The organism is Natronobacterium haloterrestre, from assembly GCF_900112205.1.
Taxonomy (GTDB): domain Archaea; phylum Halobacteriota; class Halobacteria; order Halobacteriales; family Natrialbaceae; genus Natronobacterium; species Natronobacterium haloterrestre.
The window spans coordinates 617,372-731,672 of record NZ_FOKW01000001.1 but is presented as its reverse complement, the minus strand read 5'-3'; the positions used below and the strand labels follow the sequence as shown (position 1 = coordinate 731,672).

102 protein-coding genes, 3 tRNA genes and 1 pseudogene (2 of these 106 cut by a window edge) are annotated in these 114,301 nt (G+C 67.1%); 51 read left to right on the top strand and 55 right to left on the bottom strand.

Going from position 1 to position 114,301, the window contains the following annotated elements; all coding sequences use genetic code 11:
- On the bottom strand, window positions 1-1,137 hold the 5' portion of the coding sequence (locus BM113_RS03470) for a serine hydrolase (protein WP_089785345.1). 285 nt of this gene lie to the left of the window's left edge; only the first 1,137 of its 1,422 coding nucleotides appear in the window; its start codon is at window positions 1,135-1,137; its stop codon lies off the left edge, out of view.
- A 314-nt stretch (window positions 1,138-1,451) separates the two neighbouring features.
- Between BM113_RS03470 and BM113_RS03465 the strand changes: the two genes are divergently transcribed.
- Window positions 1,452-2,924, top strand: coding sequence for an MATE family efflux transporter (locus BM113_RS03465; RefSeq protein WP_089785575.1), 1,473 nt, complete (start codon window positions 1,452-1,454; stop codon window positions 2,922-2,924).
- Window positions 2,925-2,938: 14 nt separating this feature from the next.
- Here the strand turns inward: BM113_RS03465 and BM113_RS03460 are convergent, their stop codons facing one another.
- Genes BM113_RS03460 through BM113_RS03455 form a run of 3 tightly spaced genes read right to left on the bottom strand, consistent with a single transcriptional unit; the run spans window position 2,939 to window position 4,985 of the window.
- Window positions 2,939-4,447, bottom strand: a complete 1,509-nt coding sequence (locus BM113_RS03460; RefSeq protein ID WP_089785343.1) for a flippase — start codon at window positions 4,445-4,447, stop codon at window positions 2,939-2,941.
- A complete protein-coding gene (locus BM113_RS22185) occupies window positions 4,444-4,587 on the bottom strand; it encodes a hypothetical protein (RefSeq protein ID WP_177209083.1) in 144 nt (47 codons plus the stop codon). The genes BM113_RS03460 and BM113_RS22185 overlap by 4 nt, the downstream gene beginning before the upstream one ends.
- Window positions 4,584-4,985, bottom strand: a complete 402-nt coding sequence (locus BM113_RS03455; RefSeq protein WP_089785341.1) for an FxLYD domain-containing protein — start codon at window positions 4,983-4,985, stop codon at window positions 4,584-4,586. The genes BM113_RS22185 and BM113_RS03455 overlap by 4 nt, the downstream gene beginning before the upstream one ends.
- Before the next feature lie 133 nt (window positions 4,986-5,118).
- Here BM113_RS03455 and surE point away from each other — a divergent pair, with 133 nt between their 5' ends.
- Complete coding sequence (surE, locus tag BM113_RS03450; protein WP_089785340.1) at window positions 5,119-6,096, top strand: 5'/3'-nucleotidase SurE; 978 nt, start codon at window positions 5,119-5,121, stop codon at window positions 6,094-6,096.
- Window positions 6,097-6,153: 57 nt separating this feature from the next.
- Complete coding sequence (locus BM113_RS03445) at window positions 6,154-6,882, top strand: DUF2103 domain-containing protein (RefSeq protein WP_089785338.1); 729 nt, start codon at window positions 6,154-6,156, stop codon at window positions 6,880-6,882.
- A 54-nt stretch (window positions 6,883-6,936) separates the two neighbouring features.
- Here BM113_RS03445 and BM113_RS03440 read toward each other — a convergent pair whose 3' ends face one another.
- Window positions 6,937-9,195: a COG1361 family protein gene (locus BM113_RS03440; protein WP_245757962.1), complete on the bottom strand. Its 2,259-nt coding sequence runs from the start codon at window positions 9,193-9,195 to the stop codon at window positions 6,937-6,939.
- Between the two features lie 217 nt (window positions 9,196-9,412).
- Between BM113_RS03440 and BM113_RS03435 the strand changes: the two genes are divergently transcribed.
- The 4 genes from BM113_RS03435 (at window position 9,413) to BM113_RS03420 (ending at window position 10,380) form a co-directional block, all read left to right on the top strand.
- Window positions 9,413-9,610 (top strand): hypothetical protein, encoded by a 198-nt coding sequence (locus BM113_RS03435; RefSeq protein ID WP_089785334.1) that lies wholly within the window; start codon window positions 9,413-9,415, stop codon window positions 9,608-9,610.
- Between the two features lie 71 nt (window positions 9,611-9,681).
- Window positions 9,682-9,945, top strand: a complete 264-nt coding sequence (locus BM113_RS03430; protein ID WP_089785332.1) for an eL43 family ribosomal protein — start codon at window positions 9,682-9,684, stop codon at window positions 9,943-9,945.
- Window positions 9,946-9,968: 23 nt separating this feature from the next.
- Window positions 9,969-10,103 (top strand): DNA-directed RNA polymerase subunit P, encoded by a 135-nt coding sequence (locus BM113_RS03425; protein ID WP_006181151.1) that lies wholly within the window; start codon window positions 9,969-9,971, stop codon window positions 10,101-10,103.
- A 7-nt stretch (window positions 10,104-10,110) separates the two neighbouring features.
- Entirely contained in the window at window positions 10,111-10,380 is a 270-nt protein-coding gene (locus BM113_RS03420) for a KEOPS complex subunit Pcc1 (protein ID WP_089785330.1), read from the top strand.
- 45 nt (window positions 10,381-10,425) lie between these two features.
- Here BM113_RS03420 and BM113_RS03415 read toward each other — a convergent pair whose 3' ends face one another.
- Window positions 10,426-11,247, bottom strand: a complete 822-nt coding sequence (locus tag BM113_RS03415) for a DUF2797 domain-containing protein (protein ID WP_089785328.1) — start codon at window positions 11,245-11,247, stop codon at window positions 10,426-10,428.
- A 100-nt stretch (window positions 11,248-11,347) separates the two neighbouring features.
- Here BM113_RS03415 and BM113_RS03410 point away from each other — a divergent pair, with 100 nt between their 5' ends.
- Genes BM113_RS03410 through BM113_RS03400 form a run of 3 tightly spaced genes read left to right on the top strand, consistent with a single transcriptional unit; the run spans window position 11,348 to window position 13,885 of the window.
- The gene (locus tag BM113_RS03410; RefSeq protein WP_089785326.1) at window positions 11,348-11,698 is read left to right on the top strand and encodes a BsuPI-related putative proteinase inhibitor; all 351 of its coding nucleotides are present in this window, start codon (window positions 11,348-11,350) and stop codon (window positions 11,696-11,698) included.
- A gap of 52 nt (window positions 11,699-11,750) precedes the next feature.
- Window positions 11,751-12,689 carry a CbiX/SirB N-terminal domain-containing protein gene (locus tag BM113_RS03405; RefSeq protein WP_089785324.1) on the top strand — a complete coding sequence of 313 codons (939 nt, stop codon included), beginning with the start codon at window positions 11,751-11,753 and terminating at the stop codon, window positions 12,687-12,689.
- On the top strand, window positions 12,686-13,885 hold the full coding sequence (locus BM113_RS03400; RefSeq protein ID WP_089785323.1) for a DR2241 family protein: 1,200 nt from the start codon (window positions 12,686-12,688) through the stop codon (window positions 13,883-13,885). The genes BM113_RS03405 and BM113_RS03400 overlap by 4 nt, the downstream gene beginning before the upstream one ends.
- A gap of 67 nt (window positions 13,886-13,952) precedes the next feature.
- Here BM113_RS03400 and BM113_RS03395 read toward each other — a convergent pair whose 3' ends face one another.
- The 3 genes from BM113_RS03395 to BM113_RS03385 form a co-directional block, all read right to left on the bottom strand.
- Window positions 13,953-14,600 (bottom strand): DUF7524 family protein, encoded by a 648-nt coding sequence (locus tag BM113_RS03395; RefSeq protein ID WP_089785321.1) that lies wholly within the window; start codon window positions 14,598-14,600, stop codon window positions 13,953-13,955.
- A 71-nt stretch (window positions 14,601-14,671) separates the two neighbouring features.
- Entirely contained in the window at window positions 14,672-14,884 is a 213-nt protein-coding gene (locus BM113_RS03390; protein ID WP_089785320.1) for a methytransferase partner Trm112, read from the bottom strand.
- Between the two features lie 127 nt (window positions 14,885-15,011).
- Entirely contained in the window at window positions 15,012-16,391 is a 1,380-nt protein-coding gene (locus tag BM113_RS03385) for an adenylosuccinate synthase (protein ID WP_089785318.1), read from the bottom strand.
- Between the two features lie 369 nt (window positions 16,392-16,760).
- On the opposite strand from BM113_RS03385, the gene BM113_RS03380 reads away from it, so the two are divergent.
- On the top strand, window positions 16,761-17,066 hold the full coding sequence (locus BM113_RS03380) for a hypothetical protein (RefSeq protein WP_089785316.1): 306 nt from the start codon (window positions 16,761-16,763) through the stop codon (window positions 17,064-17,066).
- 248 nt (window positions 17,067-17,314) lie between these two features.
- On the opposite strand, the gene BM113_RS03375 is transcribed toward BM113_RS03380, so the two are convergent.
- The 4 genes from BM113_RS03375 to BM113_RS03360 all read right to left on the bottom strand — a co-directional run bounded on the left by BM113_RS03375 (window position 17,315) and on the right by BM113_RS03360 (window position 22,305).
- On the bottom strand, window positions 17,315-19,879 hold the full coding sequence (locus tag BM113_RS03375) for a DUF7527 domain-containing protein (protein WP_089785314.1): 2,565 nt from the start codon (window positions 19,877-19,879) through the stop codon (window positions 17,315-17,317).
- A 37-nt stretch (window positions 19,880-19,916) separates the two neighbouring features.
- Entirely contained in the window at window positions 19,917-20,195 is a 279-nt protein-coding gene (locus BM113_RS03370; protein WP_007140478.1) for a UPF0058 family protein, read from the bottom strand.
- Window positions 20,196-20,494: 299 nt separating this feature from the next.
- Window positions 20,495-21,652 (bottom strand): ABC transporter ATP-binding protein, encoded by a 1,158-nt coding sequence (locus tag BM113_RS03365; RefSeq protein ID WP_089785313.1) that lies wholly within the window; start codon window positions 21,650-21,652, stop codon window positions 20,495-20,497.
- Window positions 21,653-21,834: 182 nt separating this feature from the next.
- A complete protein-coding gene (locus BM113_RS03360) occupies window positions 21,835-22,305 on the bottom strand; it encodes a DUF5793 family protein (protein WP_089785311.1) in 471 nt (156 codons plus the stop codon).
- A 171-nt stretch (window positions 22,306-22,476) separates the two neighbouring features.
- Between BM113_RS03360 and BM113_RS03355 the strand changes: the two genes are divergently transcribed.
- From BM113_RS03355 to BM113_RS03335, 5 genes are all read left to right on the top strand, one after another.
- Window positions 22,477-24,459: a type II/IV secretion system ATPase subunit gene (locus BM113_RS03355; protein WP_089785309.1), complete on the top strand. Its 1,983-nt coding sequence runs from the start codon at window positions 22,477-22,479 to the stop codon at window positions 24,457-24,459.
- Window positions 24,456-26,594: a type II secretion system F family protein gene (locus BM113_RS03350; protein ID WP_089785307.1), complete on the top strand. Its 2,139-nt coding sequence runs from the start codon at window positions 24,456-24,458 to the stop codon at window positions 26,592-26,594. The genes BM113_RS03355 and BM113_RS03350 overlap by 4 nt, the downstream gene beginning before the upstream one ends.
- 55 nt (window positions 26,595-26,649) lie before the next feature.
- Window positions 26,650-27,402 carry a class I SAM-dependent methyltransferase gene (locus BM113_RS03345; RefSeq protein ID WP_089785305.1) on the top strand — a complete coding sequence of 251 codons (753 nt, stop codon included), beginning with the start codon at window positions 26,650-26,652 and terminating at the stop codon, window positions 27,400-27,402.
- Between the two features lie 191 nt (window positions 27,403-27,593).
- Window positions 27,594-28,550 (top strand): beta propeller repeat protein, encoded by a 957-nt coding sequence (locus BM113_RS03340; RefSeq protein ID WP_089785303.1) that lies wholly within the window; start codon window positions 27,594-27,596, stop codon window positions 28,548-28,550.
- Window positions 28,551-28,909: 359 nt separating this feature from the next.
- A tRNA-Gly gene (locus BM113_RS03335) sits at window positions 28,910-28,980 on the top strand.
- A 169-nt stretch (window positions 28,981-29,149) separates the two neighbouring features.
- Here BM113_RS03335 and BM113_RS03330 read toward each other — a convergent pair.
- The gene (locus tag BM113_RS03330; protein WP_089785301.1) at window positions 29,150-30,388 is read right to left on the bottom strand and encodes a mechanosensitive ion channel family protein; all 1,239 of its coding nucleotides are present in this window, start codon (window positions 30,386-30,388) and stop codon (window positions 29,150-29,152) included.
- 97 nt (window positions 30,389-30,485) lie between these two features.
- Here BM113_RS03330 and BM113_RS03325 point away from each other — a divergent pair, with 97 nt between their 5' ends.
- Window positions 30,486-30,983: a hypothetical protein gene (locus tag BM113_RS03325; RefSeq protein WP_089785300.1), complete on the top strand. Its 498-nt coding sequence runs from the start codon at window positions 30,486-30,488 to the stop codon at window positions 30,981-30,983.
- A 10-nt stretch (window positions 30,984-30,993) separates the two neighbouring features.
- Here BM113_RS03325 and BM113_RS03320 read toward each other — a convergent pair whose 3' ends face one another.
- Window positions 30,994-31,491 (bottom strand): amphi-Trp domain-containing protein, encoded by a 498-nt coding sequence (locus BM113_RS03320; RefSeq protein ID WP_089785298.1) that lies wholly within the window; start codon window positions 31,489-31,491, stop codon window positions 30,994-30,996.
- A 163-nt stretch (window positions 31,492-31,654) separates the two neighbouring features.
- On the opposite strand from BM113_RS03320, the gene BM113_RS03315 reads away from it, so the two are divergent.
- The gene (locus BM113_RS03315) at window positions 31,655-32,227 is read left to right on the top strand and encodes a GNAT family N-acetyltransferase (protein ID WP_177209090.1); all 573 of its coding nucleotides are present in this window, start codon (window positions 31,655-31,657) and stop codon (window positions 32,225-32,227) included.
- Between the two features lie 24 nt (window positions 32,228-32,251).
- Here the strand turns inward: BM113_RS03315 and BM113_RS03310 are convergent, their stop codons facing one another.
- Both BM113_RS03310 and BM113_RS03305 read right to left on the bottom strand, forming a co-directional pair.
- A complete protein-coding gene (locus BM113_RS03310; protein WP_089785295.1) occupies window positions 32,252-33,118 on the bottom strand; it encodes a hypothetical protein in 867 nt (288 codons plus the stop codon).
- Window position 33,119: 1 nt separating this feature from the next.
- Window positions 33,120-34,535 carry an outer membrane protein assembly factor BamB family protein gene (locus tag BM113_RS03305; RefSeq protein ID WP_089785294.1) on the bottom strand — a complete coding sequence of 472 codons (1,416 nt, stop codon included), beginning with the start codon at window positions 34,533-34,535 and terminating at the stop codon, window positions 33,120-33,122.
- A gap of 113 nt (window positions 34,536-34,648) precedes the next feature.
- Here BM113_RS03305 and fen point away from each other — a divergent pair, with 113 nt between their 5' ends.
- On the top strand, window positions 34,649-35,626 hold the full coding sequence (fen, locus tag BM113_RS03300; RefSeq protein ID WP_089785292.1) for a flap endonuclease-1: 978 nt from the start codon (window positions 34,649-34,651) through the stop codon (window positions 35,624-35,626).
- A gap of 52 nt (window positions 35,627-35,678) precedes the next feature.
- Here fen and BM113_RS03295 read toward each other — a convergent pair whose 3' ends face one another.
- Entirely contained in the window at window positions 35,679-36,869 is a 1,191-nt protein-coding gene (locus tag BM113_RS03295) for an NAD(P)/FAD-dependent oxidoreductase (protein WP_089785290.1), read from the bottom strand.
- 88 nt (window positions 36,870-36,957) lie between these two features.
- Here BM113_RS03295 and BM113_RS03290 point away from each other — a divergent pair, with 88 nt between their 5' ends.
- Both BM113_RS03290 and BM113_RS03285 read left to right on the top strand, forming a co-directional pair.
- Window positions 36,958-38,088 (top strand): M24 family metallopeptidase, encoded by a 1,131-nt coding sequence (locus tag BM113_RS03290; RefSeq protein ID WP_089785288.1) that lies wholly within the window; start codon window positions 36,958-36,960, stop codon window positions 38,086-38,088.
- Window positions 38,089-38,165: 77 nt separating this feature from the next.
- Window positions 38,166-38,786, top strand: coding sequence for a hypothetical protein (locus BM113_RS03285; RefSeq protein ID WP_089785286.1), 621 nt, complete (start codon window positions 38,166-38,168; stop codon window positions 38,784-38,786).
- 24 nt (window positions 38,787-38,810) lie between these two features.
- On the opposite strand, the gene BM113_RS22520 is transcribed toward BM113_RS03285, so the two are convergent.
- The 3 genes from BM113_RS22520 to BM113_RS03275 all read right to left on the bottom strand — a co-directional run bounded on the left by BM113_RS22520 (window position 38,811) and on the right by BM113_RS03275 (window position 40,320).
- Complete coding sequence (locus BM113_RS22520) at window positions 38,811-39,299, bottom strand: hypothetical protein (RefSeq protein ID WP_218149956.1); 489 nt, start codon at window positions 39,297-39,299, stop codon at window positions 38,811-38,813.
- 66 nt (window positions 39,300-39,365) lie between these two features.
- Window positions 39,366-39,569: a hypothetical protein gene (locus tag BM113_RS22515; RefSeq protein ID WP_218149955.1), complete on the bottom strand. Its 204-nt coding sequence runs from the start codon at window positions 39,567-39,569 to the stop codon at window positions 39,366-39,368.
- A gap of 1 nt (window position 39,570) precedes the next feature.
- Window positions 39,571-40,320, bottom strand: coding sequence for a hypothetical protein (locus BM113_RS03275; protein ID WP_089785284.1), 750 nt, complete (start codon window positions 40,318-40,320; stop codon window positions 39,571-39,573).
- 278 nt (window positions 40,321-40,598) lie between these two features.
- Between BM113_RS03275 and BM113_RS03270 the strand changes: the two genes are divergently transcribed.
- Entirely contained in the window at window positions 40,599-41,351 is a 753-nt protein-coding gene (locus tag BM113_RS03270) for a helix-turn-helix transcriptional regulator (protein ID WP_089785282.1), read from the top strand.
- 60 nt (window positions 41,352-41,411) lie between these two features.
- Here the strand turns inward: BM113_RS03270 and mvaD are convergent, their stop codons facing one another.
- The 3 genes from mvaD to BM113_RS03255 form a co-directional block, all read right to left on the bottom strand.
- The gene (gene mvaD / locus BM113_RS03265; RefSeq protein WP_089785280.1) at window positions 41,412-42,398 is read right to left on the bottom strand and encodes a phosphomevalonate decarboxylase MvaD; all 987 of its coding nucleotides are present in this window, start codon (window positions 42,396-42,398) and stop codon (window positions 41,412-41,414) included.
- An 83-nt stretch (window positions 42,399-42,481) separates the two neighbouring features.
- Window positions 42,482-43,384, bottom strand: coding sequence for an ABC transporter permease (locus BM113_RS03260; protein WP_218149954.1), 903 nt, complete (start codon window positions 43,382-43,384; stop codon window positions 42,482-42,484).
- Window positions 43,374-44,447 (bottom strand): ABC transporter ATP-binding protein, encoded by a 1,074-nt coding sequence (locus BM113_RS03255; protein ID WP_089785278.1) that lies wholly within the window; start codon window positions 44,445-44,447, stop codon window positions 43,374-43,376. The genes BM113_RS03260 and BM113_RS03255 overlap by 11 nt, the downstream gene beginning before the upstream one ends.
- Window positions 44,448-44,622: 175 nt before the next feature.
- Between BM113_RS03255 and nth the strand changes: the two genes are divergently transcribed.
- Both nth and BM113_RS03245 read left to right on the top strand, forming a co-directional pair.
- Window positions 44,623-45,306, top strand: a complete 684-nt coding sequence (gene nth, locus BM113_RS03250; RefSeq protein ID WP_089785276.1) for an endonuclease III — start codon at window positions 44,623-44,625, stop codon at window positions 45,304-45,306.
- Between the two features lie 166 nt (window positions 45,307-45,472).
- Window positions 45,473-45,715 (top strand): hypothetical protein, encoded by a 243-nt coding sequence (locus BM113_RS03245; RefSeq protein ID WP_089785275.1) that lies wholly within the window; start codon window positions 45,473-45,475, stop codon window positions 45,713-45,715.
- Window positions 45,716-45,811: 96 nt separating this feature from the next.
- Here the strand turns inward: BM113_RS03245 and BM113_RS03240 are convergent, their stop codons facing one another.
- Complete coding sequence (locus BM113_RS03240; protein ID WP_089785273.1) at window positions 45,812-46,534, bottom strand: bacteriorhodopsin; 723 nt, start codon at window positions 46,532-46,534, stop codon at window positions 45,812-45,814.
- Window positions 46,535-46,705: 171 nt separating this feature from the next.
- Between BM113_RS03240 and BM113_RS22565 the strand changes: the two are divergent.
- Window positions 46,706-46,918 (top strand): annotated as a pseudogene (locus BM113_RS22565) (hypothetical protein); the annotation flags it as partial.
- 144 nt (window positions 46,919-47,062) lie between these two features.
- Here the strand turns inward: BM113_RS22565 and BM113_RS03230 are convergent.
- From BM113_RS03230 to BM113_RS03220, 3 genes are all read right to left on the bottom strand, one after another.
- Window positions 47,063-47,857, bottom strand: coding sequence for an NAD(+)/NADH kinase (locus tag BM113_RS03230; RefSeq protein WP_089785269.1), 795 nt, complete (start codon window positions 47,855-47,857; stop codon window positions 47,063-47,065).
- 108 nt (window positions 47,858-47,965) lie between these two features.
- The gene (locus BM113_RS03225; protein ID WP_089785267.1) at window positions 47,966-49,276 is read right to left on the bottom strand and encodes a M28 family peptidase; all 1,311 of its coding nucleotides are present in this window, start codon (window positions 49,274-49,276) and stop codon (window positions 47,966-47,968) included.
- Between the two features lie 150 nt (window positions 49,277-49,426).
- Window positions 49,427-49,675 (bottom strand): hypothetical protein, encoded by a 249-nt coding sequence (locus BM113_RS03220; RefSeq protein WP_089785265.1) that lies wholly within the window; start codon window positions 49,673-49,675, stop codon window positions 49,427-49,429.
- Window positions 49,676-49,901: 226 nt separating this feature from the next.
- On the opposite strand from BM113_RS03220, the gene BM113_RS03215 reads away from it, so the two are divergent.
- Window positions 49,902-50,966, top strand: a complete 1,065-nt coding sequence (locus BM113_RS03215; RefSeq protein WP_089785264.1) for a polyprenyl synthetase family protein — start codon at window positions 49,902-49,904, stop codon at window positions 50,964-50,966.
- A 58-nt stretch (window positions 50,967-51,024) separates the two neighbouring features.
- On the opposite strand, the gene BM113_RS03210 is transcribed toward BM113_RS03215, so the two are convergent.
- From BM113_RS03210 to purK, 17 genes are all read right to left on the bottom strand, one after another.
- On the bottom strand, window positions 51,025-51,801 hold the full coding sequence (locus BM113_RS03210; protein WP_089785262.1) for an SDR family oxidoreductase: 777 nt from the start codon (window positions 51,799-51,801) through the stop codon (window positions 51,025-51,027).
- Between the two features lie 68 nt (window positions 51,802-51,869).
- Complete coding sequence (locus BM113_RS03205) at window positions 51,870-52,676, bottom strand: CBS domain-containing protein (protein WP_089785260.1); 807 nt, start codon at window positions 52,674-52,676, stop codon at window positions 51,870-51,872.
- An 81-nt stretch (window positions 52,677-52,757) separates the two neighbouring features.
- Window positions 52,758-54,299 carry a DHH family phosphoesterase gene (locus BM113_RS03200; RefSeq protein ID WP_449406643.1) on the bottom strand — a complete coding sequence of 514 codons (1,542 nt, stop codon included), beginning with the start codon at window positions 54,297-54,299 and terminating at the stop codon, window positions 52,758-52,760.
- Window positions 54,300-54,526: 227 nt separating this feature from the next.
- On the bottom strand, window positions 54,527-56,050 hold the full coding sequence (locus BM113_RS03195) for an NADH-quinone oxidoreductase subunit N (RefSeq protein WP_089785256.1): 1,524 nt from the start codon (window positions 56,048-56,050) through the stop codon (window positions 54,527-54,529).
- Window positions 56,050-57,570 carry a complex I subunit 4 family protein gene (locus BM113_RS03190; protein WP_089785254.1) on the bottom strand — a complete coding sequence of 507 codons (1,521 nt, stop codon included), beginning with the start codon at window positions 57,568-57,570 and terminating at the stop codon, window positions 56,050-56,052. The genes BM113_RS03195 and BM113_RS03190 overlap by 1 nt, the downstream gene beginning before the upstream one ends.
- On the bottom strand, window positions 57,567-59,603 hold the full coding sequence (gene nuoL / locus BM113_RS03185; protein WP_089785252.1) for an NADH-quinone oxidoreductase subunit L: 2,037 nt from the start codon (window positions 59,601-59,603) through the stop codon (window positions 57,567-57,569). The genes BM113_RS03190 and nuoL overlap by 4 nt, the downstream gene beginning before the upstream one ends.
- A 1-nt stretch (window position 59,604) precedes the next feature.
- Entirely contained in the window at window positions 59,605-59,916 is a 312-nt protein-coding gene (gene nuoK, locus BM113_RS03180; RefSeq protein ID WP_007140441.1) for an NADH-quinone oxidoreductase subunit NuoK, read from the bottom strand.
- The gene (locus BM113_RS03175) at window positions 59,913-60,368 is read right to left on the bottom strand and encodes a hypothetical protein (protein WP_089785250.1); all 456 of its coding nucleotides are present in this window, start codon (window positions 60,366-60,368) and stop codon (window positions 59,913-59,915) included. The genes nuoK and BM113_RS03175 overlap by 4 nt, the downstream gene beginning before the upstream one ends.
- The gene (locus BM113_RS03170) at window positions 60,365-60,664 is read right to left on the bottom strand and encodes an NADH-quinone oxidoreductase subunit J (protein WP_089785249.1); all 300 of its coding nucleotides are present in this window, start codon (window positions 60,662-60,664) and stop codon (window positions 60,365-60,367) included. The genes BM113_RS03175 and BM113_RS03170 overlap by 4 nt, the downstream gene beginning before the upstream one ends.
- A 2-nt stretch (window positions 60,665-60,666) precedes the next feature.
- Window positions 60,667-61,128, bottom strand: coding sequence for a NuoI/complex I 23 kDa subunit family protein (locus tag BM113_RS03165; RefSeq protein ID WP_007140438.1), 462 nt, complete (start codon window positions 61,126-61,128; stop codon window positions 60,667-60,669).
- Complete coding sequence (locus BM113_RS03160; RefSeq protein WP_089785247.1) at window positions 61,125-62,201, bottom strand: complex I subunit 1/NuoH family protein; 1,077 nt, start codon at window positions 62,199-62,201, stop codon at window positions 61,125-61,127. The genes BM113_RS03165 and BM113_RS03160 overlap by 4 nt, the downstream gene beginning before the upstream one ends.
- Window positions 62,198-63,865 carry an NADH-quinone oxidoreductase subunit D gene (locus BM113_RS03155; RefSeq protein WP_089785246.1) on the bottom strand — a complete coding sequence of 556 codons (1,668 nt, stop codon included), beginning with the start codon at window positions 63,863-63,865 and terminating at the stop codon, window positions 62,198-62,200. Before BM113_RS03155 ends, BM113_RS03160 begins: the two co-directional genes overlap by 4 nt.
- Complete coding sequence (locus tag BM113_RS03150; protein WP_089785244.1) at window positions 63,862-64,581, bottom strand: NADH-quinone oxidoreductase subunit B; 720 nt, start codon at window positions 64,579-64,581, stop codon at window positions 63,862-63,864. Before BM113_RS03150 ends, BM113_RS03155 begins: the two co-directional genes overlap by 4 nt.
- 6 nt (window positions 64,582-64,587) lie before the next feature.
- The gene (locus BM113_RS03145; RefSeq protein WP_089785241.1) at window positions 64,588-64,992 is read right to left on the bottom strand and encodes an NADH-quinone oxidoreductase subunit A; all 405 of its coding nucleotides are present in this window, start codon (window positions 64,990-64,992) and stop codon (window positions 64,588-64,590) included.
- Window positions 64,993-65,293: 301 nt separating this feature from the next.
- Window positions 65,294-65,941, bottom strand: a complete 648-nt coding sequence (locus BM113_RS03140; protein WP_089785240.1) for an AIR carboxylase family protein — start codon at window positions 65,939-65,941, stop codon at window positions 65,294-65,296.
- A 133-nt stretch (window positions 65,942-66,074) separates the two neighbouring features.
- Window positions 66,075-66,392, bottom strand: a complete 318-nt coding sequence (locus tag BM113_RS03135) for a hypothetical protein (protein ID WP_089785238.1) — start codon at window positions 66,390-66,392, stop codon at window positions 66,075-66,077.
- A 104-nt stretch (window positions 66,393-66,496) separates the two neighbouring features.
- Entirely contained in the window at window positions 66,497-67,654 is a 1,158-nt protein-coding gene (gene purK, locus BM113_RS03130; RefSeq protein ID WP_089785237.1) for a 5-(carboxyamino)imidazole ribonucleotide synthase, read from the bottom strand.
- A gap of 234 nt (window positions 67,655-67,888) precedes the next feature.
- On the opposite strand from purK, the gene ribH reads away from it, so the two are divergent.
- The 4 genes from ribH to BM113_RS03110 all read left to right on the top strand — a co-directional run bounded on the left by ribH (window position 67,889) and on the right by BM113_RS03110 (window position 70,638).
- Window positions 67,889-68,311 carry a 6,7-dimethyl-8-ribityllumazine synthase gene (gene ribH / locus BM113_RS03125; RefSeq protein WP_089785235.1) on the top strand — a complete coding sequence of 141 codons (423 nt, stop codon included), beginning with the start codon at window positions 67,889-67,891 and terminating at the stop codon, window positions 68,309-68,311.
- A gap of 54 nt (window positions 68,312-68,365) precedes the next feature.
- Window positions 68,366-69,565: a pyridoxal phosphate-dependent aminotransferase gene (locus BM113_RS03120; protein WP_089785232.1), complete on the top strand. Its 1,200-nt coding sequence runs from the start codon at window positions 68,366-68,368 to the stop codon at window positions 69,563-69,565.
- A 93-nt stretch (window positions 69,566-69,658) separates the two neighbouring features.
- Window positions 69,659-70,438 carry an HNH endonuclease gene (locus tag BM113_RS03115; protein ID WP_089785230.1) on the top strand — a complete coding sequence of 260 codons (780 nt, stop codon included), beginning with the start codon at window positions 69,659-69,661 and terminating at the stop codon, window positions 70,436-70,438.
- 97 nt (window positions 70,439-70,535) lie between these two features.
- A tRNA-Gln gene (locus BM113_RS03110) sits at window positions 70,536-70,638 on the top strand.
- A 324-nt stretch (window positions 70,639-70,962) separates the two neighbouring features.
- Here BM113_RS03110 and BM113_RS03105 read toward each other — a convergent pair.
- Entirely contained in the window at window positions 70,963-71,607 is a 645-nt protein-coding gene (locus BM113_RS03105; protein ID WP_089785228.1) for a DUF8159 domain-containing protein, read from the bottom strand.
- Window positions 71,608-71,701: 94 nt separating this feature from the next.
- Between BM113_RS03105 and BM113_RS03100 the strand changes: the two genes are divergently transcribed.
- From BM113_RS03100 to BM113_RS03045, 12 genes are all read left to right on the top strand, one after another.
- Window positions 71,702-72,964: a cation:proton antiporter gene (locus tag BM113_RS03100; RefSeq protein ID WP_089785226.1), complete on the top strand. Its 1,263-nt coding sequence runs from the start codon at window positions 71,702-71,704 to the stop codon at window positions 72,962-72,964.
- Between the two features lie 175 nt (window positions 72,965-73,139).
- The gene (locus BM113_RS03095; protein WP_089785224.1) at window positions 73,140-75,833 is read left to right on the top strand and encodes an acetate--CoA ligase family protein; all 2,694 of its coding nucleotides are present in this window, start codon (window positions 73,140-73,142) and stop codon (window positions 75,831-75,833) included.
- 121 nt (window positions 75,834-75,954) lie between these two features.
- Window positions 75,955-76,599 carry a hypothetical protein gene (locus BM113_RS03090; RefSeq protein ID WP_245757961.1) on the top strand — a complete coding sequence of 215 codons (645 nt, stop codon included), beginning with the start codon at window positions 75,955-75,957 and terminating at the stop codon, window positions 76,597-76,599.
- A gap of 2 nt (window positions 76,600-76,601) precedes the next feature.
- Complete coding sequence (locus tag BM113_RS03085) at window positions 76,602-77,192, top strand: DUF7978 family protein (RefSeq protein ID WP_089785221.1); 591 nt, start codon at window positions 76,602-76,604, stop codon at window positions 77,190-77,192.
- Window positions 77,193-77,399: 207 nt separating this feature from the next.
- Window positions 77,400-77,804 carry a NifU family protein gene (locus BM113_RS03080; RefSeq protein WP_089785572.1) on the top strand — a complete coding sequence of 135 codons (405 nt, stop codon included), beginning with the start codon at window positions 77,400-77,402 and terminating at the stop codon, window positions 77,802-77,804.
- A 162-nt stretch (window positions 77,805-77,966) separates the two neighbouring features.
- A complete protein-coding gene (locus tag BM113_RS03075) occupies window positions 77,967-78,590 on the top strand; it encodes an amino acid-binding protein (RefSeq protein WP_089785570.1) in 624 nt (207 codons plus the stop codon).
- Window positions 78,587-79,546, top strand: coding sequence for a homoserine dehydrogenase (locus BM113_RS03070; RefSeq protein WP_089785219.1), 960 nt, complete (start codon window positions 78,587-78,589; stop codon window positions 79,544-79,546). The genes BM113_RS03075 and BM113_RS03070 overlap by 4 nt, the downstream gene beginning before the upstream one ends.
- 196 nt (window positions 79,547-79,742) lie before the next feature.
- Window positions 79,743-81,005 (top strand): translation elongation factor EF-1 subunit alpha, encoded by a 1,263-nt coding sequence (gene tuf, locus BM113_RS03065; RefSeq protein WP_089785217.1) that lies wholly within the window; start codon window positions 79,743-79,745, stop codon window positions 81,003-81,005.
- Entirely contained in the window at window positions 81,006-81,314 is a 309-nt protein-coding gene (gene rpsJ / locus BM113_RS03060; protein WP_004215311.1) for a 30S ribosomal protein S10, read from the top strand.
- A gap of 355 nt (window positions 81,315-81,669) precedes the next feature.
- Window positions 81,670-82,401, top strand: a complete 732-nt coding sequence (locus BM113_RS03055; RefSeq protein ID WP_089785215.1) for a rhomboid family intramembrane serine protease — start codon at window positions 81,670-81,672, stop codon at window positions 82,399-82,401.
- Window positions 82,402-82,573: 172 nt separating this feature from the next.
- Entirely contained in the window at window positions 82,574-83,746 is a 1,173-nt protein-coding gene (locus BM113_RS03050) for a M48 family metallopeptidase (protein ID WP_089785213.1), read from the top strand.
- Between the two features lie 117 nt (window positions 83,747-83,863).
- Window positions 83,864-83,935 (top strand) — tRNA-Ala (locus tag BM113_RS03045).
- Window positions 83,936-84,227: 292 nt separating this feature from the next.
- On the opposite strand, the gene BM113_RS03040 is transcribed toward BM113_RS03045, so the two are convergent.
- The gene (locus tag BM113_RS03040; protein WP_177209082.1) at window positions 84,228-84,635 is read right to left on the bottom strand and encodes a CBS domain-containing protein; all 408 of its coding nucleotides are present in this window, start codon (window positions 84,633-84,635) and stop codon (window positions 84,228-84,230) included.
- Window positions 84,636-84,800: 165 nt separating this feature from the next.
- On the opposite strand from BM113_RS03040, the gene BM113_RS03035 reads away from it, so the two are divergent.
- From BM113_RS03035 to BM113_RS03005, 7 genes are all read left to right on the top strand, one after another.
- Window positions 84,801-86,462 carry a thiamine pyrophosphate-binding protein gene (locus BM113_RS03035; protein ID WP_089785211.1) on the top strand — a complete coding sequence of 554 codons (1,662 nt, stop codon included), beginning with the start codon at window positions 84,801-84,803 and terminating at the stop codon, window positions 86,460-86,462.
- Window positions 86,463-86,591: 129 nt separating this feature from the next.
- Window positions 86,592-87,881, top strand: coding sequence for an MFS transporter (locus tag BM113_RS03030; protein WP_089785209.1), 1,290 nt, complete (start codon window positions 86,592-86,594; stop codon window positions 87,879-87,881).
- An 84-nt stretch (window positions 87,882-87,965) separates the two neighbouring features.
- Window positions 87,966-88,763 carry an IclR family transcriptional regulator gene (locus tag BM113_RS03025; RefSeq protein ID WP_089785207.1) on the top strand — a complete coding sequence of 266 codons (798 nt, stop codon included), beginning with the start codon at window positions 87,966-87,968 and terminating at the stop codon, window positions 88,761-88,763.
- Between the two features lie 54 nt (window positions 88,764-88,817).
- Entirely contained in the window at window positions 88,818-91,085 is a 2,268-nt protein-coding gene (locus BM113_RS03020; protein ID WP_089785206.1) for a PD-(D/E)XK nuclease family protein, read from the top strand.
- Window positions 91,078-92,178, top strand: coding sequence for a PD-(D/E)XK nuclease family protein (locus BM113_RS03015; RefSeq protein WP_089785204.1), 1,101 nt, complete (start codon window positions 91,078-91,080; stop codon window positions 92,176-92,178). Before BM113_RS03020 ends, BM113_RS03015 begins: the two co-directional genes overlap by 8 nt.
- Window positions 92,171-96,025, top strand: coding sequence for a UvrD-helicase domain-containing protein (locus tag BM113_RS03010; RefSeq protein WP_089785202.1), 3,855 nt, complete (start codon window positions 92,171-92,173; stop codon window positions 96,023-96,025). Before BM113_RS03015 ends, BM113_RS03010 begins: the two co-directional genes overlap by 8 nt.
- A 102-nt stretch (window positions 96,026-96,127) precedes the next feature.
- A complete protein-coding gene (locus tag BM113_RS03005; RefSeq protein ID WP_089785201.1) occupies window positions 96,128-96,694 on the top strand; it encodes an 8-oxo-dGTP diphosphatase in 567 nt (188 codons plus the stop codon).
- Window positions 96,695-96,799: 105 nt separating this feature from the next.
- On the opposite strand, the gene BM113_RS03000 is transcribed toward BM113_RS03005, so the two are convergent.
- The 4 genes from BM113_RS03000 to BM113_RS02985 form a co-directional block, all read right to left on the bottom strand.
- Complete coding sequence (locus BM113_RS03000) at window positions 96,800-98,404, bottom strand: PAS domain S-box protein (protein ID WP_089785198.1); 1,605 nt, start codon at window positions 98,402-98,404, stop codon at window positions 96,800-96,802.
- The gene (locus BM113_RS02995; protein WP_089785566.1) at window positions 98,401-99,894 is read right to left on the bottom strand and encodes an ATPase domain-containing protein; all 1,494 of its coding nucleotides are present in this window, start codon (window positions 99,892-99,894) and stop codon (window positions 98,401-98,403) included. Before BM113_RS02995 ends, BM113_RS03000 begins: the two co-directional genes overlap by 4 nt.
- A 97-nt stretch (window positions 99,895-99,991) precedes the next feature.
- Entirely contained in the window at window positions 99,992-103,081 is a 3,090-nt protein-coding gene (locus tag BM113_RS02990; protein ID WP_089785196.1) for a PAS domain S-box protein, read from the bottom strand.
- A 147-nt stretch (window positions 103,082-103,228) separates the two neighbouring features.
- The gene (locus BM113_RS02985; protein ID WP_089785194.1) at window positions 103,229-104,200 is read right to left on the bottom strand and encodes a quinone oxidoreductase family protein; all 972 of its coding nucleotides are present in this window, start codon (window positions 104,198-104,200) and stop codon (window positions 103,229-103,231) included.
- Between the two features lie 149 nt (window positions 104,201-104,349).
- Between BM113_RS02985 and proS the strand changes: the two genes are divergently transcribed.
- Window positions 104,350-105,831 (top strand): proline--tRNA ligase, encoded by a 1,482-nt coding sequence (gene proS, locus BM113_RS02980; RefSeq protein ID WP_089785192.1) that lies wholly within the window; start codon window positions 104,350-104,352, stop codon window positions 105,829-105,831.
- A gap of 310 nt (window positions 105,832-106,141) precedes the next feature.
- Window positions 106,142-110,746 (top strand): glutamate synthase large subunit, encoded by a 4,605-nt coding sequence (gene gltB / locus BM113_RS02975; protein WP_089785190.1) that lies wholly within the window; start codon window positions 106,142-106,144, stop codon window positions 110,744-110,746.
- Between the two features lie 271 nt (window positions 110,747-111,017).
- On the opposite strand, the gene BM113_RS02965 is transcribed toward gltB, so the two are convergent.
- The 4 genes from BM113_RS02965 to BM113_RS02950 all read right to left on the bottom strand — a co-directional run.
- Entirely contained in the window at window positions 111,018-112,811 is a 1,794-nt protein-coding gene (locus tag BM113_RS02965) for a bifunctional metallophosphatase/5'-nucleotidase (RefSeq protein WP_089785187.1), read from the bottom strand.
- A gap of 256 nt (window positions 112,812-113,067) precedes the next feature.
- Window positions 113,068-113,685: a peroxidase-related enzyme gene (locus tag BM113_RS02960; RefSeq protein ID WP_089785185.1), complete on the bottom strand. Its 618-nt coding sequence runs from the start codon at window positions 113,683-113,685 to the stop codon at window positions 113,068-113,070.
- A 43-nt stretch (window positions 113,686-113,728) separates the two neighbouring features.
- Entirely contained in the window at window positions 113,729-114,148 is a 420-nt protein-coding gene (locus BM113_RS02955; protein WP_089785183.1) for a GIY-YIG nuclease family protein, read from the bottom strand.
- Window positions 114,149-114,267: 119 nt separating this feature from the next.
- On the bottom strand, window positions 114,268-114,301 hold the end of the coding sequence (locus BM113_RS02950) for a hypothetical protein (RefSeq protein WP_089785182.1). The gene runs 566 nt beyond the window's last position; 34 of the gene's 600 nt are visible here — the last part of the coding sequence; the start codon falls outside the window, past its right edge; the stop codon is at window positions 114,268-114,270.

The window sequence follows — 114,301 nt, the reverse complement described above, 5'->3', positions numbered from 1 at the left end:
GAGGTCGCGGGGATCCTCGCCGACTGCCGCCGCGAACACCCCTTTTCCGAGTTCGGCCAGCCCGTACCCCGGGGCGGCGTTGGCGAGCAGTGCGATCCCGACGTCCTCCGCCGGGGAGAAGCCGACGTAGGCCGTCGAGACCGCGATCGAACCGCCGTGGCCGATCAGTTCGCGGCCGCGGACCTCCCGGGTCCGCCAGCCGTAGCCGTACGGTCCCGACGGCGTCTCGGCGTGGGCGTCGTAACACCGCTCGAGCGGTTCGGCGGCGACCAGCCGGCGTTCGGCCCCGTCCGCGGCGACCCCTCCGTTGAGGTGGAGACGCAGGTAGTTCGCGAGGTCCGTCACGGGGGCGAGCAGCCCGCCCGCGGCCGCGCTTTGTTCGCGGATCGGGAGCGGGGCGGGCTCGAGGTCGGCGGTTCCGCCCTCGCTGTCGTTCCCGTCCGCGTCTCCGTCCCTGTCCGGGTCTTCCGGGAAGTACGGCGTCATCCGATCCTCGAACGATTCGAAGACCTCGCCGTCGTAGGTCGACCGGTCCATTCCGAGGGGCGCGAGGATCTCGTCGGCGACGTACTCCGTGAACGACCGGCCCGTCACCGCCTCGATCGCCTCGCCGATCAGCGTGTAGCCGGAGTTGCAGTACAGCCATCGCTCTCCCGGGTCGCCCGCGATCTCGTCGCGCGCGCCCTCCATGTGAGCGTGGAAGTCCTCGCGAGATCCCAGGGGGACGCCGGCCTCGCCGACCTCGAGTTGCCTGGCGATCAGCGCCTCGCTGACCGCCAGCGACGGGTAGCCGGAGGTATGGCTGAGCAGATGGTGGAGCCGGATGTCCTCGGGAACGTCGACCTCGAGGTGATCGACGATCCGATCGTCGTACGCGAGGGTCCCCTCGCCGACCAGTCGAGCGACCGCGAGTGCGGCGACCGACTTCGAGACCGAGCCGACTCCATAGACGGTCTCGGGGGTCGCGGGGGCGTTCGACGCGAGGTCCCGGGAGCCGTAGCCGCGGGCGTAGATCGTCCCGTCCCCGTCGGTGATCGCGAGGCTCAGCCCCGGGATCCCGTCCGCCCGCAGTCGTTCGCGAAGCAGGGAATCGATGCGCTCGGTCGCCTCGTCCTCGAGTTCGAGTGCGTTCGACATGGGTGTTCCCTCGTACGGATCGCTGTGGCGATGTCCCGGCGCTATCGCCGCTCGGGTCGCGGTTGCGCCGGAACTGACGTACGGTAAACCGTATCAGGCCCCGGCCGCATCAATGTTGAGAACCCCCCACAGGACGGCCGGCTCCGGACCGGGAGCCGGGGAGATCGAAGCCGGCAACCGACTACGGGAGCCGAGGCCTTTTTGGCTACCCGGGCGAGCCATGAACCGTCGTGGGAGAAAACGAGACGCCGAGCGACCCGGACTCGGCCACCGATCCCGACGTGGGAGCGGAACCCGAGCGCAAGCGGGTCGACATGACGACCGGGGCGATCCCCCCGAAACTCCTCCACCTGGCCTGGCCGCTGGTCCTGGGGAACCTCCTCCAGACGGTCTACAACCTGGCGGACATGTTCTGGGTCGGCCGGGTAGGGAGCGACGCCGTCGCCGCCGTCTCGCTGATGTTCCCCCTCTCGTGGATGTTCGTCTCGACCGCGATGGGGATCACCGCCGCCACCATCGCGCTGGTCTCCCAGTACGTCGGGGCCGACGACGACCGGATGGCCGACAGGGTCGTCGCCCAGACGATCCTGCTCGCGCTGGCCGTCTCGAGCGCGCTCGCGCTCGCAGGCCTTTACTTCCGGCGCCCGCTGCTGTGGCTGATCGGGGCCCGCGGACAGGTGTTCCTCGAGGCGCTGGCCTACATCGAGGTGATCTTCCTCGCCTTGCCGCTGACCTTCCTCTTCTTCGCCTTCCGGGCCTCGCTCCAGGGTGCCGGCGACACGAAGACGGCGATGTGGCTCGTCTTCGTTTCGGCCGGGATCAACGTCGTCATCGACCCCTTCTTCATCCTCGGCTGGGGGCCGTTCCCCGCGATGGGGACCCGCGGGGCGGCCATCGCGACGTTCCTCTCGCGGGCGGTCGCGGCCGCGGTCGGGATCTACATCCTGCTCGACGGGCGGTTCGGGGTCAGACTTCGGCCGCGGGACCTCGCGCCGAATCTCGGCATCCAGCGGAAGTTGATCGACGTCGGCTACCCGTCGACGATCGACGGCTGGGCCAGGAGCTTCGCGGCCGTCGCGATGGCCGGCTTCGTCGCCCGTTTCGGGGCGGCCCCGACCGCGGCCTACGGGATCGGCGTCCGGTACATGTCGGTCACGTGGGCAGTCGCCGGCGCGGTCGGCAACGCCGCGGCGACCGGGGTCGGACAGAACCTGGGGGCGAAGACGCCCGACCGCGCCGCCGCCGTCGCCAGGACCGCCACCGCCGGAACGATGGTGCTGATCTTCGGGGTCGCGGCCGTGCTCGTCGCCTTCCCGGCACAGGCGATGAGCGTCTTCGTCGCGGATCCCGACGTGATCGCCGAAGGGGTGGTCTTCCTGCGGATCATGGGGCCCTTCTGGGCGCTGTTCGCCGGCGTGATGGTCATCCAGGGGGCGTTCCGCGGGGCCGGCAACACCCGCGAGGCGATGGTGCTTTCCTTCCTCTCGCGGTGGATCTTCCGGGTTCCCGTGGCGCTCGCGCTTGGATTCACCGCCGTGACGATTCCGGTCCTCGGCGTGACGGTCCCGACCGTTCCCGGGGTCGACCTCGGGATCGAGGGGATCTGGTGGGCCTACTCGTTCGGGATGATCGCCTCGTTCGTCGTCGCCGTCGCGTGGTTCCGGCTCGGCACCTGGCGCGAGGAGGTCATCGACGAGGATGCGGACGCCGGGGAACCGCCCGGCGGGGAGTCGACGGGCCGGCCGGACGTCCCCGCCGACGGCGAGCGGGAGTCGGTCGACGACTGAACTGCCCGACGGCGTCAGCCCACCGGCAACCACTTCTCGAGTCGCGGGCTGAACTCCCCGAGCATCCGGGCGTCTTCCTCGGTGAACGCGTCGCTCGCGAGCAGCGTGAGCAGGTAGGTGCCGATGACGACGGCCGGGAGTGCGACGACGACGAGGAGGTCCGACTCGAGGAGGTAGACGACCGGTGCGCCGGCGATCGCCGCGGGGACGCCCGCGGCGACGATCTTGCCGAACTCCCGGGTGAAGGGGTGGATCCCGTCGAGGTAGTAAATCTCGAACAGGGTAAGGACCCCGACGAGGAAGAGCGCAGTGGCCGAACCGATCGCGGCCCCCTCGATGCCCACGATCGGCACCAGTGCCAGCGAGACGAGGAAGTTCGCGCCGAAGAGGACGAGCGTGTTCGCGAAGACCATCCGCGAGTAGCCCATCCCCTGCAGCAAGGAGCCGTCCGGGCCGCCGAAGGTGACGTTGAAGAGGAAGGCGGCGGCGAGCAACGCGACGACGGCGCTGGCTTCGGCGTACTGGGGGGTATACAGCACCGAGAGGTACGAACTGGCTCCCAGCGAGACGACGATCGCGATCGGCAGCGTGATCCCGGCGATCCACCTCGCCATCGTCCGGAACCGCGCCTGGACGAGTTCGACGTCCTCGCGTGTCTCGGCGATCAGCGGTTTGAACACCGGCGACAGCGAGTTGAAGATGATCATCAGCCCCGACCCGAGCATGTAGCCGACCCGGTAGATGCCGACGTCGTCCGACGAGAGGTAAAAGCCCAGCACGAAGTAGTCGACGTGGCCCATCAGGACGAAGACGACGCTCGTCATGGCCAGCGGCACGGAGTAGGTGACGAGGGGTTTCGGGGCGACGAGTTCGATGTCGGCCGTCAGGAGGTCCCAGGCCTTGTAGGTGAAGACCGCCGCACCGATCGAGATCGCGACGAAGAGGCCGACGACGTAGCCGACGATGAGTCCGAGGAGCCCGTAGCCGATCAGCAGGAGGCCCGCCGTGATGCTAAACCGGACGATCGGGCGGACGAGGTCCCGCATGATGACCCGGTACTGTAGCTTCTTGATGCTGTAGTAGGAGGTCAGGAGGACGTTGTAGATCGCCAGCATCGGGATCGTCACCGACAGGAGCAACAGCGCGACCTCCATCGACGGCTCCCGGAAGAAGTCGCCGACGAACCCCGCGCTCGCCGCCAGTGCGAACGCCACCAGCGACGAGGTCACGAGTACCGTCGCGGTGACCTGGACGATCACCCCCTTGGCCTTCCCCCGCTCGTCGTCGGCGAGGTACTGGGGGACGAAGTAGTCGATCGCCAGTGGGAGCCCGAGGTTGGCGAACACCTGCATGAAGAGGATGACCGAGGTCGCGAGGACGAACAGGCCGTAAACCGAGGGGCTGACGAACCGGGTCATCAGCATGACGATCCCGAAGCCGAGGATCCCATTGACCACGTTCCCGACGAACGTGATGCTTCCCTGTTTCGCCAGCGTCGAGACACCTTCGTCGTGATCGGTCATGGGGTTCGCCTGTCTTCGTCCGGTTCGGCCTCGAGTCCGGTGCGGGAGCGAAGCCGGGAGCGAACCGCGGCCGCGACCGGAACGCCCTCCGTCCAGGCGGGCGTCCCGGCTTTCCCCGCTTGCTTGTCTCCCACGCTCACACGCCCGTCGCCGGTTCCAGTTCGTATCGTTCGACCTCGGCGGCCCGCTCCCCGAAGTGGGGGAACTCGACCTCGACCGCCCACTCTTCGCCCGAACTGACGTCCTCGTCGACGTTCTCGATGACGCTCTCGAGTTCCTCGTCGTCCGGCCCGAAGAACGTCGCTCGGATCTCGATGTAGGTCAGCGTTCGGTCGCCGACGTTCCTGACGATCCCCCAGACGGCGACGCGTTCGTCTTCGGTCCCGGGATCGTCCCGGACGAGGTCGTGCCAGACGATCTCGACGTCGCCCGGGTCGGTGATCTCCTCGCCGTCGTCGTCGAGGTACTCGAGGCACCCGGCGCCGACCCCGGCTGCCAGTGGGCCGAGCGCGAGCGGGAGGAACGCACGACGGTGCATCGATCCCGTATTGGCGGGGACGAGTCTTGAGCGTTCGGGAGGGAAACGAAGGCCCGGGACACGTCTCGAGTCCGATCGGCCCCGGAGCCCGCGACGGATACGCATATCCATCCGGCCACCCAAGGGACGGCACATGGATTCATCGCCGGAGATTCTGTTGACCAACGACGACGGGATCGACGCGCCCGGCATTCGGGCGCTGTACGACGCGCTCTCGGAGGTCGGTTCGGTGACGGTCGTGGCCCCGGACCGGAACCGCAGCGCGGTCGGACGGGCGCTGACTTACGGCCGGACGAGCGACGACGAGGACGGGGAAAGGGACGAGGACGGGGACGGGAACGCGAACAGGGATGGGGACGCGGACTCCCCATCGAACTCCCCCGACACGAACGCCGACGCCGCCGCGACCGCCTCGAGGGACGGCGGGTTCGCCGTCGACATCCCCGCGGACTCGTTTACCTCCCCGGTCCCCCACGTCGACCACGAACTCGGCTACGCGGTCGATGGCACCCCCTGCGACTGCGCCATCGTCGGCGTCAACGCCATCGAGCCGAACCCCGATATCGTGGTCTCGGGCTGTAACGCGGGTGCCAACCTCGGCGCGTACGTCCTCTCCCGGTCGGGCACCGTCAGCGCGGCGATGGAGGCCGCGTTCCTCGGCGTCCCCTCGATCGCCGTCTCGATGGACACCCTCGGCTACGAGCGGGCGGGCGACAACCTCGAGTCCGACGGTGATCTCGAGCCCGTCGACTTCGAGCGCGCGGCGGCGGTCACCGCCTCGATCGTCGAGAGCGCACCCGGCACCGGTCTCTTCGACCGCGTCGACTACCTCAACGTCAACGTCCCCCGGCCGGATCGCCCCATCGACGACGTCTCGATCGTGCGTCCGACGGAAGTCTACGAGATGGATGCGACGATGGAGGACGGCCGCTTCCGGCTGACGAACCGCCTCTGGCAGCAGATGGCCAACCGGGACATCCCGGACCCACCGGACACCGACCGGCACGCCCTCCTCGAGGACGAACTGGCGATCTCGCCGCTGGTCGCACCGTACGAACTCGTCGACTCGGAGCCGGTCCGACGGCTCCTCGAGGACGCCGTGTCGCTTTGACCGGCCGGCCCCGAAGGAAAACGCGTCGGTTTTACACGTCCGACGGCAACCGCCGGTATGGAGTGTCGCCACTGCGCGTCGCCGCTCGAGAAACCCGGGGACTTCTGTCTCGTCTGCCGGGAAACCAACACGGAAGCAGTGGTCCTCGAGGCGGCGCGCGACCGGGCGACGCTGACGATGCTCGCGGACGAGGACTGCGAGGAGCCGGTGCTGGGGAAGACGACGATCACGACGATGCCCGAGGAGGGCGACAACGAGGTCGTCGAACTCCGGAACTTCGCGGGGCTGATCGGCGACGAAATCCGACGGAAACGCCCCGAGGAGGTCTACGCCGGCGGTGACCGGGCGGTGATCCGCGCCGTCCGCGAGGACATCCACCACCCCTTCTACCGTGTCGACGACGACGATCCGGTCCAGGCGGTCCGCGATCGGCGGGGGAACCGGGCGCTCGACGTGGTCGACACCCCACCGGCGGAGAAGATCGGCGGCAGTCACTCGACGCTGATCGGCGGCCGGACGGGCATGCAGGCGATCCAGGCCGTCGCGGGCCACCCCCACGTCAAGAAGGTGATCCCCGGTCCGATCGACGCCGGCGGGAAGGGATCACAGTCGGGAATGCGCGCGAAGGTTACCAGGGCCGACGACGGCGGCAACGTTCGTATGCTCCTTCGGGACGGCTCGAGCGTCCAGGAGAACCGGGTAGTGACGACGGCTCGGGACCGGGAGATGGGCGAGCGGATTCGGGAAGACCTCAACGACGTGCTGTCGGAGGCGGACTTCCAGTAGCGTTGGGGAGTCGGCCGCACCCGGCCGCGTCCAGCCGAGGGACGCGATCGACGGCTACGCTCCCTCGCCGTCGGTGCCCCGGACTTCGACCGTCCGTTCGTCGCTCGCGAGCGCGCTCTCGACCCGGACCGGGAACGTCTGGTCGTTTTCCACGGTCGCCGTCCGGAACCCCATCTCGAGGGTCGTCGTCCCGCCCGGGCCGAGCCGAACCGTCGCGCGGTCTTCGATCGTCGGATCGTGGCCGACGACGAACTCGAACTCCCCGGTGACCGCGACGGCACTTCGGTTCTCGACGACTGCCGTCACCGCGAGCCACTCGCCCGCGTCCACGGGATCGTTGCTCCCCGTAATCGTCACGTCGACGTCGAGGTCCTCGGTGCCGATCACCTCGACGTCTCTGACGGCCGCGTCGTTGCCGCTCTCGACCCGCGCGGGGAACGTCTGGGTCCGCCTGACGAACGCCGTCTCGAACTCGAGGACCACCGTCCGCGTCTCGCCGCCGCCGAGGGTCACCGTCTCGGTGTCGACGAGCGTCGGGTCGTGACCGACGACGAGATCGACGTCCCGCGTCGCCGTCGACCGGGCGAGGTTCTCGACCTCGGCGGTCACCTCGAGGACGTCCCCCGTAGCGACGGGATCGTTCGTGTCGAGGATGCGCACCAGCGTCGGCGGCCCCTCGACGTACACGAAGACGGGGACTTCGTCGGCGTCGCCCTCCGTCTCGACCCGAACGGGGAACTCCTGGTCGTGCTCGACGAGGGCCGTCTCGAACTCGAGGACGATCGTCTCGGTCGTACCCGGCTCGAGCGTCACCGTCCTCGTCTCGACGACCTCGGGATCGTGGCCGACGACGAGCTGTACCTCCCGCGTCAACGTCGACGAGTGAGAGTTCTCGAGTTCGGCGGTCACCTCGAGGACGTCGCCGGTCCGGACCGGGGAGTTGGTCCCCGTAATCGTCACCGAGGGGCCGACGTCCTCGGTACCGATCACCTCGACCGTCCGTTCGTCGGCGGCGTCCCCGATTTCGACCCGCGCTGGGAACGTCTGGGTTCGCCTGACCACCGCCGTCTCGAACTCGAGGTCGACCGTCTCCGTTTCGCCGCCGCCGACGGTCACCGACGCCCGGTCGACCAGCGTCGGATCGTGGCCGACGATCAACTCGGCGTCCCGGGTGACCGTCTCGCCGGTTCGGTTCTCGACGCGTGCACTCACCTCGAGGACCTCCCCCGCGTCGACGGGGTCGTTCGTCTCCGTGATCGTCACGCCCAGTTCCGCGTCGGGGGCGTCCTCGACCCTGTCGATCACCCAGGGACTCTCGGACGCCACGCTCCCGTTCTCGGCGACGACCCAGACGACGATGGGGCAGCCGTGACAGTAGCTCTCGAGTTCGTACGATGCCGTATCCGTCGTTCCGCTCACTGGGGTAACGTCGAGGACGACGTCAGCGTGGCCGAGCCACCAGACGACCCGATCGAGCAGCCCGTCCGGGTGGGCCACGTCGAGTTGCAGTTCGGTCGGTTCGCCGCGACTCACCTCGAGCGACTCCTCGTCGGGGCGGCTCCTCTCGACCGTCGGCGGTTCGACCCCGGTTTCGGTCACCTCGACCGACCACGTCGCTCGGCGAATCTCGTCGTCCTCGAAGACGGCAACGGCGACCTCGTGGGTCCCCGGCGACTCGAACGACGTCCGCCAGAAGTCGGCCCCTTCCCGCTCGTAGTACGCGCCGTACCAGGGCCCCATCGACGCGCCCGCGTGCTCGTGGTCGACGAACCACTGCGATGGGTCGCCGTCCCGCTCGAGGCCCAGGACCTCGAACAGGAGCGACGTTTCCGGCCGTACCGAGAGATGCCGGTCCGGGCGGGTCCGATCGGGGTGCAGGGGGTCGACCGCGAGTACGGTGGCCGTCCGCTCGTCGGCGTCGCCGCCGTTCTCGACTTCGACCCCCACGGTCACTTCGTCGTCCGACTCGACGGGGTAGGTTCGAAACCGGACGGGGTCGATCGTCTTCCTTTCGCCTGCCTCGACCGTCGTGCGAATCGTCCACCGGTGCTCGCCCTCGTACAAGAGATCGATCCCCGGTCTGACCCGCGTCGTTCCGACGTTCTCGATCTCTATGGTCGCCTCCAGCAGCGAACCGCCCCGAACCGGGGCGTTAGTCTCGAGAATGCGTGCTTCGACGTCGCTCCCGTCCCCGTCGGCGTGGTCGTCGGTACGGACGTCCCGTACCGGACGCTCGCGTGCGATCGCTTCCCTCCCCTCCGCCAGTGTCGCCACCAGACTCCCCCCAGCAGCGAGGTACTTCCGGCGCCGCATGGGCGATATTACCACGACTAGAGTCTTAATATACTGTCACGAACTCGAGTGACTGTCGTTCGTTCCCACCGATCCGCGCCGTGAACGAACGGCCGCCGGCTTGGCCGCTCCTGGCGGAACCGGTCGCCGGCCGTTGTGGTCACGGACTCGTGGAAGTGACACCCTCTGCTGGTTATCCCGGGTTTATAAGCACGGGTGTAATTAGATGTAATTAGCCATGCCCGAGCGACCGGACGCCGTCCTGGCCGCGATCCCGTTGCTGGCCCTCAGCGGACTCGTCCTCCGATCGCTGATCGCGACGACCGGCCTCGCCACCGGGCTGCTCGCCGCCCCGCTGGCCCCGGCCGGCTACCTGGCCGCGCTCGCGCTCGTCTTCCGGGAGTTGCTCGTCGGCCCGGTCGGCCGGTCGGCGTGACCGCCGCGTTCCCCGTCGGGCCGACGCGACTCAACAGGTTTAATAATCCGCTGGGGATAGCTACCCCTACTATGAGCGAGAAAGGAACCGTCGGTAGTGCGGGCCGCTTCGGCGCACGCTACGGCCGCGTCGCCCGACGTCGCGTCAGCGAGATCGAAGACGACATGGAGAACGCCCAGATCGACGGTGACGACGTCACCCGCGTCGGCACCGGCATCTGGAAGAACGAGGAGACCGGCGAGGTCTTCACCGGCGGCGCGTACCGTCCGGAGACCCCCGCCGGCCGCACCGTCCAGCGCTCGATCCGCGCCGCACTGGCCGAGGACGACGAATAACGAGCGATACGGACCATATTCGCATGAGCTACAAGTGCTCCCGCTGTAAACGCGACGTCCAGCTCGACGAGTACGGCGGCGTCCGCTGTCCGTACTGCGGACACCGCGTACTCCTGAAAGAACGCAGCCGCGACGTCAAGGAAGTCGACGTCCAGTAACGAAACGGTGTCTTCTCACGGCGCGACGCTCGAGTTCGCCTACGACTCGACGTCCCGTGCGCGCCTCGTCGCCGACAGCGTCGCCCGCGAGATCGGCGAGATCGACGACGAGCGCTCGCGGACGACCATCGACCGGACCGGCGCGACGCTTATCCTCGAGATCGACGCCGAGGACGTCGTCGCCCTTCGTGCGGCGTTGAACACCTGGTTTTCGCTGGTCGACGTCGCGGAGCGGACGGCCGAGGTCGGGGACGCGGTCGTTTCGGAGCGGGACTGAACGCATCGTCCCGTCGAGGTACTCCCCTCGCGTCCGTGACGGCCGTCAGCCGAACGACCCCAGCGACGACTGAAGCTCCCGATCCGTCCCCCCGTCCTCGAGTTCGTAGCCGACCAGGTCGCGCATGTCGACCGCGTAGATCGTCCCGCCGTTCTCGAGGACGAGCAGTCGGCCCTTGACGCCGACGACGGTCCCGCTCGCGATCGTCTCCCGGACGGGACGGGTCTCGAGATCGATCCCGTAGTCGAAGGCGAACTCCTCGCGGACGCCGCGCTCGAGGTCCTCGGCGGCGGGATCGAACTCGAAGTCGATTTCGGCGTCGGCGACGAACCCCTCTAGCTCCGCGAGCGTCGCCGCCCAGGCGTCCTCGTCGACCTCGCTCGCGAGCGCGGCGACCTTCGGCCCGGTCCGGACCCTGTCGGTGAGTAGGCGTGCGATTTCGGCCTCGATCTCGCGGGCGATTCGGCCGTTCGAGACCGTATAGAGGTGGGCCGCCCGGTCGGCCCCCTGTTCGCGGAGCCGCGTCTCGAGTCGCCACTCGCGGGTGACGCCCACTTTGAACGTCCCCGGGGCGAATGCCGCGAGATAGACCGCGTGCTCCTCGTAGCAGTCCATCTCCGCTTTCAGGCAGGTGCCGGTACAGCGGGCACAGACCCAGGTGTCCGTGTGGTACTCGCAGTAGGGCGCGCTCGGGCGATCGCAGGCGACGTGGTCGCCGTCGTCGATCGTCCCTGCACAGCGACGAGTACCAAGCGAGTACGAGAGGCGATCGCCGGCGGCGAGTTCGCGCCGGTCGACCGGACCGTCGCCGGCGGCGAGCAACAGCGCCGACCCCCGACCGCTCGGCTCGTATCCGACCAGTTGCACGTGTACGTCCCGTCTCCCGGTTGGGGGTCGGAACGGATATACCGTTCGACGCCGGCCGGAGGAAGAACTATCCACCGCACCCTCGAAGGGGCGAACAGCTATGACACTCGAGGGCACGCTCGAGGCGGACGTATCGACCGACGGCGTCGACGACACCGTCGCGTTCGAGTTTACGGTGACGAACGCGGGATCGACCCCCGAAGAACTCCAGTTCGCCGACGCGGCCAAGGCCGAGTTCGTCGTCGAGGACGAGGGGCGCGAGGTCTGGCGGTACACGGACGGCCGCGCGTTCGCACAGATGATCAGTTCCGAGCGGCTCGCACCCGACGAGACGGCCACCTACGGGGCCGAGTGGCCCGACCCCATCCCGGGAGACTACACCGCGGTCGCGCAACTGCGGGCGCGGGAAACGAGTTGCGAGGCCCGGACCGACTTTACGGTCCCGGAGTAAGGAAACGATATTCGGCAGGGCCTATAAGCGGCCGCCGTCCCAACCCGCCCGTATGCAAGCGCTGGTCGTCGCGGCCCACGGGTCGCACCTCAATCCGGACGCTTCCGATCCCGCGTACGCCCACGCGGACGCCGTCCGCGAACGCGGCGCGTTCGACGAGGTCCGGGAAGCGTTCTGGAAGGAGGAGCCACACTTCCGAGAGGTGCTTCGCACCCTCGAGTCCGACGAGGTCTTCGTCGTCCCGCTTTTCATCAGCGAGGGGTACTTCACCGAGCGGGTGATCCCCCGCGAACTCCGGCTCGAGGGGTGGGAGCCCGACCTGTGGGATTCCGACGGGACGAGCGCGACCCACGCGACCCTCGAGGCGGAAGACGTCGGGAAGACGGTCCACTACTGCGGGCCGGTCGGGACCCACGACGCGATGACCGACGTGATCGTTCGGCGGGCGGAGTCGGTGACGGGCGACCCCGAGGTCGGCGAGGGGTTCGGCCTCGCGGTCGTCGGCCACGGCACCGAGCGAAACGAGAACTCGGCGAAGGCGATCGAGTACCACGCGGACCGGGTCCGCGACCGCGAGCGGTTCGACGAGGTCCGCGCGCTGTTCATGGACGAGGAGCCGGAGGTCGACGACGTCACCGACTACTTCGAGAGTCGGGACGTCGTCCTCGTGCCGCTGTTCGTCGCCGACGGCTACCACACCCGGGAGGACATCCCCGAGGACGTGGGCCTGACCGACGACTACCGGCGCGGCTGGGACGTCCCGGCCGACGTCGACGGCCACCGGGTCTGGTACGCGGGCGCGGTCGGTACCGAGGGGTTGCTGGCCGACGTGCTCCTCGAGCGGGCGATCGACGCCGGGGCCGACGTCGACGTCGATATCGACGCGGCGGTGGACCCGGACTCGACCGCGGAGGGCGCCGGTACGCCCCCGGAGTCGGAGCCTGAGTCGGGGAAAGAGCGGACGCTCGAGGCCGGAGGTGGGGAGACATGACCGCGTCCGAGCCGCGGTTCGAGGCGACGCTCGACCCCGACGCCCTCGAGTCGCTGCTGGCCCGAATCGACCCCGACGGTGTCGACTTCGACGGGTTACGACTCGAGCCCGCAGGCGGCGGCGAGTACGACCTCGTCACGCCCGAGACGACCCGACGAGCGGTCTCCCCGGCGGACCTCGCCGACGCCGAGCCGCCCGTGCCGGCCTACCTCACCAACTGGCGCTACTGGCAGGACGTCGGCGGCGAGGGGACCGCCCGCCGGGCCTTCCTGCGGTGGTGCGAACGCGCGCCCCGTCCGGAGCCGGAGACCGAGACGGAAACGACCCCCCGGGACGACCGCGAGCCGCTGCCGGTCCCGGAACGGTACGCCGCGCTCGAGGACGGGATCGACCGCGAGTGGGGGCAGTTGCGGATCACGCCGCGGTTGGCCGACGACCCCGAAACCGCGTCCGGCGAGCGCGTCTACGACCTCACCCACCGCGTGGACGCCGGCCGCGACCCCGCCGACCTCGAGATCCAGGACGAGCCACGGGACGCCCGTCGGATCGCGACCGAGGACGGCGACGGACGGTACCGGCCGCTGAAGACCGCGCCGACGCTCGTTTCCGGATGGGCCTTCGTCGGCCTCTCCGGCGCAGAACTCGTCGAGACGGTCGATACCTTCTACCCGGCGACGATCGCCAACTGGCACCGCGAACTGCGCGGCGACCTCGACGTCGACCACTGGCGGGAGACGGCCGACAGACAGACCGGCATGTACGCCGACGTCGCCGACCTTCCGCGGGAGACCGTCGAGTGGATGGCCGAAGCCTGCTGCGTCGACTCCCAGTGTCTCAAGCGCCGCGAGTGGGAGTACGCGCCCGACGACGAACTCGAGGTCGAGGGCGGCGACGGGCCGTTCCCCTGCCGGGAACCCTGTTCGCTCGTCGTCGCCGCCGCGCGGACGTGGACCGACCTCGAGCAGGAACCCGAACGCACCTACGAACTCGAGTTGACGCCCAGCGAGGTCCGGCAACTCGAGGCCCTGATCGACGCGGTCGCGGAGGGTCGAACCGACGAGATCCGGGAGGCCGACGTCGCGGACGGCGCGAACCGCTACCGGGCGCGGTACCTCCGGGCGAAACGGTTCGACGAGGACGGACTCGACGTTCGGGAGGTCTCGACCGCCGAGACGGACGGCGAGTCGGGCGAGTGAACGACTCCCGGCGGTCCGGTCCCTGGCCCCCCTGGCCCGAGCGGTGACATCGTCGGGAACGCCCTAGCTACTGCGAGAGGAGGAGAAATCCGGCGACGACGACGCCGACGACGACCGCCACGAGCCCGGCCATCGCCGCCAACCCGCCGATCGTCATCGCAGTCATCGTGGCGATGGCGACCGCGACGAGGCCGAGCGCGCCGACCGCGATCGTGCCGGGATCGATTCCGCTGCCGGCAGCCAGGCGCTCGACGAGCGACGGATCGGGCTCCGTCCTCGAGGGCTCCGCGAGCGTCTCGTCGACGTCGATCTCGGGGGGGCCGGGTCGCACGATCACGTCGATCGCTACCGACTCCGATCCGTAGCCGGTCAGCACCTCCAGACGACCCTCGATCGGCCCCTCGAGGTCGACGTCGGCCCCGAGGGCGATCGGCACCGCGGTGACGTCGTCCGGTTCGACGTAGTAGTTCGGCCGGTCGATCGAGGCGACGCGGGCGAGATCACCGTCGAGTCGACAGTGGACGTGCGCGGGGGTTCCGTGCCCCCGGAGAATCAGCGTTCCCGACCGTGCCCCCTCGAACTCGAGGCTGGGGTCGGGAGACGCGGCTGCAGACGCGGGCTCGGTGTCGGTCGCCGTGTCGTCGCCGGTGGCTTCGACCTCGAGCGAGTCGCTGTCGCCCCGGTTGACGTGGACGGTGATCTCGTTCGTCGACACGGTGGATCGGTGATATCGGTTCCGCGTTCGGTGTCGGCGCGATACTGGACTGGTTGCGGTCCGACGGCCGACTACGCGGGCGTCTCTTCGCGCATGTCCGGCGGCAGCAGGTTCGGAATGCCGTCCTCGATCGGGTACCGCTCGCCACACTCCGTACAGACGAGCGTGCCGGAGACGACCTCGTCTTCGTTTGCGTTCTCGTCGTCGGCGTACTCGGCGTCCTCGAGTTCGAGTTCGTGTTTATCGAGCGGACAGCGGAGGATCTCAAGCAACGACTCCTTCATAGTACGAAGGGTGGCCGCCTCCAGCAAAAGGTTTCGGGAATGCGACGGTACCGCGGTCCGTCGATCGGGCCGGATCGGTCGGCCGACGATCCGAACCGCCCCGATCCGGATTCCACGGGGGCGGGCGTTATTCGTAGGGGTCCTCGACGACGACCGTCTCCTCGCGACCGGGCCCGACTCCGACCGCGTAGATCGGCGTGTCGAGTTCGTCGGCGAGGTACTCGAGGTAGGTCCGGGCGTTCTCCGGAATCGCGTCGTACCCGTTCTCGGCGACGTCGGCCCAGTCGACCTCGGGCCAGCCGTCGAAGCTGCGGAAGTTGGCCTCGCACTCGCCCCACTTCTCGGTGGTCGAGGGCATCGTGAGGATCTCCTCGCCCTCGAGGTCGTAGCTGTGGCCGACCTTCACCTCGTCGAGCCCGGCGAGGACGTCGACGTGGTTGACCGCGAGCCCGGTAAAGCCGTTCACGCGGGCGGAGTGACGAAGCATCGGCATGTCGAGCCAGCCGACGCGGCGGGGACGGCCGGTGACGGTGCCGTACTCGCCGCCCTCCTCGCGGATGTACGTCGCCAGTTCCTCGTTTTCGCCGTCGCCCTGCTCGTCGTAGCCCGGCGTGTCGCCGACGACGCCGCCGAGTTCGGTCGGGAGCGGACCGCTGCCGACGCGGGTCAGATACGCCTTGACGATGCCGATGACCTCACCGTCGGCGATGACGCCGGGGCTGAGTCCCGTTCCGACGGCAGCGCCGCCCGCGGTCGGGTTCGAGGACGTGACGTAGGGGTAGTTGCCGTGGTCGATGTCGATGATCGTCCCCTGCGCGCCCTCGAACATGACGGTCTGCCCGTCGGCCATCGCGTCCGTGAGGAACGTGCTGGCGTTGACGGTCATGTCTTCCTCCTCGAGGCGCTCGCCGAACTCGCGGAACTCCTCGAAGAGCGCGTCGACGTCGAACGCGTCGGGATCGTCGAGGTCCTCGACGGCGATGTCGTAGACGTCCTCCACGAGCGCCCGCTTTTGCGGAACGACGTACTCGAGGCGCTCCCGCAACACGTCGGGGTCGAGCAGGTCGCCGATCCGGACCCCGCGTCGGCCGGCCTTGTCCTCGTAGGTCGGGCCGATGCCGCGTCCGGTAGTGCCGACCTCCTGGTCGGACTCGCTTTTGACGTCCTCCTCGATGCCGTCGAGTACGCGGTGGAACGGCAGGATGACGTGAGCCCGTTCCGCGACCCGAACGTCCGGGTTGAGGCCCTTTTCCTGGAGGGTAGAGATCTCGTCGAAGAGGGTTCGCGGGTTGATCACGCAACCGTTGCCGAGCACGCCGATCTTGCCGCGAACGGCCCCGGAGGGAACGAGCGATAGCTTGTACGTCTCGCCGTCGTGGACGACGGTATGTCCAGCGTTGTCGCCGCCCTGATACCGGGCGACGACATCGGCGGCGTCGCCGTAGAGATCGACGACGCCACCCTTGCCTTCGTCGCCGAGTTGCGACCCGACGATTGTGACGGTCATAACAGCGGCGGATTCTTGCCGGGCCGATAAACAGATTACGGTATTGGCGGCCGCCTGCCCGCCTCGGCGATCCCGACGCCGTCCGGGATCGAATCCTCTTTATCCGCCGGGTCCCACCCCTCGAGTGACACGCAGTAGTCCCGCGTGACAGCCGTCGTCACCGATCGAGCGGCCGACCGCCGACACGTTTCTCGGGCTCGGGTCGCAGTCCCCCGTCTCTCGACCCGGAACTCCCCAAAATCGGTGTCGAACCGGCCTCCGCAACCCGAAGCGTTAACTACTCGCAAGAACTATCTTCGGGTTGAGAGTGGCCGACCCGTTTCTGCGAGAGTAACCTTTAAAGGGTACAAAGACAAGTTAACAAATGCCATGATAGATAGACTTGAGAAGGAAGTCGATATGCTAGAACGGCATCTGCAGGTCCTGAAGATGGTCATCGAGAACGAGCCGATCGGGATCGTCAAAATGTCGAACGAGACCGGCTACCCCCACCACAAGGTTCGCTACTCCCTCCGCGTTCTCGAGGAAGAAAACCTCATCGAGCCCTCCAGCCAGGGTGCGATCAAAACCGAGCGCACCGCCGAATTCGTCGACGAACTCGACGGCAAACTCGACGACATCATCAACAAACTCGACGGAATGAAGATCGAGGACGTCCCCGAAGTCGAAAACTAACGCCGACCATCGGACCGACCCGCAGTCGATATCCACCGATCGCCCGGAGCGACGCCGACGTGGTTATCGACTGACCGTTTTTCTGTTCTCCTTCGTCGAATACGCGAGCCCACGCCAGTTCCGACCGGCGAGAGCAATCCTGACGTAACTGGACAGTCACAGGATCCGCTGTCGACTCGGCGCTTGCTGACGCGTCTCGAGAGCGTCTCGACTCGAACACGGCCCGAAATCACGGGCCGTGATCCCCCTTACAGTTCGGGGACGTTCATGTGGAACCCTTCCGACCGGGATTCCACCAGACAGAGGTGATACCCCTGCTTGCGCGAGAGGTTGACGTAACTCAGCTTCGAGCCGCGGCTGAGGAATCCGCTGCTGGTCGCCTGTTCCGTGACCTCGAGCGCCCCCGGTTCGAAGTAACTCGAGGTGACGGCGATGGCGGCCGCGAGGTCGGGGTAGTTTGCCTTGACCGCCGAGGCCGCTTCCTCCAGTTCGGCGAGTGCGGACTCGGTCACCGGGTCGCGGGAGTCGTTGAGCGTCGCGGCCACGAGGGGGTTCCCCCGTTTGTCGAACGCGACGACGTCGAACGTCACTCGATCGGGAACGTCCTCGGTGTCGTCGTCTTCGAGCGAGATGGTGGCGTCCAGTTCCGCGCGATCGATCCGCGGGATTGCGTCGTAGAGGTCGGCGAGCCCGTTGGCGTGGCCCGTATCGCGGATCTCGTAGAGCGCCCGCTCCGTGAGCCACTCGACGAACCGGTAGGCCATCGACGAGGTGAGAAACTCCTCGTATGACTGGCCGTCGACCGCGACCTCGCTGGCGTCGAACTCCGTATGGTGCTCGAGGCGCAGGTTCGTCGCGACGTCGCCCCGGTCGGCCTGGCCGTCGTGGGCCGTCTCGAGGGTCGGCTGGCTCTTCGAATCGTACCGGACGAAGAGGTTCGTGCCGGAGAGCGCCCGTGATGGGGCGAGGTCGGTCGCGAAGGACTCGGTTCCGGCCTCTTGCATACCGCCATCGCGTGCCCGCTCGAGTTCGGTCTCCAGTTCGTCGATGCGGGACTGGAGGCGGTCGACCTGTGCCGACAGTTCCTCGTTTTCCTCGCGGAGCTTGTCCCGTTCGGCAGCCAGTTCCTTGGCCTTCGACTCGACTGCGTCGCGGCGCTGCTCGAGTTCCTCGACGCGCTGGGCCAACTGATTGACGCGTTCGCTTTTCCCGTCGGCGGTCGTCCCGGATCGCCGTCTACTCTCGGTGTTACGGGACCCGGCCTGGGGGTCGGTTGGGTCGCGAGGTGTGCTGGATGGGGATGCCGACCCTGATCCTGCTCCTGCTCCGGAACTGGAACTGGAACCGGAACCGGAACCGGAGCCAGCGTTGCGGGCCGACGGCGAGTTCCCGCCCGCCGCCGCACCTGCGCCAGCGCCAGCGCCGGCACTCGCGTTCGAAGCGGCTCCCGACGCGGCGCTCGAGGCACCCGACTCGTCGGCGGTCTTCTCCGGATCGATCGACGGAATGCTCCTGGTCTCGCGCCACTGTTCTTCCTCCTCGAACCGTTCCTCGAGGTCGTCCTCCGGCTGCTCGTCGCCGGTCCGGTCGGGTGTGGTGGCCGGTTCCGGTTCTGGTTCCGTGTCCTCCTCGTCCTCGGCAGTCCAGGAAATCCCGCTCTGATCGAGCTGTTCGGCCGCGGCTTCGACCGCTTCGGGGTCGGGGGAGCCGGTCGACGTCAATGTCGACGCGGACGCGGCCTCAGTCCCGGTCTCGGTCTCGGAACTCGCATCCGGCGTCGGTTCGTTCGGGGACTCGCCCCTCGAGGTCCGTCCGGCGGCCGCGTCCGTCGACCCGGCCTCCGGCTCCGCCTCGTCGATCGCCGCGTCGGGACCGGTATCCGCCGGCGGTGCAGGGGTGGCGGCCTCCGAGGCGGCGTCCGTCCCCGTCTCGGAAGCGGAACCGGCTGCTTCGCCGTTCGTGATCCCGCGGGACCCTTCCTCGAGATCGTCGGCGTCGTCAGTCGTGATCCCGGACTGATCTGTGCTCGCGTCCGTCTCGGCGGTGCCGGACTCCTCGAGCGTGACGTCGAACGTGCCGGACTCGTCGGCTCCCGCCTCGGTGCCGGCTCCGGGGTCGACGTCGATCCCGCTCGGGTCGCCGCTCGAGACGTCGATCTGTTCGATCGCGGACTCCGTGGGGTCGGTTCCGGGTTCGGGCTGGGTCCGGCCGGCGTCCGGTTCCGTCCCGGTCGATTCCGTCCCGGACCCCGCCGTCCCCTCGTCGGGTTCGTCCTCGCCTGGAACGTCGGTCACCTCGATGTCGACGTCGGTCACCTCGTAGATGCCGACCTCGTCGGCCGCGCGTTCGAACGCCTCCTCGCCGGTGACGAGCCGTTCGGCGTTGCCGATGTAGGCGGCGGCCATCCGGCGGCCGCCGTAGTAAACCGCGTAGTAGTCGCCGCTGAGGACGTTCTCGCTCAGTTCGATGTACCCGGTGAACGACCCGTCCTGGAGGGTGCTGTCGACCTCTTTCAGGGGCGTGTCGTTGGTGTAGTACTTGGCTCGCGTGTCGCCGCCGCGTTCTTCCATCGTACACAGCAGCGGCAGCGATGGATGCGGTGCTTGATAGAGCGTGCCGGACGCGTTCCGGAAGTCCTCGATGTCGCCGTCGAACACGCCGACGATACGGCCGTTGAGCAGAAAGAGCCAGGTGCCCGCCGCGGTAACCGCCCCCGAGAAGTCGTCGGCGGCGAGATCGGAGAGGCCATCGTAACCGCCGCTGAACGGGCGAGAATCCCACTGCTCGACGCGTTCTTGCGTGCGTGGGTCCATAATTTAACAAGCGGTAACCCCACCAAATACGTTTCGCCTAGATCTTCGACTCGGCGTCCTCGGCCAGCTCCTTCATCCGCTTGCCGATCCGGCCGGCACTCGAGAACTCGTCTTCGCTCATTCCTTTCGCGAGGGCGTTACCGAGGACGAACACGGCGTGTTTGTGTTCGCTCTTCGATTTGTGGACGTGTGAGGGGTCGACGTCGAGCTGGTGGTACGGGTCGAACAGTTCCTCGTCGACGTCCTCCCGCTGGGAGAAGTACTCCATGATGACGACGAGTTCTTCGTGAAGCTCGAGAAGTTCGTCCTTGTGCATGTCCACGGTTACGGACGGTCGGGGCTTAAGGATTGTGTGGCCATCAGTCGCAAAACCGGCGTGGACGGGTCCCTTGGGGGCTGACGGCGATTTCGAGCGTTCGCCAGCGACGACCCGACGACAGCGGTTCGTGCCCGCCGCCGGAGGGCGATTCGGCGTCGATCACGACGGCCATCATGAGCGACTCGAGGACTCGAGAAGCGCGCAACGGCGAGAAACGAGCGGTGGGATGGGAATGGCGACGGTCCCGAGCGAGGGGACTCGAAGCGTGGAACGGCAGCGCGGTCGAAAGGGACCGATCAGTCGTCCGCGACGGTCACGTCTCGGTTTCGCTGGCCGGCCGGGAACCACGCGAGTTCGTGGTCGGCGGTCACGCGAACGGTGACGCGCTCGTCGAGGTCGATCCGGTCGGAGTGGTTGTGCATACACTCGATCGTTTCCCCGGAGTCGAGTTCGACGCGGTACAGCACCGTCGGGCCGAGATACCGGCGGTAGACGACGCGCCCGTTCGTCTCGCCGTCGTCGGCCGGGAACGCGGTCACGTCGTCGGGGCGGACGAGCAGGTCGATCCGGCTGCCGTCGTACTGGTGGGCGAGGCCGTTGACGTCGTCCCGGAGCACGCGACCGATCGCCGTTCGGACGTGGTCGCCCTGGACCTCGCCGGAGAGGAAACTCGCGTGTCCCAGAAAGCCCGCGACGAACCGCGACTTCGGCTGCTGAAAGACGCGCTCGGGGGTATCTATCTGTTCGATGTTTCCGTCGTTCATCACCGCAACGCGGTCCGAAATGGAGAGGGCTTCCTCCTGGTCGTGGGTGACCGAGACGGCGGTGACGCCGGTTTCCTTGATGATCCGGCGGACCTCCTCGCGCATCTCGACCCGGAGGTCGACGTCCAAGTTCGAGAACGGCTCGTCGAGCAAGAGCATCTCCGGTTCGGGTGCCAGCGAACGGGCCAGCGCGATCCGCTGTTGCTGGCCGCCCGAGAGTTCGTCGGGGTAGTCCTCGCCGTGTTCCGAGAGCCCGACCAGTTCGAGCAGTTCGGCCACGCGGGCGTCCCGTTCCTCCTCGCTCCAGTCTTGCAGGCCGAAAGCGATGTTCTCGCGGGCGGTGAGATGGGGGAACAACGCGAACTCCTGGAAGACGACGCCGACGCCCCGATCCTCCGGCGGGACGAACCGGCCGTTGCCGGCGACCGAGTCCTGCCGGAGGGTGATCCGGCCGGCGTTCGGTTTCTCGAGGCCGGCGATCAGCCGCAGCGTGGTCGTTTTCCCGCAGCCTGACGGACCGAGGAGGGTGAGAATTTCGCCATCGTGGACGGACAGCGACAGCTCCGAAATAACCTCTTCGGCCCCGTACTGCTTGGCGACGTCCTCGAGTTCCAGCACGACGTCTCCCGTCGCTTCTGGGGTCGCCGTCGATTCGTCGGCGGCCGTCGTCAGTAGTTGCCCGTTCGCCATGGTCGACTCCGGCGTCTGCCGGCGTACATAGGTTTAGGGACGCCTAAAATACTTATAGTTGCCGGTCCGTTCCAGCCTCCTGGGAACACGAAGGAAGGGGCAGACGGGTTACTGTCCGTCGGTTCCGGCACAACCGCCGCCCGGGTCGCGGTTGTGCCGGGGCAGTGGTACAGCGATCCGTATCAGAGTTCGACGCCGCTGGGGATCAGGCTGTGTTGGCGGAGCAGGCTACCCTCGTCGTCGTAGACGAGAAACGTCCGTTTGTCGTAGGTGACGTAGGGGTCCCCGTCGAGAGTGATCTCGACCTCGTACCGCCCGTCGTCGTCGTTGGCGGCTTCGCCATAGCCGCGGGCCGCGCGGATGAACTTCAGGACGTCGTCGGCCGCTTCGTTGAGTTCGAGGATGAATTCGCCAGTGATCCGGTTCGTCACGCTCACGACGCCGCGGGCGTCGTCGCCGAGCGGGTCCTGGAGCCGCAGGGCGACGTCCGTCTCCCCGGCCTCGAGGACGTCGCCGTCGGTCCCCGTAAGGCGCTCGCGGAGCATCGTCGCCGGGCCGGTAAAGTCGATCGATACCGAGGGTTTGCGGGGCTCGTCGTCGGTGTCGACCCAGTCGACGTTATCGACGTCTAGCGTGAAGTGCTCGCGCCTCATTCCGTGGTTCATAGTTAGTACTCCCGGCGTATGAACGTAACGCACGACGGATCGCCGAAACGAACCGCCTGCACGCAGAGACGGAGCACCGACGGACTCGCCCGTCGGCGCGTGGCCGCCTGTTTTAAGACCGTCCGCTCGAGATACTCGCTGATACGAGCGGCAGCTACGATGACTGACCAGCGCGAACCGGACGGGGGAGCGGGGGGCGACCGACCCGAAGCGGGTGTCGGGAGTGACACCGAAGCCCGCGCGGACGGCACCGCCACGAACGACGCCGCCGACACCGACGGTCGGGAAGCCAGCGAGGGGGTCTGGCCCGACGCCGATGGCGCAACCCTCGAGGCCGACACCGCAGAGACCGCCGCGGGCGAGAACGAGGCGGACTCGCTGTTCGGGACTGCTCGTCGGACGATCCGGCGCGTCCTCGAGACGATCCGCGGCTCGAGCATCGAGGTCGTCGACTACGACCCGAGCGTCCACGGCTCGCTGGTCTCGTTCGACGGGGAAGAAGGAATCGAGGAGGTCGATCGCTACTGGGTTAACGCGCCGTTTTCCTTCGTTACGATCGGCTACGACTCGGAACGCAACCAGCACCGGTACCGGACCGTCGAGCCGACCCTGACCGCGGAGGAACGGGTCCTGATCGAGACGCTCCAGGACGACGTCCGGGATCCGCTGTTGTATCGGGAGGCCGACGGCGACGACGTCGAGTCGATCCTTCAGGAGACGATCCGAGAGTACCTGGAACGGTACGGGGCCGAGGTCGACGTCGCGACGTTCTACCGCCTGTTCTACTACATCCACCGCGACTTCCGGGGGTACGGCCGACTCGATCCGATCATGCACGACCCCCGCGTCGAGGACGTCTCCTGTGACGGCTACGACCTGCCGATCTTCGTCTACCACGAGGAGTACACCGACGTCGCGACGAACGTCGACTTCGAGAAGGAGGCGCTCGACCGGTTCGTCGTCCGGCTCGCCCAGCATTCCGGCCGGCACATCTCGATCGGCGACCCCATGGTCGAGACCACGCTTCCGGACGGCTCGCGCGCGGAACTCGCACTGGGCGAGGAAGTCACCCCACGGGGGTCGGCGTTTACCATCCGAAAATACGCGGACGAGCCGTTCACGCCGATCGACCTCCTCGAGTACGGAACCTTCAGCGTCGAGCAGATGGCCTACCTCTGGCTGGCGATCGAGCACAACAAGAGCCTGATCTTCGCGGGCGGGACGGCCTCGGGGAAAACGACGAGTATGAACGCCATCTCGATGTTTATTCCGCCCCGTTCGAAGGTGCTGACGATCGAGGACACCCGCGAACTCCAGTTGTACCACGACAACTGGCTCTCCTCGGTCACCCGCGAGCGCCTCCACGAGGGGAAAGACGTCACGATGTACGACCTGCTGCGGTCGGCGTTGCGCCATCGCCCCGAGTACATCGTCGTCGGCGAGGTCCGTGGCGAGGAGGCGATCACCCTCTTCCAGGCGATGAACACCGGCCACACCACCTACTCGACGATGCACGCCGACTCGGTCCAGACGGTGATCAACCGCCTCGAGAACGAGCCGATCAACGTCCCGCGGCCGATGGTCCAGAGCCTCGATATCCTCTCGGTCCAGACGCTCACCAGGCTCGACGACGGCCGCGTCCGGCGCAACAAGGTAATCGCCGAGATCGAAGGTATCGACCAGCGGACCGGCGAACTCGACTACTCGACGGCCTACACCTGGGACGGCGAGACCGACACCTTCCGGTCGAGCGGCAGCCACGTCCTGACCGAGATCCGGGACGAACGGGGCTGGTCCCAGAGCGAGTTGCTGACGGAACTGCGAAACCGCGAACGGTTCCTCGAGTACCTGTGGGACAACGGGATCACCGACTACCGGCGGTTTACCGCACTGGTCAACGAGTACTACGCGGACAGCGAGCGCGTCCTCGAGACGATCGAAGGCGACGCCGACGCCGCCGCCGAGGACGAGGACGGGGACGAGGACGAGAATAACCCGGAAAACCACCGCATGACGGTCGACGACATCACCTCGAGCCGTGACGGGAGCGCTACCGGGAACGAAACCGAAACGGAAACCGACGGCGGCACCGCCGACACGGACGCCGACGCCGCCGACCGCGGGGACGGCCGACGACGATGAGCCCCGCGCTTGCGAACGCCGTTCCGCTGGCTTTCGCCTTGCTCCTGTGTGCAGTCCTCGCCGTCGGGACGGTCCACAGCGGATTCGATCGTCTCGTTACCCGGACCTCGATCCGGCTGTTCGGGGACTACGTCGACGAGTTCCGCAGCGAACACCCAGACAGACAGTCGGCGCTGCGGGCCGCGCAGTTCCCGGTCACCTACCGGGAGTACGGCTCGAAGACGGTGCTGTACGCGGCGACCCTCGCGCTCGTCGGGGCGATCTTCGGTATCTACGCCATCTGGGGACTGCTTCGACTGCTCGCGATCGACCCCGAAATGATGCGCGAGGCGCTGCCGGGCGCCCTCGAGTTCCTGGCGAATCTGGGGGGTGTCCCGACGCTATCGGCGGGCGAACTGTTCGTCCTCGTGCTCGTCTCCTCGCTGACGGTCGGGACGCTTTCGGGTACCGCGACCTACTGGCTGCGCTGGTGGTATCCCGGGTACGTCGCCGACGAACGGGCCAGGCGGATCGAGACCGCGTTGCCCTCGACGGTCGCGTTCGTCTACGCCCTCTCGAAGAGCGGCATGGAGTTCCCGAAGGTGGTCCGGATCGTCGCCGCCCAGGAGGACACGTACGGTGAGGCCGCCGCCGAGTTCGAAGTCGCGGTCCGGAACATGGACACCTTCGGGATGGACCTCGTCAGTGCCCTCCAGGAGATGGGGCGGCGCACCCCCAGCCCACAGTTTCAGGAGTTCACCGAGAACCTCGTCAGCGTCCTCCAGAGCGGACACAGCCTCTCGTCGTTCCTCGAGCGCCAGTACCACGACTACCAGGAGGAGTCCGAGTCACAGCAGGAGTCGACCATCGAACTGCTCGGGACGCTCGCCGAGGCCTACGTGACGGTTCTCGTCGCCGGTCCGCTCTTTCTCATTACGATCCTCGTCGTCATCGGAATCGCCGTCGGCAACACGATCACCCCGCTCCGGGCGCTGATCTACCTGATCCTGCCGTTCGCTAACTTCGGGTTCATCGTCTACCTGAGCATGGTGACCGAGTCGGTGGTGCCGGGTTCGGGTTCGAGTTCGGGTTCGGGATCGAATGCGGACGATCACGACGTCGCTTCCCGCCCGGCCGCCGGCACGGACTCGAGACGGCCCACAGGTGGACGGACCGACGGCGGTTCGACGGTCGGGGACGTCGATGGGAAGACGGACACCGTCTCCGCGAACGTCGAGCGCGTCCGCTACTACCGCCATGTAGACCGAGTCCGGCAGCAACTCGGACGGCCGGTCGAAACCCTGCTCGAGCGACCGAACCTGGCGGTTGCGGTGTCCGCACCGGTTGCACTCGCCGCGGTGCTCCGGAAACTTCCCGCGGCGTTTACCGGGGCCGGCTTCGATCCGACGGTCGTCGACGACACGATCGCGGTCGGTGCGTTCGGAGTATTGACAGTCTTCGCGATCTGTTACGAACTCCACCGCCGGCGGATCAACGCGATCGAGGCCGCCGTCCCGGACCTGCTCGATCGACTCGCGAGCGTCAACGAGGCAGGGATGTCCGTCGTCTCCGCGTTCGACAAGGTCCGAGAGTCCGATCTCGGGCCGCTGGGGACCGAACTGGATCGCGTCTGGGCCGACGTCCAGTGGGGGTCGGATCTCCAGACCGCTCTCCGGCGGTTCGAGACCCGCGTTCGAACCCGGGCAACCTCGCGGGTCGTAACGCTGCTGACGGAGGCGATGAACGCGAGCGGCAACCTCTCGACGGTGCTTCGGATCGCCGCTCGCCAGGCCGCGGCCGACCGTCGGCTCAAGCGGGAGCGAAAGCAGGCGATGATGGAGTACACGATCGTCGTCTACGTCTCGTTTTTCGTCTTCCTCTTTATCATCGCCGTGCTCGCGGGTTACCTGCTGCCGAACCTGCCGACCGAGGGCGTCGATGCGGCGAGCGGCGGCCCGGAGGTCGACGGCCTCGGCGGCCTCTCCGATGACGCAGCGACGACCTACAGCACCCTCTTCTACCACGCGACCCTCGTCCAAGGGCTGCTGTCCGGGTTGATCGCCGGCCAACTGAGCACCGGCGACGTCCGGGCCGGCGCGAAACACGCTGCGGTCATGATCGCGCTGACGGTCGTGCTGTTTACGTTCCTCGGATAGGTCCCGTCGTCGCCGTACCGCGAACCCTTTTTACGCGCACGACGAACGGCCGACGATGGCCGACGATCAGCCGGACGGAACGGGTGCCGAACCGGAAGCCGGGTCGAAATCGACGGAACCGGGGGAGCAGGATCGGGCCGCGGTCCGTGACACCTACGACCGGATCGCCTCGCATTTTGCCTCCACCCGGGAGTACCCCTGGCCCGAAGTCGAGGCGTTCGTCGACGACCACGGGGGTCTCGAGGCCCCTGGAGTCGGCCTCGACCTCGGCTGTGGCAACTGCCGTCACGCCGAACTGCTGGCCGGCGTTCCGGACCTCGAGACCGTCGTCGGCGTCGACGCCAGTCGCTGCCTGCTCGAGACCGGCCGTGAGCGAGCGGGCGAGCGAGGGTTCGACGTCGAACTCTGCCAGGGGGACGCGTCCACGCTCCCGCTTGCTGCCGACGCCGTCGAACTCGCTGTCTACGTCGCGACGCTGCACCACCTCCCGACCGCGTCCGTGCGCCGCGAGAGCCTCGACGAACTCGCGCGCGTCCTCTCGCCGAACGGGCGTGCGCTCGTCAGCGCGTGGTCGACGGCCCACGACCGGTTCGATGCCGACGGGACCGGCGAGGGGTTCGACACGACCGTCGAGTGGACCCTGCCCGGCGGCGAGACGGTCGACCGGTTCTACCACATCTACGCCCCCGAGGAGTTCGAACGGCAACTCGAGCGCAGCGACCTCGAGGTCGTCGACTGGGAACTCTCGAGCGGCAACTGTTACGCGACGGTCGCCGGGGCCGACGGTTCTGCACGACGAGACCGGTAATGTAATCTCACGCGTAGCGGAATTATCAGCCGCGAGCATATTCAGTGATTTTCCGTCAGTCAGGGCCGAACGATAAAATATTGTTCTTTGGATAACGGAATTAAATGAAGTAAAACGTCTGCAAGGGTCCGGAATCCTCGTTAACCGCTTCCGGCTTTTATGATCTCCACACCCCCAGGCCCGAATGCGCCATGACGCGTACCACCCGACGTTCGATGATGAAGCTCGCAGGCGCATCGCTTGCCGCAGTTACCGTCCCCGCGACGGTTTCCGCCGACGCCGAGGACGAGGAGACGCTCTGGACCGTCGCCGAGACCCCCATCGACAGTACCCTCCACGACGTCACTCACACGGCGACGAACGCACATGCGGTCGCGGACGGCGGCCTCGTGATCGAGCGCACCGACGCGGGCTGGGAAGTCGTCCTCCAGGGCGGCCCCACCGGCAACGGCAACGACCTCTTCGGCGCGGACGTCACCGACGACGGCGAGCGGCTCTGGATCGTCGGCGCGAGCGGCGCGATCGGCGAGTACGACGTGATCACCGGCAACCTCGTCGACCGCTCCGCGCCCAACGACTTCACCGCGAACTTCAACGACGTCGCGGTCACCGGTCCCGCCGGCGACGCGGACGTCTACGTCGCCGACGACTCCGGGTCGATCCACTACAGCTTCGAGAACGGCGAGGAAGGGACCTGGGAGTACGAGGTCCCCGGCAGCGGCTCCGGCCTTCCCGCCATCGAGTTCCACGACGACCGTGCGGGCCACGCCATCGACACGAACGGCAAGGTCTTCGCCACCGACGACGGCGTCACCTGGAACCCGATCGGCATCGAGGACGCCGACGTGACGTTCTACGGCCTCGACAGCGATGCTTCGGACGACGTCACCGTCAGCGGCGGTAACGCCTCGATCTTCGAGTACGACGGGAGCCAGTGGGTCCCCGAGAGCCTCGGGGACGCCGACCTCTTCGACGTCGAGACCGAGGGCCGCGACGGCTACGCCGTCGGCGGCGGCGGCGTGATCTTCGAGCAGCAGGACGGCGAGTGGACCCAGAACGCGACCCCGGTCGGCGAGAACCTGCAGGCCGTCGACCGCGGCAGCGTCGACCTCGCGGTCGGCAGCGGCGGCGTCGTCCTCGAGCGGTAACGCGCTCGAGCGGCGGGTCGATGATCGATCCTCGATCCACCCGTTCGCTCCCCCACACTCCCGCCTACGGGTGGACTCCGTTGCCGATTCCCCGGAGTCCGTTTCCCGCCGCGTGTCGGTTCCCGACCGGGTGTGCTTCCCGATCACCGAGCCACCACCGACGTCCCCCTCACGACCACCACAGCCGACATCCCCACATTCCCCACCACCGAGGCCGCTTCGACGGCCCACGCACCGATCCACCCGGTTCCGGAACCGAGACGACGGCGGTTTCCGGCCGATTCTCGACTCGAGATCGATAGAGGACGGCCGGACGAAAAAGGAAGACCCTTAAACACGGAGCGAAAACGAGAGGGTGCGCGCGGATGGTCTAGTGGTAGGACCTGAGCCTTCCAAGCTCATGGCCCGGGTTCAAATCCCGGTCCGCGCATTGCTGTCGCGAACAAACTCGTGAGCGACAGCGATCGTACGAGGGATTCGAATCAGACCGAGGTTCTGCGAACGAAGTGAGCGGGTTCTCGGGCGTGGTTCAAATCCCGGTCCGCGCACGTCTCCCGTACTCGACCGAACAGCGACGACGTCGGGATCATCCAACCCTATCACTCCGGTTCGGAGTACGCGAACTCGTCGCCGTTCCCGCCGTTCTCGGCGTCCGCACGGCCTGCTCCCCCGGAAGTCCCATCCTCGAGATCCTCGAGGACGCGAACCCCGTCCCCGCGGGCGCTGAGTTGCCGCTGGGGGTAGGGAATCCCGATCCCCTCGCGGTCGTAGGCCGACTTGAGTTCGTGGACGACCGACCGGATCGTCGTCCACTTCTTGTGGGCGTTGGGCTGGTCGATCCAGAACCGACACTCGAGGGTGATCGCCGAGTCGCCGAACTCGGTCGGGATCACCTGCGGCTTCGGGGCCGGGGCGACGTCGTCGACCGCGTCCATCGCCTCGATCGCGACGTCCTCGGCGCGCTCCAGATCGGTCTCGTAGTCGACGCCGACCTCGAGGCGCAGTCGCAGGCGGTTGCGTTTGCTCCGGTTGATGACCGTGCTCGAGGAGACGCGATCGTTCGGCAGGACGACGATCTCGCCGTCGAAACTCCGCAGTCGCGTGTTGATGATCGTGATGTCGATCACCATCCCCTCGTGGTCGTCGACCCGGACCCAGTCGCCGATCTCGAACGGCCGGGAGAACATCAGTACGAAGCCGGCGATCAGCGAGCCGAGCGTCTGCCTGGCGGCCATGCCGAGTACGATCCCGAGGAACCCGGCCCCGACGAGCAGGCCGCCGAGATCGACCCGCCACAGCGAGAGCGTCGCGAGGCCGACCGCGATGAAGATCGTCACCTGCAACACCCGGAAGACGACGCCCTCCTGGTGGGCCGTCACGTAGTTCGCGTCCGCGAGCCAGTCCTCGAGGCGCTGCTCGAGGTATCGCGTCCCGACGACGGCGCCGGTCAAGAGCCCGACCGTCAGAAGCACTTTGAGGAAGTACGGGAGCACTTCGGCGAACCCGGAGACGGCAAGCGCCGCCAGCGAGGCGTATCCCCAGACGACGAGCAACCCGAGGCCGGTTGCGGCGAGCACCGCCGCCTGCAGGGTCCGGACCACCGCCCGCATCGGGAACGGCACCTCGAGCAGGTCGTCGACGGTCTCGAGCAGGGTTCCGGCCTCGCTCTCCCGGAGGGTACGGCCGACGAGCGCCACGGCTCGTCGGACGGCGATCGGCGCGAGGACGAAGCCCACGAGTGCCGCGACCAGAACCATGCCCACGCTGACTGCCATCCGACCTTCCGTCGATGTGACCGCCTCGAGGGCGGTCCGCATCGTATCGACGCTTCCGAGCACCGTTCCCCACTCGCGACCGTATCCAGTTAACGCTGATTGCCGATCCCTTGCGAATCCGTGCACTGTCCCTACGCCGGTTCCGGCCGAACGTCCCCCTATGAGCGATACCCGGTACGAGGAAGGCGACCAGGTGGCCACGCCCGACGGGAGTGGCGTCGTGGCTGCCGTCCTGACCGACGACTTCGAGTTTCCACAGGGTGGGAGCGACGGGGACGAGGGTGGGGATGACGAGTACACCGCAGTCGACGCCAGCGACGACCGGCCGGCCTACGTCGTCGGCCTCGAGACCGTCGGCTCCGCGGTCTACCGGGCATCGGCGCTCGAGAAGACCGATCTCGAGGATGAGGAGGCGACCGACGCGACGGACGGCGAGGCGCTGACTGACGTCGTCGACGAGGACGTCGACGCACTGGACGGGCTACCGGAGGGGTGGGACCGCGACAGCGTCCTCGAGTACTGGTCGTCGATCGGCGGCTCCTGGGAGTCCTGTGTCGACGATATGACCGACGAGTTCGAGGAGGAACGAGCGAAGGAACACTGCTCGGCGATGAAAGACGAAGTGTTGCGGACGACGCGGTGGCGCAACCGGTTCTGATCGCGGGTCCTCAGGAATCCTCGTCGTCTTCGGCGTCCTCCTCCATATCGACAGACGACTCCTCGCCGGGAACCGTCCACTCGAGTTCGACCTCGAGTTCGAACTCGTCGCCCTCGTCTTCGCGTTCGCGCTCGAGTTCGATCTCGTACTCTACGATTTCGTCGCCCGCCGGCGTCGGAACCGTCACGGAGGCGCCTTCGGCCTCGAGCGTCAGTTCGCCTCCCTCTCGGTCGTCACCGTCGCCGCCTTCGGCGGCCTCCTCGAGGGCGTCCGCGAGTTCGCGGAGGCTATCCGGTACTTCCCGGAGCGGGACCTCGAGTTCCGTCTCGAGGAGGTCGTCTTCGTCTTCCTCTTCCTCGGCTTCCTCTTCCTCGAGTTCTTCTTCGGCTTCCTCCTCCTCGAGTTCTTCCTCTTTCTCGGCCTCTTCCTCTACTTCCTCTTCCGATTCGCTCTCCTCGTCGTCTTCGATCTCCGTCTCGTTCTGGGGATCGTGTTCGTCGTCGGACATCGCTCGAGGGTTCCACGCCGACCGACAAAAATCCGCTCGGCTGCTCTCGAGCCGTGAGTGGAGTCTCTGCGATGAGCGGGGACGGGGAATGGGGGCCGAGAGACGGGAACGGGAGACGGGAACGAGGGACTTAGTTGCCGGCGGTCGTACGCCCGCCGTGGACCTGGAGTACGAGATACTCGGCTGGCCGCCGGACGGACCCACGCTCCGACTCGATCACGAGCGGTTCAGCTACGCCGGCAAGTTCGTCATGTCGAACACGGGGAAGGCAATCGCCCGCGAGACCGACGGGGCCGACCGGGGAACTGAACCAGCGGACATCGTCGCCGCCGTCGCGTTCAACGAGGATCGAACCGACGAGGACACGCTGTGGCTGCGCTACGTCACGGTCGCGCTCGACCGCCGCGGGGAGGGGATCGGACCGCGGCTCTGTCGGCTCGTCCGGGATCGCGCCCTCGAGCGCGGCTACGAGCGGCTCCGGATCGCGGTCAACAACCCCTTCGCCTACGAGGCGCTGTACCGCGCCGGGTTCGGCTACACCGGGGAGACGACCGGGATCGCCGAACTGGTGCTCGAGTATCCGCGGCCGACGGGCGACGGTGGGGCGGACCCCGTCGAACGCTATCGGGCGGGACTCGAGGAGTTTCGCGACCGCGACCTCTCGGTCGAGGAGGAGGGGTTCCTCGCGGATCGAGTAGACGGCGAGCCGCCGGAAGCTGATCGAACGGAGTCGTAGGGTGCCGAACGCGCCGTCGAACCGCTAGCCTCGCTCCTCGTAGAATTCGGCGACGACGGCCGCCTGTGCCGTTCCGGCGAGAGTCACGCTCGCGACGGTTCCGAGGCCGAGCGCGAGCGCGGAGCGGGAAACGGCGGTCGCAGCCGATACGGGGGCCGCGGCGAGGACGCCGAGACAGAGGACAAGCGCCACGCTCGAGAGCGGCCGAGCGGCCGCGATGGCGAGACTCTCGTGGACCGCCCGGACGGGACGATTTCCGCCGAGGACGATCGACGCGGGTGCGACCAGCAACACGCTCCCGACGACTACCGCGGCGACGACAGGCAGCCCCGTGCCGAGTCCGAACCCGGACCCGTACCCGTACCCGTACCCGTACCCGTTCCAGCGCCCGACGGCGACCGCGAGAGCGAAGGGGAGCGCCTGGACCGCGAGGACGTACGCCGCGAGCCAGCCGAGACGGGCCGCCGGCGGACGATGGCCCCGCACGCTCGCCGCCGTCCGGAGGCCGATACCGAAGGCAACGGTCGTGACGACGGCGATCGCCGCCTGCCAGCCGACGAATCCGGCGGCGTACTCGAGTTCCAGGCCGTACAGCAGCGTCGGCGAAAGTTCGATCGCGGGCTCGAGGCGGGGGACGAGTGGAATCGGAATCGTGAACGAGCCGCGGGCGATCGACGCCATCCCGACGGGGTAGGGCGTCTGGATCCTGGCGAGCGTGCTGACTGCGCCGACGATCCCGGCGAGAAGGAACGGGACGACGGCTGCCGGTCGGTCGCGAACCGTGCCAGCCGCCGATCGAAGCAGCGCCACGAAGCCCGGACTGGAGTCGTTGCCGGTCCCGGTATCGCTCGGCTCGTTCGCATCCCGGTCGGAAGGTGGAAAGCCGCCCATTTCAGGCCACCTCGAGTCCGTACAGCGCGAGCGTCGTTCCGACGACGAGACGATCGTCCGCCACGACCGCGGGCGTCACCGCGGCCCGTTCGGTTTCGCCCCCACCGGAGGTTCCGACGGTCTCGGTGAACGTCCACAGGTGGTCGCCGGTCGTCCGCTCGAGGGCGTGGAGTCCGCGTTCGCCCGGGACGAGCACCGCGTTCCCGGCGACGGTCGGCGGTTGTCCCCCGCCGAGCGGCGGGCCACGCGTCGGATCCTCGAGCACGCGTCCCCAGCGGACCTGCCCGTCTTCGAGGTCCAGCGCCGTGATCGCGAGCGGGTCGGTCCCCTCCCGCGAGACGGTCGCGACGGAGTACAGCCGGTCGTCTCCGGCGGCGAGTCCGACGTGGCTCGAGCGCGACAGCGTTCGCTCCCAGCCGCGTTCGCCCGAGGCGGCGTCGACCGCGAGCAGCCGCAGGTCCCGGTCCTCGCTCATCGAAACGACGTATACCCTGCCGTCGCGTGCGAGCAGTCCGTTCGGTTCGTCGCTCGAGCGCGCCCGTGCGTCGGTCGTTCGCCCGTCGACGGTCCACTCGAGCGAACCCGTGGCGCGATCGAGCCCGAACAGGTACGGCGCCGTGAACAGCCGTCCCGCGACGACGACCGTGTCGGTCGTCTCGTCGACGACGTGACCGAGCGGGCCGACGCCGTGATCCCAGTCGTCGGGGGCCGCGTCCTCGAGGTCGTAGCGCCAGCGGGGATTGCCGTCGTCGGCCCGGACGGCGGAGACGGTGTCGGAGATGGCGTGGACGGTGACGAGATCGCCGGCGACCGCGACCGGCGCGAACGAGACGGAGGTGAACCCCGGACCGAGCGACCGGGAACCGATCCCCGCGGCGTCGGTGCCGACGGTCTCCCCGTCGGACCACCACCGCAGCAATCCGTCGCCGAACCCCGAGATTTCCTGGGGAAAGCGGTCCGGGTCGGCCGCGTAGCCGGCGATGGCCTCGCCGTAGGGGACGACCAGCGATCCGTCTCGATAAATCTCCGTCCGTGGAAGGGCCATCGGTCCGGTTTCCCGCCCGAACCCGCCGTAGGTGTTCGCGAGCTGTCCCGCACCCGTTTCGAGGTCGAGGACGAAGAGCCCGTTCGCATACTGGCAGAAGACGGTGCCGTCGGCGACGACGGGCGGCCGCCAGCCGGACGCGCCGACCTGTCGATCCCAGACGACTTCGGGTTCGTCGCCGCTGACGGCGACGTCCGGAACGTATCGTGTCCGACCCGGGTCGCGGCCGTACATGCGCCACTCGTCCCGGTCGGCCGCCGGCCGCTCGGGGCTGCGGGAACGGTCGGCTCCGAGACAGCCCGTGCCGAGGAGGGATCCGAATCCGGCGAGCAACGCCCGCCGACTCGGTGCCGGTTCGGGGACCAGATTCATTCAACTTTACTGTCATAACTGACTCGTAAATACTTTGCCCTCGAGCGACGCGGGCGAGAACCGTCGGCCGGGAAGCCAACGTTTCAAATCCCAGTCGCGCCAACGCATACGTAATGGGAAACGCTGCACTTCGGGACATCGCGGTCATCGAGGAGGTCCCCTTCGACGAGATCGAGGGCGTGGTCGCCGTCGACGCGCACAACTGGCTCTACCGGTATCTGACGACGACGGTCAAGTGGACCAACAGCGACATCTACACGACCGCCGACGGGACCGAGGTGGCCAACCTCGTCGGGATCGTCCAGGGTCTACCGAAGTTTTTCGAGAACGACGTCACGCCCGTGATGGTCTTCGACGGCGGCCCCTCCGAGTTGAAGGAAGACGAAATCGAGTCCCGGCGAGAACAGCGCCGCTCCTACGAGGAACAGCTCGAAACCGCCCGCGAGGAGGGTGACGAGGTCGCTATCGCCCAACTCGAGTCCCGAACCCAGCGGCTGACGCCGACCATTCAGGAGACCAGCCGCGAGTTGCTGCGCTTGCTCGACGTGCCGATCGTCGAGGCCCCCGCGGAGGGCGAGGCCCAGGCGGCACACATGGTCCGGCACGGCGACGCCGATTACGTCGGCTCCGAGGACTACGACGCCCTGCTGTTCGGCGCGCCGCTCACGCTGCGCCAGCTCACGAGCAAGGGCGACCCCGAACTGATGGACCTCGAGGCGACCCTCGAGGAGCACGACCTCACGCTCGAGCAACTGATCGACGCCGCCATCCTGATCGGGACGGACTTCAACGAGGGCGTCTCGGGCATCGGCCCCAAGACGGCCATCAAGGAGATCACCGAGCACGGCGACCTCTGGAGCGTCCTCGAGGCCCGCGGCGACACCGTCGAGTACGGTGACCGCGTGCGGCAACTGTTCCGCGATCCGAACGTCACGGACGACTACGAGTTCGAGACGACGCTCGACCCGGACCTCGAGGCGGCCCGCGAGTACGTCTGCGACGAGTGGGGCGTCGACCGGGACGAGGTCGCCCGCGGCTTCGAACGGATCGAGGAAAGCGTCACGCAGACGGGACTGGATCGCTGGACCTGACGCGACCGTACCCACGAGGGTCTTCGGTTTCGTCGTCGCGACGATCGACCGCTCACCCTCCCCGTCGGAACCGCTCCGGGACGAACTCCTTGGAGGCGAGGTCGGCCGCGTTACCGACGCCGCCGACCCCGGAGAGGTAACCCACGCCGATGCTCGCCTTCAGCGCCTTCGCGGATCGGCCCGTGAGGACTCGAGAGCCAACCGTCGCGACAGCCTCGTCGCCGACGCTGACGACCCAACCGGGCGATTCGAACCTGAACGACTCGAGGTCGGGGTCTCCGTCGGGTGGGTGGGCGGGTTCGGGATCGAATTCGGAATCGAGTCGTCCATCGACCACCCGGGAGACGTTCGTCGCGACCGTCCGCGCCTCGCGGACCGCCGCCTGCGCGCTCGCCGGAACGAACTCCTCGTCGGCGTCGACCACCCGGGCCGCGTCGCCGACGACGAACGTCCGGTCGTCGAGTCGCAGGTCGCTCCCGACCGTCGGCCGCTCCCCCTCGAGCGCGTCGGGGCCGCCGATCCCGCCGGCCCAGACGAAGGCGTCGTAGGGGAGCGTCTCGTCGGACTCGAGGAAGACACGGTCGTCGTCGGCGCGCTGGACCGCCGTCGCGGTGCGAACCTCGACGCCCTGGTCCTCGAGCGCGTCCCGGACCGCCCGCTGGAAGTTCGCCGGGAAGTTCGGCGCGACGCGTTCGCGCTGCTCTATGAGCGTGATCGTCGCCCGACTCCCCTCTTCGCGGACGAGTTCGGCCAGTTCGCCGGCGATCTGAACCCCCGAGAGACCGGCCCCGCCGACGACGATCCGCGGCGGTTCCCCGCCGTGGTCCCCGTGGCAGACCTCCCGAACGCGCTTTCGGATCCGGTTTGCGTGTCGCAGTCGCTTGAGCGGCAGGGAGTGCTCGCGGACGCCCTCGAGCCCGTAGTACGCCGTGCGGGCACCGAGACAGATCGCCGCGACGTCGTACTCGAGCCGGCCGCTCGAGAGGGAAACGACCCGTCGGTCCCGCTCGATCCCCTCCACGCGGGCGACGCGGACGCTCGCCCGATCGAGGGCGGCGGGGAGCGAGACGGTGATCGCGTCGGCGAGTTCCGGACGCCTGATGACGCGGTGGAGTTCGTGCTGGACGAGGTGGTCCGGCGTCTCGTTGACTAGCGTCAACTCGGCCTCGGCCGGCAACGACCGCTCGAGCAGTCGCGTCAGGGTCAGCCCGGCGTAGCCACCGCCGAGAACGACGACGTGCATACTCCACGTTGGGAGTCCACGCCCATATACTGGCAGCCAAACGGTCGGTATCGGCGGGAACTTTACCCCTGCTCCCGAATCGTCGGCTATGACCACGGATCAGTCCGACGACGTCGTCAAGCGTCGACTCGAGCGCGCCCGCGAACGCCTCTCGGAGCGAGGGATCGACGCCCTCGTCTGTTTCCCGAGTTCGAACATGGGCTACCTCTCGGGGTTCGAGGAGGAGCCGATGGAACGACACCTGTTCCTGTTCGTCACGCCCGACCGCGCGCTGTTCGTCGCCCCCGAGATGTACGACGACCAGCTCCGTGACGCCTCGCCCGTGGCCGACATCCGCACGTGGAGCGACGGCGACGACCCGGTCGCGCTGGTCGAACGGGTCGGCGAGGAACTCGACCTCGAGGGCGGCCAGTTGCTGGTCGACGATCGGATGTGGGCGCTTTTCACCCAGGACCTCCGCGCGGCGTTCCCCGAGGCCTCGTTCGGCCTGGCCAGCGAGGTCACCGATGAACTGCGCCTCCGCAAGGACGAGGTCGAACTCGAGGCCCTGCGCGAGGCCGCCGAAATCTCCGATACCGTCAGCGAGGAGATCCGCGCGCTCGGGGCCGAGGCGATCGGCATGACCGAAGACGAACTCGCGGCCGAGATCGAGGAGCGACTCGCCGACGCGGGCGGCGAAGGGGTCTCCTTCGAGACCGTCGTCGGCTCCGGGCCGAACGGGGCGCGGCCCCACCACCGCAGCGGCGATCGAACGATCGGGGCCGGCGACCCGGTCGTCCTCGACTTCGGCACCCGGGCCGGCGGCTATCCGGGCGACCAGACCCGCACCGTCGTCTTCGACGGCGAACCACCGGCGGAGTTCGAGGAAGTCCACGACGCCGTCCTCGAGGCCCACGACGAAGCCATCGAGGCCGTCCAGCCCGGCGTCCCGGCCGAGGAGATCGACCGGATCGCCCGCGACGTCCTCGAGGAGCGAGGGTACGGCGACGAATTCATCCATCGGACGGGCCACGGCGTCGGCCTGGACGTCCACGAGCCGCCCTACATCACCGCGGGCAACGACCGTGAACTCGAGCCAGGGATGGTCTTCAGCGTCGAACCGGGCGTCTACCTCGAGGGCGAGTTCGGCGTCCGGATCGAGGATCTGGTGGTCGTCACCGAGGACGGCTACGAGCGGCTGAACGACTCGCCGCGCACCTGGCGGCCGCTCGAAGGATAGTCGCTCTCGACGACGTTGCTCAAACGATTCTTTCACTTAGCATAGCGTATTTACAAATGGCTGGTGTAGTCTTTGATATGCATCGCCGTCGCGTCCTCGAACGCGCCAGTTTCGGAGCCCTCCTCGGCCTCGCTGGCTGTCTCGGTGAAAACAACACCGCCGACGATCCGAGTGACACGGAGTCAACAGCGTCCATGGACGACACTGAATCGGCAATTCCCGATATCGACGCACAGTCGTGTCCACCGTACGAAACCGACCACGACCGAGTCGTCTGCTCACATACCGTCGATCCGGACTCGGCAACGGTATTTCTCGAGCCGAGTCCGAGACGCAGTACCGTAGTCGACGGAACGCCCGAAAGCGAGGTAACGCTGACGCTTCACAACCGCTCCGACAGCGAACTCACGTTCAATCCGTACAGTTGGCAGCTCCGCTCCGACTCGGGATCGGGGTGGCGCGAACTACAACAAGATCGGGCCGGTAACGGAACCCTGACCGTCTCGGCCGGCGAGACACATACCTGGTCGCTCGTCGACGCAGTCACTGCGGTTCGTGAGGAACCCGATCTCGATCCGGGACTGTACGCGATGGAACTAACTGTTCCCGATCCCGAACGGGAAAGCGACAGAATCGCTTGCATCGCACTCGTTCGACTCGAAGCAGGTGAGGAATCAGAGACGGACGAGCGTGCTTAAAAAACCGACGGGTAATAGTCGGTCTCAGAAGTTGCTATCGATGTAGGAACGAACGCTACTCTTTGTACAACTACTTACCCTGTTTTCGATCACTTCCGTATCGCCCTGATCGTTGCAATCGACGCCGTCCCAGCTGTACATCAGGCTGATCTCGTCGGACTGCCAGGACGGCGTATCGTACGTACTGACGTCGTCCGAATGCTCCGAATCGTAGACGTGAAGGAGTTCGTGGAACGCTACCCCGTCCGATTCGACACGCGACAGTTCCGATGGGAGATTGTTGTTGTCTTCGTGGTGAACATCTACCAACCCACAGATATTGTCGTTGTTTCCGGCAGTGCCGATGTACCCCCAACCGTAGGTGTTGTTGTCGTCGCCGTAGTAATCGACGACAACGATCGAGTCGGCACCGTCGTATAGTCCGTCTTCGTTGTCTTTGAGGTAATCGTCGCTATCGTATAATCTCTCGGAGAGGTCGTTTTCGTCGGGGAGCTCGGACGCGGGAACCGTCACACCGGCGGGACCCTGGGCCGTAAACCAGGCCTCGTAATCGCCGCTCCCATCCTCGATGTGTGAGCTCTACGCATCCGAGACCCAGTCTTGGATGTCGCTCATTCGACTCCACTCTTGGTTGTCCCAGAACGGCTCCGTTCCGACGAGCTGTACGCCGACGGAACTCGAACGGAGACGCATCGCTTGCTCGCTTGTGACGTCTTCTCTCGGCCAGATCGTCCGTGATTCGACCACCCCATCGACCGTCGTCGTATCGACTGCTCGCTCCATTTTACTCACCCCCTCCTTTGGTAACGGCAAGCGACTTCGGGACCGTGATGAGATCGACATCCTCGATGTCCGAGACGTGCTCCTGTGCGAGGGCACGGATCGAATCGACGCGAGCACGCGCGTAGAAGTCGTTCGATCCGACCGGGAAGATCAGATAGTCGTCGTGTCCAAAGACCGTCATCGTTCCGTGATTACGAACCCGAACCGTTCGTTCGAGCGATCCAACGGTTTCCGTCTCAGCCGCTTCCGTCCCGACCGGAACGTCGAAATCGAGATCATCGCTGGCGACTCGGATCCGATCGCCGTCTGCCTGAACCTGTACCGGTCTCTCCGGCTGTTTTTCGTCGAAAATCGCGTGCGTCGCTCCGAGATCGCGGTAGTTCGTATCGACCGGAAGTCCGCGGTTGCGTCCCGTAACCGAGATCCGCGTATCGGTCGCGTAATAGCTTCCGTCAGCGGTGGTAGCGACGGTATCTGGCGTGAACGACGCCATCGAGGCGTTGGTCAGGGTGACGATGTTCCGTTCTCGATCCACCGCGTATCCAGCGGTTCCGTTCCGTGCTGCTCTGGGGACGTCGGCCGGCACATCGTACTCTTCAGTGACCTCAACGAACTGAACAGTGTCCCGGTTGAGTTCGCTGGGATCTATCGCAGCCGTTCCAGTGCCAGTGGCCCCGATCGACAGCACGCTCAGTCCAGCGATAGACTGGAGGATGCTGCGCCGTGTGCCACTAAATTTGTGGTCTGACATTACGAACCACAGTACGAATATTGGCCTACTGGTAATTCATACTATTCAATTACTATTTTACGGATATATTATGGAACGACGGGGAAGAGGAATAATGACGAAACTTGACCACCCCCTACTACGAACTCGGCATCTTTTGAAAGGCCGATCGAGACGATCCCGATACGAACGGGGTCCTTAGAGAGGTTCTCACATGGGGACCCATTCTGGCTGATAAATTTCTATTGGCAATTATATATAGCTAGACGTTATTGATTCTGATCCAGTAGATGTGAGTAATGCTTGCAGCAGCCGATCGTCTCTCCGAAACCCTTCAGAAGCGGTACCGGTGCCTTCAAGCGCTCGTAGAGCAGGCCCGGACGAAGCGTGAATTAGTCGACGCGCTCGAGATACCCCGGTCAACGCTCGACGATATCGTCCGGGAATTGGAATCCGATGGACTCGTCGAATACCGTGATGGGCGCTGGCAACCGACGTACTCCGGTAGGTTGGCCTACCGTGCACATCAAGAATACCGGGGGCGACTCGCCAGTCTCACTGAACTCTCGCCAGTCCTCGACGAGTTGGATTCTGGAACTGAGCTAAGTCTTGTATTCGTCGACGGAGCGAACGTCCACCGGAGCCAGCCCGAAATACCTGATTCCGTCCTGTCGACATTAGTCGAGTGCGTTGGAGCGGCCACTCACGTGCGTGCTGTAGCACCGAAACTGATTGCTGGACACGTCGAACGGCTCTATCAACAGTCGACAACCGGTGACAGCGCAACCTTCGATATCGTCGTTCCGGAAACCGTATACGAAGAATTCCAGTCAGCGTATCCGTCGATCACAACCACGTTACGTGAAGATAAGGACGTACATGTCCACCATGCGCTGATTCCGTTTTCGTTCGACATTTGGATCTGTGATGACGAACGCGCGGCTGTTTCAGTCTTTACCGATCGCGGAATTGCCGGGATTCTCGTTAACGACACTGCGGACGCGGTAGAGTGGGCCGATCGACAGTATCGTCGCGTGTTGGGGGGACATTGACGGTGGAACAGCGAACGTCAATGATCGTAATGGTCTCGATACGCCTTCGGAGGTAGGTTCTCAGAAGAGGTGGTCGTCCTCGTCCTCGAGCAGGCGTGCGGGGCCGCCGACGTCCCAGATGGTCGTCGAGACGCCGGTGTCGCTGATCTCCTCCTCGACGTACTCGGCGTGTTCCTCGGTCGTGTTGACGTAGACGCTCGCGCCGGTGTCGGTCGAGAAGTAGACGGGGATGTCCTCCTCTTCCCGGAGTTCGCGCACGCGGTTGAAGATGGCGAGCGTCGCGGGCTGCCAGTAGACCCACCCTTCGGGGCCGGTCATGGTCGTCGCCGCGAGCGACAGCGAGTCGTGTTCGGCGAGTTCGAACGCCGAGTCGAAGTCGTCGTTGCGCAGCGAGTCGCGCATCTTCGCGATCTGTTCGTGGATGTGGGCGTTGCGAGCCTGGAACATGTGACTGTCTTCGGCCTCGTCGTGGGCGTCCTCGGTCTCCTTGTGGTAGGGGACGAGTCCGACGATGATCTTCAGGTCCTCGTGGAGATTGGAGGGGATGCGCCGGGAGCGACAGTCCTCGTCGTTCATGCCGGTGTGCAGTTGCGAGAAGGCACCCGTCACTGCGCGGGCCGCCGAGGCGGAGCCCACCCGAGCGATCGTCGAGATCTCCTCGCGCGAGGCGTCGAGTTCCGCCGCCTCGGCCAAGGCCATCGCCGCCGCGGCGAAGCCCGACGACGAGGAGCCCAGCCCGACGTTCGTCGGGAAGCTGTTCTCGCTCTCGAGGCGGACGGGGTAGACGGTGTGGGCCGCGTCGGACCGCGAGCGGGCCTTCTCGACGACGGCCTCGACGCGCTCGTGAGCGCGGCCCTCGAGTTCCTCGCCGTCGACGACGAAGGTGTCCTCGTCGTAGTCCATGGAGAACTCGACGGTCGTCCGGGTGTGGCTCGGCGCCGTACAGACGCTGATGCTGTCGTGGTAGGGGAGCCGCTCGATGTCGTCTCGCATCCCGTGGTACTTCACCAGGCCCTGGATCGGGTGGGCCATCGCGGTGGCTTTCATACCCTGACACGGGTGTGACGGTCGCTTAAAGCTCACGGCATCTCGTCGCGAAGAATACGACTCGCCACCGGTCGGGTCCGACGTCAGTAGTGGCCCAGCAGCCCCTCCCGGCGGGCCTTCCGGCTCGCGAGGACGAAACAGTAGTAGCCCGCGGCGAGGTACGCGGCGCTGACGGCCGTCAGCACGGCGAGTTCCGACGCCGGGAACTCCCAGAGTCGCACGCCCTCGCTCATCGCGACCCGCGTGAGGAAACTGCCGTGGGCCAGCGGCAACAGCTTCAGCCACTCGTAGCTCCAGACGGGCGCGGCGATCAGCGGGACGAACCCGAACTGGACGAGCTGGAACAGGTTCTCGAGGCGTTTGTACACCAGCGCGAGGCCGGCAAAGCAGAAGCCGATCCCGATCACGGACGCGAGCGTCAGCGCCGCCAGCGGGACGACGGTCACGACGTCGACGGAGAGCCACCGGCCGGTGACGGGCATCATCACGAGGAGCAGGGCCGTGGCCCACAGAAAGCTCAGGCAGACGTTGACGACGGCCTTGACGGCCATGACGGTTCCGAACCCGTACGGCGACATGAACAGTCGCTCGAGGGTCCCCCACTGGGCCTCGCGGGTGACGTTCCAGGCGAGTCCGGCGTAGCCGGTTATCGCCAGCGTGAACAGGAAGAAGCCGACGATGATCCCGTCGAGCGACTCCGTGATCGCGGGACCGGCGACGGCTCGCCCGCCGAAGAAGACCACCAGGAAGAAGATCAGCATCGTCAGGAACCGCGAGAGAGTGTTCAGCGGGTACCGGACGAGCAACACGAACTGCTTTTTCGCGATGACCCGCAGGAGCGGCAGGATCGAGGCGTCGGCGATCGACGCCGTTCCGCTGGCCGTCCCGGTCGCCGCCAGCGCGCTCGAGTCGCCCGCGTCGGTCGTCCGGGTGGACTCCGACCCCCGCCCTGCGGCCCCGTCCGAGCCGTCCGGATCAGTCGTCACGCTCGGTCACCTCTCGTTCTCGTTCTCGTTCCCGTTCCCGTTCCCGTTCCCGTTCCGGGAGTCGATCCGCCCCGTCGCCGGTCAGTTCGAGGAACACGTCCTCGAGGTTCGGCGTCACCGACTCGACGTCACGGAGCGGGAGGTCGAAGCGCCCCAAAACGGTGATGACGTCGTAGAGGTCGTCGCCGTCGGTCGCGGTGAAGCTGATCGTCGTTCGTCCGCGTCCGGAGTTGCGGTCTCCCCGCCGGGTGATGTCGGCGTCGACGGCGTCCTCGAGTCGGTTCCGGGCCGCCGTGGGCAGGGCCGCGTCGACGACGATCCGGTACTCCCGGGAGCGGAACACGTCGAGCAGGGCCTCGACGTCCTCGTCGGCGACGATCCGGCCGTTCTGGAGGACGAGGACGCCGTCGCAGATGTCCTCGATCACGTCCATGTCGTGGCTGCTGACGACGACCGTGACGTCGTCCCGGTCCGCGAGCCGCCGGATCTCCGCGCGCAGTTCCAGCGACGTCTCGACGTCCAAGCCGAGCGTCGGTTCGTCCATGAAGACGACGTCGACGTCGCGGGCGAGCGTCGAAGCCAGCGACACCTTCTGTTTCATCCCGCGGGAGAGTTCGTTGACCACCGTGTCCGCCCGGTCGGCGAGGCCGAACCCCTCGAGCAGCGCGTCGTGGCGGTCGCCTACGGTTTCGGGGGAGTCACCGCCAAGCCCGGCGAAGAACGCGAGGTTCTCCCGGACGGTCAGCCGCCAGTAGACGTTGCGCGCGCCCTCGAGCATCGCGCCGATGTGCTCGTAGGCCCGCGTCGGTCGGTCGTGGACGTCGATCCCGCCGATTTCGACGGTACCGGCGTCGGGGACGATCAGCCCGAGCATGGATTTGATGGTGGTCGTCTTCCCGGCACCGTTCGGCCCGAGCAGGCCGACGACGGTCCCGCGTTCGATCTCGAACGAGACGTCGTCGACCGCCGTCACCGCGGCCTCGCCGCTCCCGAAGGTCTTGTGCAGGCCGTCGACGCGGATCGCGGGCGGGGCCGTCGCCCCACGCTCGTCGGATCTGTCCATCGGTATCGGTCGTTGATTACTCGACGGGCGGGTAGTGTATAATGGTTGTCATTCCTGGACGGCTCGACCGGCACCCCACACTCGAGTCGGGGTCGGCGGAGAGGTCGGGTGCCCGTAGCGAAACCGAGTCCGACGAATCCGAACGCTGAAACGACCCGCCTCCCACCACACCCCTATGGGAACGCCACGCGAGACGCGCGAGGAGCAGGCCGAGGAAGTCATCGAGCGACTCGAGGCGGAGTATCCCGACTCGACGATCTCGCTGCGGTACTCGAACCGACTCGAGTTGCTCATCGCGGTGATCCTCTCGGCCCAGTGTACGGACGAGCGGGTGAACGCGGAAACCGAGCACCTGTTCGAGAAGTACGACGGCCCGGCGGACTACGTCGAGGTTCCCCAGGACGAACTCGCGGAGGACCTGAACTCGATTACCTACTACAACAACAAGGCGGGCTACATTCAGAGCGCCTGCGAGGCGATCCTCGAGGATCACGACGGGGAGGTGCCGGACACGATGGACGAGTTGACCGAGTTGTCGGGCGTCGGTCGCAAGACGGCCAACGTCGTCCTCCAGCACGGTCACGACGTCGTCGAGGGGATCGTCGTCGACACGCACGTCCAGCGGCTCTCGCGGCGACTCGGGCTCACGGAGGAGAAGCGACCCGAGGCGATCGAACAGGAGTTGATGGAGAGCGTTCCGGAAGGCTACTGGCAGCAGTTCACCCACCTCTGTATCGACCACGGCCGCACGATCTGTACGGCGCGGAACCCGGACTGTAGCGGCTGCGTTCTCGCCGATATCTGTCCCTCGGAGAAGGGAGACAGCGACGTCGATCTGGCTTCTGGCGAACCCTGGTAACGGCGGGTTCTGGCGGTCGGCGGACTCCGGGTCGAGAGACCCACAGTCGAACCGTCGAACGGCACTAACGGCCGCTGACGGGGGGAGAGTAGCCGAATACGGACGGCAGTCCGTCGCAAGCCCAACGCCTTTTCTTCGACTCCCGGTAGCCCCGCCCGGAATCACTATGACCGACGACACTGGCAAGGACGAGCACGGACGGGACGTCGAACTCGCGAAAGAACGGACAGACGAGGAAGACGAGGAGCACGAAGAGGAACTCACCGAGGAAGAGATGGAGGCCCGGGAGCGCGAGGACGAGGAGCAACGCCGTCAGGACATCGAACACAAGTCCGACCAGCGGGAGGCCGACGCCCTCGAGAACGTGAACCCGGACAACCATCGGGACGAGGAGCCGTACAACAGCTAGACGCATTGAGACGGTCGGACGATCGAGTCACGAAAATCGGATTGGAAGTCGATCCGCGAGCGCGCGAATCGGTGATCGGAAGCGGTACGAGCAGCCTTACGCTGCGGCCGGGGTCGGTGTGATAGCTCGTTCGAGTACCGTGTGGCTCCGGAGCAGGAGCACACCGAAGCCGACCTTCGCCGAGAGGTCGAGGATCATGAACGCGGCCGTCTCCCAGTACAGCGGGAGGATGCCGAACGTTCCTTCGGTGCCGAGGATCCAGACGACGGGGTAGAGCAGCCACAGCACGATGAGCAGGTTTCGCAGCGTGCTGAACAGCGAGGCTACCTCCGCGGACTGGTTTCGGGCACTCTTGGAGAGCGTCCCGACGAGGACGTACAGGAGCACGAGCAGGGCGCCGGTGCTGATGCCCCACCACGCGATGCGGGTGCCAGGGGTCGCCGCGAACGCCGCGATCGTGCCGGTCCCGATCATGAAGACGTCGAGACCGAGCAGCGTCGCGATCGTGTTGCGGTTCGCTCCGGCGAGCAGTGCGAGGTCGAGCAGCAGGAGCGGCGTCGTGAAGATCCAGTCGGCGTATCGCGCCCAGTAGATCGTAAGCGCGTCGTCGCCGACCGTCACTTCGGTGACGCCAAAACCCGTCGCCATCGCGAAGTACATCGCCGCCGCGATGGTCGTCACGAAGATCGTGATGATGTAGAACTGCTGCATCTTCGGGTCCCGGACGCCGCGTCCGCGACCGATGAAATAGAGCGTTCCGAGGGTCATCCCGATCGTCCCGACCCACAGCCACAGGGACTCTGGACCTACAGTTGCCATCGCAATTATCAGTAAGGATCGTCCCGATATCGCTCGATACTCTAACAGTGAAAAAATCCGTCTCAAGCGGTAACTCGCTCGATCTGGTCTGTTTTCGAGATCGGTCGGAGCTGCTATTTCCCCCCGTTCTCCCGCTCGACACCGAGATACCTCCCTCCAGTCCGGCGACCGATCGCGGACGCGTTACTCGAGGACTCGCCGTACGAGCGACTGCGCGTCGAACGGCACGTACTGTTTTCGGCGCCGATTCCGCGAGAGTTCGTCTGGCAGAGCGGGTTGTCGTTTCTCCTCGCGCTCGTCGTCCCGATCACCGCCACGTACCCCTCGTCGGTCCGGGCAGCGTTTCCCGCCGGCGACTTGCTGTGGTCGTCGCCGATCGTCATCTGCCGGCGTCGGTCCCGGTCGTCGCGGTCGGAACGGGAGCGGCCGTGACCGCGGAGATCGTCTTCCCGATCGGTCGATACCTCGCTCGCCGGCGAAGTAATCGAGCCACACTCGGAAAACCGTCGACGACGGTGGTGAGGGACCTCACTCTCGAGTCGAGATACCGGGAACGACGATCGTCGTGAGTCTCCCGTCGGCGTCGACGCCGACCCGTTCGCCCGGTAACACGGTGTCGATCGGCTCGCCGTCGGCGAGCAGACGGACGTCGCCCTCGTCACGTTCGACGCTGAGTACGAGGTCCGCGTGGGGGAGGACCCACCGGCGCGTCGCGGTCGTGAAGGGAGCGATCGGCGCGACGGCGACGGCGTCGATCGCCGGCGAGAGACGCGGGGCGTCCACCGCACTGGCGTAGCCGTGACTCCCCGCGGGCGTTGCGACGACGACCCCGTCGGCGCGAAACTGGGCGACGGCGTCGTCACGACTCTCGACTGCGTACTCGGAGATACGGGCCGGTTCGTCGGTGACGAGCGTTACGTCGAACAGCGCCCGCCTGCGGTCGTCCGTCCCGGGGCCGGCGACGCCGAGCAGCGGCCGCCGGCGCTGGATCGCGTCGCCGTCGGCAAGCGCCGTGAACGCGTCCGCGACGTCCGTCTCGGCCACCGATTCGATTCCCGGTACGGAACCCACGGGGAGTACGGGCACGTCCGACGCTCGCCGCGCGACGGCGATCAGCCCGGCCTCGCCGATCGCGACGAAGAGTGACGGATCCCCCGACAGGATCTCCGCGACGCTCTCCGCCGCGATCGAGCCCTCAAGATCGGGTACGGTCGCCTCGATCGTAGCGGCGATGTCGGTCCCGGACGGCGACGCGGCCTCCGACCCGGGATCGACGACGCCGACGATCGGCTCGTCGTCGGCGAGCCACGGGGCGGCATCCATGTACCCAAGTTCACACGGCCCAATCAAAAGCGTGCGGTTGTCCGCCACCGTCACGGCGTCGGTTCCGGAGATCGCCGGTTCCGATCGCCACCGCCCGGGGTGACAGCGTCACTCGTCGTACGGCCAGTCGCCGGTGATCCGCATCCCCTCGGCGAGGCCCTGGTCCTCGAGGTCGGCGGCGATCGCCTCGGGCTCGCGGGGTTCGACCGTCCGCTCGTCGCTCGCCAGATCGACGACGAGTCCGGTCAACAGGATTGCCTGCTCGCGAAGGTTGCGCTTCTCGAGTTTCTCGAGGGTGTCGGCGAAGGTATGGCCCCAGCCGCGGCCGACCTCGTCTGAGGTCGACTTGACGTGGTAGCCGGGAACGCCGTGCTGGACGAACGGCCAGTGGTCGCTGTGGGGCCCGAGTTTCGGGACCGTCTCGATCGGGTGATCGAACCGGTCGGCGACGGCCTCTACGGCGGACTCGAGTCCGTCGAACCCGTGGGTGGTCAGCGACAGCGTGCGGTCGCCGACGACCCCGTCGCTGTTGACGATCGCCTTGATCGCGTCGTGGTCCGCGACGTCGGCGTGGTACGCGGACCCGACCAGGCCGACCTCCTCCGCGCCGTAGGCGACGAACTCGACGCGGGTCTCGAGTTCGTCTTCCCGGCCCGCGAGGGCGTTCGCGAGTTCGACGACCATGGCCGTCCCTGCGCCGTTGTCCAGCGCCCCCTCGGCGATGTCGTGGGCGTCGACGTGGCTGGTCACGAGCACGCACTCGTCCGTGTCGGGGCCGAGTTCGGCGTGAACGTTCTGGCTCTCCGCCTCGTGGAGGTCCGCGTCGACCCGAACCTCGATCTCCTCGCCGTCGTAGCGGCGGGCCAGTCTGGCGCCGACCTCGCTCGAGACGCCGACGGCCGGAATCTCGCCGATCGGATCGTCTTCCGTCCCGACGCTGCCGGTCGGAGGGAGACAGCCCTCGACGTGGTTGCGGTAGACGAACGCGGCCGCGCCGTGCTCGACGGCGTGGTAGTACTTCTCCCGGCGATGGATGTAGCGCTCGTAGTAGTCGGGGATGTCGCTGCGAACCATCGCGACTTTCCCCTCGAGGTCGGCCGCCTCGAAGTCCTCGGGCAGGCCGTAGCCGAGGTCGACGAGCGGCGCGGTCGCCGCGTCGTCGGGACTGCGGGGCAGGGCGATACAGTCGAGGTCCGCCTCGCCCGCTCGGACCGCGCTGTCGCCCCGGGTCCAGCCCTGGATGTCGAACGTCTCGAGGCGTGCGTTCCGTGCGCCGGCGGCCTCGAGCGCGTCGCGAGTCAGTTCCGCGGCCTCGCGTTCGCCCTCGCTTCCGGCCATCCGGTTGCCGATGTCGACCAGTTCCTCGAGGTGGTTCCACCCGGCGTCGCTGGTGAAGCAGTCGCCGATCCAGTCGGTCATGCGGGATGGGTGGCACTGGGGTGTGGTAACTGTACCGCTTTTTCGATTCGAAATAGTATGCGGTTACGGCCCGCACTCGAGGTCGTCCGCGCGGGCGACGATCGTTACGGAAGTGCGAGGAGAAAGCCCGGCTTCAGGGCGGGGAGGATGTCAGTTGGTCACCTGCCTGAGTTCGAACAGGAATACCCAGATCCCCATCAGTACCCCCACCGGAACGACGATTCCGGCGACTTCCTCGTCGATCGGGAGTTGACCGACGTCCGTCAGCAGTTCGATCGACAGCGCCGAAAGCTCCCGGAATACCGCCGCGTGTTCCGAGACGACATCGGTGAGTATCGACCCCACGATCAGCGTCGCCATCGCGGCGAATCCGTGGACCATCCCCTTGATATGTGGCATTGGTTGACATTCGCTTCGAACGACTGGAGGAAATAGTTTGTGACCGGCGAACGGGACAACGATGCGCGTTCCGGCTTTCCATCGCCTTCTCGTTCAACTCGTCCCACTCGGTCAATACGTCTCACTCGGTCAACTCGTTCAACACGTCTCACTTGACGATGACGACGACGGCAACAGTCACACGAAACTGAGAATCTTTTTTACCCCGGTTGCTCTCGAGGGGAGTATGCGGGAGACGCTTGCCGAGTGGCGGCCGGCGATCGACGAAGCCATCGCGGACATCGTCCCGCGGGAGATCGACGCCGAGTACCTCGAGTCGTTCTTCGGCGAGCCGACCTACGAATACGACCCGGAGGGGATCCAGCGTGCGCTTGCCGATCCGCTCTGGGAACTGCTCGATCGGGGCGGCAAACGGTGGCGAGCCGTACTCTTTCTCGTCTTCGTCGAGGGGTTCGGGGAGGACCCGGCGGAGTACCTGCCCTACGCCTGTATTCCGGAGATCCTTCACAACGGCACGATCATCGTCGACGACGTCGAGGACGAGGCGTCGATACGGCGCGGCGAGCCCGCGTTACACCACCTCTACGGCCAGGACATCGCGCTGAACGCCGGCAACGCGATGTACTTCTTGCCGCTGAAGATCGTCACCGAGAACCCGGCCGGCGTGTCGGCCGAACAGCGCCTGGCCGCCTACGAGATGCTGATGGACGAACTCAACCGGACCCATCTCGGGCAGGGGATGGACATCCGGTGGCACAACCAGGGTGAGGTTCACGTGACGGCCGAACAGTACCTCGAGATGTGTGCGTGCAAGACGGGCTGTCTCGGGCGGATCGTCGCCCGACTGGCCGCGATTATCACGGACCAGTCGGCAGAGATCGAGGAGGCCGTCGCCAGGTACGCCGAACTGACGGCGGTCGCCTTCCAGATCGGCGACGACATCCTGGACGTCGAGAACTCCCTGGGTCGTGCGGGGGACTTCGGCAAAGAGTTCGGGAACGACGTCCGCGAGGGGAAAAAGACCCTGCTCGTGATCCACGCCCTGGAGGAGAGTGCTCCGAAAACAGCCGCCCGGCTCTCCGAGATCCTGGGGGCCGACGAGAACACCGACGAGGAAGTGCTCGAGGCGTTATCGATCCTCGAGGAGGCCGGTAGCATCGAGTACGCCCGCGACCGGGCGCTCGAACTCGCCGCCCGGGCCCGCGAGGAACTCGAGGCGGTCGAGTTCGACGACGAGACGGACCGCAAACTCCGGGAGTTTACGGAGTTCGTGATCGAGCGGGACGTCTGACTCGGGGCCGACTTTCCCTTTCGTTCCCTTTCGTTCCCTTCCGGTCCAACCCACGTCACTACGTACGGAGTTGCTCCTCGGTGATATCGAGTTCGTCGAACGCCCAGTCGGGGTGGACGAGGTTCGTCGGCGTCCCCGAGAGGCCGTCGCGGCTGACCACCTCGAACGTCCGGTTGCGGGCGTCGGGGGTGAACGGCGCGGCAGCCATGATCCGCGCGACGTCGGCCCGCGGGATCGAGCCCGACACGGAGTCGCCGCCCTCACCGACGAGGACGTCGCCACGCGGCGGCGCGTTCGTGAGCCGACCCGGACGGACGATCGTGTACTCGAGGCCCGACCGCCGGAGGACGGCCTCGGCGTCCTGTTTCGCGCGGAGCGAGCCACGGATGAGCAACCGCGCGGGCAGGGACAGTCCGGCCTTCGATCGGCCGACGCCGATCGCGCTCTCGTAGACGACGTACGACACCCCTTCGCTCAGGGCGGCCGTGACGAGGTTGCTGACGCCGGTTCGGTCGATCAGCCGGCCGCCGACGGTGTGGCGGTAGCTCGGCGGCGTGCCAAGCGCACAGTAGACGACGTCACAGTCACGAACGGCTTCGACGACGTCTCGCGGTTCGAAGAAATCGGCGACGACCACCTCGTCGGCCCCGTGACGCTCGAGCGTCTCGACGTTCGCGTGCGAGCGGGTCGTCCCGCGGACGATCGGCTCGGTGGGACGCAGGACCGACAGCAGTTCGGTCCCGGTGCCCCCGCTCGCGCCGGCGATGAGTACGCGGTCGACGTCATCCGGGTTGTCGGGGGAGTCGGACTCGGTCACGGTCGCGGATCCTGTCATCGAACGGCGTACTATACGCGGACGGATAACTATGTAGTCAGCGCTTCCGACAGGTCCCGAGCTCCCGCCTACTCGTCCGACTGTAGCCGCTTCGTCGTCTGGACCAGCGGGTGGCGCGCGTAGTCGACGACCTCGATGTCGTCGATTCGCTCCAGGTTTTCTTTCTCGGCCGTTCTCGCCATCCCCAGGTCGATCTCGTGGTCGATGACGATGACGTAGGCGTCCATCTCGTCGATACCGATCCGGTCGGCCGCCAGCACCCGGTGGTGGCCGTCCGCGAGCAACAGCGTCCCGCCGTTGTCGATGACCACAAGCGGTTCGGCCAGCCCTCGCTCGAGTTCGTAGCGTCGCCCCTCGAGTTCGTCGGCATACACCTTCCCCTGTGTCGGCGTGAGGTCGGCCAGCGACACGGTTCGGCGCTCCTGTGCGAGGTCGATGTCGTGGATCTGCTCTAGGGTACGCAGCAGTTTGCCGACCTTCTCGGGCGTGGCTCGTTCGATCTGGCTTCGGATGACGTCGGCGTTCGAGATGATGCCCACGAGGTTACCGGCGTCGTCGACGACCGGCAGTTTCTGGATCCCGGACCGGAGGATGACGCGGGCGGCGTCGGTCACTTTCATCTCGGGGTGGGCGACCAGCAGGTCCGTCGTCATCACCTTGAAGATCGGCTCGTCGTCGTCGGCCAGCAGCAGGTCGCGGGCGCTGACGAACCCCTCGACGCGACGGCGCTCGCAGACTGGGAACCCGTTGTGCTCGTTGCTCTCGGCGATCCGCGTCGCGACGGTTTCGACTGTCGCGTCGGGGGATACCGTCGCCACGTCCCGCGTCATGTACTCCTCGACCTGGGGTTTCCGCCGGTCCGACGCAACCTCCATAGCCGACGATAACCGGTCCGTGCGCAAAAATACTGCGTACTGAATCGTTCCTCACGTACCGAATCGACCCTTTTCCGTCCGTCACTCCCCGTCAGAGTCCGTCGTCTCGTCCTCGTACCGTCCCGAACCCGGGGCCGGACTCGAGTCCGTCCGCCCCGACGCGGCCGACGCGTCGACTCCGGTCTCGCCTACGTCGCTGCCCTCCGAGACGGTAAACAGCCACTCGCTGGTCCGATCGTAGGCCCCCGCGGGGACGCCCGGCCTGGTCCGGATCGCCTCGAAAAATCGATTGGTGATCACTTCCTCGGCGACGCTGACGATCGACTCCGCCTCGTCCTCGTCGTCGACCTGTCCCAGGACCCCCACCTCGAGTTGTGCGCCGGCCATGTCGGCGTGGCCGCCGGCGCTCCCGATCCGGTCGAACGCGTCCCGGAGCGTCTCGCCCAGGTCGACGTCGTTCGCCCGGGAACGCGCGGAGAGAAACGCCATCTCGTCGCGAAAGCCGAAGACGAGCGTCGTCTCGATCCCCTCCATCGCGAGCAACTGGTCTGCCGCCTGCGGGAGCGCGTCGCGATCCGAGAGACGGCCGACGCTTGCTACCGCCACCGAATCCCGCTGTTCGCGGTTCTTGATCGCGCGAGCGATCGTCTCGAGAGTGTCGCCCTCGATCGTCGGCTGCTCGATCTGGCGCAGGACGGACGTGTCTGCGTGGGGCTGAAGCGTCGAGGCCGCACGGAAGTCCGCCGGCGCGACCTCCCGCGAGAAGTCGTTGGTGTCGACGCGAATGCCGTACAAAAGCGCCGTCGCCGTCCGCGTGTCGAACGGCAACCCGAACCGATCGACGTACTCGGTCAGGACGGTACTGGTCGCGCCGACCCCCTCCCGCAGGTCGACGAACCGGCCGGGTACCGGCCCGCGCGGCGGGTGATGGTCGATGACGATGTCGACGTCGAGGTCCTCCGGCAGGCCGTCGTTGACGCCCGGGCGGGAGTGATCGACCAGCGCGAACGCCGCGTATTCCTCGAGCGGGGCGTCGGACGCGAGGTTCCGAAGGTCGAGGTCGAGCAGGTTGACCATCGCCCGGTTCTCCTGGTGGGAGATGTCGCCGAAGTAGCAGGCGTCGGCCTCGACGCCGACCGACTCGGCGATATCGACGAGCGCGGTCGCGCTCGCGATGGCGTCCGGATCCGGGTTGTCGTGGGTGACGACGGCGAGGCGACCGTCTACGGAGTCGAGCAGCCGCCGGAGTTCGATCGCCGCCTCCGCGGTCGTCGTCGCCGCCGACTCGAGCACCGTCTCGACGATCGGCGAGTCGGCGTCGACGATCCGGTCCGCGTGCCCGCCGAAGGTCGTCCGGTCGGTCAGCGTGGAGTTCCCGCCGAGGTAGGCGACGATCTCGACCTCTGGGAACCGGTCGCGGGCGGTCTCGACGGCGTCGCGGTTGACGTCCGTCCGGTCGCTGCCGACGAACAGGAGGTCCGGCGTCTCGACGTTCTCGATGGTGGAGGGGGCTGCCGGATCGGCGTGTCGTGCTGGAATGCTCTCGTCGCGGAGGGTCTCGACGAGCGCCTCGTCGTCGGTGATGACCAGCAGCCGGTCGTCGCCGTCGCCGCGCTCGGCCAGGCGTTCGACGACCTGGCGACCGACGGTCCCGCACCCGAGGACGAGCCGGAAAACCATTTATCCCGGGTTGTCAGTCCGGCGGGGAAAAGTTACCGGTCGATCGGCCGGCGCTCGAGGGTCGTAGTTCGGTCGACGGCGAACGTGGATGCGTGGAACGGAACGGAACGGAACAGAACGGAACAGAACGGAACGGGAAAACGGTTATTCGACTCGAGTGGGCCCGCCGATCAGATCACGGCGGCCGCGGCGTCGATCGCCGTCTCGGAGACCGGCCCGAACGCGGGCAGCAGGACGACCGTCATCACGGCCGCGAAGACGATCGCCGCGTAGAGGCCGGTCGGCTGTGCCAGCGTGTCCCGATCGACGACCGACTCCTCGATCCAGACCGCTTTGACCAGCCGCGAGTAGTAGTACAGCGAGAGGGCGCTGTTGACCACCAGCGCGGCCGCGACCAGCAGCATGGACGTGGTGCCGACGCTGATCGCGCCGGTGAACAGGAAGTACTTGCTCCAGAACCCACCCAGCGGCGGGATGCCGGCCAGGCTGAACAGGAAGATCCCGAGCGCGAAACAGGCGACCGGTGCCTGGTTCGCGAGCCCGTTGTAATCCTCGAAGGTGCGACCGACGCCCCAGTACTCGGCCAGGGCGACGAACAGGAACGCACCCGTGTTCATGAAGCCGTAGACCAGCAGGTGCATCATCGCCGCGCCCATCACGAGCTCGCCGCCGTCGACGGTCAGCCCGGCGAGGCCGATCAGGGCGTAGCCGGCGTGGCCGATCGACGAGTAGGCGAGCATCCGCTTGACCTTGTCCTGGGTAGCCGCGGCGAAGTTCCCGACCGTCATCGTGACGATCGCGAGGATGACGAACGCGAGCGTCCAGTCGAGCCCGATGAGTTCGCCCGTGACCTCGAGCGGGAACGCCGTCGTGAACACGCGGAACGCGATCACGAAGCCGGCGGCCTTCGAGGCCGACGACAGGAACGCGCTGATCGGGGCCGGCGCGCCCTCGTAGGCCTCGGGCGCCCAGAAGTGGAACGGCACGCTCGCGGTCTTGAACGCGAACCCGCCGATCAGCATCAGGATGCCGAGTCCCAGCAGGCCGCCGAAGCCGTCCGCGACGTCCTCCTCGAGCGCCACGGCGATGGCATCCAGTTGCAGGTGGCCGGTCGCGCCGTAGACCAGCGACACCCCGTAGACGAAGATCGCCGACGACAGCGCGCCGATCAGGAAGTACTTCAGGCCGGCCTCGACGCTGCCGCGGTTGTCCTTCAGGATCGCCACCAGGGCGTAGGACGGCAGGCTCGTCAACTCGAGCGCGATGAAGATCGTCACGAGGCTGTTGGCGGCTGCCATCGTGGACATCCCGGTGGCGGCCAGGATCAGCAGCGAGTAGTACTCGGCCTGGTAGGTGTGGTCCGCCATGTAGTCGTAGCTGGCGACCGACACCAGGGCGGTGACGACCGCGACGACGATCATGAAGTACAGCGCCATCGCGTCGACGACGAACTGGCCGTCGAACAGGTCGATGACGCCGAGCCCGTCGATACCGCCCTGCCCGACGCCGGCGGCGATGAACCAGACCGCGACGGCCAGCGAGGCCAGCGCCCCGGTCGCCGAGACGCCGGCCAGCAGGGCGCGGTTGGCGGACCGCGGCGAGATGCTGTCGACGACGAACAGCGCGAGCGCCGTCGCCGCCAGGATCAGCGCGGGTGCGAGTCCCGTCCAGCCGGGGAGATCGAACACCGCCATTACACCTCACCTCCGATGATCGGATCGACTGCGTCGGTTATCATCTCGAATATCAGTTCGGGGGCCACGCCGAGCAGGATGATCAGTCCAAGCAGCACGAACATCGGGGCGACGTCGTGCAGCGGGGCGCGGCCGACCTCGTAGTCGGTTTCGAGCCGGTACGGTCCGAAGACGGTCCGCTGGAGCGCGAACAGCAGGTAGCCCGCGACGATGACGATGCCAAACATCGCCGCCGCGGTAAACAGCGGCGCGTACTCGAGTAGCTGGGAGTGGAACGAGCCGAAGAAGATGGTGAACTCGCCGTAGAAGCCGCTCATCAGCGGCAGTCCCATGTAGCCGAACGCGCCGGCCACGAGGATGCCGACCGCGACGGGCATCCGATCGGCGAGCCCGGACATGTCGGTGACCATCCGGGTGTGGGTCGCGTTGTAGATGACGCCGACCGCCATGAACATCAGTCCGGAGATCAGGCCGTGAGACACCATCTGGAAGGTCGCGCCGCCGACCCCGAACTGGGTGTAGGCGATCAGGCCGAGGATGACGTAGCCCATCGACGACACCGAGGAGTAGGCGACGATCCGCTTGAGGTCCGTTTGCGCGAGCGCGAGCATCGCGCCGTAGATGACGCTGATGACCGCGATGGCCGCGATCGGCACCGAGTACGCGGCGACCTGGTCCGGGAACATGGTGAAGTTGAACCGGAGCAGGGCGTAGGTCCCCATCTTCAGCAGGACGCCGGCCAGCAGCACCGACGCGGGCGTCGGCGCTTCGACGTGGGCGTCCGGCAGCCACGTGTGGAACGGGACGACGGGCACCTTCACCGCGAACCCGAGGAACATCGCGACGAAGACGATCGACGCCAGGGTCGAGCCGGCGACGCCGAACAGCGCCTCCGGACCGCCCGCGAGCATCGCCGCCGCGATCTCGGGCAGCGCGAAGGTGGTGACCTCGGGCAGGGCGAACACCAGGGCGATGAACGCACCGAACATCAGCAGCGAGGCCACGTTCGTGTAGACGAAGAACTTGATCGCCGCGTACTTCCGGCGCGGACCGCCCCAGACGCCGATCAGCAGGTACATCGGGATCAGCACCGCTTCCCAGAAGATGAACCAGACGAAGAAGTCGAGCGCCGCGAAGACGCCGATCAGGTTCGCCTCGATGAAGAGGACGAGCCCGTAGAACTGGGACTCGCGTTCGTCGATCGGCGTCCACGAACTCACGATCGCGAGCGTACAGAGGACGGTCGTCAGGACGACCAGCGGCATGCTGATGCCGTCGAGTCCGACGAACCACGAGATCGTGTACTCGCTCAGTTCGAGCCACTCGTACTGGGACTCGTAGGCGAGGTCGCCCTCGAGCAGGGCGTTCCCGACGCCGTCGAACGCCGAGAACATCCACAGGCTCAGCGCGGCGGGCACCAGGCTGATCGCGAAGGCCAGTTTCCCCGCGACGCGATTCGGCGCGACGAAGGTGACCAGTGCACCGACCAGTGCGACCGCGATGAGCGCTTCGATCATCATAGGAACCACCCCCCGATGAAGCCGAGGACGAGAAGCAAGGCGATGAACCCGGCCACGAGCAGGGCCGCGTAGTTCGTCACGATACCGGTCTGGATCCGCTTGACCCGGTCGCCGCCAAACAGGCTGGCGGTCGAGACGCCGTTGACGACGCCGTCGATCACCGTCTGGTCGAACCGGTCGGCGGCTCGAGCCAGCGGCAGCGTCAGTCCCTCGGCGAGCCAGACCTGGTACTCGTCCTGGTAGTAGTTGCTGCGCAGGACGTCGTACGCGCCGCCGAGTTTCGCCGTGTGTCGGGTCGGTTCCGGCACGTTGTACAGCACGTGTGCGGTGACCGCGCCGGCCACCGCCAGGCCCAGCGACAGGCCAGCACCGAGCAGCATGGTGACCGTCTCGGAGCTAATGTACCCTTCCTCGAACGCCACCAGTTCGTGGTAGTCGTGGTAGGTCAGCCCCTCCACGTAGCCGTACTCGCCGTCGAGCCAGAACTCGAGGTACGTGATGTCCATCCCGGTCAGCTTCGCGACAGGTGCGAGGTTCGCGACGCCGGCGAGCAGCGCGAGCGCACCCAGCACGACGAGCGGGAACTTGATCGACCAGCCGACCGAGTGTGGGTTCTCGGCGGTGTCGGTCCGGGGTTCGCCGTGGAAGGTCAGGAAGACCATCCGGAACGTGTAGAAGCCGGTGAAGAACACGGCGAGCAGGCCCATCGCGTAGGCCGCGAGGATCACGGGCTGTTCCAGGCCGACGATCAGGGCGTCGTACAGCACCTCGTCCTTCGACCAGAAGCCGGAGAACGGGACGATGCCCGCCAGCGCCAGCGCGCCCGCGAGGAACGTCCAGTAAGTGACGGGTGCCTTGTCCTTCAGGCCGCCCATCTTCCACATGTCCTGTTCGTGGTGCATGAGGACGATGACGGAGCCCGCACCCAGGAACAGGAGCGCCTTGAAGAAGGCGTGGTTCATCAGGTGGAAGACGCCGGCGACGTAGCCGCCGACGCCCATGCCGAGCATCATGTAGCCGTACTGGCTGATCGTCGAGTACGCCAGCACCTGCTTGATGTCGTCCTTGACGACGCCCATCGTCGCCGCGAACAGCGCGGTGAACCCGCCGACGAACGCGATGATCGACAGCGCGGTCGGGGACTGGGCGTAGTAGCCGAACATCCGGGCGACGAGGTAGACCCCGGCCGCGACCATCGTCGCCGCGTGGATGAGCGCGGAGACGGTCGTCGGGCCCTCCATCGCGTCCGGAAGCCAGGTGTGCAGCGGGAACTGCGCGGACTTGCCGATGACCCCGCCGAGCACGAGGAGACCGGTAATCGTTACCCAGGTCTCGGGTCCGAATCCGAACAGCGTCGTTCCGTCGGCGATGGCCGTTTCGGCGGCCGCGACGAACGACTCCTCGCCGGCGAACTGCAGCGTGCCGAACGTGGACGCGATCGCGACGACCCCGATCAGGAAGAAGTAGTCACCGAAGCGGGTGACCAGAAACGCCTTCTTCGCCGCCGAGGGCGCGCTGCGGGTCCGGAACCAGAACCCGATCAGCAGGAACGAACATAGGCCCACGAGCTCGAAGAACATGAACGCCATCAGCAGATTGTCCGCGAGCACGAACGAGAGCATGCTGAAGGTAAAGAGGCCGAGCCCGGCGTAGTACCGCGGAAGCCCGGTCTCTCCCTCGCCGTTCATGTACCCGAGGCTGAAGACGTGGACGAGGAACGCGACGAGCGAGACGATCACGAGCATCAGCGCCGACAGCGGATCGATCAGTATGCCGAAAGTAAACTCGATCCCGTCGGCACCGACCTCGGTCAGCGCGTCGCCGACCGCCCACTCGTAGATCGTCCCGTGATACACTTCGCCGCTCGCGACGGCCACGAGCATCACCACGGACAGCAGTAACGAGCCTGCCGTCGCGAGGATGCCCGCCAGCGCCCCCTTCTTCGGCATGTACTTGCCGAACGCGAGGGCGACAACGAAGGCCACGAGCGGGAACGCCGCGATCGCTGGAGCGTAACTGAATGCACCTTCCATCTTACCACCTCATCGTCGTCGGTACCGTGACGTCGACGTCACGGAAGTTGCGGTACAGCACCAGGATGATCCCGAGTCCGACGGCGACCTCGGCGGCAGCCAGCGCCATGGTGAACAGGGCGAACACCTGGCCGGTGAGGTTGCCGTGATAGAACGCGAACGCGATCAGGTTGATGTTCGCCGCGTTCAGCATGAGTTCGACGGACATCAGGAACATCAGTGCGTTACGACGCGTCAGGATGCCGAAGAGGCCGATACAGAACAGCCCCATCGACAGGAGGACGTAGTACTCGACCCCGGCGGCGACGCTCATCGCGTCTCACCTCCGGACTCGGCGGCCTCGTCGCCGCCGTCGGTAACCGCCGTCCGGTCACCGGTTCCGGTCTCGGCCGTCGCGGCGGCGCCAGCACCGGCACCCGTATCCTGACTCGAGAGCGCTGCGACCGGTTCGCCCTCTTCCTCGCGCTTTGCCAGCACGATCGAGGCGTCGAGCGCGGCGTCGAGCGTCAGCGCGATCAGCAGGAACGCCGCGAGGAACGTCTCGGTTTCGGGAATCGCCATCGCTCCGGACTGGAGCGCCCCGAGATCGAACAGCGCGTAGCCGATCTCGGAGGTGATCGAGATGCCCTCCGGGAAGCCGACCGCGCCGTCGCCGGCCCCGAACGGCGTGTTCAGGACGATCAGTCCCATCAGTCCGAAGAGGGCGACGGCGAGCACTCCCGGAACGAGCGTTTTCCCCGTTCGGATCTCCGGTCCGGTCGTCATGGTCCCATCACCTCGTCGGAACTGGTACTCGTGTCGGTCGCGTGCAGATCCTCGTCCTGCTCACGCTGGGTGAGCATCACCGCGAAGGTGACGAGGATGAGCACGCCGCCAACGTAGACGAGCACCTGCATCATGGCGACGAACTCCGCGGCAAGCATGACGTAGTGGATCGCGACCGAAAGCAGCGCTACGCCAAGCATGAGCGCCGAGTGCCAGGGGTCTTTCAACAGGACGACCCCGGCGGCACTGGCGAGGGTCACGAACGCGAACAGCGCGAACGCGATTGTCTCTAGCATTGTTACTGGTAGTCGACCTCCCCTTCACCCTCGCCGATCCACGCGCCCCGGTCGGGTTCGCGCGACTCGAGCGGGTCGATGTCCTTGTACCACGGGACCGACTTCAACTGCTCTTTGTTGTAGACGAAATCGTGTTTCGTGTCGGCGGTGAACTCGAAGTTCTGGGTGAGCAGGATCGCGTCGGTCGGGCACACCTCCTCGCAGAGTCGGCAGTAGACACACTGGCCGATGTGGAGGTTGTACTGTTCCCCGTTGCGCTGGTCGTCCATGACGATCTGGATGGTGTCGTTCGGACAGACGTTCTCGCACTGTCGACACCAGATGCACCGCTCCTGACTCCACTTGTGGACGCCACGGAACCGCGGCGAGACGTCGGGAGCGGTTTTCGGATACTCCACCGTGAAGGTGGAGCCGTCCAGCGCGTGTTTCATCGTCGTTGCCATTGATTTGAGTAGTCCGATCATTGAATCACCCCGACGATTGCTGCGGTCAGGAAGAGGTTAGCGAACGAAAGGACCAGCAGGCCCTTCCACCCGATTTCGATGAGTTGGTCGATTCGAACCCGCGGGATCGCCGAGCGGAGCCACTGGGTCAGCAGGAACACCGCCCAGATCTTGATGATGAACCAGACGATCTCCGGCAGGACGGGCCCGGCGGGACCGCCGAGGAAGATCGTCGTGATGATCGCACCTCCGAGGAAGATGTGGAGGAACTCGCCGAGATAGACCAGCACGAAGTAGACCGAGGAGTACTCGGTCTGGTACCCCGCGATGAGTTCCGCCGGCGCCTCCGGCATGTCGAACGGGTTCCGGCCGACCTCGGCGAAGTTCGCGATCAGGAACAGCACGAACGCGAACGGGTTGACGAGCGCGTACCACGCGGGGATCGCCACGCCGGCGATCGTAATCAGCGGCTCGCTCTGTGCGGCGACGATCTCGCTCATCCGCAGCGAACCCGCGAAGAGCACGACCGACATCCCGGTCACGACGAGCGGGATCTCGTAGGCGATGTTCTGTGCGACCGCCCGTAGTCCACCGAGCATCGAGTACTTGTTCCCCGACGCGTAGCCGGCCATCATCAGGCCGATCGACGCGATTCCCGCGACGGCGAAGACGTAGACCAGACCGACCTCGGGGTCGGCGAGGTGAACGCCGTTGCCCATCGGGATCACGGCAAACCCCAGGAGCGCCGAACCGGCGATGACGATCGGCGCGAGGTCGTAGGCCGGTCGGTCCGCGTTCTCGGGGATGATGTTCTCCTTCGAGAGCAGGCGGACCGAGTCGGCGACGATGATCAGGATGCCGCCGGGACCGAGGTGGTTGACCGCGATCCGGTCCGTGAACGCGGCCGTGATCTTTCGCTTCGCCCAGGGGCCTGCGACGCCGGTCATCGCGAGCATCAGGTTACCGACGATGAACGCGGCGATAAACGTCGCAAGCAGTTCGCCGGCGAGCCCGAACTCCGCCAGTCCGGTCAGTTCGCCGATTCGCTCGGGAAGCAGGACGGTATCGCTCTGGAGTGGTGTCGCCGCGTTCATCGATCCACCTCCCCGAGCACGATGTCTAGGCTACCCAGCGACGCGACCAGATCCGGAATGTACTCGCCCTCGGCCATCTCGCCGAGCGCCTGCAGGTTCGAGAAACACGGACTGCGGATCTTGAACCGGCCGGGCTTGTCGGTGCCGTCCGACCGGATGTAGATCCCGAGTTCGCCCTTGGCCGCCTCGACCGCGCGGTAGGTCTCGGCGTCGGCGTCCGGCTTCAGGGTGCGGGGCACGTTGGCCTGCACCTCGCGGTCGTCCTCGGGCCAGTCCTCGAGCAGGTCGAGACACTGCTGGATGATCTTGGCCGACTCCTCGACCTCCTCCATGCGGGTGAGGACGCGCGCGTAGTTGTCACAGCCGTCCCGGGTGACGACGTCCCAGTCGAGGTTCTCGTAGTAGCCGTAGGGGTCGTCCCGACGGAGGTCGTAGTCGACGCCGGAGCCGCGGGCGACGGGGCCCGTACAGCCGTAGTCCTTGGCCACCTCGGGTTCGAGGACACCGGTGTCGATACACCGGGTCTGGAAGATCTCGTTCGAGGTGACCATGTCGTTGTATTCGGCGACCTTCGCCGGGAGTTCGTCGAGGAAGTCCCGTGTCTTCTCGAAGAACTCCTCGCGGGGTTCGGGCAGGTCCCAGGCGACCCCGCCGACGCGGAAGTAGTTGAACATCATCCGCTGGCCCGTCAGGTCCTCGAGGATGTCCTGGACGACCTCGCGGTCGCGGAACGTGTACTGGAAGATGGCGGTGAACTCGCCGTAGACGTCCAGCGCGAACGTCCCCAGCGCGAGCATGTGCGAGGCGATCCGACAGAGTTCCGCGCCCATCGTCCGGATCACCTGAGCGTACTCGGGGACTTCGATGTCGGCGAGGTCCTCGATCGCCCGCGCGTAGGACCACTCGTTTAGCAGCCCCGAGGAGACGTAGTCCCAGCGGTCGGGGTAGGGCATGATCTGGTGGCGGTAGGTCCCCTGCTGGCACATCTGCTCCTCGCAGCGATGGAGGTAACCGATGTCCGGTTCCACGTCGACGACCGTCTCGCCGTCCAGTACCGTCTCGACGTGGAGCACGCCGTGTGTCGCGGGGTGGTGAGGACCGATGTTGAGGAACATCGTGTCCGATTCCCCGCCCGACTCCCGGTGGTCGCTCTCGAGCGGGTTCGCGTGCTCGGAAAGGGTCACCACCTGGGGCTTCTCCTGGTCGTAGCCTTTCGAGAGCGGGTGACCCTGCCAGGTTTCCGGCAGCAGGATGCGACGCAGGTCCGGGTGGTCGGCGTACTCGATGCCGACGAGGTCGTAGGCCTCGCGTTCGTGCCAGTCGGCGGTACGGAACACCGGTTCGGCGCTCTCGCTGACCGGATCGTCGCTGGCGGTCGGCACGACGACGCTGACCTCGTCGCTCGCGTCGGCGTACTTCTTGAGGTGGTAGATCGACTCGTACCGGTCCTCGTACTCCTGTGCGGTGACAGACGAGAGGTGGTCGTAGCCGGCGCGTTCCTTGAGATCCGAGAGGACGCTCTGGACCTCGTCCGGATTGACGACGAACCCCGGCGCGTTCATGTGATCGTCGCGGGCGATCGCGCGATCACCGATCAGCGCCTCGAGTTCGTCTTCGGTGAGCGTCTCTCCGTCTGCCGGCGTCTGCTCTATTCCCGTACTCATGGCGAATCAGCCCAGTTGTACCGCATGACGAGGTCGTCTTCGTCGATCTCGTCGGCCAGTTTCTGGACCAGTTCGTCCTCCGGCAGGTCCCCGAACTGCTCGAGTTCGTAGGGTTTGACGACGACCGGCGAGGACTCACCGTTCTGGATCCGCTCTTGCAGTTTGAGGATCCCGTAGATGAGCGCCTCCGGTCGCGGGGGACAGCCCGGGACGTGAATGTCGATCGGGATGATCTCCTCGGCGCCTTTGACGACGTTGTACCCTTCCTGGAAGGGGCCGCCGGAGATCGTACACGAGCCCATCCCGACGACGAACTTGGGTTCGGGCATCTGGTCGTAGACCCGCTTCATTCGGGGGCCGAACTTCGAGACGATCGTCCCGGGGACGATCATGACGTCGGCCTGCCGCGGGGAGGCACGCGGGACCCCCGCACCGTAGCGGTCGACGTCGTGTTTGATCGCGTAGGTGTGGATCATCTCGATGCTGCAGCAGGCGATCCCGAACTGCAGCATGAACATCGAGTTCCCCCGCACCCAGTTCATGAATTCGTCGAACTTCGTGAGGATGAACGGCGATGCGCCGAAGGCCTCACGGAGCTTCGAATTGAAGCGGTCGTCGACGCCCTCTCCGATTCGGGAATCGCGGGTGTCCGTCGACGGCGCTGTGCTGTCGTGTATCGTTTGCCGTGGTCGTGTTTCTGGTTCGTCGCTACTCATGATCTATCACCGGTCGCTCTCCACCTGACGAGGTGTCTGTGCCCACTGTACTGCGCCGTTGCGCCAGGCCCACGCGAGTCCGACGAGCAGGATGACAACGAACGCGACCATCGGCCCGAGGATCTCGGTCAGCGAGACGGCATCCGACTCGACCGCATCCAGGTACACCACCGCCCACGGGAACAGCAGGACGGTCTCGATATCGAAGACGAGGAACAGAAGCGCAACCATGTAGTACTGGATGTTAAAGCGGACGCGCGTTCCGCCGGTCGGAACCTCGCCACTCTCGTAGGTGGCACGTTTGTTCGTTTCGGGTACACTCGGCCGTAGCAGGTACGACACCGCCATCATCCCCAGCGGTATCAACAGTCCCACGAGCGCGAGCGCCCCGATCGCTATCCAGTCGTTCATCTCCGTAACGTTCGGAGGTTCAGACCGCACGCATATAAGGGTTCATTGTTCGTTTTCCGGCCCGTGACGTGCCAAGCGACGGGTTCGCGGGGTGTCCTCGCCTGAACAATCACGTCATACTATGTATCGAAGCTGAAATACTGAATAAAATCCGATTGGGGCCGAGAACCGTCCGTACTCCTGCTTCCGATTTCCCGGAGGGCCGCGAGTTCGCCCGCCGGGAATCATCGACTGGAGGCAAACCCCGGGCGGCGATCACCGATTATCGATTCCGAAACGCCGCCCCAGCGCCGACCGGCGATCACTGCTCACCGCGACGGTCGCGGAACGCCGGCGTTCCCTCGTCGTGGAGTTCCCGGGAAACGGAACCGACGCCCTCCCGAAGCCCCTCGTGGTAGTCGACCAGTCGCTCTCGTACCTCCTCGTGTCGTCGCGCGAGAATCTGGGCGGCCGACAGCGCCGCGTTGAACGACTTGCCCGCGTCGACGGCGACCAGCGGCGCGCCCGTCGGCATCCCGATGACGCTGTCGACGGACTTCTCCTGGACCGGCACGCCGATCACCGGCAACGGGTACGCGATCGACGCGGTCATGTTCGGCAGGTCCGCGGACTTCCCGCCTGCGCCCGCGATGATTACCTCGAGGCCCCGATCCTCGGCCGTCTCGGCGTAGGCAGTCATCAGGTCGGGGGTGCGATGGGCGGACGTCACGTAGGTCTCGAACGTGAACCGCTCCGCGGGCGGGTCCTCGTAGTCGGTCTGTTCGGCGAATCCGAGTTCGTCGACGAACGCGTCGTAGGCCCCGCGACGACGGCCGCCGGTCATCATCGTCTCGAGGTCCGAGTCGCTGCCCATCACGATCCCGACGTCGGGGGTTTCCTCGTCGGGTCGATCCGCCGTGGCCTCCTCGTGGAGTCGGTCGATCAGGTCGTCGACTGCCGGTGCGGTCATACGCGCGGGTTCCGTTCCGGAGGCAATGAAAGGTGGTGATTCGGACCGTTTCAGTACCGTTCCGGGCGTCGGCTGTAGGGCCGAATCGAACCGTACCGCCGGATTCGACCCGGAATTCAGCCCTGGTCGTCCCTCAGCGCGACCCCTGCCCCTGACAGCCGCCCCGCAGGCGACTGCACTCGGAGCGACGGGTCTTCAGACAGAGATCGGTTCCCTCGTACTCCGCTTCGAGTATCTCCTCCAGGAGTTCCAGTTCGCGCTGGCCGTAGCCCTCGTTCGCGATGAAGTGCGGGACGAGTCGGTGTTCGGCGACCCGGCGGCCGCACAGCCCCTCGGCTTTGAGTCGCTGTACGACCTCGCGAATCTCGGCTTCAGTCGGCTGAGGATCGAGGTCGATTTCCGATCCGCGACCCTTCGAAAGCCGCTCGAGGAGTTGATCCGTATCGAGCATGTCCTCTTACATTACCCGATATCGCATAAAACGTTTTCCACGCTACGGGCCTCGAGACGGCCGTTTTGGGCGAACACGTTCGCGTCGAGGTAGTCGATCAGTCGTCACTCGAACGTGACGGACTCCCGAAGCGAGACCGCTCGGTCGCGAAGCGCCGCGACGCCCTCGTCGTCCCGTGCGGTCACCGTCACGTGGCCCATCTTGCGCAGGGGTCGAGCCTCTCGCTTGCCGTACCAGTGGAGGTTCGCGCCGGGCGTCTCGAGGATCCGGTCGATATCGCTCAGTCTCGCCTCCTGTTCCTCGTCGACGTCGGCCAGCAGGTTCGTCATGACGGTCGGGGAACGGAGGTCGGTGGCCGCAAGCGGCCATCCGAGCACGGCACGGACGTGCTGTTCGAACTGCGAACTCTGTGCGCCCTCGATCGTCCAGTGGCCGGAGTTGTGGGGCCGGGGTGCGATCTCGTTGAGCAAGATCTCCCCGTCAGTGGTTTCAAACAACTCGATGCCGTAGACGCCCCGGCCGTCCATCACCTCGAGCACGTCCTCGGCGACCTCGCGGGCGCGCTCCTCGACGGCCTCGCTCGAGCGCGCGGGTACGATCGTCTCCCGCAGGATCTCGTCTTCGTGGACGTTCTCCCCGATGGGGAAGGCGGCGGTCTCGCCTGCGCCCTTGACGGCGATGACCGACACCTCGCGCTCGAAGTCGACGAACGACTCGACCATCGCGGGTCCGGCGACCGACTCGAGGGCCGTTTCGGCCTCCGATTTGGACTCGACGGGCACATTTCCGCGCCCGTCGTAGCCGCCGGTCCGGGCCTTCAGCATGACCGGCGCGCCGTAGTCGTCGATCGCCTCCCGGACGTCGTCGGCGTCCTCGACCGCGCGGAACGGCGGCACCGGGACCCCCGCCGCCTCGAGTTCCCGTTTCTGGACCAGCTTGTCGTGGATCGTCTCGAGCGTCGACGGCTTCGGGTGGACCGGCGTTCCGGACTTCTCGCTGACGCGCTCGAGGACGGTCTGGTCGGCGAGTTCGATCTCGAAGGTGAGGACGTCCGATCGGGCGGCCAGTTCCCGGATGCCGGCCTCGTCGTCGAAGTCGGCGACGATCTGGTCGCGCGCGACGAGTGCGGCCGGGCAGTCCGGCGTCGGGTCGAGAACGATCACCTCGACACCGAGCGGCGCGGCCGCCTCGGCGAGCATTCGACCGAGCTGTCCGCCACCGACGACTCCGATCGTCGGTCCCGGCGTCCGTAGCGTTGTCATCGCGCGGCAGTTGTCCGTGCCGCCGCTTAAGGGTTCTCAATTTAGCGCACAATCGTGGTTACTACGGCCTCGGACGACCCACGATATACTCACGATCGAGGATAGGTAGTTCCTCGCTCTCACGGTCGGACACGGTACCATGGCTGCGTCGAGCGACGCCCCAGACGCCTGGGCGCGCGAAGGCGTGGCGCGCGAAACGGTATCTCTTTTACCCGTCACTGCCACCGCACGCCTATGACCACGCTCGGACTGGTGGTCGCCGAGTTCAACCGATCGATCACCGAGCAGATGGAAGACGTCGCCCTCGAGGCCGCCAGCGAGGCAGGGGCCGAAGTGTACGACACCGTTCACGTGCCGGGCGTGTACGACGCCCCGCTCGCGGCCGACAGGCTGGCGCGCCGCGAGGCGGTCGATGCCGTCGCCGTGATCGGGACCGTGATCACCGGCGACACCGACCACGACCAGGTGATCTCCGACGCGACGGCACAGCGGCTCTCCGACGTCAGTCTCGAGCGTGACACCCCCGTGACCCTCGGCGTGACCGGTCCCGGAATGTCCGCCGCCGAGGCCCGCGAGCGCGTCGAGAACGCTGCGAAGGCCGTCGACGGCGCGCTCGACCTCGTCGCAGAACTTCCCGAAGCCGAAACCGAAGACTAGGGGGACCGCCAATACCGTCACGGGCGACCCCACCAAACCGATCCATCCCATCCCATGACCATGGACTTCACCGACCGCTTGACTCGAGTCGAACCGTCCGCAACGCTCGCCATCTCCGCGCTCGCGACCGAACTGGAAAACGAAGGGGCCGACGTCGTCGACCTCTCCGTCGGCGAACCCGACTTCCCGACGCCCGAAAACATCGTCGAGGCCGGGAAGGCGGCGATGGACGCCGGCCACACCGGCTACACCACCTCCGCCGGCATCATCGAACTGCGCGAGGCCATCTCCGAGAAACTCGCCGACGACGGCCTCGACCACGGCCCCGAGGAGATCATCGTCACCCCCGGCGCGAAGCAGGCGCTGTACGAGATCGTTCAGGCTCTCGTCGAGGACGGCGACGAAGTCGTTCTGCTCGACCCCGCCTGGGTCTCCTACGAGGCGATGGTCAAGATGGCCGGCGGCGACCTCACGCGCGTCGACCTCTCCGAGACCGACTTCCAGCTCGAGCCCGCGCTCGATGACCTCGCCGACGCAGTGTCGGACGAGACCGAACTGCTCGTCGTCAACTCGCCGTCGAACCCCACCGGCGCGGTCTACTCCGACGCCGCGCTCGAGGGCGTCCGCGACCTGGCGGTCGAACACGACGTGACGGTGATCTCCGACGAGATCTACAAGGAGATCACCTACGGCGTCGAACAGACGAGCCTCGGCACGCTCGAGGGGATGGCAGACCGCACCGTGACGGTCAACGGCTTCTCGAAGGCCTACTCGATGACCGGCTGGCGGCTGGGCTACTTCGCCGGCCCCGAGGACCTGATCGACCAGGCCGGCAAACTCCACAGCCACTCCGTCTCGTCGGCCGCGAACTTCGTCCAGCACGCCGGCGTCGAGGCCCTCGAGAACACCGACGAGGCCGTCGAGGAGATGGTCGCGGCCTTCGAGGAGCGCCGCGATCTGGTTGTCGACCTGCTCGACGACCACGGCGTCGACGTCGCGGTGCCCGACGGTGCGTTCTACATGATGTTGCCCGTAGACGACAGCGAGGCGCTACGTGCCTCGGACGATGCGAGCGGCGACCAGCCGCGAGCCGACGATCAGGCCTGGTGCGAGGGCGCACTCGAGGACGCCCACGTCGCCACCGTCCCCGGCAGCGCCTTCGGGACGCCCGGCTACGCCCGGATCTCCTACGCCGCGAGCGAGGAGCGACTCGAGGAAGGGATCGAGCGGCTGGCCGAGGAAGGCTACCTGTAACCGACCACCGGCCGTCCGGTACCGGCCACTGCGAACCGGCCCCTTGTCCTGACGTTTATATACCGTCCCGAGGCCAGTCGCTCCGGGTCCCCGATGGGAACGGAGACGAACCCCGACGTCGGAACGACGTGTCCGACCTGCGGCCGCGAACTCGAGACCGAACGGGGCGTTCGCCAGCACCACACTAAAGTTCACGGCGAATCGCTCCCGAACCGAACCTGCAAGGGCTGTGGGACGGCGTTCTACGACCCGAAGTCCCGTCAGTCCTACTGCGACGACTGTGATCCGAACGCGGGGGAACACAACGGCAACTGGAGGGACGCGAAGGAGACGGCGTCCTGTGCGATCTGCGGATCGGAGTTTTCGTACTACCCGTCGTCGAAGGAAGGAGTCTACTGTCCGTCGTGTGTCGACGCAGCCGACGGGCTACTGCCGGAGAAATACCCAGAGAGGGGTGAGCGAGTAACGGAGCCGTGTCGGGCCTGCGGGACCGACCTCGAGGTCCGACCGAAGCGACTCGAAAAGCGGGAGCGGGGCGTCTTCTGTACGCTCGAGTGTTACGGGGAGTGGCTCTCGGAGCACGTCGTCGGTCCCGATCATCACCAGTGGGAGGGCGGTCCGATCGAGTACGGCCGGCAGTGGTGGCGCGTGCGACGACGGGCCCTCGAACGCGACGACTACGAGTGTCAGTACTGCGGCGCGACGAGGGAGCAGATCGGCCGGAATCCGGACGTCCACCACCTCGAGCCTGTTCGATCGTTCGATCGACCCGAGGAGGCGCATACGTTATCGAACGTGGTGTCGCTCTGCCGACGGTGTCATCGGCGCGCCGAAGCGGGGGCGATAACGGTTACACCTCGCGACGAAAAGTAACACTATTGTGCCGCGGCCCACTACTCGAGGAGTGAAGTCCCGTGATGGCGAGCAGTTCCGCAGGAACTGCGAGGTACGCGGGACGGGTGTGACGAGAAGTCCCGTGGTGTAGTGGCCAATCATATGGGCCTTTGGACGTGTTCGGTTCCGACCGGTACGGAAGAGAGCCCATGACGGCGGTTCGAATCCGCCCGGGACTATTTTGGCGTAAGAAGGACTAAAACGCCCGTTTTCCCGGCCAGACGATTATAGGGGTCGGATTAAAGACTCTCGGAAATGATTTTTTATCAGTGTCGACACCGGAGCGTCGATCTCGTTTCCGAGGTAGGGACACCTCCGACGTAGCCAGCAGGACGCCCTCACTTACCGGGTAAACGGCTCAGAATCTCGGAGAACGTCTTTTCTCAGCGTATCAACGATCCAGCATCCGATGGTTCCCGCGCCGAGCGCGAAGAACGCGGATATCAGTATGTGTGCGCTGAGCCTGGTATCGGTAGTCGGAACAGGTCCAATCGCTCCGGGACTCACTCGCCAGGGGACACCTCGATCCCGGGCGAATCGCGCTTCGACTCGAGCGTCGTCGCCACCAGTTCGCCGTACTCCGCGGCGGAGAGTTCCCCGTCGTTGTACCGGTGGGCCCAGTCGGCGTGGACCTCCGCCGATCCGTACGAGGCTGGCGCGCCGTCCAAGATCGTTATCCCGAGCGTGACCGCGTCGTACCCGGAGTCGACCAGGGCCGCGAACGCACCCGCGATCGGCCCGATGTCGTGAAGGTTCCCTTCCGCGTACAGTCGCGTATTGAGGTACTCGACCTCGAGGACGTCCCGGGAACGGTCGACGGACTCGATCTCGAGTGCGTAGTCGTCGAACGCGTCCGCGAATTCCGCCTCGTCGGTGATCGTCTCGTCGGCGACGGCTTCGATGCGCTGCTCGAGGACTTCGGTCCGTTCCCGGACGGGAAGCGAGGGTGTGAGTTCTGACACGGGCCATTTGCGGTTGGACGGGAACTCTTCGCCGACGTCTTCCGTGCAGCCGGCGAGTAGCCAGACCCCCCCAACGCTGCCCCATCGGAGCAATTGCCGTCGTGTCGATGTCGGGTTCGTCCCGCCGCGTGCGAACGATCCGGAGTCCGAGTCCGGCCTCGAGTCCGAGTCCGAGTCCGAGTACATGGAACGTCTTCGGCCGCCCCCGGGCAAAGGGATTGGTTCTGCAAGCGCCTGCATCGCACTCAAGGACGCCGTTGCCGTGTGTTGGGAGACATCGATGGCGTTCGAGTTGTACGAGATCTTGTTGGTACTGTTGGGTATCGTCATGTTCGGCGTGGCCGTGCTGCCGCGACTCGTCTCCGATCGGGCCATCTCGATGCCCATGTTCTTCGTCGGGTTCGGGATCATCGCGTTCAGCCTCCCGATCGGCGTTCCGCCGCCGGACCCGCTCGAGCAGAGTCACGCGACCGAACGCCTCGCGGAGTTCGGCGTCATCGTCGCGCTGATGGCAGTCGGGTTGAAGATCGACCGCGTCCCGGGGCTGCGCGCGTGGGCATCGACGTGGCGACTGCTCGCCATCACCATGCCGCTCTCGATCGCCGGCGCGGCGCTGGTCGGCTGGTGGTACGTCGGACTCTTCCTCCCGACGGCGATCCTGCTCGGGGCCTGTATCGCGCCGACGGACCCGGTCCTGGCGTCCGAGGTGCAGGTTGCTGACCCCGGTGAGGGAAACGAGTCGGAACACCGGGACGATGTCGAGGGGAAAGAGGACGAAGTCAGGTTCGCGCTCTCGTCCGAGGCGGGGCTCAACGATGGGTTCGCGTTCCCGTTCACGAACCTCGCGATCGCTATCGCGCTCGTCGGCCTCGCGCCCGGCAACTGGATCGGCGAGTGGCTGCTGATCGACGTCCTGTACAAGATCGCGGCCGGCACGCTCCTGGGCGTCGTCCTCGGCCGGATAACGGCGTGGGCGGTTTTCCTGACGAACCCCGACACGCAGATCGCTCGCTCGGTCCAGGGCCTCGAGGCGATCGCCGGGACGCTGTTCGTCTACGGGATCACGGAACTCGCCGGCGGCTACGGCTTCATCGCGGTTTTCGTCGCCGCGGTGGCGATCCGGGACTACGAGCGGTCCCACGACTACAACGAGTCGCTCCACGAAATCAGCGAACTCGCGGAACAGACGGTGATGGCGATCATCATGCTCTTCTTCGGCGGGGCGATCGCCGGCGGGTTGCTCGGGGCACTGACGGTCGAGGGGGTGATCGCCGCCGTGGCGATCGTGTTCCTGGTGCGACCGCTCGCCGGGGTCTTCGGAATGCTCGGTTTCGAGCGCGCGTGGGCGGAACGGGCGACGATCGCCTTCTTCGGCATTCGAGGAATCGGCTCGTTCTACTACCTCGCGCACGGGCTGAACGAGGGGGCGTTCGCGGACGCCGACCTCCTGTGGGCCGTGGTCGGCGCGGTGATCGTGATCTCGATCGTGGTCCACGGGGTGACGGCGACGCCGGTGATCAATCGGTTGACCGGGTCGTCGTGACCGGTTTCGGGGCCGTCACGAGCCTTTCGCCCGAGGAACTCGTGTACTCCCTCTCGAACGAGAGCGTTCGGCCCGCGACCTCAGTTGCGAACCGCCGCGTTCGGGGGAACGTTGATGGGACGAGACGTCGTTCCCCTGAAAGGAATTCGCCGAGCGATCGACACCGATCCCACGCATGCCACCCGAGAACGCCTGCCCGGTCTGGCGACCGGACGACTGCGACGGAACGAGGTCCTGTCCGCCGCGGTGTCCGCGGTACGTGACCGACGACGGAACGAGCTGTACGGTGTACTCGCTCGAGGAGCGGTCGGACCGGATCGACCGCTCCGGACCGGACGTCCTGCCTGACGGGTACCGGGACGGCGACCCGGCGCTGGTCGCGGTCGACGACGCCGACCGCCCCCTCGGGTTCGCCGTCGCCGACGACGGGGCCGCCTCCGTCACCCTCGAGGCCGGGACCGACCCGGAGATCGGAACGGAACTCGCCAGACAGCTCGTGGCGCGCCGCCGAGCAGACGACGCGTCCCCGGGCTCCGTGTCGATCAGCGGGCCCCGGGCGTCGCTCTCACGACTCGCCGCCGAACTCGGAGAGGCGGGCACGTTCGTCGACGGGCCGGACCGCGGGCCGGCCGACGAAACCGACGCCGGGGACGAGGAGGCGGTCCTCGAGGTCGACCTCGAGTCACCCGAGGCGGCCCGGACCGGCCACTCGCCGGCCCGCAGGGCCGACGTCACCGCGCCGCGGGACGTCGAGGCGCTCGTCGATCCCGAGACCGTCGCCGTCGTCGGGGCGACCGACCGCGAGGGATCGATCGGCCGCCTCGTCGTGGAGAACCTCCGCGATGGGTTCGACGGGGAGGAAGGGGAGGTCGTCCCCGTCACCGACCGGCACGGGTCGGTGCTTGGGCTCGAGTGTGTCCCGTCGCTGTCGGCGCTGGAGGACGGCGACGTCGACCTCGCGGTCGTCGCCCTGCCCCGCGACGCTGCCCTCGGGGCCGTTCGCGAGGCGGGCGAGACCGGAGCGGACGCGGTGGCCGTCCTCTCGGCAGGCTTCGGCGAGAGCGACGACGAGGGTGCGAGCCGCGAGGCGGAACTCCGAGAACTCGCCGCCGAACACGACCTCGCGCTGATCGGGCCGAACGCGCTCGGGGTCGCCAGCACGCGCGGCGACATGAACGCGAGTTTCGCCCCCGAGATCCCGTCGGCCGGCGGCGTCTCGGTCCTGAGCCACTCGGGCGCGATGATCACCGCGATCCTCGACTGGGCCGACGCGGAGGGGGTCGGCGTCAGGGACGTCGTCTCGCTGGGCAACGCCGCCGGACTCGACGAGGCGACGCTGTTGCGCCACTGGGGCCGGGACCCGGAGACGTCGGTCGTGCTCGCCTATCTCGAGGACGTTTCGGACGGTCGGGCGTTCGTCGAGGCGGCCCGCGAGGTGACCGCGTCGACGCCGGTCGTGGCGCTGAAATCGGGTCGAAGCGAGGCCGGCCAGAAGGCGGCGGCCTCCCACACCGGGGCACTCCTCGGCGACGACGCCGGGTTCGACGCCGCCTTCGACCAGGGCGGCGTGATCCGCGTCGAGTCCCAGCGCTCGCTGTACGACCTCGTGGCCCTGTTCGAGAGCCAGCCGCTGCCCGCGGGCGACCGCGTCGCCGTCGTGACGAACGCGGGCGGGCCCGGCGTCCTCGCGACCGACGCCGTCGCTGCCTCCGGACTGACCCTCGCGGAGTTCGGCGCTGACACCGAGCGGAAACTGGAACGGGCCCTCCCCGACGCCGCAAGCGCCGCGAACCCCGTCGACGTGCTCGGGGACGCGGACGTCGACCGGTTCGTCGACGCCCTCGAGACGGTCCTCGCCGCGCCGTCCGTCGACGCCGCGATCGTCGTCACGACGCCACACCCGCTGGTCTCGCGGGCCGACCTCGCGCGGGCCGTCGGCGACGCCGGCCGGCGGTACGGGGTGCCCGTCGTCACCTGTTTCTCCGGCGGGCCGCTCGAGGCCCCCGTCCAGGACGCCCTCTCGGACGCCGGCGTGCCGAACTACTCCGACGCGGAGCGGGCCGCGACGGCGCTCGGGGCGGCCGCCTCGTACGCGGCGGACCGTCGCGAGCCCCGGTCACCGGCCGATCCCGTCGACGCGGACCACGACCGGGTCGAGTCGATGGTTCGCGAGCGACTGCGTTCCGGCGAGACGACCCTGGGAGTCGACTCCCTCGAGGTTCTCGAGGCCTACGGCGTTTCGACCCCGACCGCGACGCTCGCGACGACCCGGGCGGAGGCGGTCGACGCCCCCCGGGAGATCGGCGGACGGGTCGCGATGAAGGCCGTGACACCTGCGCTGTCGCACAAGACGGACGTCGGCGGCGTCGCCGTCGACGTTCCGCCCGACGAAGCCGGCGAGACCTACGACCGCCTGCGCGAGCGCGTGGAATCGAACGCGCCCGGGGCGACCGTCCGGGGCGTCCTCGTGCAGGAGATGGTTCCGGAGGGGGTCGAGTGTCTGGTCGGCGTCACTCGCCACCCGCGGTTCGGGCCGCTGGTCACGTTCGGACTCGGGGGCGTATTCGTCGAACACCTCGAGGACGTCGCCCACGCGCTGGCACCGCTTTCGCGGGCCGACGCCGAGGAACTTCTCCGGTCGATCGAGGCCGACGGCGTGCTCGAGGGTGCCCGCGGTCGACCCGAGGCCGACGTCGACTCGCTCGCGGACGCGCTGGTCCGTGTCTCGTGGCTGGCCGTCGAACAGCCCACGATCCGCGAACTCGAGGTCAATCCACTCGTCGTCACCGCGGACGAGGCCATGGCGGTCGACTTCCACGCGGAACTCGAGGGAGCGGTCGGCGAGTCGGCCGGTCGCGACCGACCGTGAACCGAACGGGAATCGACCGCCGACAGCGACTCGAGATATCGCCCGAGGGAGCCACGCTCGCCCGTCAGACCGGCCGCGTAAAACGTTCGAAAACGTCGTCAATTCCGAAAAATCAACGTTGATGACCGTCCGTTTATTAGGCCCGTCGGTTCCCACCCTCGAGCGCATCATGACCTACGACCGCTCGAAGTACCCCGCAACGATGGACCGCGAGACGGTCCAGTCAGTCGGAAAGCTCCTGCTTGCAACCCTCTCGGCGATACTACTGCTCTCGCTGCTCTCCGTGCTCCCCGGCGTCGGGCGCGTGATCCCGGGGACGCCGGTCACGTTCGTCGCGGTCGTCGGCGCGGTCGTGACGGTTGCGATCGTCGGCTTGCTCCTGTGGTTAGCGCCCGCGCTCGCGTCGCTCGTCCGCTCGACAGCCGACGGACCCCCGTCGGTCGTCGACGACGTCGCCTCGATCGTCCAGCTGTTCGTCGTCCTCGTGGCCGTCCTCGTCGCCCACCGCGGGCTCGAGCCCGCTATCGCCCCGCTGCTCGGGAGGCTGGCGTGGACCTACGACGTGCTGTTCCTGGTACTGGCGCTTGGCCCGCTCGCGATCCTCGCGGCGCGGATCTACGTCTCGCTGGATCCGATCGCGGAGTTGCTCGCCGAGCGGGTCGTCGCCGACGCCGACGCGAGAGACACCGAGACCGGACGCGTCGCGGGAGAGCCGAGTCGAAAAACCGATGCCGACGACGAAACGACCCATACGGGAAGTGAGTAATCATGTCCGCTAACGCGAACGACGATCGATTCCCCGTCCCCGTCTCCGTCCCCGTCCTCGAGGGCGCGGTCGCCGGCGTCGCCACGTGGGTCGTCGGCTACGTCCTCACGTATCTGGTCGTCTCCGGAGAGGTCCGTGAATCCCCGCTCAACCGAGTGATCGAAGCCTTCAACGGCGAACCGGCGACCTACGAGATGGTCGGCTGGGTGTTCTACAACGCCCACCTGGCCGAGACGGTGTTCCGCGACGTCCCGATCCTGGGGACCCAGGCCGCGTCGTACATCGGCGGCGAGGAAGGGTTCTCCCTCGTCCTGTTTGCGATCCCGATCGGGCTGCTGTTCGCGTCCGGTATCGCCCTCGCCACCTACCGCGGCGCGTCGGAGGCGACGGAGGGACTGGTCGTCGGCCTGGCGACGATTCCGGGCTATCTCGTCCTCATGATCGCCGGCATCTTCCTCTTCGAGGTGACCGTCGGCGGCGCGAGCGGCGCACCCGACACGCTCCCGGCGATCGTCTTCGCGGGCGTGATCTACCCCGCGGTGTTCGCCGGGACCGGCGGCGTCGTCGGGGCCGTCCTCGGCGACCGGACGTAGCGATCGAACGCCCCGTCGCCGAACGCCGCCGTCACCGCCCCGCGGTGCGAGGACGGGCGGCCCGCTGACGGCGTTCGTCCGCGATCCGTTCGCCGGGACGTGACGGATCGGGTCGAACCGCCCGCCTCGCCCGCCGAACGTGGATTATTAACCACTATCGTTTTCTCGAACCAAACCTATTCACCCCTCGAGCGTCTAGTGCGGACGATGACCAGATCCGACGCCGATACCGGGACCGGTACCGACGCGGACGCCGACGATTCCGAGGAGTCGCTCCGCGAACGCGTCGAGCAGTGGCTCAGCCGCGAAATGCCGATCATCCAGATGCACGGGGGGACGAGCGCCGTCAGGAAGGCCGACCCCGACTCCGGCGAGGTCGTCGTCGAACTCGGCGGCGGCTGCAAGGGGTGTTCGGTCAGCGACGTCACCACGGGCAACATCGAGGCTGAACTCATCAAGTGGCCCGAAGTCGAGGAAGTCACGGTTCGCGTCCCGGACGCCCGCGACACCCTCGGCGGCCCCGACCAGCCGGAATCGATCATGGGGGTCGACCGGACCGAGGGCGGCCGCGGCGACTGGGGGTCGTCGAACCCGGGCAAGGACCACCTCTAGCGCGTCCCTCGAGCCGGTCACACCGGTTCGCGTCGGAACCGCCGTATGCACACCGTTGACAGGGACGGTCAGTTTTGGGAACGCCTATACGTTTTTACGACTCAGTTACGGAGTCATACACCATGACGACGTGTGGACGCCTGCGACCGGGAGGTGACGCCGATGGGTAACGAGCCCGTCGACCGAGAGCGCGACCCCGAGACGGACATCGGCGGCGGCAGCGAATCGGAATCGGGGACTGAAACCGAAACCGAGACCGAGACCGACGGCGGCGTTCGCGCCTACACAGTCCGGCTCGAGCTCGTCGACGAGCCCGGCGAGTTGCTCCGTGCCCTCGCCCCGATCGCAGACAACGGGGGGAACCTGCTGAGCATCCACCACGAGCGGGGGAACATCACGCCACGCGGTCACATCCCCGTCGAGGTCGACCTCGAGTGCCCGCCGGACCGGTTCGACGACGTCGTGACGGGGCTGCGCGAGGCCGGCGTCAACGTCATCCAGGCCGGCGAGGAGCACTACGGCGAGGAGATCAGCGTCGTCCTTGTAGGCGACCTCGTCGAGAACGACCTCTCCGATACACTCTCGCGGATCGAGTCGGGGGCAAACGCCGCCGTGCTGGATCTCTCGCTGACGGCACCCGAGGGAACCGAATCCGTCTCGAGCGCGCGCGTTCGCCTCGCGATCGACTCGGGCCGGTCGAACGAGGCGCTCGAGGCGATCCGGTCGCTGGGGTCCGAAAAGGGTCTCACCGTCGTCGAGCCGCTACTGGGAGGTGAGAGCGCATGAAACTCGCCGTCCTGGGTGCCGGCGACGTCGGCCGCTCCGTCGCGACGCTCGCAGGCGACTACGGCCACGAGGTCGTCGCGCTCGCCGACTCCTCCAGCGCGGCCGTCGACCCCGACGGGATCCCCGTCGACGACGCCGTGTCCCGCAAGGAAGGGGGCGACGGCGTCGGAACCGCGGACCCCGAGGAGGTCTTCGAGACCGAGTACGACGTCCTCGTGGAGGCGACGCCGACGACCCTCGGCGACGCCGAACCGGGATTCGGTCACGTCACGCGCGCGCTCGAGGCCGACCGCCACGTCGTGCTGGCGAACAAGGGGCCGGTCGCCGAACGCTACGACGAACTGCGCGCGCTCGAGGCCGAGAGCGCGGGCTCGGTGCGCTTCGAGGCGACGGTGGGCGGAGCCATCCCGGTGTTGTCGACGATCGAGGACTGCACGCCACAGGCCGTGACCGCCGTCCGTGGCGTCCTCAACGGTACCGCGAACTTCATTCTGACGCGGATGGCCGCCGAGGGGCTCGACTACGAGCACGTCCTCGCCGAGGCCCAGGACCTGGGCGTCGCCGAGGCCGATCCGACCTTCGACGTCGACGGCACCGACGCCGCGCTGAAGTTCGTCATTCTGGCGAACGTGCTCGCGGACGGCGGGTTCTCGCTCGAGGACGCGACCGTCGAAGGAATCGAGGACGTCCCCGGCAGTGCACTCGAGTTGGCGGCCGAGGACGGCCGGACGATCCGCCTGATCGGCGAGGCGACCCGCGACGGCGTCCGCGTCGGCCCGCGACTGGTGCCCGAGAACGGCGCGCTCGCGGTCACGGGCACGCGAAACATCGTCCAGATCGAGACCCGCCACGCGGGCTCGCTGCACTCGAGCGGGCGCGGCGCCGGCGGTCCGGAGACGGCGACGGCGGTGCTGTCGGACGTCGGCCGGCTTCCCGACCTCGAACGCGACGACTGACCGAACAGCGTCGGCTCGCGAGCATATCCGGCGGTCGATCCCCGACGGATCGTCGGGACTCGAGGTCGCGAAACCGTGTGGACAGTACACAAACCGCCAGAGGGCGTCGGGATCATCTGAATACGCTTTCGAAATGGTTTTAACCGCAACGAGCGAAAGAGACCGATATAAGCGCCTCTGCGCGTGAGCTACAACAATGAGCGAACAACACCAGAACCTGGCCATTATCGGTCACGTTGACCACGGGAAAAGTACGCTCGTGGGGCGACTCCTCTACGAGACGGGGAGCGTACCCGAGCACGTCATCGAACAGCACCGCGAAGAAGCCGAAGAGAAGGGTAAGGGCGGCTTCGAGTTCGCCTACGTGATGGACAACCTCGCCGAGGAGCGAGAGCGTGGTGTCACCATCGACATCGCCCACCAGGAGTTCTCCACCGACGAGTACGACTTCACCATCGTCGACTGTCCTGGCCACCGCGACTTCGTCAAGAACATGATCACTGGCGCGAGCCAGGCCGACAACGCCGTCCTCGTCGTCGCCGCCGACGACGGCGTCGCACCCCAGACCCAGGAGCACGTCTTCCTGGCCCGCACCCTGGGTATCGACGAACTCATCATCGGCGTCAACAAGATGGACGTCGTCGACTACAAGGAATCCACCTTCGACGAAGTCGTCGACGAAGTCAACCAGCTGCTCCAGCAGGTCCAGTTCAACACGGACGACGCCTCGTTCATCCCGATCTCGGCGTTCGAAGGCGACAACATCGCCGAACCCTCCGACAACACGGACTGGTACGACGGCGAGACCCTGCTCGAGGCCCTGAACGACCTGCCGGAGCCGGAGCCGCCGACGGACGCGTCGCTCCGACTCCCGATCCAGGACGTCTACACGATCTCCGGTATCGGTACCGTCCCCGTCGGACGTATCGAGACCGGTGTCATGAACACGGGCGACGACGTCGTCTTCCAGCCCTCGGACGTCGGTGGCGAGGTCAAGACCATCGAGATGCACCACGAAGAGGTGCCCAAGGCCGAGCCCGGTGACAACGTCGGGTTCAACGTCCGTGGCATCGGCAAGGACGACATCCGCCGCGGTGACGTCTGTGGCCCCGCCGACGACCCGCCGAAGGTCGCCGAGACCTTCCAGGCCCAGATCGTCGTCATGCAGCACCCCTCGGTCATCACGGCCGGGTACACGCCGGTCTTCCACGCCCACACGGCACAGGTCGCCTGTACCATCGAATCCATCGACAAGAAGATGGACCCCTCGAGCGGCGAGGTCGCCGAGGAAGACCCCGACTTCATCCAGTCGGGCGACGCTGCTGTGGTCACCATCCGACCGCAAAAGCCCCTCAGCATCGAGCCGTCCAGCGAGATCCCCGAACTCGGTTCCTTCGCCATCCGCGACATGGGTCAGACCATCGCGGCCGGCAAGGTCCTCGAGGTCAACGAGAAATAAATGCAGCAGGCACGCGTTCGACTCGCGGGCACGAGTCCCGACGACCTGGACGACATCTGCGACGACGTCCGCGAGATCGCGAACAACACCGGCGTCAACCTCAGCGGTCCGATCCCGCTGCCGACCAAGACCCTCGAGGTGCCGACCCGGAAATCGCCTGACGGCGAAGGCACCGCGACGTGGGAGCACTGGGAGATGCGCGTCCACAAGCGCCTCATCGATCTGGACGCCGACGAACGCGCACTCCGACAGCTCATGCGCATCCAGGTGCCGAACGACGTCTCGATCGAGATCGTCCTCGAGGACTGATCCGACCGGCGCCGGGTGACCGGACGCCACGTTCCGATTTTCCGTTTTTACCGCGACAGGGAGCTACCGGTGTATCCGTGCCCGCGGTCCACGGCGTGACGGATGAGACGTTGGGGACGATCGTACCGATCGATTACAGGCCACCGCAGTCCACGATCACTCCCGTTTCGCGGACGCCGACGGTCCGTTCGACCGCTCTCGAGCCGTCCGTAACCGTCGATGAACGCCGCTACGGCCCCGCTGGTGCCGTTTCTTCCGAGGCGTAACTCGAGCCTACGGAAGAAACGCACACATTCGCCGTCGACGACCCGCGTAAGGCGTGCAGACTTTTGGGTCTCGCTCCCCGAATGAACGTATGCCAAGCGGGAACAGGAAGGGAACGCGAAACCGACGGCCGGCACGGTCGCCCTCCGACGCGACCCCCAACTCGAGCCCGGAGGACGGCCGGGGTCGGGGTCCGAAGTCGAACCCGAACGGGGGCTCGGGCAGTCCCGTGCTCGAGATTCTCGTCGTCTTCCTGGCCGTCTACCTCCTGCAGGGGGTGGCGGCGTTCGCGGGGGCGATGGGCGGCCTGTTCGTGCTCTCGCCGCCGCTGACGGACAACCCCTGGACGATCGTGACCAGTGTCTACGCCCACGGCGGAATGGGCCATCTCCTCTCGAACAGCGTCGCGTTGTTCCTGTTCGGCTGGCCGATCGCCCGCGCGACGAGTCGGCTCCGGTTTCACCTGTTTTTCGCGATCACGGGTGCGCTGGCCGGTATCTCGCAGATCCTCCTGACCGACGCCGTCCTGGCGAGTCCGCTCGTCGCCGCGACGGGCCGGCCGGGCGTACTCGGCGCGAGCGGGGCCGTCTTCGCGCTGATGGGCTATCTGATCGCCTCGAACCGACTGTCTGCGGGCCTGGCCTCGTTCGTCGACGTTCCACGGTGGGTGGCGATCACGGTGTTCGTCGTCCTGGCGGCGGCCGTGACCCTGGCGACGGCGTCGCCGGGAGTCGCGCTGATCGCACACTTCGCCGGGTTCCTGCTGGGGCTGTTCGCCGGCCGAGCACGGGTGTTACACGTCGGCGGACGAACCAGATCCTGACGCCAGCCTTCGAGCGACGAGGACGGATCGACGCCCCTCGAGTTGACCCGAAGCGTGGGGAGACGCCTGCGATAGTGGGTTCCGGCCGTTTCCGGGGTATCCACTGTGCTATCGACGTGTCCGGAACGTTTTTGTGCAGCTGTTCTGATTCGTAGCCAACAGGTCATAAGCGATGAACGAGTACCGACTTCGGCTGTCACTGCTGGTTCGCATGGCCGTCGCCGTCGGCGTCCTCGTGACGCTGTCGATCGCAGTCGCGGTCGTCGTCGGCCTGATCGGAGGGGTGCTGGGCCTCGTCGCCTGGGAGTGGATCGAATCCGGGTTCGGACTCGTTGGCTCGTTTCCCGGACTCAGCGACCTGACGGCCCTTTCGCCCGCGGCCGCAGCGATTCTCGCCGCCCTCGGGCCGCTGGTCGTCATTAACTGGTGGCCGCTGATAACCAGTTACACGCCCGTCGAGTACCTGTTTCGGCCGACCCCGTCTTCGCTTTTCGTCACGGGCGGCCTGATCGGCTGTCTGTACCTCGCGATCGTCGACGGAAGCGCCGCCGTCGCAGGGGCGCTCGAGGCGGTGCGGTCGACGACCGAGGGCCTGCTGGTTGGGTTCGGGCTGAGCGGCTTCCTCGTCGTGGTCCTGCTGGTTGCCGAATCCCGCCGCGAGATCCGCCGGCTCCGGGACCGACTGATCGCCGACAGCGACCCCGTTGCGGCGATCGATCCGGAGATCGAGGCGACCGTCAGGCGACTCGCCACGCTCGCGAGCGTCCCCGTGCCCGACGTGTACGTCACCGAGACCGATCGACCCGAGTCGTTCACGGTCGGAAGCGGCGACTCGGCCGTGATCGTGGTGTCGACGGGGCTGTGCGAACGGCTCTCCGACGCGGAACTCGAGGCCGTTCTGGCCCACGAGGTCAGTCACCTGGCGAACTGGGACAGTCGGCTCATGGCCGCCGCCATCGTCCCGGTGGTGATCGCCGACGACTGGATCGAGCGCGAATCGTCGGACATCGGGGATCTACTGTGGAACGCCGTCTTCGGCGCGTTGCGGCTGTACGGCCAGGTCGGCGTCGCCGTCCTCTCCCGCGGCCGGGAGTGGCACGCCGACGCCGGTGCGGCCGCGCTGGTCGGCTCGCCGGCTCCGCTGGCGGGCGCCCTCGAGACGCTTGCCGGCGCCAGGTACAAGCCGGAGACGGATCTCCGGGAGTGGGAACGGTCGATCGTCGCCCTGGACGTGCTGCCACCTGCGCTCGAGGACCGGACGTCGGGACCGTTCCGGACCCATCCTCCGACCGAGGCCCGGATTCGGCGCTTGCGAGGTCTGGGGAACGAGGACGAACGGTCGTGACTTCGAGGGGGCTCTCGAGGGGCACGACCGCGGCGCCCATGCCAGTGCGTGCGTACGAATCACGATCTTCCGACGAAACACAAGGTACAAATAGAAACCCGGGTTAGAAACGGGTGCGGGCTCGTAGATCAGTGGCAGATCGCTTCCTTCGCAAGGAAGAGGCCCCGGGTTCAAATCCCGGCGAGTCCATAATTCTGCAGCGCGAGCAAACTCGCAAGTATCAGGTGTCTTCGATACTCAGATTGCACCGCTGAAAAACGCGACGGCTAGCTCACGCCACTTTCGACGACTCGAGTCCGAAAACGGTCTCACGGGGAGCGTGTCAGAGGCACGAGTGTCGTGAGACCGAATAGTCATTCATACCGAACCATAGTCAGCGTTCCGGCCGAACCGGACGCGAGAGCGCCTGCGTCCTCTACCGGGCCGATACGACGTCGCGATATCGCTGCTGCGATCCGCGAGAAGACGCCGTCCTTGCTCGTTACTCGTCAGGGCTCGGCGACTGGAGCCGCGAGAGGTACGACGCCAGGTCGGTCGTCGTGACGATGCCGATCACGCCTTCGGTCTCGTCGACCACGGGGACGTGTTTGAACCCGTGTTCGATCATCAGGTCGGCGACGTCGCGGATCGAGTCCTGGGCGGAGGCCGTGATGACGTCGGTGGTCATGTACCGCGAGACGGTCGTCTCGGCCTTGGGGTGGCTCTGGGCGACGATGTCGACGAAGTCGGTCGAGGTGAGGATTCCCTCGAGGCCGCCCTCGTCGTCGACGACGATGACCGAGCCGATCTCGTTCTCGAGCATTACCTGGCCGGCGTCCTCGACGAGGGTGTCCGGCGAGACGGTATGTAGCGACGAGGACATGACTCGTGCCACGAAAATGTCTTCCATACCCGGGAGTTGTCAGGAACGACTATTAAGGGTTGCCGAAGCGGAAGCTAAAGACCGAATTCGGGTGTCCCCGGGGCCCGTCGGTCGTCGCTCCGTCCCTTCTCTTTTCCCCGTGGGGGGAACGGTATCCTCAAGCTTTACGCTGTCCCCGCAATATTGGCCGGTATGCAGGTAAACGAGGCCGTCATCGACTGCCTGGTGGACAACGGCATCGACACGCTGTTCGGCATCCCCGGAAAGCAGACCCTCCCGTTGAACGAGTCCATCGGCGAACGCGACGACATCGAGTTCGTGATGGCCCGCCACGAGACCGCGGTCTCTCACCAGGCGTGGGGTTACGCCGAGACGAGCGGCGAGATGGCTGCGACGGTCGTCATCCCCGGCCCCGGTGACATGAACGCGATGAACGGCCTGAAGAACGCGAAAAACGACTGCACGCCGATGCTGCATATCGCCGTCGAGACCGAACCCGAGATCCGGGGCGGCGACGGCATCCACGAGACGCCGCCCGACACCTACGACAACGTCGTCAAGGAGAACGTCACGGTCGAGACGCCCCACAGCACGGTCGCGGAACTCGAGCGAGCGATCGAAGTCGCTCGCACGCCACCGAAGGGGCCGGTCCGGGTCGGCATCCCGAAGAACTTCCTTCCGATGGACGTGCCGCTGGCCGCCTCCGGTGAGACCGAGGAACCCGCGAACGCGCCCGGGGACGTCCCCGCGGACGACCTCGCCGCGGCGGCCGACCTCCTCGCCGACGCGGCCGCACCGATTATCGTCGCCGGCGGCGGGGTGCGGTCGGCCGAGGCCGCGGACGAACTCCGGGCCGTCGCGGAACGCCTCGAGGCCCCCGTCATCACGACTTACAAGGGCAAAGGGACCTTTCCCGACGACCACGACCTTGCGGCGGGCACGCTCTGTGGCGGGACGGGCACGGCAGTCAAGGAGTGCATCGCCGAGGCGGACGCGGCCCTGGGCGTCGGTACCGACTTCGACGCGGTGACGACCAAGAACTGGTCGATCGAGATCCCCGAGGACCTCGTCCACGTCACGCTCGAGGCGTCCGACGTCGGCACCGGCTACGAGCCGACGGTCGGGATCGTCGCCGACGCCGCGAAGACGCTGGCGGCGCTCGAGGACGAACTCGCCGACTCCGACCGCGAGATCGCGAACGAGGCAGGGCTCGAGCGCGCCCGGCAGGCACGAACGGGAACCCGAGACCGGATCGCGGCCCTGCGCGAGGGCGACGAACCGCCGCTTACCACCGTCAGCGCGCTCGAAGCGCTCCGCGAGACGATCCCGCGGGACGCCGTCGTGACGGCCGACGCGGGCGGCTTCCGCCTGTGGACGCTGGTCGCGTTCGAGGCCTACGACCCCCGCGACTACGTCAACCCCGGATCGTGGGCGACGATGGGGACCGGCGTCCCGTCGGCGATCGGGGCGGCCATCGCGAACCCCGACGGGGACGTCGTCGCGCTCACGGGCGACGGCGGGCTGATGATGTGCGTCCACGAACTGCACACGATCGCCGAGGAGGAGTTAGACGTCACCGTGGTCGTCCTCAACAACAGCGACTACGCGATCATCAGCGAGGAGGCCGAGCGCAGCTACCGGATGGGCGAAAGCGAGTACGGCTGGACGGACGTCCCGATCGACTTCGTCGCCGTCGCCGACGGAATGGGTCTCGAGACGATGCGGGCGGAGACACCGGACCGGATCGCCGCGACGGTCGGCGAGGCCCTCGAGCGCGACGGGCCGACGCTGGTGGAGGTGCCGACGGATCCCCTCGAGCCCCAGGCGAGCGTCTGGATGAACGCGGACGAGTGACGGCTCGGCAACGCCGACACGACCTCTCGTCGATCCGAACGATCCCGACGATACCGCCCAATTCTGCCGGTTTCGGCCGTCTGGAGTTAGCAATCGTTATGCGGGAGGGTCTCCGTCTGTCCGACACGCATGAGCACGGAGCAGTCGGGCGGGATGAACGACAACGACAGATCCATCACGGGATTCGTGATGATCTCCCACGCCGTCGTCCACACCTACGAGCTCTCGATTCCGATCCTGATGGTGATCTGGCTGACCGAGTTCGACGTGACGACAGCGGTACTCGGGACCGCGGTCGCGATCGGATACGGGCTGTTCGGCCTCGGGGCCTTGCCTGCAGGTGTCCTCGCCGACAAGTTCGGCTCTCGAGAACTCGTCCTGGTCTGTCTCGCCGGTATGGGCGGCTCCTTCCTCCTTTTGGGTGCCGCACAGGGAATCGTGACGATCACGATCGCGCTCTGTCTCTGGGGCGTCGCCGCCAGCATCTACCACCCCGCGGGCCTCTCGCTGATCTCGACCGGCGTCGAACAGCGCGGCACCGGCTTCGCCTATCACGGGATGGCCGGCAACTTCGGCATCGCGTTCGGGCCGCTGATCACCGCCGTCCTCCTGCTTTTCTTCGACTGGCGGCTCGTCACGGGCCTGCTCGTCCTGCCGGCGGTGATCGCGATCGCGTACGCGGTCACCGCGAGTTTCGACGAGACCGCGGCCGTCCGTGCCGACGGCGGTGCCGATGCCGACGCGGATCCAGACGCCGACGACGCGCCGACCTCGCTGTCCGGTTTCATCGAGGACACCCGCACGCTGTTTACTTTCGGCTTCACGATCGCGATCTTCGTCGTGATGATGAACGGGCTGTTCTACCGGGGCACGCTGACCTTCCTGCCGGACGTCCTGGGCGGCTTCATGCCCGACGTCGTCGATCAGCTCCAGCTGTTCGATCCGGACAGTCCGATGGCCGAGGAGTTCGATCCCGCGTCGTACCTCTACGCCGGCCTGCTGATGGTCGGGATGGCCGGCCAGTTCGTCGGCGGGAAGCTGACCGATCGGATCCCCACGGAGACCGGCCTCGTGGCGATCTTCGGATCGCTGGCCGTCGTGGCCCTCCTCTTCGTCCCCGCGGCCGAAGCCGGGCTGGCCTCGCTGCTCGTCGTCAGCGTGCTGCTCGGGTTCCTCCTCTTTGCCCTGCAGCCGATGTATCAGGCGACGATCGCCGAGTACAGCCCGCCGGGTGACCGGGGGCTCTCCTACGGCTACACCTACCTCGGGACCTTCGGCATCGGCGCCGCCGGCGCGGCGATCACCGGCTACCTCCTCGAGATCACGTCGATCGCGGGGACGTTCGCCGGACTCGCGGCGTTCCCGGCCGTCGGCGCCGTGCTGGCGGTCGTGCTGTACCGGTACGGCGAACGACCCTGACCCGGCCGCCGACCGTTTCGCCGCCTTTCGTTCGATCGGGCCGGCTTCCAAAAGGGATATCCCGAATCCGGTGTCTCCACCGGTATGGGACCGAACAGCGGGTCGGATGAGGGAGCAGGGTCCGGCTCGACCGCCGGATCGGGCATCAAGGCAACCGAGACCACCTTCGCCATCGTCGACGCCCTCGCCGACCGCGAGCGGGCGCGCCTGACCGAGATCGCCGACGCCGTCGACGTCGCCAACAGCACGGCTTCGGACCACCTCCGGACGCTGCGCGATCACGGCTACGTCGTCGCCGAGGAGGACGGCTACCGGCTCGGCCTCAAATTCATGGACACGGGCGAGCGGGCGAAACGGCACTACCGCGACCTGCTCGAGGCTGCGGATCCCGTCCTCGAGCAACTCGTCGCGGAGACGGGCGAGACTGTCAACCTCGTGGCCGAGGAGAACGGCCGCGGGGTCTACGTCGACCGGCGCGTGGGCGAACGGGGCGTGCCCACGGACTCCTGGGTCGGCAGAGGGAAGCCGCTGCACACGATTTCGGCGGGCAAGGCCATCCTTGCGGAACTCCCCGAGGAACGGCGCGCGGAACTCCTCGAGGGCGGCCTCGCTGGCGTCTCCGATCGGACGATCACGTCGCCGGCCGACCTCGAGGACGAACTTGCCGCGGTCCAGGAGGAGGGCGTCGCGTTCAACGACCGGGAGTCCCACGAGCGGATCCGCGCCGTCGGGGCACCGATCGTCCTCGAGGGCGACGTCTACGGGGCCGTCTCCGTCGCGGGACCGGCAAAGCGGCTCACCGGCTCCTACTTCCGGGAGGAGATCCCGGACCTCCTGTTGGGTGCGGTCAACGAGATCGAACTCAAACTCGCCTACCGGTGACGGCCCGTCGCCGTACGTTTAAATACCTATTCTACCCTACAGGGTGACGTATCGATGCCGACCGAGTTTCCCCTCGAGGGCGTCTGCAGGCTCCGGCCGGTCCCCGCCACCGGGAGCGACCCCCTCGAGGCCGTCGCCCGCGAGTACGCGGCCCTCGCCGAGGAGCACGGCCCCCGAAACGTCCTGGTCCTGAAACGCCACCCCTCGGGGCAGGAGTCGGTTCGCCGCCGCCTCGCCGCGGTTCACTCCGACGACGGCGGGCCCAGTTCGCCCCGCGTCGAGTCGGTGCCGGAACACGCCTCGAAGGTCCTAGAGGAGTACGACCCGACCCTCGACCGACTCGAGTACGAGGAGCGTATCGAACTCGTCTCGCTCGTGATCGAGGGCGCGAGCAGGGACGTGCCCGACTACCTCCGGCGGGCCGCCCGGCGGGAGAGTTTCGCCCGCGACGTCGGGCAGTTGCTGCTCGCGGCAACCCGGCAGCGGGTCGGACTCGAGGACGTTCCGGAAGCGGAGAGTGCGGACGGAGAGGCTCCACGCAGCCGGACCGACGACTGCCTCGCCTTCCTCTACGCGATGAACGACCGGTTCCACGACGAACTCGAGGACCGCGGCTACGTCGAACGGGCGGACGTGATCCCGCGGGCGCTCTCGCTGCTCGAGGACGACGCCGACGGCCTCCGCTCTCGCGTGACCGACTCGTTCGACGCCGTGCTCGCCGTCGAGTTCGAGGAGTTCCGCCGCCTCGACCGGCGCTACCTCGGCGCGCTGACGGCCGACGCCGACCTGGTCTGTCTCGGGGAAGGCCACGCCAGCGTCGAGCGGACCCGCGTCGAACCGGGCCGAGTCGCGGACGTTGTCGACGACGAACCGGGGCTCGCCCTCGAGCGGATCGACTCCCACCCCGACGGTGCCGCCGACCGACCGCCCCACGCCGAACTCGTCCGCTTTCTCGCGACCGGCGAGCCGCCGGACCTCGAGGCCGGAGACGAGCCGATCGGTCGCGCCCGGCGGATTCGGGCCCGCACGCCCCGCGAACAGGTCCGGGCCGTCGCCACGGAGATCGGGGCGCTCGAGGACCGCCACGACTGGAGCTACGACGCCTTCGCCGTCGCCGTCCCGTCGATCGAGCGCGTGCCGGAGACCAGGCGACGCCTTCGGGAGGCCGGAATCCCGACCGCGACGATCGGCACGCCCTCCCTCGCGGAGGATCCGGCGGTCAACGAACTCTACGCGTTCGTTACGCTCCAGTGCGAGCGGGCGCGGGACGCCGACCTCGCGTCCGAGGGCGCGAGCGAGGCCGACGACGGCCCCCGTTCCCGTACCGAGTACGACCGCGAGGCCGCCCTCGAGCGCCTGCGAGCGCGGGTCGAGGGGTTCTCGCCGGACCTGCTCGAGGCCTGTGGGGACGCGAGCGTCGCCCGCTCGCTCCGGCGGTGGATCCGCCGGACGGACCTCAAGGGTCGGATCGCGGGCGACGAGGAGTGGGTCGACGCCCGCGAGCAGTACGAGGGGATTCGCCGCGTCCTCGAGATCGCCGACTTCGTCGAGGAGACGGACCTCGTCGCGCCGGACTGGGACGGGCTGCGCCGGATGCTCCGGCGGACGATCCAGTACGACGCGCCGTACGTCCATTCGGTCGAAACGCAGCCGCCGACCGGCGGCGTCACGGTCTGTGCCGTCGAGGACCTCAAGTACGAGCCGCGGGCGGTCGTCTTCCTGCTCGACCTCGTCGACGACACCTACCCCGGCGAGCAGTTCCTCACGCAACTGTTTCCCTCGACCTGGCTCCGCGAGTCGTCGGCGTACCCGGCCGTCACCGGCCCGTCCGCCGGGACCGTCGCGGAGACGTTCGCGCCGGTCGACGGACCGGACGCGGTCGGCGACCCCTTCGACGCCTACCACGCCCAGCGGGCCCGAAGACGGCTCGCGCTCGGCGCCCGGGCCGCGACGCGTCGTCTCTACTGTTGTTCCTACGAGCGGGGCTCCGGCGGTCTGCGCCGCAGCTACGACGAATCCAGGTACCTGAAACTGATCGAGTCGACCCCCGGGCTGGCGCTCGAGGACGTCGCCACCGAATCGAACGCGGCCATCTACGGCGAGAGCAACGCCGTCGAGGCCCTGCTCGACCAGCCCCGCGGGGAACTCGAGCGGGTGCTCCGGGAGGCCAGCACCGGCGGCGAGGCGGACCTCGCGGCGACCGAGGAGCTGTTCGAGGAGATCGCGCTCGTCCTCGATGAGGGTGACGTCGACGACGAACTCGCCGAGGCGGTCCGCTCGCAGTTCGAGTTCGCGGCGGGGGAGGTGGTGCGGCGTGACTGACCGGGACGCCGAAACGCCCCCCGACTCGATCTCCGTCGAGGGTCTTCGGACCTACCTCCAGTGTCCGCGACGGTACGAGTTCGCCCACGTCGACGGCCTCGAGGGCGGAGAGACCGACGGAGAGGACGAGGCCACGGTCGAACGCGTCGCGCTCCTGCGGCGGGCGCTCTGTGACGCGCTCGTCGATGCGGCCGGCGACGATCCGGACCCCGAAACGCTCGCCGAACGCGCCACGCGACGGCTGGCGACGCTGTGGGACGACCACGACGAACACTTCCACTCACGGGCCCAGCGACGTCACGAGCGCCGCGTCCTCGAGGCGACGCTCGAGGCGTACGTCGACCGCGTCGGCGCCGAGCACGCGGCCGGCATCGGTCGGCTCGAGGACGAACGGGAAGCGGACCGGCCGCTCGTCGGTCCCGACCTCGAACTCTCGACGACGGTGGCCCCTGCGAGCGGGGCTGCGGATGGCGGATCACGGGCGAGTGAAAGCGAAGTCGACAGCGATCTCGATCCCGTCACCCTCGAGGCCCCCGTCGACTACCTCTACGCCGACGGCTCGTCGCTGGTCGCCGTGCGGTTCGTCCCGACGCTGTGGCCGCTCGGCTACCTGCGGTACCGCTCGGACTGGGAGCGCGTCGAGGACCGGTTCGTCGACCACTTCGACCCCGAAGCCGACGCGTTCGATCCCGGGCCGGCCGCCGCCCTGCTCGAGACGGCCGTGGTCCTCGACGGCCTCCGGAACTATCGGGACCGGCTCGGGCTGACCGAGCGGACCTGCCGGTACGTCCAGATTCCGCTTGCCGACCGGTCGAACGCGTCGATCAACTGGGTGAGAGAGACCGTCGAGACTGACATCGAGGTCGTCGACCTCACCGACGTCTACGTCGACCACCACACGTTCGGGATGACCCACGAACACCGCAACGAGACCGTCGACGGACGGCTCGAGTCGATCGTCGACCGCATCCGGGCGGGCGCGTTCGACCCGGGCGAGCGGTGGGACGACGTCCGCGACGAGGAGTGTCCGGACTGTGCGTACCGGGTCTGCTGTGGCGACTACCTCGAGACGGAGGTGGGGTTCGATGCCTGAGCGAACGGACGGGACCGACCGCTCGAGCCCGGAGACGACCGACGACGTCGCCGACCTGCTCGTGGGCGACGGCGACCTCGAGCCCCGGGGCAACCAGACGGCGGTCATCGAGAGCACGGCCGCCTGCACCTCCGTCGACGCGGGGGCCGGCACCGGGAAGACGACCACGATGCTCATGCGGATCGAGCGCGCCATCGAGGGCGGCGAGGTCGACCCCGACGACGTGCTCGTGTTGACCTTCGCGAACGAGGCCGCGGGCAACATCCGGGACGCGGTGACCGAGCGACTCGACCCCGACGCCGCGGCGGCGATCGACGTCTACACCTACCACTCGTTCTGTCACCGGCTGGTCCGGGAGTACGCCTACTACCTCGGCTACGATCCGGAGTTCGACGTCGTCACCGACCGCAAGCGGCGGCGGATCGTCGGCCGCCTGCTCGCGGAGAACGACTACGGCTTCGCGGCCGCCACCGGCGACGGCTCGCCGGCCGAACTCACCCGCGAGGTCGACGGGTTCATCCAGGAGATGAGCCAGGAGGACGTCGACCCCGACGAACTCCGCGAGCGACTGCCCGACGTCCGCACCCTCGAGTTGTGCACCGAGTTCGTCCTCTGGCTCGAGCGCCGGGCGAACGCGGACCTCTCGTTCGACGCCGAGGCGCTCCGGTACTTCAACGAACCCGACCACCTCGAGGAGGCGACGGAGTCGCTGGTCGACTACGGGAAACTGATACAGTACTGCCGCGAGAAGATCGAGGAGTCGCCGGCGTTCACCGAGGAGGCGGTCGTCCGCGACGTCGACCGCTATCTCGAGGTCCTCCAGGACTGCGTGACCCGGACGATCGAGGCGCTCTCGCTCGAGGAGCCCGAGACGAAACAGCTCCCGCGGGCGCTGTTCTGCAACGCCGTCCGACGGGAGGCCACGGAGCGACTCGAGCAGAGCCCGTTCGGGCGGCTGAAACACTACGTCGAGTTCCTGCGGCTCGCGCGCCACTACGCCGACGTCTACGCGGACTACCACGAGGCGCTCGCCGAGCGGGGGGCGCTCGACTTCGACGAACTCGTCCGGACGGCGACCGACCTGCTCGCGGACGAGGCCGTCGCCGACGGGATCGCCGGCCGCTGGGCCCAGGTCTACTGCGACGAGTTCCAGGACACCGACGACACCCAGTTTTCCCTGCTCACCGAACTGACCCGCGGCCCGGACCGCCCGTCGCTGTTCGCCATCGGCGACAAGGACCAGGCGATCTACGGCTGGCGCGGCACCGACCGGAAGGGGCTCGACCGCCTCGAGGAGGTCTACGACGACCACGAGGCGGTCGAACTCGGGCTCAACTTCCGCTCGCGCCAGGAGATCCTCGACCTCGCGAACCGCTGTGAGTACGGCCACCAGTCCTCGAAGAGGCTACGCGAGGACGGACGGACCAGGGGTGAGTACGCGGACTACGAGGAGTACGAGTACGCCGACGAGGAGGACGGGAACTCTCCCCTCGACCCCCCCTTCGACCACGTCGTCAAGGTCGAGAGCGACGAGATCGAACGCCCGACGGCCGAACAGGTCGCGACGACCGTCTCGCGGCTGCTCAACGGCGAGGCGGAGAACGTCCCCCGGCGACGGCTCGAGCACCTGGCGGTCGTCGTCCGGACGAACCGCCACGCCCAGGCCGTCGCCGACGCGCTCGAGGACAGACGGATCCCCTACGAGGTGTCCGGGTCGCCGGGCGGCGAGGTGTCGCCCGGGATTCGGACGGTCCTGTCGTACCTCAGGGCGCTCGTAGATCCGGACGCCGACGCCTACCTTCGACGGGCGTTGCTCTACCGGTACCGGGTCCCGGAGGGCGACCTGAAAACGTTGCAGCGGTACGCCCGCGGGGAGGACCGGTCGCTCCGGGATGCGGTCTTCGCGGTCGGCGACGGCGAGGACGACGGGGACGAAAACGACCGCATCGAGCGCGACCGACTGGCCCATCCCGACCGCCTCGAGCGGGCCCGCGACCACCTCACGACGCTCGACCGATATCGTCGCGTCTACCCCCTGTCGGGCTTCCTGCGGCGGTTCCGGGAGGTCACGAACCTCGAGTGGTACCTGACCGGCGACGAGCGCGCCGAGTTCGACCGGATCGAGCGGTTCGTCGAGGCCTACGACGCCGACACCGTGCTGCGGACGCTCTCGCCCGAGTTCCTCGACGCGCTCGAGGCGACCCTCGAGGGGGGCGGGAGCGACCGAACCCGGGGCACGCGCTCGAACGACTGTGTGGACGTGATGACGGTCCACCAGGCGAAGGGCCTGGAGTTCGACACCGTGCTCGTCCCCTACCTCTCGGACGAGGAGTGGTGCGTCGAGTCGGACTACGCCGAGCGCGCCCGCGAGCGCCTGCTGGCCGCGGCGCTCGAGGACGACGACTCCCCGCTGCTCGCCGACGTCGCCGCCGAGAGCGTCGGCGAGGAGTGGCGAGTGCTCCACGTCGCGCTCACGCGGGCGGCGAACCACCTCTTCGTGTTCGGCTCCGAGTACGACTACGAGGGCGACGACGAGGCCGGCGAACTCGGCGTCTCGACCGCCGACGCCTGTCTCCCCGATGCCGTCCAGTGGTCGACGGCCGGCCGGCGGATGGACCTCTGGTCGTCGCTGACCGAGAGCTTCGAGCGGGTCCGCGAGACCTACCCCGAGAGCGTCGCCGACCGGACCGACGCGCTTTCCCGCTCGAGCGGCGTCACGCCCGGATCGATCACCTACTACGCCGACTACGAGGACCGCCACGTCGAGCCCCTGCGGACCCGAGAAGCGATCGAACGGGTCCACTACCTGGGCCGACTGCTGCGGACGGGGACGCTCCTGCCCGCGGCCGACGCGGCCAGTTACGGGGACCTCGAGGACGACCCCCTCCGGGTCCCCGCGGAGCGGAGTCTGTCGACGCTGACGACCGACGCCGTCCGGTTCCCGGTCGAGACGCTCGCGAACGCGACCGAGCTTCCGGTCGCGATCACCCACAGCTACACGGCGATGCGGACGCACGAGACCTGTGCGCGGAAACACTACCTGGACCACGTGGTCCGGGCGGTCGACGATCCTGCGGTGGGTGACCGAACGGTCTCGAGTGGAGAGGGCAACGACGGAAACGGGGACGGCGACGGCGACGGGGGCGGGGACGGAGACGGAGACGGAGACGGCGATGGCGCCGACGATGGAAACTCCCGAATCGTCGGCACCGTCTTCCACGACGTCGCCGAGGAGGCGTTCCACCGCGACTACGGGACGAAAGCGGAGTGGGAGACGGCCGCCCGTCGACAGCTCACCGCCCGCGGCCTCGAGGAGTACCGCGAAGAAGTACTTTCCTGCGTCGACCGCTTCTTCGCGGCCGCCGCGGACGAGTACAACCGGCCCGTCGCCGACTGGGAGCCGCTGGCGGCCGAACTCCCGTTCTCGCTCGAGGAGGTCGACGGCGTCGCCGGCGACGTGGTCGGCTACGTCGACTCCGTTCGGCGGACGCCAGACGGGGAACTCGCCGTGCTCGACTACAAGACGACCGCCGAGCGGATCCCGCCGGAGGAGGCGGTCCAGCTCGTGCTCTACGCCCGCGCCTGCGAGGACCGGTTCGACGAGCCGCTCGCGGCCGTCGGGTACGTCTACGTCGGCGAGGAGGGTCCCGGAGCCGCCCCGCGCGTGGACCTCTTCGATCCCGACGACGAGGCCCTGCCGTCGTGGTCTGCGGTCCTGGCGACCCTCGAGTCGGTCGACGACCCCGCCTACCGGGAGACGTCACCCGGACCGCACTGCCGGCGCTGTCCCCACCGGTCGCTCGGCTGCGCGCCCGACGAGTACCTCGAGGGGGACGACGCCCCGTAGCCCCGCGTCGCCGGCCCGACGGATGACACCCCCCGTTCAGAGTGATAATCGGCCGACGCCGCGGATACGTGCGCTTATGTCGGTTCGACCGAACGATCCGATATGATCGAGGCGACGCTGTGTTTCCCGCTGCGGGCGCGGACCGTCGACGACTCGAGCGCGACCGACGCGACAGGCGTGACCGACGCCGACGACGTCCTCCTGATCGAGAAACGCCGCGGGCTCGGCGAGGGCTGGTACAACGGCCCCGGCGGCAAACTCGAGGGCGACGAGACGCCCCGCGAGTGTGCCGTCCGCGAAACGCGCGAGGAGGTCGGCCTGGAGATCGACCCCGCCAACCTCGAGAAGGCCGGCGAGTTGACCTTCCTGCTGGACGGCGAGGTCCACACGTTCTGTCACGTCTTCCGGACGACCGCGTTCCAGGGCGAACCGACCGCCTCGGACGAGGCCCGCCCGGAGTGGGTCGATATCGAGGACGTCCCCTACGATCGGATGTGGGAGGACGACCGGCTCTGGCTGCCCGGCGTCCTCGAGGGACGGACGATCGCCGGCGAGTTCGCGTTCCGGGGCGGCGAGCCGCTGGACGAGGCCGAGTTCGTCCGTCACGACCTCGAGTGGGACGTGTCCTTCGAGGACGTCGGGGCCGACGAGGCGGAACGCCGTTCCTGACGACCGTCGAACGCTCGGCGCTACGCTGGTACGGGCCGCTGCGCTGGTACGAGCCGTTACGAGCCGTTACGAGCCGTTACGAACGATGACGGAGACCGAACGACGTCACGCCGGATCGACCGTTCCCGCCGCCGGCAGTTCGATCTCGACGCGGGTGCCGTCCTCGCTGACGTCGAACTCGAGGCACCCGTCCGAGAGTTCGACCACCCAGTTGATCAACCACAGGCCGGTGCTGCTTGCGTGTTCGAGGGGCGTCTCCTCCGCGCTGTCGAGTGGCTCGAGTTCGTGCTCCGGGATTCCGGGACCGTTGTCCTCGACGACGAGCCGGACGTCCTCGGCCGTCTCCGCGACGATGTCGATCCGCGGCTCGTCGGCGTCGTTGTGCTGGGCCGCGTTCTCGACGAGGTTGTCGACCGCGTGTTGCAGGTGCGCCCCGGCGAGGACCCGATACTCCGACGGGACGTCCACGTCGATGGTGACGGCCGGATACCGCTCCCGGACCGTCGCGACGGCGTTCTCGACGACGGTCGCCAGATCGTGCTCGGTCACGCCGCCGCTCTCCTCGAGGATCGCGCTGATCGCCCGGGCGTTCTCGCTGGTCCGTTCGATCTTGTCGGTCGTCTCGAGGATGGCCTCCCCCATCCCGGCGTAGGGCTCCTCGAGGTCGGTCGCGATCCGCTCGGCGTACCCCGAGACGACGGTGAGCGCGTTCCGGATGTTGTGCCGGAGGACGCGCGTGAGGATCTGCCGAAGCACCTCGAGTTCGCGCTCTCGTTGCCGGAGTTCGCGCTCGCGCTGGATCCGGTCGCTGATATCGGAGTTGACCGAGATGTAGCCCTCGATGTCGCCGTTCGCGGTGATCGGCGCGATCGTCTGCTCGACCACGTACCGCGTCCCGTCTTTCCGCTCGTTGACGACCTCGCCTTTCCACACCTCACCCGAACTGATCGTCCCCCAGAGGTCCTCGTAGAACGCCTCGTCGTGCTCTCCGGACTGGAGAATGCGAGGGTTGCGTCCGATCGCCTCCGACGCCGTGTATCCCGTTACCTCCTCGAAACTGGGGTTGACGTACCGGATCTCCCCGTCGGTGTCGGTGATCGTGATCGAGTGGCCGGTCTGTTCGACGACCCGCTTGAACCCTCGAAGCTCGCGTTCGCGCTCCTCGAGCGTCGCGACCTGGTCCGCCAGCGCGATCGACTGGCGACGCCGGACGAGCAGGCTCTCGAGGCGTCGATACAGAAGCGGCGGATCGATCGGCGCGTCCACGACGTCGTCGACGACCGGCGGGTCGGACCGCTGCTCGAGCGCGGGCCACGAGCGACGGCTCGAGTCGGGTCCGCGGACGACGACGACGGGGACGAACGTGGGGTCGGCCGTTTCGGTCCGCTCGCGAAGCGCCTCGCGGTACTCCGGGAACGCCCGATCCTCGACGAGGTACAGGTCCGCGTCCTCGAGGCGGTCGGTGACGACCCGGTACCGGTCGGCGAGCAACTCCCGGAGGGCGCTCCGGTCGCCGTCGTTGGCGACGAGCAACTGGATCGTGTCCTCGGACCCGTCCTCGAGGCCGGTCGACGGGACTCGTCGGTATCCGTCGGTCGTACCGTTCTCGCTTTCCCCCTCGCCGTCACCGTCGCCCTCGCGCTTGCCCTTGCCCTCGCCGTCGTCTCCGCTCGCCGGAGTCCCGCTGGGCCGGTCCGCGTCGCCGCTCATCGGTCACCTACGCCGCCGTCGGTCTGTCGTTCTCGCGGTCGTCCCTGCAGAACGCCGGTGTGGCTCGTCACCGGTCCGCCGATCCGGACCCCATCCGCAGTGATCTCGAACGTGCGCAGCGTCCGGTCGAACGGTCCCGCTCGTTTCTTCAACACGCCGATCACTTTCTCCAGCCCGCCGTCGGCCTCGAGGTAGCTGATGAAGACGATGTTGTCGGCGATGTAGCTGAGATTGGCGCTCGTCGCGTTCGTCACGCCGGCGAGTTGCTGGATCTCGTCCGTGACCAGCACGGTAACGCCCCGGTTTTTCAGGTAGCGGGTCAGCGCGTGTAGCTTCCGTACGAGTCCCTCCGTCCGGCCCTGCAGCGACATCGTGTAGCCGTCGATGCCGTCGATCATCACCACCTCGGCGTCCCCCCGTTCGACCCGCTCTCGGACCATGTGGGCGAACTCCTCGGCGGACAGCGAGAGCGGTTCGATCGGTTCGACCGCGAGCGACCCCTCCTCGCGCAGGTCCGTGATCGGCAGCCCCACCGACTCCGACCGGTGCGTGAACGTGTCGACCCCTTCCTCGAAGAGATAGAGGACGGCGTTCGTTCCCTCCGCCGCGGCCTGTGCGAGGAACTGCGCCGCCGTGGTCGTCTTCCCGGCCCCCGTCGGGCCGCTGACGAACGTGACGGTACCGGACTCGAGGCCGCCGCCGACGAGTTCGTCGAGCGCCCCGTTCCCCGAGCCGAGCGGGTGGGGATCGAACGACCGATCGTGGCGCTCGGGAACCAGCGCCGGGAACACGTCGATTCCGCCGTCCCTGATCTCCATCCCGTGGCTGCCGCGCTTCTGCCCGTAGCCGCGGTGTTTGGTCACCCGGAGCCGTCGACCGCCGTCGCCACGCTCGAGTTCGATGACGCTGTCGCTCAACGACTGGACCTCGACGTCGTACTCGCCGTCGCCGGAGACCGTAGCCGTCGTGACGACGGTCGTGTCCCGTTCCTTGAGAAACCGCATGAGCGAGAGGATCCGCTTGCGGAACTGGTGTTCGTTGGGTTCGATGTATCGCAGTTGGGTGATGGGATCGATGACGACCCGCGCCGGATCGATCTCCCTGATCGCCTCGTGGATGTCCTGGGTGTACCGGTCGTGGTCGACCTCGGCCGGATCGACGAGGTCGTACGACCGATCCTCCGTGAAAAACTCCGACTCGGGCCCGAGGTCGAGAAACGCGGCGTCGGAGATGTCGATCCCGAGCCGCGAACCGTTCGTGAGTATCTCCTCGCGGGACTCCTCGCCGTGGACGAAAAGTACCGTCTCGCCGCGCTCGAGTCCGGCCTCGAGGAAGTGCATCCCCAGGAGCGTCTTCCCGGTCCCCGGGCGGCCACAGACGAGGTAGAGCCGTCCAGTCACCAGTCCGCCCCGCAGGACGTCGTCCAGTCCGTCGATACCGCTGCGTATCCGTTCGGGTTCCCTGCTCGCGTTCTCGGTGCTGTCTGTCATGGATTCCAACCAGTCGATCGGTGCCGCGCGTCGCGGCGCCCTCTTCGAGTTCGGTTCGTCGGCGATTCTCCTCGCGTCGACCCCGGTGGTCGCCCGCTCATTCCCGGTCACCCGCGCGACGGAGCGAAACGGTGAAGACGCTCCCCTCGGGATCGTTGTCCTCGACCCAGACGTCGCCGCCGTACTGCTCGACGAGCGTCCTGACGAGGTACAGCCCCAGCCCCGTCCCCGGGCTGTCGATGTCGGTCTCCCCCTTCCCGAACACGTCCGCCTTCCGGTTGTCGGGAATGCCCGGCCCGTTGTCGGCGACACGGAGGACGACACGGTCGCCTTCGACGTCCGCCGACACCGTCACCCGCGGCTCGGCGGCGTCGTTGTGAACGATCGCGTTGACGAGCAGGTTGTCGACGACCGACGTCAGCATGTCGTCGGCGACCACCGACGCCTCGGGCACCGACCCCTCGAGGGAGATCCGTGCGTCGGAGTAGCGGGCGCGGATCGCGTCGATCCGCGAGGTCAGGACCTGCGGCAACGCCACGGGCCGTCGTTCGTCGTCCCGCTCGAGCATCGTCTCGGTCAGATCGCGTGCGGTCTTGGTCAACTCGATGGCCTCCTCGGCCGACTCGAGGACCTCCGAGAGGTGTTCCTCGGCGGCGGACAGATCCAGATGCGCGTCCGCGTCCGCGGCCGTGTCCGCTTCGGCACCCGAGAGTCGGTCGGCGAGTAACTGCGCCCGCCCCTTGACGACCTGCATGTCGTTGCGGACGTCGTGACGAACGACCTGATTGAGCAGGTCGAGCCTGTCGCGTTGCTCCTTGAGTTCGGTGACGTCCCGGGCGTAGCCCAGGACTGCCGGCTCGCCCGTACCGGCGACCTCGAACGGGATCTTCGTCGTCTCGATGAACAGCGTCCGGCCGTCCGCGGCCGTCAGCTCCTCCTCCGGGATGTGTTTGGGCTCCATCGACTCGATGACCTCGCGGTCGTCCGCCCGGAAGGCTTCCACCTGTGCCGCCGACTCGAGCAGTTCCGCGTCCGTTTTCCCCTCGATCTCCTCGAGCGAGCGCCCGTAGACGTCGGCGACGGTCTCGTTTGCCAGGATGTACTCGCCGTCCCGGTTCTTGGCGAAGATCAGGTCGGGCACGAGATCGATGACCTGCCTGAGCTGGGTGTGTGCAAGCTCGAGATCCCGCTCGCGTTCCTTTCGTTCGGTGATCTCGCGACTGAGCGCGAGAAACCGCCGCTCGTCGTCCAGTTCGATACAGCTCACCCAGATCTCGACGGGGTACGTCGAGCCGTCGCGCCGCCGGTGTTCGCCTTCGACTTCTAGAACCGATCCGGGCTCGAGGTCCTCCCAGATCCCCCGAAGTTCCGGCAGCGAAAGCCCCGTCTCGACGTCTCCGACGTTCATCGAGAGCAACTCGTCGCGGTCGTACCCCGTCTGTTCGATCTGTTTCTCGTTGACGTCGAGGATACAGCCGTCCGAATCGTGGACGATGATCGCGTCTGGCGACTGGTCGAACAGGACCTGGAGCCGTTCCCTGCTGCGTGCGAGTTCCGCCTTCGTCCGCTCGCGCTCGGTGACGTCCTGGAGGATGCCGTCGAAGTAGACGTCCTCGCCGTCGCGTCGCTCGATCGCGGAGAGGGAGCCGTAGAAGGGGTCGCCCTCGAACGTCTCCAGTTCGATCACCTCGTTGCGGAGCTCTCCGTACTCGGTGAGGGCCTCGCTGAACTCCGCCCGTCGGCCGGGGTTCCGGTAGCACTCGGCGGGGGGTCGCTCGAGCAGCGCCGCCTTCGACGGAGCGTCGAACATCTCGACCATCGCGTCGTTGACCTCGAGGAAGGCCCCCTCCTCGCCGGGCGTCGACCGGAAGACGCCGACGGGAACGTTCTCGATGATCTCCTCGTAGCGCTCGAGGTCGCACTCGTAGCGCCGGCGCTCGAGTTCGTGGCCGACCCACTGTGCGAGGGCCTTTACGGTCGATTGCTGGACCTGCCCGACGTGGGGCGTCCGTGGCTCCTCGCTCGCGAAACAGACGGTCCCGTAGACGTCGCCCTCGACGACGATCTTCGCGCCGACGTAACAGCGCAGCCCGAACCGCTCGAAGGCCGGATCGATCTCCCACTCTGGATCGTTCGCGGCGTCGGTCACCACGACCGGTTCGTCGGCCTCGAGGGTGTGCCGACAGTAGGTTTGCTCGAGCGGGTCCGTGGCCCCCTCCTGGATCCGCTCGTGATCGCCGATGGCCGCGACGATCCGCTGGGTGCCGTTCTCGATCCGGGTGACGTAGCCGATCGGGAACGCGAGCGACTCCGTTCCGATCTCGAGGAGACGCTCGAGTTTCTCGTCGACCGGGCGGTTCGGTTCGAACGCCACGTCGTGGAGCCGCGAGAGCGTGCTCGCGGAGCGTTCGATCTCCTGCTCGAGGCGTCGGCGGTCGGTCACGTCCCGCTGGATCGCGACGAACTTCTCCACCGTCCCGTCCTCGCCGACGATGGGAGCGATCGTCTGGTGGGCGAAGTACCGGTCGCCGGACTTTCGTTCGTTGACGATCTCTTCCTCCCAGACCTGGCCGTCCAGGATCGCGCTCCACATTTGCTCGTAGTACGACTCGTCCTGTTCGCCCGACTTGAGGATCCGCGGGTTCCGACCGATCGCCTCCGAGGCGGAGAAGCCGGTAACCGCTTCGAACGCTCCGTTCGCGTACTCGATCCGGCCGTCGGTGTTCGTGACGAAGACGGCGTCGGCGGCGTGGTCGATCGCCTCCTCGACGCGCTCGGGACCCAGCGAGAGTTCACTCTCCTCGCGGGATGCGGCCTCGATCCGGCGGGCGAGCACCTCGTATTCTTCGGTCGCCTGGTTTCCCTTCCGGACGTAGTCGGTCACCCCGGCTGCGAAGGCGTCGCTGACCGTCTCGGCCGACGCCCCGTCCTCGTCGGCGAACAGTACGAACGGCACCGTCCGGTCGTCCGATCGAACGGCCCGGAGAACGGACAACGGGTCGACCTCGAGGGCCGTCCCACAGACGATACAGTCGATGTCGACCCGTTCGAGGGTCGCGAGCGCGTCGTCGACGCTCGCTTCGGTCCGCACCTCGAACTCGGCCGCGTCGGTCTCGGACTCGAGGTAGCGGCCGACCGGCTCGAGGGCCGACTCCCCGTCGACGTACAGTACGCGAAGCGACGGCATTCGTCTCGAACGAACTCGTTTTGGGGACAATCAACCCAACCGGGAATTCTCGGCGAACAGGAACTGATAGGACGTTTATCAACCGACCTGTATTTTCGAAGTCCTATAAATACCCTTTCCTCGACGGGTTCAGTCTGGGGCTTCAGTCTAGGGCTTCAGCACGACCTTGCCCGAACTCTTGCGGTCCTCGATGTACTGGTGGGCCTCGGCGGCGTCCTCGAGCGGGAACTCCTCGCCGAGGATCACCTGGAGGTCACCTTCGGTCAGCCCCTGCGTGAGGTCCGGAACGGCCTTCATGACCCTGTTCGGGTCGTGGTACGCCGCCTGACCGAGGTGGAAGCCCTTGACGGTCTTGTTCTCGAAGAGCAACCGCTGGTTCTCGGCCGAGGCGGGGACGCCGCTGGCGACGCCGTAGGTGACCATCCGCCCGAAGTGGGCCATCGCGTCGAGGCTCCGGTCGAAGACGTCGTCGCCGACGCTCTCTAGGACGAGGTCGACGCCTTCGCCGTCGGTCTCGGCCTCGACGACCTCGCGGAAGTCCGTCTCGGTGTAGTTGATCGGGTGATCACAGCCCAGGTCAGCGGCCAGATCGAGTTTCTCCTGGCTGCTCGCGGTGCCGAACACCTCGGCGCCGGCGTTCGAGGCGAGCTGGACGGCGGCCGTGCCAACCCCGCCCGCGGCGGCCTGGATCAGCACTGTCTCGCCCTCCTCTAAGCCGCCCCACTCGAACAGACAGGCGTGGGCGGTCAGGAACTGCACGGGGAAGCCGGCGGCTTCCTCGAAGCTCATCCCCTCGGGGATGGGAAAGAGCCGCTGGGCGTCGGCGGTCGCGTACTCGGCGTAGCCGCCGGTGTTCAGCATCGCGACGACGCGGTCGCCTTCCTCCAGGCCGACCCCCTCACCGGTGGCGTCGATCCGTCCCGCGGCTTCCATCCCGGGGACGTAGGGCGTCTCGGGACCGCCGGGGTAGTGGCCGCGACGTTGCATCACATCGGCGAAGTTGATCCCCGCGGCTTCGACCTCGATGCGAACCTCGCCCGCGTCGGGTTCCGGGCGGTCCGTCTCGACGGCCTCGAGTTGCTCGCTGCCGCCGTACTCCGTTACCTGGATTGAGCGCATGGGTTTACGTTGGTAGCGAGGGGTATAAATCTGTGACAACAGGAAGGGACCGACGCGCCGTTTGTTCGGCCCGGTCGGCGGGAATCGCCGGTTCCGCCCCGCGGTAGCCTTCGCATGGTTTAATACTGCGGTGACTGACTGTCGAACCAATGAGCGACGAGAGTCAGGAACTCGGTATCACCGAGTCGAAATCACACAAGCCCGGCGAGTGGTACGCCGAAGTGGTCCAGAAGGCGGGACTCGCGGACTACGCGCCGATGGGCGGGTTCATCGTCACGAAGCCCCGCGGCTACGCCCTCTGGGAGCGTATCCAGGACGCACTGGACGGCTGGTTCAAGCAGACCGGCGTCGACAACGTCTACTTCCCGATGTTCATCCCGGAGTCGTTCCTCGAGCGGGAGAAAGACATCGTCGAGGGGTTCGACCCCGAGGTCGCGTGGGTGACTCAGGGCGGCCACGAGGAACTCGAGGAACGACTGGCCGTCCGTCCCACGAGTGAATCGATCATTGCGCCCTTCATGGCCGACTGGACCCGCAGCCACCGCGACCTGCCCCTGCGGCTGAACCAATGGTGTTCCGTCGTCCGGTGGGAGGCCACGGAGACGAAGCCGTTCTTCCGCACGAAGGAGTTCATGTGGCAGGAAGGCCACACCGCCCACGCCACCGACGAGAGCGCCTGGGAGGAGGTCTGGACCCGCCTCGGCCAGTACGAGCGCGTCTACGAGGACGTCCTCGCCATCCCGGTGCTGCGTGGTAAGAAGCCCGAACACGACAAGTTCCCCGGCGCGGACACGACGACGACGGTGGAGGCCCTGATGCCCGACGGCAAGTCCGTCCAGGGCGGCACCAGCCACCACCTCGGCCAGAGCTTCGCCGAGGCGTTCGACATCACCTTCGTCGACGAGGACGAAGAAGAGAAGACGGCCTACACCACCTCGTGGGGGCTGTCCTGGCGCGCGCTCGGGGCGCTCATCATGACCCACTCCGACGACCAGGGGCTCGTACTCCCGCCGACCATCGCGCCCACGCAGGTCGTCATCGTTCCGATCTGGCAGGAAGACACCAAGGAGGACGTCCTCGAGTACTCCGAAAACATCGCCGAGGACCTCGAGGAAGCCGGCTTCCGCGTCGAACTCGACGACCGCGACGAGCGCAATCCCGGCTTCAAGTTCAACGAGCACGAACTCAACGGCGTCCCGCTCCGACTGGAGATCGGTCCCAACGAGGTCGAAGACGAGGAGATCACCCTGGTCCACCGCCCGGACAACGAACAGTCCGTCGCCGACCGCGCCGGGATCGTCGACACGGTCGACGCCCACCTCGAGGAGATCTACGACAAACTCTACGAGGCCGCCGAGGAGAACTTAGAGGAGAACGTCCGGGAGGCCCACAGCCCCGAGGACATCATGGGGACGATCGGCAAACACGGCGGCTACGTGAAGACGCCGTGGTGTGGCGACGAGGCCTGCGAGGAGGCCATCAAGGAGAAGGTCGCCGCGGAGATCGTCATGCAGCCCCTCGAGGACGAGGGCGGCGAGACGGCGGGTGACGTACCCGAACCCGACCACGACGAGTGTGGCGTCTGTGGCGACCCCGCCGAGGAGGTCGCGTACTTCGCGAAGTCTTACTGATTGTCACCGCCTTTTCCCGCCTTCTCTCCCGTAACTCGACCGGTGCCGCTGGCGACGGCGAATGCGTGAGCCGTCCGCACGGAACCTAATCGTTTAACCCAAGGTTGCTTGGTAACGGCCGTCGAAAATTCGATGTGGTGTTCACTCCGGTGGGTGAACACTACGTGCCTCTGACATTTCCCTTCCTTCTGCGCCGAACTGATAGTTGTCGCGCCGCGACTATTCACACCTTATATCTATATGGATGTGTCTAGAATACATTTAGTCATTATGGGTCAACCTCTTATATCGATTGCCGCTACGAAGTGGTATGTCACAGCCACACAGAGCGGTATCCACCGACCGCTCCCGGGGTCTCGCCGATCCCGAGGAATCCCGGTCGAACTGCGGCGTCGGCGTCGTAATGGACCTCGCGGGTGAGGGCGGTCGCGACGTCGTCGCCGACGGTCTCGAACTGCTCGTCAATCTCGAACACCGCGGCACCACCGGCGCCGAAGCGGACACCGGCGACGGCGCGGGTATCATGCTCCAGACGCCGGACGCGTTCTTCGCTGACGTTCTCGAGACCGATCTCCCCGACACCTACGCGGTCGGCTCGATCTTCTTCCCCCAGTCCGAGGCGGCCCGCGAGACGATCCGGGCGCTCGCCGAGGACACCTTCGCGACCTACGGCCTCGAGACCCTCGAGTGGCGCTCGGTCCCCACCGACAACACGGACCTCGGCGCGACCGCGGTCGAATCCGAACCCGACGTGTGGCAGGTGGCCGTCGCGCCCGACGAGCGGCTGACCGGCGAGGAGTTCGACCGCCGGCTCTACGTCGCACGACGCGCCCTCGAGAACGAGGTCGAGGACCGCGATATCGACGGCGCGGAGCGGTTCTACGTCTGCTCGCTCAACGCCGACACGCTCGTCTACAAGGGGCTGCTCAAGGGCGAACAGCTCCCGACCTACTACCCGGATCTGACCGACGACCGCCTCGAGTCGACGTTCGTCATGGTCCACGAACGGTTCTCGACGAACACCCTCGGGGCCTGGCACCTCGCCCATCCCCATCGGCGGATCATCCACAACGGCGAGTTCAACACCATCCAGGGCAACGTCAACTGGATGCGCGCCCGCGAGACGGACATCGCGAGCGAGACGATCGACGACTGCGTGGAACCACGTTCCACGGACACCGCGAGCGGACATCGTCCGCGAGCGACCGAGGCCGTCAAGCCGATCATCGACGACCCCGACCAGTCAGACACCGCGAGCGTCGACAACGCCCTGGAGCTCCTGATGCAGGACGGCCGCGACCTCGAGCACGCCCTGCGGATGCTCGTCCCCGAGGCCTGGCGCGGCGACGACGCGATGGACGAGGACCGCAAGGACTTCTACGACTTCCACGCCTCGCTGGTCGAACCGTGGGACGGCCCCGCGCTGGTGGCGGCGACCGACGGCGAGCGCGTCGGGGCAGTCCTCGACCGCAACGGGCTCCGGCCCTGCCGGTACGAGGTGACGAGCGAGGACCGTCTGATCGTCGCGAGCGAGAGCGGCGCGCTCGAGACCGACCCCGCCGACGTCGAGGAGCGCGGGCGGCTCCAGCCCGGCCAGCTCTTCCTCGCGGACCCCGAAGAAGGCCGGGTCATCCCGGACGAGGAGGTCTTCGAGGACCTGACCGACGACCGATACGGCGAGTGGGTCGACCGTGAGCAGATCCACGTCGACGACATCCGGGAAACCGCAGACAGCAGCCCTCGGACGGAGGTTCCCGCCCTGCGGGACTACCAGACCGCCTTCGGCTACACGCACGACGAACTCGAGAACCTGATCGAGCCGATGACCAAGAAAGGAAAGGACCCCGTCGGCTCGATGGGCGACGACACGCCGCTTTCGGTGCTGACGGAGTTCAACCGGCCGCTGTTTTCGTACTTCAAGCAGCTGTTCGCCCAGGTCACGAACCCGCCGCTGGACTACATCCGGGAGGAACTGGTGACCTCCCTCGAATCGCGGCTGGGGTTCCAGCGCAACCTGCTCGACGAGTCCCCCGAACACGCCCGGCAACTCGTCCTCGACTCGCCCGTGCTGACCGACGCCGACCTCGAGGCGGTGCGGGACTGTGAGGCCAACGGCCTCACGGCCGCGACGGTCGACATTACCTACGAGCGCGACGACGACGTGGAGTCCGGCACGGCCCTCGAGGCGGCGATCGAACGCGTCCGCGCGGACGCCGTCGAGGCGATCGAGGCCGGCCACGACGTCCTGGTCCTCTCGGACCGGAACGTCTCCGCCGACCGCGTCGCGATCCCGAGCCTGCTGGCGACCGGCGCGGTCCATCACCGGCTCGTCCGCAACGGCCTGCGCAACCACGTCGGGCTCGTCGTCGAGTCCGCCGAGCCCCGGACGGTCCACCACTTCGCGACGCTGATCGGCTACGGCGCGGGCGCGGTCAACCCCTACCTCGCCTTCCGAACGATCGAGGACATCACGGCCGGCCCGGACGGTGCCGACGCCGCGGACGCGATCGACGCCTACGTCGGCGCGGTCGAGGACGGGCTCCTGAAGACGATGGCCAAGATGGGTATCTCGACGGTCGAGAGCTACCAGGGGGCCCAGATCTTCGAGGCCGTCGGCCTCGACTCCGAGGTCGTCTCGGAGTACTTCGAGGGCACCGAGAACCGCACCGAGGGAATCGGTCTCGCCGAGATCGAGGCCGACCTCCGAGAGCGCCACACCGCGGCCTTCGGAGGCGAGGACTCGGACCTCGAGCGTCACGGCGAGTTCGAACACCGCTCCGACGGCATCCACCACCAGTGGAACCCCGAGACGGTCGGCACGCTCCAGCAGGCCGTCCGCTCGAACGACTACGAGCGCTACCGTGAGTTCGCGTCGCTGATCAACGACCAGAACGAGGAGCTCCAGACCCTGCGGGGCCTGCTCGAGTTCGACTCGGACCGCGAGTCGATCCCCGTCGAGGAGGTCGAACCGGTCAAAGACATCGTCGAGCGGTTCTCCACCGCGGCGATGTCGCTCGGGAGCCTGTCGCCGGAGGCCCACGAGAACAACTCGATCGCGATGAACCGGATCGGCGCCAAGAGCAATTCGGGCGAGGGCGGCGAGCCGCCCGAACGGTTCGGCACGGAGAAAGAGTGCAACGTCAAGCAGGTCGCCTCGGGCCGGTTCGGCGTCACCTCGACGTACCTCTCCTCGGCCGACGAACTCCAGATCAAGATGGCCCAGGGCTCGAAACCCGGCGAGGGCGGCCACCTGCCCGGCGAGAAGGTCAACGAGATGATCGCCCACGTCCGCAAGTCCACGCCCGGCGTCGGGCTGATCTCGCCGCCGCCGCTGCACGACATCTACTCGATCGAGGATCTCAAACAGCTGATCTTCGATCTGAAGGCCGCGAACGAGGACGCCGACATCAACGTCAAGCTCGTCTCCGAGGCGGGGATCGGCACGGTCGCGGCCGGCGTCGCGAAGGCCAACGCCGACGTGGTCCACATCTCGGGGCACTCGGGCGGGACGGGCGCGTCGCCCCGCACCTCGATCAAGAACGCCGGCCTCCCGTGGGAACTCGGCCTCGCCGAGGCGAACCAGATGCTGCGCGAGACGGGACTGCGCGACCGCATCCGCGTCTCGACCGACGGCGGGCTGAAGACCGGTCGCGACGTCGCGGTCGCCGCCTTGCTCGGTGCCGAGGAGTACGTCTTCGGCACCGCCTCGCTCGTCACCAGCGGATGCGTGATGGCCCGCCAGTGCCACAAGAACACCTGTCCCGTCGGCGTCGCGACCCAGCGCGAGGACCTCCGCAAGCGGTTCCCCGGCGAACCCGAACACGTCATCAACTACATGACGTTCATCGCGCAGGAACTGCGCGAGATCATGGCCGAGTTAGGGTTCGAGACGGTCGACGAGATGATCGGTCGCGTCGACGCCCTGGAGCAGCGCGACGACGTCGACCACCCGAAGGCCCGCACCGTCGACCTCTCGGCGGTACTCGCCGACCCCGGCGGCGACGTCCGCCGGAAGGTCCGCGAGCAGGACCACGGCCTCGAGGACCACCTCGATCGGGACCTCCTCGAAGCCGCCGCCGACGCAGTGGAGAACCGGGAACCGGTCGCGCTCGAGACGCGCGTCGAGAACGTCGACCGCGCGGTCGGCGCCTTGCTCTCGAACCGCATCACGAGCCGGTACGGCGAACCCGGCCTCCCGGAGGACACGCTCACGGTCGACCTCGAGGGGACCGCCGGCCAGAGCTTCGGCGCGTTCCTGGCGAACGGCGTCTCCCTGCACCTCGATGGGACCGCCAACGACCACGTCGGCAAGGGCCTTTCGGGCGGCAAGATCGCAGTGCGGACGCCCGACGACGCCGGCTACGAACCGACCGAGAACGTCGCCATCGGGAACGTCGCGCTCTACGGCGCGACCGACGGGCAACTGTACGTCAACGGGGTCGCCGGCGAACGCTTCGCCGTCCGCAACTCCGGCGCGAAAGCCGTCGTCGAGGGCGTCGGCGACCACGGCTGTGAGTACATGACCGGCGGGGTCGTCGCGGTCCTCGGCGACACGGGCAAGAACTTCGCCGCGGGCATGTCCGGCGGTGTGGCCTACGTCTACGATCCCGACGGCTCCTTCGCCGACCGTGCCAACACCGGGATGGTCTCGCTGTACGACGACCTGGAGGACGAAGACGAGCAGATGCTGCGCCGCCTCGTCGAGAACCACGTCGCCTACACGGGCTCGGACCGGGGCGAACGCCTGCTCGAGAACTGGGAGCGCACCCTCGAGCGGTTCGTGAAAGTGATGCCCGACGCCTACCGCGAGGCGATCGCGGAACAGGGGTCGGACGACGTTCGGAAGGAACTGCCCGAGTCGCCGGAGAAGGCCGTCGAAGCGGACGCGACGGAGTTCGCGGCAAGCGACGACTAGGGGCCAGCGGGGCCTACCGCCCGTAACCGGACAGAGGGAGGACGACGGGCTTCGCTCGAGCAGTCACGTGAGCGGGAACCGGGAACGCGGCGGCGGGACGTTCCGCGTCCGGAATCCATCTGCGGTCGAGAATCGAGGTTCGAAGCCCCTGACGTCGATCACCTCCTCCCCTCGTTCGCCGAATCCGTCGTAGCAGTCTTCCTCCTCGTCTCCCGCTCCCGTTTCCGGACACGCGTCGGTTTGCGTGAGTACCCGTTCCCGGAAGCTCGTGCTACCGATATCGGTTGTGACTCCCATCCGGAAAGACCGACCCGGTCGGGATCAGCCGCGTTTCGGCGTACGCTTCGCCGTCGGCGTAGTCGACGCCTGGCTGGACGTACGGGTACGGGCCGTCCGCCGGGGTGTTCTGGACCCGGCCGCCGTCGTCGGGCGTCCGGACCGGGTCCGTCGCCCCGTAGTCGATCGGCGAGTGATCCTCGAGGTAGTCGGCGACGACGTCGACCGGAACGACGCCGTCCTCGACGTGCACGTCGCTGAAGGGAAACCCGCAGTTTCCGAGGTCCCGCTCGGGATCGCCGGGACGGGTGAACGTCGCGACGGAGTATTTCGCTTCGGGATCGACCGACTCGCCGTCGACGATCAGGTCGACGAGTCGGCGTTCCCGTTTCGCGGTCGGATCGACGACCACCTCGACGTTCGAGGAGTAGTTACGGACGCGGCCGTCCTCCTGTTCGTAGACGTACGGCGTGAAGTTGTCCGTGAGGAACGCCTCCATGTGATTCAGCAGTTGCTGTCCGTACGCCCCCCCTCGAGCGACGGGGCCGGTCATCGGAAACGCCCGATACAGGTGCTCGAGCGTGATCTCGCCGGCGGGAACCGCGGGGCCGTACCGGAACCCGTGGGTGACCGCGAGGTCGGTCCCGAAATAGCTCCGGAGCGCGTCGCCGAACAGCAGGTTCCACCCGCTCTCGAGGAACGACTGGCGATCGAGCGGCGTCTCCGTCTCGCCGACGACCGTATCGAGGGGGCGCTCGAGGGTTCCGTCCCCGCGCTCGTCGGAGACCTCCGCGTCGAAGAACGGATCGCGGATCGTCTCGACCGTCCGTTCGGCGGCCGGCTCCGGATCGGGCGTGTACTCGTGCCCTTCGGCGAGACAGTAGAGGACGTGGCGGACGGCGACGCCGTCCCCGTCGTACCGGAGGTCCACGCGTCCGAGTCCGTCGCCGGTCCCCGATTCGACGACGACCGTCCCCGTTTCCTCGATCACGATCGGATCGTGGGTGTACTCGTGCGTGTGTGCGCTGAACAGGACGTCGATCCCCTCGAGGTCTTTCGCCGCCTGTACGGCCCACGGCAACCCGATCTCGGTGACCGCGAGCACGACGTCGGCCCCCGCGTCCCGGGCGTCGCGTGCGGCCTCCTCGAGCAACGTGGGGTGTTTCCCGAACCGGTACTTCCCCTCGTGGAAGGCCGGTGCCATCCGGTCGACGTAGACGTTCGTCATGCCGACGACCCCGATCTCGATACCGCCTACGCGCTCGACCGTGTAGGGATCGAACAGCAACTCGTCGTCGTCCGGTTCGAAGAGGTTGTTCGCCAGCACCCGCGCCTCGAGGGCGTCCATCAGCTCCCGGAGGTTGCCGTCTTCGGCCCCTTCGTTCCCGAAATCCCAGTTCCCGGGGACGTACACGTCGGGCCGGAGGTGGTCGTTGATCGGTTCGAGCATCGCTCGCCCGTTCGTGTACGTCGTTTCGGCGGCCCCGTGGAACGTGTCGCCGCTCATCAGCGTCAAGGTCCCGTCGGCGGCCGCTCGGATCTCCTCGAGTTTCGCGGTCAACAGCGGGATCCCGCCGCCGCGTCGCAACAGGCGGTCGTCGTCGCCGAACTCGAAGTCGGGACGGGATTCGGGGTTGTCGTAGTAGACGTGATACTCGGGGACGAGTTGGCCGTGAAGGTCGCTGACGTGAAGACAGCTCACGTCGGGTTCATTGGGTCCCTCCCCTCCCTCGGCGGTCGACCCGTCGAGCCCCGTCCACGCGCCCAGATACGCCGTATCGAGATCCATACGTACTCTCTTTCTACGCCGAGGTCCTCCAAGCCGTTTCCTTGCGTGTGCGTTCAGTAGTAGTACGCCATGGCTACCACGTCGTTCGTCGTCGACCCGAGAGCCGGACGGAAGGTTCGCGGGTGCCCGCGCGAACGGTCTCGTCCGCGGGCGGTAGACGCTGTTCAGGCTCGGGGAGCGCGTAACCGTTCCAGTCGGAACGCTCCGGGACGGCACGCGGAAAATCGGACTCGGACCCGGGAAACCGGGACCGTCGCTAGCGGCCCAGCGTGTGGAACTCGTCGTTCGGTCGCATGTCCGCGAACATCGCCATCCGGTTGCTCAGGTTGAAAAACGCCGTCACCGCGGCGATGTCCCAGATCGCCTCCTCGCCGAACCCGGCCTCGCGCAGCGCCTCGAGGTCGTCCTCCTCGACCTCGGTCGGGCGCTCGGTGAGCTTCACGGCGACGTCGAGCATCGTCCGGTGGGCCTCGTCGATATCGGCCGTCCGGTAGTTCGCGACCAGCTGGTCCGCCAGCTGGGGATCGTCGGCGTAGATCCGGACGAGCGCGCCGTGGGCCACGTTGCAGTAGTAGCAGTGGTTGACGCCCGAGACCGCGACGATGATCATCTCGATCTCCTCGCGCTCTAGCGCCGAGTCCTCGACCAGCGCGTCGTGGTACTGGAAGAAGGCCCGGAAGTGCGAGGGTTTGTACGCGAACGCCGAGAATACGTTGGGCGTGAACCCGGCGTCTTCGGTCTCCTCGGCGAGCCGTTCCCGGAGGTCCTCCGGAAGCTCCTCGTACTCGGGGACCGGAAAGCGGGTCATCGCGTCGTCCGCGAGGTGGGGTTCGACGGCCGGTTCGTCCGCGTCGGGGTCGTCGGCGGTGCCCATACGTCCCGTTTTTCGCTGGCGGTAATAATTGGCGGTGGAACGGTTACGAGGACTCGAGCACCCCACCCGCCTCCTGCGCGGCCTCGAGAACCGGGTCCGCCTCGCCGTCCGGGGCCGAAAGCAGGTGGGCCGGACAGTCACAATCCGACGCGCCGAACGCGTCGATGGGGTCGCCGGGGAGTCGGTCGGCCAGTTCGCACTCGCGGTCCTCGTCGGGGAAGCGAACGACGGTCTCGAGGCTCGTCGCCGGGTGGCCGAGCAGGTAGTCGACGTGCCAGTGGCGCGCGTCGCGCTCGCCGGCGGCGAGTTCGCGGTGACGGTCGACGCGGGCGAACCCGCCCGGCCCGAAGGCGCTACCGACGTAGGCGTACGCGCCCGCCGGGAACGTCAGGTCGCCGAGCGCGCCGACCTCGACCGTCGCCTGCCGACTCACCTCGAGGAGGAGAACGTACGTGCCGCCCATACCGGGAGTCGGGGGAGCGGTGCAAAAACGACGGCGATCTCCGCGCAGGGCCGTGCTTTCCGGCCCCGCAACTGCGCAACACGCGGCCAGCCGTCCGGAGCGGTTCCTCGATCCGGCGATCAGCCCTCGGCGTTCCGGTCGTAGTCCTCGTCG

Excerpts from the sequence above, each read along its gene's own strand:
- BM113_RS03465 (WP_089785575.1), top strand. The coding sequence starts at position 1,452 with ATGACGACCGGGGCGATCCCCCCGAAACTCCTCCACCTGGCCTGGCCG.
- BM113_RS03460 (WP_089785343.1), bottom strand. The coding sequence starts at position 4,447 with ATGACCGATCACGACGAAGGTGTCTCGACGCTGGCGAAACAGGGAAGC.
- BM113_RS03455 (WP_089785341.1), bottom strand. The coding sequence starts at position 4,985 with ATGCACCGTCGTGCGTTCCTCCCGCTCGCGCTCGGCCCACTGGCAGCC.
- surE (WP_089785340.1), top strand. The coding sequence starts at position 5,119 with ATGGATTCATCGCCGGAGATTCTGTTGACCAACGACGACGGGATCGAC.
- BM113_RS03445 (WP_089785338.1), top strand. The coding sequence starts at position 6,154 with ATGGAGTGTCGCCACTGCGCGTCGCCGCTCGAGAAACCCGGGGACTTC.
- BM113_RS03440 (WP_245757962.1), bottom strand. The coding sequence starts at position 9,195 with ATGCGGCGCCGGAAGTACCTCGCTGCTGGGGGGAGTCTGGTGGCGACA.
- BM113_RS03435 (WP_089785334.1), top strand. The coding sequence starts at position 9,413 with ATGCCCGAGCGACCGGACGCCGTCCTGGCCGCGATCCCGTTGCTGGCC.
- BM113_RS03430 (WP_089785332.1), top strand. The coding sequence starts at position 9,682 with ATGAGCGAGAAAGGAACCGTCGGTAGTGCGGGCCGCTTCGGCGCACGC.
- BM113_RS03425 (WP_006181151.1), top strand. The coding sequence starts at position 9,969 with ATGAGCTACAAGTGCTCCCGCTGTAAACGCGACGTCCAGCTCGACGAG.
- BM113_RS03410 (WP_089785326.1), top strand. The coding sequence starts at position 11,348 with ATGACACTCGAGGGCACGCTCGAGGCGGACGTATCGACCGACGGCGTC.
- BM113_RS03405 (WP_089785324.1), top strand. The coding sequence starts at position 11,751 with ATGCAAGCGCTGGTCGTCGCGGCCCACGGGTCGCACCTCAATCCGGAC.
- BM113_RS03400 (WP_089785323.1), top strand. The coding sequence starts at position 12,686 with ATGACCGCGTCCGAGCCGCGGTTCGAGGCGACGCTCGACCCCGACGCC.
- BM113_RS03390 (WP_089785320.1), bottom strand. The coding sequence starts at position 14,884 with ATGAAGGAGTCGTTGCTTGAGATCCTCCGCTGTCCGCTCGATAAACAC.
- BM113_RS03385 (WP_089785318.1), bottom strand. The coding sequence starts at position 16,391 with ATGACCGTCACAATCGTCGGGTCGCAACTCGGCGACGAAGGCAAGGGT.
- BM113_RS03380 (WP_089785316.1), top strand. The coding sequence starts at position 16,761 with ATGATAGATAGACTTGAGAAGGAAGTCGATATGCTAGAACGGCATCTG.
- BM113_RS03375 (WP_089785314.1), bottom strand. The coding sequence starts at position 19,879 with ATGGACCCACGCACGCAAGAACGCGTCGAGCAGTGGGATTCTCGCCCG.
- BM113_RS03370 (WP_007140478.1), bottom strand. The coding sequence starts at position 20,195 with ATGCACAAGGACGAACTTCTCGAGCTTCACGAAGAACTCGTCGTCATC.
- BM113_RS03365 (WP_089785313.1), bottom strand. The coding sequence starts at position 21,652 with ATGGCGAACGGGCAACTACTGACGACGGCCGCCGACGAATCGACGGCG.
- BM113_RS03360 (WP_089785311.1), bottom strand. The coding sequence starts at position 22,305 with ATGAGGCGCGAGCACTTCACGCTAGACGTCGATAACGTCGACTGGGTC.
- BM113_RS03355 (WP_089785309.1), top strand. The coding sequence starts at position 22,477 with ATGACTGACCAGCGCGAACCGGACGGGGGAGCGGGGGGCGACCGACCC.
- BM113_RS03350 (WP_089785307.1), top strand. The coding sequence starts at position 24,456 with ATGAGCCCCGCGCTTGCGAACGCCGTTCCGCTGGCTTTCGCCTTGCTC.
- BM113_RS03345 (WP_089785305.1), top strand. The coding sequence starts at position 26,650 with ATGGCCGACGATCAGCCGGACGGAACGGGTGCCGAACCGGAAGCCGGG.
- BM113_RS03340 (WP_089785303.1), top strand. The coding sequence starts at position 27,594 with ATGACGCGTACCACCCGACGTTCGATGATGAAGCTCGCAGGCGCATCG.
- BM113_RS03325 (WP_089785300.1), top strand. The coding sequence starts at position 30,486 with ATGAGCGATACCCGGTACGAGGAAGGCGACCAGGTGGCCACGCCCGAC.
- BM113_RS03320 (WP_089785298.1), bottom strand. The coding sequence starts at position 31,491 with ATGTCCGACGACGAACACGATCCCCAGAACGAGACGGAGATCGAAGAC.
- BM113_RS03310 (WP_089785295.1), bottom strand. The coding sequence starts at position 33,118 with ATGGGCGGCTTTCCACCTTCCGACCGGGATGCGAACGAGCCGAGCGAT.
- BM113_RS03305 (WP_089785294.1), bottom strand. The coding sequence starts at position 34,535 with ATGAATCTGGTCCCCGAACCGGCACCGAGTCGGCGGGCGTTGCTCGCC.
- fen (WP_089785292.1), top strand. The coding sequence starts at position 34,649 with ATGGGAAACGCTGCACTTCGGGACATCGCGGTCATCGAGGAGGTCCCC.
- BM113_RS03295 (WP_089785290.1), bottom strand. The coding sequence starts at position 36,869 with ATGCACGTCGTCGTTCTCGGCGGTGGCTACGCCGGGCTGACCCTGACG.
- BM113_RS03290 (WP_089785288.1), top strand. The coding sequence starts at position 36,958 with ATGACCACGGATCAGTCCGACGACGTCGTCAAGCGTCGACTCGAGCGC.
- BM113_RS03285 (WP_089785286.1), top strand. The coding sequence starts at position 38,166 with ATGCATCGCCGTCGCGTCCTCGAACGCGCCAGTTTCGGAGCCCTCCTC.
- BM113_RS22515 (WP_218149955.1), bottom strand. The coding sequence starts at position 39,569 with ATGGAGCGAGCAGTCGATACGACGACGGTCGATGGGGTGGTCGAATCA.
- BM113_RS03275 (WP_089785284.1), bottom strand. The coding sequence starts at position 40,320 with ATGTCAGACCACAAATTTAGTGGCACACGGCGCAGCATCCTCCAGTCT.
- BM113_RS03270 (WP_089785282.1), top strand. The coding sequence starts at position 40,599 with ATGCTTGCAGCAGCCGATCGTCTCTCCGAAACCCTTCAGAAGCGGTAC.
- mvaD (WP_089785280.1), bottom strand. The coding sequence starts at position 42,398 with ATGAAAGCCACCGCGATGGCCCACCCGATCCAGGGCCTGGTGAAGTAC.
- BM113_RS03255 (WP_089785278.1), bottom strand. The coding sequence starts at position 44,447 with ATGGACAGATCCGACGAGCGTGGGGCGACGGCCCCGCCCGCGATCCGC.
- nth (WP_089785276.1), top strand. The coding sequence starts at position 44,623 with ATGGGAACGCCACGCGAGACGCGCGAGGAGCAGGCCGAGGAAGTCATC.
- BM113_RS03245 (WP_089785275.1), top strand. The coding sequence starts at position 45,473 with ATGACCGACGACACTGGCAAGGACGAGCACGGACGGGACGTCGAACTC.
- BM113_RS03240 (WP_089785273.1), bottom strand. The coding sequence starts at position 46,534 with ATGGCAACTGTAGGTCCAGAGTCCCTGTGGCTGTGGGTCGGGACGATC.
- BM113_RS03230 (WP_089785269.1), bottom strand. The coding sequence starts at position 47,857 with ATGGATGCCGCCCCGTGGCTCGCCGACGACGAGCCGATCGTCGGCGTC.
- BM113_RS03225 (WP_089785267.1), bottom strand. The coding sequence starts at position 49,276 with ATGACCGACTGGATCGGCGACTGCTTCACCAGCGACGCCGGGTGGAAC.
- BM113_RS03220 (WP_089785265.1), bottom strand. The coding sequence starts at position 49,675 with ATGCCACATATCAAGGGGATGGTCCACGGATTCGCCGCGATGGCGACG.
- BM113_RS03215 (WP_089785264.1), top strand. The coding sequence starts at position 49,902 with ATGCGGGAGACGCTTGCCGAGTGGCGGCCGGCGATCGACGAAGCCATC.
- BM113_RS03210 (WP_089785262.1), bottom strand. The coding sequence starts at position 51,801 with ATGACAGGATCCGCGACCGTGACCGAGTCCGACTCCCCCGACAACCCG.
- BM113_RS03205 (WP_089785260.1), bottom strand. The coding sequence starts at position 52,676 with ATGGAGGTTGCGTCGGACCGGCGGAAACCCCAGGTCGAGGAGTACATG.
- BM113_RS03195 (WP_089785256.1), bottom strand. The coding sequence starts at position 56,050 with ATGGCGGTGTTCGATCTCCCCGGCTGGACGGGACTCGCACCCGCGCTG.
- BM113_RS03190 (WP_089785254.1), bottom strand. The coding sequence starts at position 57,570 with ATGATGATCGAAGCGCTCATCGCGGTCGCACTGGTCGGTGCACTGGTC.
- nuoL (WP_089785252.1), bottom strand. The coding sequence starts at position 59,603 with ATGGAAGGTGCATTCAGTTACGCTCCAGCGATCGCGGCGTTCCCGCTC.
- nuoK (WP_007140441.1), bottom strand. The coding sequence starts at position 59,916 with ATGAGCGTCGCCGCCGGGGTCGAGTACTACGTCCTCCTGTCGATGGGG.
- BM113_RS03175 (WP_089785250.1), bottom strand. The coding sequence starts at position 60,368 with ATGACGACCGGACCGGAGATCCGAACGGGGAAAACGCTCGTTCCGGGA.
- BM113_RS03170 (WP_089785249.1), bottom strand. The coding sequence starts at position 60,664 with ATGCTAGAGACAATCGCGTTCGCGCTGTTCGCGTTCGTGACCCTCGCC.
- BM113_RS03165 (WP_007140438.1), bottom strand. The coding sequence starts at position 61,128 with ATGATCGGACTACTCAAATCAATGGCAACGACGATGAAACACGCGCTG.
- BM113_RS03160 (WP_089785247.1), bottom strand. The coding sequence starts at position 62,201 with ATGAACGCGGCGACACCACTCCAGAGCGATACCGTCCTGCTTCCCGAG.
- BM113_RS03155 (WP_089785246.1), bottom strand. The coding sequence starts at position 63,865 with ATGAGTACGGGAATAGAGCAGACGCCGGCAGACGGAGAGACGCTCACC.
- BM113_RS03150 (WP_089785244.1), bottom strand. The coding sequence starts at position 64,581 with ATGAGTAGCGACGAACCAGAAACACGACCACGGCAAACGATACACGAC.
- BM113_RS03145 (WP_089785241.1), bottom strand. The coding sequence starts at position 64,992 with ATGAACGACTGGATAGCGATCGGGGCGCTCGCGCTCGTGGGACTGTTG.
- BM113_RS03140 (WP_089785240.1), bottom strand. The coding sequence starts at position 65,941 with ATGACCGCACCGGCAGTCGACGACCTGATCGACCGACTCCACGAGGAG.
- BM113_RS03135 (WP_089785238.1), bottom strand. The coding sequence starts at position 66,392 with ATGCTCGATACGGATCAACTCCTCGAGCGGCTTTCGAAGGGTCGCGGA.
- purK (WP_089785237.1), bottom strand. The coding sequence starts at position 67,654 with ATGACAACGCTACGGACGCCGGGACCGACGATCGGAGTCGTCGGTGGC.
- ribH (WP_089785235.1), top strand. The coding sequence starts at position 67,889 with ATGACCACGCTCGGACTGGTGGTCGCCGAGTTCAACCGATCGATCACC.
- BM113_RS03120 (WP_089785232.1), top strand. The coding sequence starts at position 68,366 with ATGACCATGGACTTCACCGACCGCTTGACTCGAGTCGAACCGTCCGCA.
- BM113_RS03115 (WP_089785230.1), top strand. The coding sequence starts at position 69,659 with ATGGGAACGGAGACGAACCCCGACGTCGGAACGACGTGTCCGACCTGC.
- BM113_RS03105 (WP_089785228.1), bottom strand. The coding sequence starts at position 71,607 with ATGTACTCGGACTCGGACTCGGACTCGAGGCCGGACTCGGACTCCGGA.
- BM113_RS03100 (WP_089785226.1), top strand. The coding sequence starts at position 71,702 with ATGGCGTTCGAGTTGTACGAGATCTTGTTGGTACTGTTGGGTATCGTC.
- BM113_RS03095 (WP_089785224.1), top strand. The coding sequence starts at position 73,140 with ATGCCACCCGAGAACGCCTGCCCGGTCTGGCGACCGGACGACTGCGAC.
- BM113_RS03090 (WP_245757961.1), top strand. The coding sequence starts at position 75,955 with ATGACCGTCCGTTTATTAGGCCCGTCGGTTCCCACCCTCGAGCGCATC.
- BM113_RS03085 (WP_089785221.1), top strand. The coding sequence starts at position 76,602 with ATGTCCGCTAACGCGAACGACGATCGATTCCCCGTCCCCGTCTCCGTC.
- BM113_RS03080 (WP_089785572.1), top strand. The coding sequence starts at position 77,400 with ATGACCAGATCCGACGCCGATACCGGGACCGGTACCGACGCGGACGCC.
- BM113_RS03075 (WP_089785570.1), top strand. The coding sequence starts at position 77,967 with ATGGGTAACGAGCCCGTCGACCGAGAGCGCGACCCCGAGACGGACATC.
- BM113_RS03070 (WP_089785219.1), top strand. The coding sequence starts at position 78,587 with ATGAAACTCGCCGTCCTGGGTGCCGGCGACGTCGGCCGCTCCGTCGCG.
- tuf (WP_089785217.1), top strand. The coding sequence starts at position 79,743 with ATGAGCGAACAACACCAGAACCTGGCCATTATCGGTCACGTTGACCAC.
- rpsJ (WP_004215311.1), top strand. The coding sequence starts at position 81,006 with ATGCAGCAGGCACGCGTTCGACTCGCGGGCACGAGTCCCGACGACCTG.
- BM113_RS03055 (WP_089785215.1), top strand. The coding sequence starts at position 81,670 with ATGCCAAGCGGGAACAGGAAGGGAACGCGAAACCGACGGCCGGCACGG.
- BM113_RS03050 (WP_089785213.1), top strand. The coding sequence starts at position 82,574 with ATGAACGAGTACCGACTTCGGCTGTCACTGCTGGTTCGCATGGCCGTC.
- BM113_RS03040 (WP_177209082.1), bottom strand. The coding sequence starts at position 84,635 with ATGGAAGACATTTTCGTGGCACGAGTCATGTCCTCGTCGCTACATACC.
- BM113_RS03035 (WP_089785211.1), top strand. The coding sequence starts at position 84,801 with ATGCAGGTAAACGAGGCCGTCATCGACTGCCTGGTGGACAACGGCATC.
- BM113_RS03030 (WP_089785209.1), top strand. The coding sequence starts at position 86,592 with ATGAGCACGGAGCAGTCGGGCGGGATGAACGACAACGACAGATCCATC.
- BM113_RS03025 (WP_089785207.1), top strand. The coding sequence starts at position 87,966 with ATGGGACCGAACAGCGGGTCGGATGAGGGAGCAGGGTCCGGCTCGACC.
- BM113_RS03020 (WP_089785206.1), top strand. The coding sequence starts at position 88,818 with ATGCCGACCGAGTTTCCCCTCGAGGGCGTCTGCAGGCTCCGGCCGGTC.
- BM113_RS03010 (WP_089785202.1), top strand. The coding sequence starts at position 92,171 with ATGCCTGAGCGAACGGACGGGACCGACCGCTCGAGCCCGGAGACGACC.
- BM113_RS03005 (WP_089785201.1), top strand. The coding sequence starts at position 96,128 with ATGATCGAGGCGACGCTGTGTTTCCCGCTGCGGGCGCGGACCGTCGAC.
- BM113_RS03000 (WP_089785198.1), bottom strand. The coding sequence starts at position 98,404 with ATGAGCGGCGACGCGGACCGGCCCAGCGGGACTCCGGCGAGCGGAGAC.
- BM113_RS02995 (WP_089785566.1), bottom strand. The coding sequence starts at position 99,894 with ATGACAGACAGCACCGAGAACGCGAGCAGGGAACCCGAACGGATACGC.
- BM113_RS02990 (WP_089785196.1), bottom strand. The coding sequence starts at position 103,081 with ATGCCGTCGCTTCGCGTACTGTACGTCGACGGGGAGTCGGCCCTCGAG.
- BM113_RS02985 (WP_089785194.1), bottom strand. The coding sequence starts at position 104,200 with ATGCGCTCAATCCAGGTAACGGAGTACGGCGGCAGCGAGCAACTCGAG.
- proS (WP_089785192.1), top strand. The coding sequence starts at position 104,350 with ATGAGCGACGAGAGTCAGGAACTCGGTATCACCGAGTCGAAATCACAC.
- gltB (WP_089785190.1), top strand. The coding sequence starts at position 106,142 with ATGTCACAGCCACACAGAGCGGTATCCACCGACCGCTCCCGGGGTCTC.
- BM113_RS02965 (WP_089785187.1), bottom strand. The coding sequence starts at position 112,811 with ATGGATCTCGATACGGCGTATCTGGGCGCGTGGACGGGGCTCGACGGG.
- BM113_RS02960 (WP_089785185.1), bottom strand. The coding sequence starts at position 113,685 with ATGGGCACCGCCGACGACCCCGACGCGGACGAACCGGCCGTCGAACCC.
- BM113_RS02955 (WP_089785183.1), bottom strand. The coding sequence starts at position 114,148 with ATGGGCGGCACGTACGTTCTCCTCCTCGAGGTGAGTCGGCAGGCGACG.